At 65.6% G+C, this 112,078-nt stretch carries 108 protein-coding genes, 3 tRNA genes and 1 riboswitch (2 of these 112 running past the window's edge); of the genes, 59 read left to right on the top strand and 52 right to left on the bottom strand.

Annotation, left to right across the window (positions count from 1 at the left end):
• Nucleotides 1–488: the 3' portion of a calcium-binding protein gene (locus KYE46_RS02740; RefSeq protein WP_219003298.1), read on the top strand. Its footprint begins 1,054 nt before the window's first position; 488 of the gene's 1,542 nt are visible here — the last part of the coding sequence; its start codon lies beyond the left edge, outside the window; the stop codon is at nt 486–488.
• 21 nt (nt 489–509) lie between these two features.
• On the opposite strand, the gene KYE46_RS02735 is transcribed toward KYE46_RS02740, so the two are convergent.
• From KYE46_RS02735 to rbfA, 4 genes are all read right to left on the bottom strand, one after another.
• A complete protein-coding gene (locus KYE46_RS02735; RefSeq protein ID WP_219003297.1) occupies nt 510–1,019 on the bottom strand; it encodes a DUF1643 domain-containing protein in 510 nt (169 codons plus the stop codon).
• 123 nt (nt 1,020–1,142) lie between these two features.
• Nucleotides 1,143–2,048 carry a tRNA pseudouridine(55) synthase TruB gene (truB, locus tag KYE46_RS02730; RefSeq protein WP_219003295.1) on the bottom strand — a complete coding sequence of 302 codons (906 nt, stop codon included), beginning with the start codon at nt 2,046–2,048 and terminating at the stop codon, nt 1,143–1,145.
• Between the two features lie 31 nt (nt 2,049–2,079).
• Nucleotides 2,080–2,823 (bottom strand): phosphodiester glycosidase family protein, encoded by a 744-nt coding sequence (locus KYE46_RS02725; protein WP_219003293.1) that lies wholly within the window; start codon nt 2,821–2,823, stop codon nt 2,080–2,082.
• On the bottom strand, nt 2,820–3,257 hold the full coding sequence (gene rbfA / locus KYE46_RS02720) for a 30S ribosome-binding factor RbfA (RefSeq protein WP_219003291.1): 438 nt from the start codon (nt 3,255–3,257) through the stop codon (nt 2,820–2,822). The genes KYE46_RS02725 and rbfA overlap by 4 nt, the downstream gene beginning before the upstream one ends.
• Before the next feature lie 114 nt (nt 3,258–3,371).
• On the opposite strand from rbfA, the gene dapB reads away from it, so the two are divergent.
• Nucleotides 3,372–4,193 (top strand): 4-hydroxy-tetrahydrodipicolinate reductase, encoded by an 822-nt coding sequence (gene dapB, locus KYE46_RS02715; RefSeq protein ID WP_219003289.1) that lies wholly within the window; start codon nt 3,372–3,374, stop codon nt 4,191–4,193.
• Between the two features lie 104 nt (nt 4,194–4,297).
• On the opposite strand, the gene KYE46_RS02710 is transcribed toward dapB, so the two are convergent.
• Entirely contained in the window at nt 4,298–4,471 is a 174-nt protein-coding gene (locus KYE46_RS02710; RefSeq protein WP_247716895.1) for a DUF1674 domain-containing protein, read from the bottom strand.
• A gap of 74 nt (nt 4,472–4,545) precedes the next feature.
• On the opposite strand from KYE46_RS02710, the gene KYE46_RS02705 reads away from it, so the two are divergent.
• From KYE46_RS02705 to KYE46_RS02665, 9 genes are all read left to right on the top strand, one after another.
• The gene (locus KYE46_RS02705; protein ID WP_219003285.1) at nt 4,546–5,778 is read left to right on the top strand and encodes an RsmB/NOP family class I SAM-dependent RNA methyltransferase; all 1,233 of its coding nucleotides are present in this window, start codon (nt 4,546–4,548) and stop codon (nt 5,776–5,778) included.
• A gap of 145 nt (nt 5,779–5,923) precedes the next feature.
• Nucleotides 5,924–7,567 carry a heparinase II/III family protein gene (locus KYE46_RS02700; RefSeq protein WP_219003283.1) on the top strand — a complete coding sequence of 548 codons (1,644 nt, stop codon included), beginning with the start codon at nt 5,924–5,926 and terminating at the stop codon, nt 7,565–7,567.
• 33 nt (nt 7,568–7,600) lie between these two features.
• Nucleotides 7,601–9,187, top strand: coding sequence for a bifunctional phosphoribosylaminoimidazolecarboxamide formyltransferase/IMP cyclohydrolase (purH, locus tag KYE46_RS02695; RefSeq protein ID WP_219003280.1), 1,587 nt, complete (start codon nt 7,601–7,603; stop codon nt 9,185–9,187).
• An 80-nt stretch (nt 9,188–9,267) separates the two neighbouring features.
• Nucleotides 9,268–9,741 (top strand): signal peptidase II, encoded by a 474-nt coding sequence (gene lspA / locus KYE46_RS02690; RefSeq protein ID WP_219003278.1) that lies wholly within the window; start codon nt 9,268–9,270, stop codon nt 9,739–9,741.
• Between the two features lie 69 nt (nt 9,742–9,810).
• Nucleotides 9,811–10,320, top strand: a complete 510-nt coding sequence (locus KYE46_RS02685; protein WP_219003277.1) for a DUF3035 domain-containing protein — start codon at nt 9,811–9,813, stop codon at nt 10,318–10,320.
• A 198-nt stretch (nt 10,321–10,518) separates the two neighbouring features.
• Nucleotides 10,519–12,015, top strand: a complete 1,497-nt coding sequence (locus KYE46_RS02680; protein WP_219003276.1) for a M16 family metallopeptidase — start codon at nt 10,519–10,521, stop codon at nt 12,013–12,015.
• Entirely contained in the window at nt 12,012–13,331 is a 1,320-nt protein-coding gene (locus KYE46_RS02675) for a M16 family metallopeptidase (RefSeq protein ID WP_219003275.1), read from the top strand. The genes KYE46_RS02680 and KYE46_RS02675 overlap by 4 nt, the downstream gene beginning before the upstream one ends.
• Nucleotides 13,332–13,429: 98 nt before the next feature.
• Nucleotides 13,430–15,271 carry a DNA mismatch repair endonuclease MutL gene (mutL, locus tag KYE46_RS02670; protein ID WP_219003274.1) on the top strand — a complete coding sequence of 614 codons (1,842 nt, stop codon included), beginning with the start codon at nt 13,430–13,432 and terminating at the stop codon, nt 15,269–15,271.
• On the top strand, nt 15,268–16,428 hold the full coding sequence (locus KYE46_RS02665) for a DNA recombination protein RmuC (RefSeq protein ID WP_219003273.1): 1,161 nt from the start codon (nt 15,268–15,270) through the stop codon (nt 16,426–16,428). The genes mutL and KYE46_RS02665 overlap by 4 nt, the downstream gene beginning before the upstream one ends.
• Here the strand turns inward: KYE46_RS02665 and KYE46_RS02660 are convergent.
• Both KYE46_RS02660 and KYE46_RS02655 read right to left on the bottom strand, forming a co-directional pair.
• Nucleotides 16,425–16,880: a GAF domain-containing protein gene (locus KYE46_RS02660; RefSeq protein WP_219003272.1), complete on the bottom strand. Its 456-nt coding sequence runs from the start codon at nt 16,878–16,880 to the stop codon at nt 16,425–16,427. The two genes, KYE46_RS02665 and KYE46_RS02660, sit on opposite strands and share 4 nt — an antisense overlap.
• A 33-nt stretch (nt 16,881–16,913) precedes the next feature.
• Nucleotides 16,914–18,077, bottom strand: a complete 1,164-nt coding sequence (locus KYE46_RS02655) for a thiolase family protein (RefSeq protein ID WP_219003271.1) — start codon at nt 18,075–18,077, stop codon at nt 16,914–16,916.
• Nucleotides 18,078–18,165: 88 nt separating this feature from the next.
• On the opposite strand from KYE46_RS02655, the gene KYE46_RS02650 reads away from it, so the two are divergent.
• From KYE46_RS02650 to KYE46_RS02640, 3 genes are all read left to right on the top strand, one after another.
• Nucleotides 18,166–18,513, top strand: a complete 348-nt coding sequence (locus tag KYE46_RS02650; RefSeq protein ID WP_219003270.1) for an STAS domain-containing protein — start codon at nt 18,166–18,168, stop codon at nt 18,511–18,513.
• A gap of 83 nt (nt 18,514–18,596) precedes the next feature.
• Nucleotides 18,597–19,040: an ATP-binding protein gene (locus KYE46_RS02645; protein ID WP_219003269.1), complete on the top strand. Its 444-nt coding sequence runs from the start codon at nt 18,597–18,599 to the stop codon at nt 19,038–19,040.
• 410 nt (nt 19,041–19,450) lie between these two features.
• On the top strand, nt 19,451–21,019 hold the full coding sequence (locus tag KYE46_RS02640) for a gamma-glutamyltransferase family protein (RefSeq protein WP_219003268.1): 1,569 nt from the start codon (nt 19,451–19,453) through the stop codon (nt 21,017–21,019).
• A 17-nt stretch (nt 21,020–21,036) separates the two neighbouring features.
• Here KYE46_RS02640 and KYE46_RS02635 read toward each other — a convergent pair whose 3' ends face one another.
• A complete protein-coding gene (locus KYE46_RS02635; protein WP_219003267.1) occupies nt 21,037–23,334 on the bottom strand; it encodes a transglycosylase domain-containing protein in 2,298 nt (765 codons plus the stop codon).
• A gap of 304 nt (nt 23,335–23,638) precedes the next feature.
• Here KYE46_RS02635 and KYE46_RS02630 point away from each other — a divergent pair, with 304 nt between their 5' ends.
• Complete coding sequence (locus KYE46_RS02630) at nt 23,639–23,977, top strand: P-II family nitrogen regulator (protein WP_219003266.1); 339 nt, start codon at nt 23,639–23,641, stop codon at nt 23,975–23,977.
• A gap of 27 nt (nt 23,978–24,004) precedes the next feature.
• Entirely contained in the window at nt 24,005–25,312 is a 1,308-nt protein-coding gene (locus KYE46_RS02625; protein WP_219003265.1) for an ammonium transporter, read from the top strand.
• A gap of 71 nt (nt 25,313–25,383) precedes the next feature.
• On the opposite strand, the gene KYE46_RS02620 is transcribed toward KYE46_RS02625, so the two are convergent.
• Nucleotides 25,384–26,016, bottom strand: a complete 633-nt coding sequence (locus KYE46_RS02620) for an SCO family protein (protein ID WP_219003264.1) — start codon at nt 26,014–26,016, stop codon at nt 25,384–25,386.
• A gap of 98 nt (nt 26,017–26,114) precedes the next feature.
• On the opposite strand from KYE46_RS02620, the gene regB reads away from it, so the two are divergent.
• The 10 genes from regB (at nt 26,115) to KYE46_RS02570 (ending at nt 39,275) form a co-directional block, all read left to right on the top strand.
• Entirely contained in the window at nt 26,115–27,536 is a 1,422-nt protein-coding gene (gene regB, locus KYE46_RS02615; protein WP_219003263.1) for a sensor histidine kinase RegB, read from the top strand.
• A gap of 119 nt (nt 27,537–27,655) precedes the next feature.
• Nucleotides 27,656–29,305, top strand: coding sequence for a PAS-domain containing protein (locus KYE46_RS02610; RefSeq protein WP_219003261.1), 1,650 nt, complete (start codon nt 27,656–27,658; stop codon nt 29,303–29,305).
• Between the two features lie 45 nt (nt 29,306–29,350).
• Nucleotides 29,351–29,881, top strand: a complete 531-nt coding sequence (gene tsaE, locus KYE46_RS02605) for a tRNA (adenosine(37)-N6)-threonylcarbamoyltransferase complex ATPase subunit type 1 TsaE (RefSeq protein WP_219003259.1) — start codon at nt 29,351–29,353, stop codon at nt 29,879–29,881.
• On the top strand, nt 29,878–30,804 hold the full coding sequence (locus KYE46_RS02600; protein ID WP_219003258.1) for an aminoglycoside phosphotransferase family protein: 927 nt from the start codon (nt 29,878–29,880) through the stop codon (nt 30,802–30,804). The genes tsaE and KYE46_RS02600 overlap by 4 nt, the downstream gene beginning before the upstream one ends.
• A complete protein-coding gene (locus KYE46_RS02595) occupies nt 30,801–31,481 on the top strand; it encodes a nucleotidyltransferase family protein (protein ID WP_219003257.1) in 681 nt (226 codons plus the stop codon). The genes KYE46_RS02600 and KYE46_RS02595 overlap by 4 nt, the downstream gene beginning before the upstream one ends.
• Entirely contained in the window at nt 31,471–34,446 is a 2,976-nt protein-coding gene (gene addB, locus KYE46_RS02590; protein ID WP_219003256.1) for a double-strand break repair protein AddB, read from the top strand. The genes KYE46_RS02595 and addB overlap by 11 nt, the downstream gene beginning before the upstream one ends.
• Nucleotides 34,439–37,813 carry a double-strand break repair helicase AddA gene (addA, locus tag KYE46_RS02585; RefSeq protein WP_219003255.1) on the top strand — a complete coding sequence of 1,125 codons (3,375 nt, stop codon included), beginning with the start codon at nt 34,439–34,441 and terminating at the stop codon, nt 37,811–37,813. The genes addB and addA overlap by 8 nt, the downstream gene beginning before the upstream one ends.
• 63 nt (nt 37,814–37,876) lie before the next feature.
• Nucleotides 37,877–38,197, top strand: a complete 321-nt coding sequence (trxA, locus tag KYE46_RS02580) for a thioredoxin (RefSeq protein WP_219003254.1) — start codon at nt 37,877–37,879, stop codon at nt 38,195–38,197.
• 152 nt (nt 38,198–38,349) lie between these two features.
• A complete protein-coding gene (locus KYE46_RS02575) occupies nt 38,350–38,910 on the top strand; it encodes an ActR/PrrA/RegA family redox response regulator transcription factor (protein ID WP_219003253.1) in 561 nt (186 codons plus the stop codon).
• An 80-nt stretch (nt 38,911–38,990) separates the two neighbouring features.
• The gene (locus KYE46_RS02570; protein ID WP_219003252.1) at nt 38,991–39,275 is read left to right on the top strand and encodes a hypothetical protein; all 285 of its coding nucleotides are present in this window, start codon (nt 38,991–38,993) and stop codon (nt 39,273–39,275) included.
• On the opposite strand, the gene KYE46_RS02565 is transcribed toward KYE46_RS02570, so the two are convergent.
• On the bottom strand, nt 39,272–39,667 hold the full coding sequence (locus tag KYE46_RS02565; RefSeq protein WP_219003251.1) for a hypothetical protein: 396 nt from the start codon (nt 39,665–39,667) through the stop codon (nt 39,272–39,274). The two genes, KYE46_RS02570 and KYE46_RS02565, sit on opposite strands and share 4 nt — an antisense overlap.
• A 14-nt stretch (nt 39,668–39,681) precedes the next feature.
• Entirely contained in the window at nt 39,682–40,587 is a 906-nt protein-coding gene (locus tag KYE46_RS02560; RefSeq protein ID WP_219003249.1) for a LysR family transcriptional regulator, read from the bottom strand.
• Between the two features lie 68 nt (nt 40,588–40,655).
• On the opposite strand from KYE46_RS02560, the gene KYE46_RS02555 reads away from it, so the two are divergent.
• Nucleotides 40,656–40,844 (top strand): hypothetical protein, encoded by a 189-nt coding sequence (locus KYE46_RS02555; RefSeq protein ID WP_219003248.1) that lies wholly within the window; start codon nt 40,656–40,658, stop codon nt 40,842–40,844.
• 79 nt (nt 40,845–40,923) lie between these two features.
• Here the strand turns inward: KYE46_RS02555 and KYE46_RS02550 are convergent, their stop codons facing one another.
• The gene (locus KYE46_RS02550; protein ID WP_219003247.1) at nt 40,924–41,409 is read right to left on the bottom strand and encodes a GNAT family N-acetyltransferase; all 486 of its coding nucleotides are present in this window, start codon (nt 41,407–41,409) and stop codon (nt 40,924–40,926) included.
• Between the two features lie 32 nt (nt 41,410–41,441).
• A complete protein-coding gene (locus KYE46_RS02545; RefSeq protein ID WP_219003246.1) occupies nt 41,442–42,041 on the bottom strand; it encodes an HD domain-containing protein in 600 nt (199 codons plus the stop codon).
• A 196-nt stretch (nt 42,042–42,237) separates the two neighbouring features.
• Between KYE46_RS02545 and ahcY the strand changes: the two genes are divergently transcribed.
• From ahcY to KYE46_RS02530, 3 genes are all read left to right on the top strand, one after another.
• A complete protein-coding gene (gene ahcY / locus KYE46_RS02540; protein WP_219003245.1) occupies nt 42,238–43,623 on the top strand; it encodes an adenosylhomocysteinase in 1,386 nt (461 codons plus the stop codon).
• A 231-nt stretch (nt 43,624–43,854) separates the two neighbouring features.
• Nucleotides 43,855–44,421, top strand: coding sequence for a PRC-barrel domain-containing protein (locus KYE46_RS02535; RefSeq protein ID WP_219003244.1), 567 nt, complete (start codon nt 43,855–43,857; stop codon nt 44,419–44,421).
• A 277-nt stretch (nt 44,422–44,698) separates the two neighbouring features.
• On the top strand, nt 44,699–45,040 hold the full coding sequence (locus KYE46_RS02530) for a DUF2853 family protein (RefSeq protein ID WP_219003243.1): 342 nt from the start codon (nt 44,699–44,701) through the stop codon (nt 45,038–45,040).
• A 274-nt stretch (nt 45,041–45,314) separates the two neighbouring features.
• Here KYE46_RS02530 and KYE46_RS02525 read toward each other — a convergent pair whose 3' ends face one another.
• From KYE46_RS02525 to tsaD, 4 genes are read right to left on the bottom strand one after another with little or no spacing between them, the layout of a single operon-like run.
• Entirely contained in the window at nt 45,315–45,728 is a 414-nt protein-coding gene (locus KYE46_RS02525) for an EVE domain-containing protein (protein WP_219003242.1), read from the bottom strand.
• Nucleotides 45,728–46,000: a YciI family protein gene (locus KYE46_RS02520; protein ID WP_219003241.1), complete on the bottom strand. Its 273-nt coding sequence runs from the start codon at nt 45,998–46,000 to the stop codon at nt 45,728–45,730. Before KYE46_RS02520 ends, KYE46_RS02525 begins: the two co-directional genes overlap by 1 nt.
• Nucleotides 46,001–46,003: 3 nt before the next feature.
• Nucleotides 46,004–46,927, bottom strand: a complete 924-nt coding sequence (locus KYE46_RS02515) for an NAD(P)H-dependent glycerol-3-phosphate dehydrogenase (protein WP_219003240.1) — start codon at nt 46,925–46,927, stop codon at nt 46,004–46,006.
• Nucleotides 46,924–47,988 (bottom strand): tRNA (adenosine(37)-N6)-threonylcarbamoyltransferase complex transferase subunit TsaD, encoded by a 1,065-nt coding sequence (gene tsaD / locus KYE46_RS02510; protein WP_219003238.1) that lies wholly within the window; start codon nt 47,986–47,988, stop codon nt 46,924–46,926. Before tsaD ends, KYE46_RS02515 begins: the two co-directional genes overlap by 4 nt.
• Before the next feature lie 36 nt (nt 47,989–48,024).
• Here tsaD and KYE46_RS02505 point away from each other — a divergent pair, with 36 nt between their 5' ends.
• The 4 genes from KYE46_RS02505 (at nt 48,025) to KYE46_RS02490 (ending at nt 52,214) form a co-directional block, all read left to right on the top strand.
• A complete protein-coding gene (locus KYE46_RS02505) occupies nt 48,025–48,747 on the top strand; it encodes a uroporphyrinogen-III synthase (RefSeq protein WP_219003236.1) in 723 nt (240 codons plus the stop codon).
• 101 nt (nt 48,748–48,848) lie between these two features.
• Nucleotides 48,849–50,369: a COG4223 family protein gene (locus tag KYE46_RS02500; protein ID WP_219003234.1), complete on the top strand. Its 1,521-nt coding sequence runs from the start codon at nt 48,849–48,851 to the stop codon at nt 50,367–50,369.
• Nucleotides 50,370–50,411: 42 nt separating this feature from the next.
• The gene (locus tag KYE46_RS02495; RefSeq protein ID WP_219003233.1) at nt 50,412–51,968 is read left to right on the top strand and encodes a heme biosynthesis protein HemY; all 1,557 of its coding nucleotides are present in this window, start codon (nt 50,412–50,414) and stop codon (nt 51,966–51,968) included.
• 170 nt (nt 51,969–52,138) lie between these two features.
• A tRNA-Thr gene (locus KYE46_RS02490) sits at nt 52,139–52,214 on the top strand.
• Between the two features lie 310 nt (nt 52,215–52,524).
• On the opposite strand, the gene cbiB is transcribed toward KYE46_RS02490, so the two are convergent.
• The 3 genes from cbiB to KYE46_RS02475 are packed head-to-tail and all read right to left on the bottom strand — an operon-like array spanning nt 52,525 to nt 55,451.
• A complete protein-coding gene (gene cbiB, locus KYE46_RS02485; RefSeq protein ID WP_219005151.1) occupies nt 52,525–53,445 on the bottom strand; it encodes an adenosylcobinamide-phosphate synthase CbiB in 921 nt (306 codons plus the stop codon).
• The gene (locus KYE46_RS02480) at nt 53,442–54,440 is read right to left on the bottom strand and encodes a threonine-phosphate decarboxylase (RefSeq protein WP_219003232.1); all 999 of its coding nucleotides are present in this window, start codon (nt 54,438–54,440) and stop codon (nt 53,442–53,444) included. The genes cbiB and KYE46_RS02480 overlap by 4 nt, the downstream gene beginning before the upstream one ends.
• 21 nt (nt 54,441–54,461) lie before the next feature.
• Nucleotides 54,462–55,451: a glutathione S-transferase family protein gene (locus KYE46_RS02475; RefSeq protein WP_219003231.1), complete on the bottom strand. Its 990-nt coding sequence runs from the start codon at nt 55,449–55,451 to the stop codon at nt 54,462–54,464.
• 282 nt (nt 55,452–55,733) lie between these two features.
• Here KYE46_RS02475 and KYE46_RS02470 point away from each other — a divergent pair, with 282 nt between their 5' ends.
• From KYE46_RS02470 to KYE46_RS02450, 5 genes are all read left to right on the top strand, one after another.
• Entirely contained in the window at nt 55,734–56,084 is a 351-nt protein-coding gene (locus KYE46_RS02470; protein WP_219003230.1) for a hypothetical protein, read from the top strand.
• A gap of 150 nt (nt 56,085–56,234) precedes the next feature.
• Nucleotides 56,235–57,236 carry an N-acetyltransferase DgcN gene (gene dgcN / locus KYE46_RS02465; RefSeq protein ID WP_219003229.1) on the top strand — a complete coding sequence of 334 codons (1,002 nt, stop codon included), beginning with the start codon at nt 56,235–56,237 and terminating at the stop codon, nt 57,234–57,236.
• Complete coding sequence (gene dgcA, locus KYE46_RS02460; protein ID WP_428845072.1) at nt 57,236–58,177, top strand: N-acetyl-D-Glu racemase DgcA; 942 nt, start codon at nt 57,236–57,238, stop codon at nt 58,175–58,177. Before dgcN ends, dgcA begins: the two co-directional genes overlap by 1 nt.
• Nucleotides 58,178–58,330: 153 nt before the next feature.
• Nucleotides 58,331–59,128, top strand: a complete 798-nt coding sequence (locus KYE46_RS02455; RefSeq protein WP_219003227.1) for a CE1 family esterase — start codon at nt 58,331–58,333, stop codon at nt 59,126–59,128.
• A gap of 31 nt (nt 59,129–59,159) precedes the next feature.
• Nucleotides 59,160–60,014 carry a D-amino-acid transaminase gene (locus KYE46_RS02450; protein WP_219003226.1) on the top strand — a complete coding sequence of 285 codons (855 nt, stop codon included), beginning with the start codon at nt 59,160–59,162 and terminating at the stop codon, nt 60,012–60,014.
• 168 nt (nt 60,015–60,182) lie between these two features.
• On the opposite strand, the gene KYE46_RS02445 is transcribed toward KYE46_RS02450, so the two are convergent.
• The 5 genes from KYE46_RS02445 to dapE form a co-directional block, all read right to left on the bottom strand.
• Nucleotides 60,183–60,617 carry a VOC family protein gene (locus KYE46_RS02445; RefSeq protein WP_219003225.1) on the bottom strand — a complete coding sequence of 145 codons (435 nt, stop codon included), beginning with the start codon at nt 60,615–60,617 and terminating at the stop codon, nt 60,183–60,185.
• A gap of 74 nt (nt 60,618–60,691) precedes the next feature.
• The gene (locus tag KYE46_RS02440; protein ID WP_219003223.1) at nt 60,692–62,395 is read right to left on the bottom strand and encodes a DUF6504 family protein; all 1,704 of its coding nucleotides are present in this window, start codon (nt 62,393–62,395) and stop codon (nt 60,692–60,694) included.
• Nucleotides 62,396–62,498: 103 nt separating this feature from the next.
• The gene (locus KYE46_RS02435) at nt 62,499–64,193 is read right to left on the bottom strand and encodes a lytic murein transglycosylase (RefSeq protein WP_247716893.1); all 1,695 of its coding nucleotides are present in this window, start codon (nt 64,191–64,193) and stop codon (nt 62,499–62,501) included.
• A gap of 138 nt (nt 64,194–64,331) precedes the next feature.
• Nucleotides 64,332–66,605 (bottom strand): ribonuclease R, encoded by a 2,274-nt coding sequence (gene rnr / locus KYE46_RS02430; protein ID WP_219003222.1) that lies wholly within the window; start codon nt 66,603–66,605, stop codon nt 64,332–64,334.
• A 239-nt stretch (nt 66,606–66,844) separates the two neighbouring features.
• A complete protein-coding gene (dapE, locus tag KYE46_RS02425; protein ID WP_219003220.1) occupies nt 66,845–68,020 on the bottom strand; it encodes a succinyl-diaminopimelate desuccinylase in 1,176 nt (391 codons plus the stop codon).
• A 298-nt stretch (nt 68,021–68,318) separates the two neighbouring features.
• On the opposite strand from dapE, the gene KYE46_RS02420 reads away from it, so the two are divergent.
• Nucleotides 68,319–69,911, top strand: coding sequence for a choice-of-anchor L domain-containing protein (locus tag KYE46_RS02420; protein ID WP_219003218.1), 1,593 nt, complete (start codon nt 68,319–68,321; stop codon nt 69,909–69,911).
• Nucleotides 69,912–69,925: 14 nt separating this feature from the next.
• Nucleotides 69,926–70,972 carry a Hint domain-containing protein gene (locus KYE46_RS02415; protein WP_219003217.1) on the top strand — a complete coding sequence of 349 codons (1,047 nt, stop codon included), beginning with the start codon at nt 69,926–69,928 and terminating at the stop codon, nt 70,970–70,972.
• 3 nt (nt 70,973–70,975) lie between these two features.
• On the opposite strand, the gene KYE46_RS02410 is transcribed toward KYE46_RS02415, so the two are convergent.
• The 3 genes from KYE46_RS02410 to dapD form a co-directional block, all read right to left on the bottom strand.
• On the bottom strand, nt 70,976–71,347 hold the full coding sequence (locus KYE46_RS02410) for a hypothetical protein (protein WP_219003215.1): 372 nt from the start codon (nt 71,345–71,347) through the stop codon (nt 70,976–70,978).
• Between the two features lie 67 nt (nt 71,348–71,414).
• Nucleotides 71,415–71,666, bottom strand: a complete 252-nt coding sequence (locus KYE46_RS02405) for a GlsB/YeaQ/YmgE family stress response membrane protein (protein WP_219003213.1) — start codon at nt 71,664–71,666, stop codon at nt 71,415–71,417.
• 178 nt (nt 71,667–71,844) lie between these two features.
• Nucleotides 71,845–72,675: a 2,3,4,5-tetrahydropyridine-2,6-dicarboxylate N-succinyltransferase gene (gene dapD, locus KYE46_RS02400; RefSeq protein ID WP_219003211.1), complete on the bottom strand. Its 831-nt coding sequence runs from the start codon at nt 72,673–72,675 to the stop codon at nt 71,845–71,847.
• 153 nt (nt 72,676–72,828) lie between these two features.
• Here dapD and KYE46_RS02395 point away from each other — a divergent pair, with 153 nt between their 5' ends.
• On the top strand, nt 72,829–73,668 hold the full coding sequence (locus KYE46_RS02395; RefSeq protein WP_219003209.1) for an LOG family protein: 840 nt from the start codon (nt 72,829–72,831) through the stop codon (nt 73,666–73,668).
• Between the two features lie 156 nt (nt 73,669–73,824).
• Here the strand turns inward: KYE46_RS02395 and mepA are convergent, their stop codons facing one another.
• Genes mepA through KYE46_RS02380 form a run of 3 tightly spaced genes read right to left on the bottom strand, consistent with a single transcriptional unit; the run spans nt 73,825 to nt 76,681 of the window.
• Complete coding sequence (mepA, locus tag KYE46_RS02390; RefSeq protein WP_219003208.1) at nt 73,825–74,727, bottom strand: penicillin-insensitive murein endopeptidase; 903 nt, start codon at nt 74,725–74,727, stop codon at nt 73,825–73,827.
• A 17-nt stretch (nt 74,728–74,744) separates the two neighbouring features.
• Nucleotides 74,745–76,094, bottom strand: a complete 1,350-nt coding sequence (locus tag KYE46_RS02385; RefSeq protein WP_219004982.1) for an MFS transporter — start codon at nt 76,092–76,094, stop codon at nt 74,745–74,747.
• Nucleotides 76,095–76,150: 56 nt separating this feature from the next.
• Entirely contained in the window at nt 76,151–76,681 is a 531-nt protein-coding gene (locus KYE46_RS02380; RefSeq protein WP_219003206.1) for an acyl-CoA thioesterase, read from the bottom strand.
• A gap of 160 nt (nt 76,682–76,841) precedes the next feature.
• On the opposite strand from KYE46_RS02380, the gene KYE46_RS02375 reads away from it, so the two are divergent.
• Nucleotides 76,842–77,126 (top strand): YggT family protein, encoded by a 285-nt coding sequence (locus tag KYE46_RS02375; RefSeq protein ID WP_219003204.1) that lies wholly within the window; start codon nt 76,842–76,844, stop codon nt 77,124–77,126.
• 33 nt (nt 77,127–77,159) lie between these two features.
• Here the strand turns inward: KYE46_RS02375 and msrA are convergent, their stop codons facing one another.
• Nucleotides 77,160–77,822 (bottom strand): peptide-methionine (S)-S-oxide reductase MsrA, encoded by a 663-nt coding sequence (gene msrA, locus KYE46_RS02370; RefSeq protein ID WP_219003202.1) that lies wholly within the window; start codon nt 77,820–77,822, stop codon nt 77,160–77,162.
• Nucleotides 77,823–77,950: 128 nt separating this feature from the next.
• On the opposite strand from msrA, the gene KYE46_RS02365 reads away from it, so the two are divergent.
• The 7 genes from KYE46_RS02365 to KYE46_RS02335 all read left to right on the top strand — a co-directional run bounded on the left by KYE46_RS02365 (nt 77,951) and on the right by KYE46_RS02335 (nt 84,768).
• Complete coding sequence (locus KYE46_RS02365) at nt 77,951–78,652, top strand: sulfotransferase-like domain-containing protein (protein ID WP_219003200.1); 702 nt, start codon at nt 77,951–77,953, stop codon at nt 78,650–78,652.
• A 117-nt stretch (nt 78,653–78,769) separates the two neighbouring features.
• Nucleotides 78,770–80,554 carry an adenine deaminase gene (locus tag KYE46_RS02360; protein ID WP_219003199.1) on the top strand — a complete coding sequence of 595 codons (1,785 nt, stop codon included), beginning with the start codon at nt 78,770–78,772 and terminating at the stop codon, nt 80,552–80,554.
• 118 nt (nt 80,555–80,672) lie between these two features.
• The gene (locus KYE46_RS02355; protein ID WP_219003197.1) at nt 80,673–82,157 is read left to right on the top strand and encodes an AMP nucleosidase; all 1,485 of its coding nucleotides are present in this window, start codon (nt 80,673–80,675) and stop codon (nt 82,155–82,157) included.
• 136 nt (nt 82,158–82,293) lie between these two features.
• Nucleotides 82,294–82,584, top strand: a complete 291-nt coding sequence (locus KYE46_RS02350) for an HU family DNA-binding protein (protein WP_219003196.1) — start codon at nt 82,294–82,296, stop codon at nt 82,582–82,584.
• Nucleotides 82,585–82,656: 72 nt separating this feature from the next.
• Complete coding sequence (locus KYE46_RS02345; RefSeq protein WP_219003195.1) at nt 82,657–83,526, top strand: DMT family transporter; 870 nt, start codon at nt 82,657–82,659, stop codon at nt 83,524–83,526.
• 108 nt (nt 83,527–83,634) lie between these two features.
• The gene (locus tag KYE46_RS02340; RefSeq protein ID WP_219003194.1) at nt 83,635–84,348 is read left to right on the top strand and encodes a cytochrome c biogenesis CcdA family protein; all 714 of its coding nucleotides are present in this window, start codon (nt 83,635–83,637) and stop codon (nt 84,346–84,348) included.
• 15 nt (nt 84,349–84,363) lie between these two features.
• A complete protein-coding gene (locus KYE46_RS02335; protein WP_247716892.1) occupies nt 84,364–84,768 on the top strand; it encodes a thioredoxin family protein in 405 nt (134 codons plus the stop codon).
• 9 nt (nt 84,769–84,777) lie between these two features.
• Here the strand turns inward: KYE46_RS02335 and KYE46_RS02330 are convergent, their stop codons facing one another.
• Nucleotides 84,778–85,479 (bottom strand): hypothetical protein, encoded by a 702-nt coding sequence (locus tag KYE46_RS02330; RefSeq protein WP_219003193.1) that lies wholly within the window; start codon nt 85,477–85,479, stop codon nt 84,778–84,780.
• A 162-nt stretch (nt 85,480–85,641) separates the two neighbouring features.
• Complete coding sequence (aroC, locus tag KYE46_RS02325; protein ID WP_219003192.1) at nt 85,642–86,754, bottom strand: chorismate synthase; 1,113 nt, start codon at nt 86,752–86,754, stop codon at nt 85,642–85,644.
• 70 nt (nt 86,755–86,824) lie between these two features.
• A riboswitch (TPP riboswitch) is annotated at nt 86,825–86,939 on the top strand.
• A gap of 42 nt (nt 86,940–86,981) precedes the next feature.
• On the opposite strand from aroC, the gene thiB reads away from it, so the two are divergent.
• From thiB to thiQ, 3 genes are read left to right on the top strand one after another with little or no spacing between them, the layout of a single operon-like run.
• Nucleotides 86,982–87,977, top strand: coding sequence for a thiamine ABC transporter substrate binding subunit (thiB, locus tag KYE46_RS02320; RefSeq protein ID WP_219003191.1), 996 nt, complete (start codon nt 86,982–86,984; stop codon nt 87,975–87,977).
• Complete coding sequence (locus KYE46_RS02315; RefSeq protein WP_219003190.1) at nt 87,953–89,518, top strand: thiamine/thiamine pyrophosphate ABC transporter permease ThiP; 1,566 nt, start codon at nt 87,953–87,955, stop codon at nt 89,516–89,518. The genes thiB and KYE46_RS02315 overlap by 25 nt, the downstream gene beginning before the upstream one ends.
• Complete coding sequence (gene thiQ, locus KYE46_RS02310; RefSeq protein ID WP_219003189.1) at nt 89,505–90,194, top strand: thiamine ABC transporter ATP-binding protein; 690 nt, start codon at nt 89,505–89,507, stop codon at nt 90,192–90,194. The genes KYE46_RS02315 and thiQ overlap by 14 nt, the downstream gene beginning before the upstream one ends.
• Nucleotides 90,195–90,287: 93 nt before the next feature.
• On the opposite strand, the gene KYE46_RS02305 is transcribed toward thiQ, so the two are convergent.
• The 10 genes from KYE46_RS02305 to dapF all read right to left on the bottom strand — a co-directional run bounded on the left by KYE46_RS02305 (nt 90,288) and on the right by dapF (nt 98,221).
• A complete protein-coding gene (locus KYE46_RS02305) occupies nt 90,288–91,097 on the bottom strand; it encodes a cytochrome c1 (protein WP_219003188.1) in 810 nt (269 codons plus the stop codon).
• A gap of 14 nt (nt 91,098–91,111) precedes the next feature.
• Entirely contained in the window at nt 91,112–92,461 is a 1,350-nt protein-coding gene (locus KYE46_RS02300; protein ID WP_219003187.1) for a cytochrome b, read from the bottom strand.
• A gap of 15 nt (nt 92,462–92,476) precedes the next feature.
• Nucleotides 92,477–93,052: a ubiquinol-cytochrome c reductase iron-sulfur subunit gene (gene petA / locus KYE46_RS02295; protein ID WP_219003186.1), complete on the bottom strand. Its 576-nt coding sequence runs from the start codon at nt 93,050–93,052 to the stop codon at nt 92,477–92,479.
• A gap of 260 nt (nt 93,053–93,312) precedes the next feature.
• Nucleotides 93,313–93,741 carry a GNAT family N-acetyltransferase gene (locus tag KYE46_RS02290; protein ID WP_219003185.1) on the bottom strand — a complete coding sequence of 143 codons (429 nt, stop codon included), beginning with the start codon at nt 93,739–93,741 and terminating at the stop codon, nt 93,313–93,315.
• Entirely contained in the window at nt 93,738–94,337 is a 600-nt protein-coding gene (locus KYE46_RS02285; RefSeq protein WP_219004980.1) for a glutathione S-transferase, read from the bottom strand. The genes KYE46_RS02290 and KYE46_RS02285 overlap by 4 nt, the downstream gene beginning before the upstream one ends.
• 15 nt (nt 94,338–94,352) lie before the next feature.
• Complete coding sequence (locus tag KYE46_RS02280) at nt 94,353–94,634, bottom strand: hypothetical protein (RefSeq protein ID WP_219003184.1); 282 nt, start codon at nt 94,632–94,634, stop codon at nt 94,353–94,355.
• Nucleotides 94,635–94,663: 29 nt separating this feature from the next.
• A complete protein-coding gene (locus tag KYE46_RS02275; protein WP_219003183.1) occupies nt 94,664–95,317 on the bottom strand; it encodes an FMN-binding negative transcriptional regulator in 654 nt (217 codons plus the stop codon).
• A gap of 206 nt (nt 95,318–95,523) precedes the next feature.
• Nucleotides 95,524–95,868 (bottom strand): hypothetical protein, encoded by a 345-nt coding sequence (locus KYE46_RS02270; RefSeq protein ID WP_219003181.1) that lies wholly within the window; start codon nt 95,866–95,868, stop codon nt 95,524–95,526.
• Between the two features lie 236 nt (nt 95,869–96,104).
• Nucleotides 96,105–97,376 carry a tRNA (N(6)-L-threonylcarbamoyladenosine(37)-C(2))-methylthiotransferase MtaB gene (gene mtaB / locus KYE46_RS02265; RefSeq protein WP_219003179.1) on the bottom strand — a complete coding sequence of 424 codons (1,272 nt, stop codon included), beginning with the start codon at nt 97,374–97,376 and terminating at the stop codon, nt 96,105–96,107.
• A complete protein-coding gene (gene dapF / locus KYE46_RS02260) occupies nt 97,373–98,221 on the bottom strand; it encodes a diaminopimelate epimerase (RefSeq protein WP_219003177.1) in 849 nt (282 codons plus the stop codon). Before dapF ends, mtaB begins: the two co-directional genes overlap by 4 nt.
• Nucleotides 98,222–98,309: 88 nt before the next feature.
• On the opposite strand from dapF, the gene KYE46_RS02255 reads away from it, so the two are divergent.
• A tRNA-Lys gene (locus KYE46_RS02255) sits at nt 98,310–98,385 on the top strand.
• Between the two features lie 273 nt (nt 98,386–98,658).
• Nucleotides 98,659–99,432: a transglutaminase-like domain-containing protein gene (locus tag KYE46_RS02250; RefSeq protein ID WP_219003176.1), complete on the top strand. Its 774-nt coding sequence runs from the start codon at nt 98,659–98,661 to the stop codon at nt 99,430–99,432.
• Between the two features lie 2 nt (nt 99,433–99,434).
• On the opposite strand, the gene KYE46_RS02245 is transcribed toward KYE46_RS02250, so the two are convergent.
• The 5 genes from KYE46_RS02245 to KYE46_RS02225 form a co-directional block, all read right to left on the bottom strand.
• Nucleotides 99,435–99,833, bottom strand: a complete 399-nt coding sequence (locus tag KYE46_RS02245; protein WP_219003175.1) for a DUF2177 family protein — start codon at nt 99,831–99,833, stop codon at nt 99,435–99,437.
• 135 nt (nt 99,834–99,968) lie between these two features.
• Complete coding sequence (locus tag KYE46_RS02240) at nt 99,969–100,709, bottom strand: SDR family NAD(P)-dependent oxidoreductase (protein ID WP_219003174.1); 741 nt, start codon at nt 100,707–100,709, stop codon at nt 99,969–99,971.
• Entirely contained in the window at nt 100,696–101,859 is a 1,164-nt protein-coding gene (locus KYE46_RS02235) for an SAM-dependent methyltransferase (protein WP_219003173.1), read from the bottom strand. The genes KYE46_RS02240 and KYE46_RS02235 overlap by 14 nt, the downstream gene beginning before the upstream one ends.
• Nucleotides 101,859–102,614, bottom strand: a complete 756-nt coding sequence (locus KYE46_RS02230) for a DUF1365 domain-containing protein (RefSeq protein ID WP_219003172.1) — start codon at nt 102,612–102,614, stop codon at nt 101,859–101,861. Before KYE46_RS02230 ends, KYE46_RS02235 begins: the two co-directional genes overlap by 1 nt.
• Entirely contained in the window at nt 102,611–103,891 is a 1,281-nt protein-coding gene (locus KYE46_RS02225; protein ID WP_219003171.1) for an NAD(P)/FAD-dependent oxidoreductase, read from the bottom strand. The genes KYE46_RS02230 and KYE46_RS02225 overlap by 4 nt, the downstream gene beginning before the upstream one ends.
• A 294-nt stretch (nt 103,892–104,185) precedes the next feature.
• On the opposite strand from KYE46_RS02225, the gene KYE46_RS02220 reads away from it, so the two are divergent.
• Nucleotides 104,186–105,598: an L-serine ammonia-lyase gene (locus KYE46_RS02220; protein WP_219003170.1), complete on the top strand. Its 1,413-nt coding sequence runs from the start codon at nt 104,186–104,188 to the stop codon at nt 105,596–105,598.
• Between the two features lie 12 nt (nt 105,599–105,610).
• On the opposite strand, the gene KYE46_RS02215 is transcribed toward KYE46_RS02220, so the two are convergent.
• Nucleotides 105,611–106,411, bottom strand: a complete 801-nt coding sequence (locus KYE46_RS02215; protein WP_219003168.1) for a glutathione S-transferase family protein — start codon at nt 106,409–106,411, stop codon at nt 105,611–105,613.
• 100 nt (nt 106,412–106,511) lie between these two features.
• Here KYE46_RS02215 and KYE46_RS02210 point away from each other — a divergent pair, with 100 nt between their 5' ends.
• Nucleotides 106,512–107,450 carry a LysR family transcriptional regulator gene (locus KYE46_RS02210; RefSeq protein WP_219003166.1) on the top strand — a complete coding sequence of 313 codons (939 nt, stop codon included), beginning with the start codon at nt 106,512–106,514 and terminating at the stop codon, nt 107,448–107,450.
• Here the strand turns inward: KYE46_RS02210 and KYE46_RS02205 are convergent.
• A complete protein-coding gene (locus KYE46_RS02205; RefSeq protein WP_219003164.1) occupies nt 107,447–108,448 on the bottom strand; it encodes a LacI family DNA-binding transcriptional regulator in 1,002 nt (333 codons plus the stop codon). The genes KYE46_RS02210 and KYE46_RS02205 overlap by 4 nt on opposite strands.
• Nucleotides 108,449–108,590: 142 nt before the next feature.
• Between KYE46_RS02205 and KYE46_RS02200 the strand changes: the two genes are divergently transcribed.
• Nucleotides 108,591–108,667 (top strand) — tRNA-Arg (locus tag KYE46_RS02200).
• A gap of 174 nt (nt 108,668–108,841) precedes the next feature.
• Nucleotides 108,842–111,793, top strand: coding sequence for an error-prone DNA polymerase (locus KYE46_RS02195; protein WP_219003162.1), 2,952 nt, complete (start codon nt 108,842–108,844; stop codon nt 111,791–111,793).
• Between the two features lie 49 nt (nt 111,794–111,842).
• Here KYE46_RS02195 and pip read toward each other — a convergent pair whose 3' ends face one another.
• Nucleotides 111,843–112,078 carry the end of a prolyl aminopeptidase gene (gene pip, locus KYE46_RS02190; protein WP_219003161.1) on the bottom strand. 754 nt of this gene lie beyond the right edge of the window, so only the last 236 of its 990 coding nucleotides appear in the window; the start codon falls outside the window, past its right edge; it ends in the stop codon at nt 111,843–111,845.

Genomic DNA, 112,078 nt, shown 5'->3' with positions numbered 1-112,078 from the left:
GCGACCTGCTGTTCGGCGGCGACGGGGATGACGTGCTGCACGGCGGCGGTGCGAATGACTTCCTGCAAGGCGGGACCGGCGCCGATACCCTCAACGGCGGCTCCGGAGACGACCTGCTCGACGGCACCTTTGGCGACGGCAGCACTGATCAGGATAGGGGCGACGTTCTTCTGGGCGGCAGCGGTGATGATCAGATCATTCTGGGCCAGGGTGACACCGCCATCGGCGGGACCGGAGCGGATACCTTCACCGGTGGCAGCTACATCGAAAGCGCGGAAGTCGCGGGACACGTGAATGACTTCAACCCCGCGGAAGACCGCATCGAGGTGATCTTCGACCCGGAACTGAACCCTGATCCCACGATCGAGGTTCAGGATTTCGCTGACGGCCGCGGGGCGAATATCCTGCTGAACGGAGAAATCATCCTCAGCGTCGCGGGCGCCCAGGGCCTCGACCCGAACATGATCGAGCTTCAGGCGGTGGCCTGACCGATCGATCCCAAGGAGACCTTAAGCCTCCCAGGCCTCGGGTTGCACCTTGTAGCCAATATAAAGCGGATGCTTGGGATGCCCCGCTTTCGACAAGCCCAGATGCAGCAAGGGCCGTCCCGTGCCGCGCAATAACGCGGCAACTTCCGGACCGCGACCCAGATGCTCCCCATGGGTGCCCCAGGCGCAAATCACCCGGTCCGCCCATTCCAACCCTTCGAGGATCGCCGCATCGTTCTCCGGCCCGACCGGGTCATCGGCGCGCCGCATGTCGCGCGGGTCGGTCGCGCGGTACGCAAATATGTTGAGCACCCGAAACGACCCGAACCCCAAGGCCCGCGCGCGCCGCTCACACCGCTCCACCGTCGGATCGTTCTGCACTTCGGTCGCTGTCGACGGGTTGAGCATGATGAACAATGCCCGCTCCCCCTCCGGATCCCACACCCGGGTGAGCGCATAGCGATACCGCTCGCAGTCGGAATAGACCGCAACCGAGGCCGCGTCTCCCTTCACATGCTGCCGCTCGATCATCGCTTCACCTTTTCTCAAATACGTCTTCCACTTGTGCCCCACGACGCACCCTCGCAGATGACGCGCCGGGCAGGGTGGCGTCGGGGCGGGTGGGTGGGCGACGCCACCCTGCCCGTCCCGACATTAAAGATTGAACACCCGCTCGGGATGCAACTCGCCAGCGCGGAAACGGCCAACGGCCACGGGCTGACCGTTCAGCGAAGCCCAGGCCATATCGCCGTATTCGACGTTACCGGGAAGCACGCCGCCGGGATTGCCGTTCCGCAAGCGCGCCGCGCCTGCTTCGGTCGCGCGCAGCTCAGGTATCGCATGAAGCGCCATGCCCACCGGCTGCAGCAACCCGTCGATTTCCTCCGTCCGCGCCAGTTCTTCCACCCGAGACAGGGGCACCGCATCCTCGATATCGAACGGCCCAACCCAGGTCCGACGCAACCACTCGACGTGGCCGAGGCACCCCAAAGCGCGCCCCAGATCCCGCGCGATGGAGCGGACGTAGCCGCCCGAGCCGCACACAAATTCCAGATCCACGTGGTCGGTATCCGGCCGCCCGATGACCGAGAGGCTTTCGACGTAGAGATCGCGGGCGGCCAGTTCCATCTCACCGCCTCCGCGCGCGATGTCATAGGCGCGTTCGCCGTCCACCTTCACGGCGGAAAACTGCGGCGGGACCTGCTGGATATCCCCCACGAAGGCCGGCAGCGCTGCTTCGATTTCGGCGTCACTGGGCCGCGCGTCAGAAGTTTCGATGACCTCTCCCTCGGCGTCGTCGGTCTTCGTCGCCACGCCAAGCCGCACCCTGAATTCGTAGGCCTTCAGATCATCGCCCATATAGGCAATCGTCTTGGTCGCCTCACCAAGCGCCACCGGCAACATCCCCGTCGCATCAGGGTCGAGCGTCCCGGCGTGACCGGCTTTCTTGGCGTCAAAGCACCAGCGCACCTTGTTGACCACGGCAGTCGAGGTCAGCCCCGCTGGCTTGTCCACCAGCACCCAACCTGAAATGTCGCGGCCTTTTTTTCTGCGTGCCATGCGTGCACCCCTCCAAAATCAGAAAGGCGGGCTAGCCGTCGCCTTGCTCCGCGTCAACCACCACGCCGAGGATCGGCCCGATCGGAAACCCGAGGTCCGAGCGACCGATCTGGGGCGCGTGCAGCCGCGAGACGCGGCCATCGAAGTAGAGCGCATTCGGCGTTTCCAGGTAATCGCGGAAGAAACGCGCGAAATGATGGAAGTTTACCGCCTGGTCCGAGATCACCATCCACATCCGGTCACCCTCGGCATTGACGCCGACACCGTTGCGGATGTTCGTGCTGTCACTGTCGCGGATGAAGCGCGGGTGCAACTCTCCGTCAATCACGAGCATCGGACCGGATTGCGTGGCGTGACGACATTCCGGCGCGGTTTCCTCGAAGGCGCGGCTCTCAATTACCGCCGCCCGGCCCTCGTTCAGGCAAAGGACCCCGTTTGGCAGCAGGCCGAAGTTGCCGGGACCGTCAGAGGTGATGATCCGCATTTCCTGCTCACCGTCTTCCACGTAGAGCCCCACCGGGGAGCGATCGTCGTGGAACATGCCGGCATTCATCGCGACGCCCAGATGCGTGCCTTCGGGCAGAAGGGTCTCGACCCGGCCGAAGGTGCCCAGGATCTCTCCCGCTTCGTCGCGCAGGAACAGGCGCACGTCCGCGTCGGTCATCTCGATCTCGCAGGCCGTGAACTCCGCGTCATCGAACAGAACCGTCTCGCATTGGGCGTTGCTGGTGGTCGGAGCGAAAAGCGCGAGGGCCAGAAGAAGCGGCCGCATCATGCTTCGGTCTCCCCGTCGGGCTGGTCGTCGTCCTCGCGCACCAGTTCCACGTCGCGGCGCACTTCTGCGCGCGACAGCATCTCGCGGGTGGCGTCCATCTGGTCGAAGGTCTGGTCGATCACGAAGCGCAGATCCGGCAGGTATTTCAGCTTCAGGTCCTTGCCGAGCAACCGACGCAATTCGCCCTTGTTGCGCTTCAATGCCTCGATCGCCTCGTCCTTGCCGGAGCCGCCGAGCGGCATCACGTAGACCGTCGCGATCTTCAGGTCGGACGAGGTCCGCACCTCGCCCACGGTGATCGACATGGCGTTCAGCGCCGGGTCATGCACCTCGGCACGCGCCAGCACCGTCGACAAGGTGCGGCGGATCAATTCTCCGACCCGAAGCTGTCGTTGCGACTTGCTTGCGCCGTTCTGGTTCTTGCTGCGTGCCATGGCTCGATTTCCCCTTACCCCAGAGGTAGGCCATGAGGCCGCCTCCCGCAAGCTGACGCTTTTCAGTTCGGCCAGGTTCCGTTACGACCGATGCCAAAGTGGATGGAGGCGAAAATGTCCAACTCTAAGAGCAGCGTCGGCATTGCCGTGATGGGCGCATCGGGCCGCATGGGGCAGATGCTGATCGAGACGGTGGATGCCTCGGATCGGGCGCATCTTGTTGCTGTAACAGAACGCCCCGGCCACGATTGGGTGGGGGCCGATCTGGGCGAGGCGATGGGTGGCGCCGCCTCGGGCGTGCCAGTCGTGGACGACCCGCTGGAGGCCATCGTCAAGGCGCAGGCGGTGATCGATTTCACCTCGCCCGAGGCCACGGTCGCTCACGCGAAATTGACGGCGCAGGCCCGCGCGGTGCACGTGATCGGCACCACGGGCCTGTCCGACGCCGACATCGAGATCCTGGACGCCTGCGCCCACCACGCCTGCATCGTGCGGGCGGGCAACATGAGCCTCGGGGTGAACCTGCTGGTGCGGCTGACGCAACAGGTAGCCGCCGCGCTAGACGCGGATTTCGACATCGAAGTGGTCGAGGCGCACCACCGCCACAAGGTCGACGCGCCCTCGGGCACCGCGTTGATGTTGGGAGAAGCCGCCGCGCGCGGGCGTGGGCTGGAGCTGAGCGACGTGAAGGACAGCGGGCGCGACGGCATCACCGGGGCCCGCAAGCGCGGGGATATCGGGTTCTCGGCGATCCGGGGCGGTGACGTCGTTGGCGAACATGACGTGATCTTCGCCGCCGATGGTGAACGCATCGTCCTGCGCCACTTGGCAACCGACCGGGCGATCTTTTCGCGCGGGGCGTTGAAGGCCGCGCTCTGGGGGCAAGGTCGCGAGCCCGGTCATTACTCGATGATGTCGGTCCTAGGCCTGGCGTGATCGGCGCGTCCGGGCGGGAAAAACTCTTGCAAGAGTTTTAAGCACTCCCTTGCAAGGGAGTGGGCAGATCCTTGCAAGGATCTGGTCCGGGAGCGGGCGGGCGGTCAGAAATCGACGGCGATGCCCTTGCGCTCCCAATCGCCGTAGCGGACCGGCTCGGGGCCATCGCGACCGCCGAGCTCACGCGGCAGCTTCGGGTCTTCCGCTTTGGCGCGGCGTTCCGCGGCCTCGGCCAGGGCGCGTTGCGCTTCGGGGGTCAGCTCCTTGGGATCGGTCACGGCAGGGCCTCCGGCTTGTGTGTTCATCCCACCTGATATACGCGGCAAAGCTCTCGGAACAAGGAACTCCGCCCATGAAAGCGCGTCCCGCTGCCCTTATCCTGCTCAACGCCGTCCTGCGCGATCGCCAGATCCTGGGTCAGGTCGAGGTGCCCGCCGTCGGCGCCGAGGCCGCGCGGGCCAACCGCTTGGCGCTGGCCGTGTTGCGCAACCTTGGGGCGGTAGACGCGCTGCTGCGCCCCTACACGCAACGCAAGCCGCAAATCGGGGTCCACAACATCCTGCGGTTGGGCGCCGTCGAGCTGCTGGTGAATGGCGAGGATGCCCATGGCGTCGTCAGTGATCTGGTGGGCATCGCGAAGACGCAGCCCCAGACCCGAAAGGCGCAGGGCATGGTGAACGCCATCTTGCGCAAGGTCGCGACCGAGGGGCCCGAGGCGTGGGCCAAGACGCAACCGCAGCGGTTGCCGCCGTGGCTCGATAAGGCGTTGCGCAAGCGGATCGGGGCCGAGGGGATCAAGGCCATCGAAGCGGCGCAAGCGCAGGTGCCGCCGATTGACCTGACCCCCCGCGACTCGGATTTCACGCTGGAAGGAGCGGATGTGCTGCCGACGGGCTCCTTGCGGCTGCACAATCATCCGCAAGTGAGCGCCCTGCCCGGCTATGCCGATGGCAAGTTCTGGGTCCAGGATGCCGCCGCCGCCCTGCCGGTGAAGCTTCTGGGCGACGTTGCGGGCAAATCGGTGCTCGACATCTGCGCGGCGCCGGGCGGTAAGACCATGCAACTCGCGGCGGCGGGCGCAGAGGTGACCGCGCTCGACATCTCCGGCCCGCGGATGAAGCGCGTGGCCGAGAACCTCGGCCGCACGCAGCTTTCCGCCAATCTCGTGACCGAGGATGCGCTGCACCATCAGGGCAGCTACGACGCGATCCTGCTGGATGCTCCCTGCTCGGCCACCGGCACCATCCGCCGGCATCCCGACCTGCCCTTCGTCAAGACCGGCGACGAGATCGAGCCTTTGACCAAGCTGCAGATGCAGTTGATCGATCACGCGCTGACCCTGCTCAAGCCCGGCGGCACGTTGGTCTATTGCACCTGCTCTCTGCTGCCGGTGGAGGGCGAGTTCCAGATCAAGGCCGCCCTGAAGCGGCACGAGGATCTTAGTGTGGTTCCGACCGATCCGGTCGCCCTCGGGGGAGAGCCTCACTGGGCGAGCGAGGCGGGCGGATTGCGCCTTTGGCCCTCCTATTGGGCTGACAAGGGCGGGATGGACGGCTTCTATATGGCCGCGTTGCGCCGGTCGTGATATGGCCGCGCTGATCCTTCAGGCGAGCAGACAATAGATGTCAGAACCCGTTCCCCCGTCACCCGCAAGGCCGCGCCAGCCGCAGGGCACGGGCGCGCGTTTGACCCATCGGTGGGCCGCTCGGGCCGCCGGGTGGGGGCCGCGAATGCAGGGATTTCTCTGGAAGCCCGAAGTGCGCTTTCCCGGCTCGGCCGCGCGCGGGCGCCAGTTGATGGCGGGAAACTTTCGCATCGGGGGCGCGCTGATCGAAGCGCCGGACACCTGCCCTTGGGACATTGCCGCGCCGAACGATGATTTCGAGGCCGCGCTGCACGGTTTCAGTTGGCTCGATGACCTCGCCGCGGTGCCCGACAACGAGGGGCGTGCCACGGCGCAGCTCTGGCTGTCGCAGTGGATCGACCGCTACGGCAAGGGGGCCGGACCGGGGTGGAGCGCTGATCTGACCGGGCGTCGGCAGATCCGATGGATCACCCATGCCCTGTTCCTGATGAACAGCCAAACCCCGGCCGAGATGCGGCGCTTCCACCTCGCCCTGTCGCGGCAGACGAATTTTCTTGGCAAGCGCTGGAAACGCGCCTCGGCCGGTCTGCCGCGCTTCGAGGCGCTGACGGGCCTGATCTATTCCGCCTGTACGCTGATCGGGATGGAGACCGCCCTTGATCCGGCGCTGAACGGGCTGGCGCGGGAGTGCGCCACCCAGATCGATGCGCAGGGCGGCATCGTCACCCGCAACCCGGAAGAGCTGTTGGAGGTCTTCGTCCTGCTCACATGGATTGCGCAGATCCTGCAGGAGACCGGCAAACGCGCCGACCCGGCGGTGGACACGGCGATCATGCGGATCGCGCCGACGCTTCGCGCGATGCGCCACGCCGACGGCAGCCTCGTGCGCGCTCACGGCGGCGGGCGCGGCGCGCCGGGGCGGCTGATCGGGGCGCTGGTGCAATCGGGAGTGCGGCCCTCGCGGATCAAGGGCTTGGCGATGGGATACGCGCGCATGGCCTCGGGCCGCGTGACCGTGATCACCGATGCCGCGCCGCCGATGATGGGGCCGGGCTCGACCAACGCCCATGCGGGAACTTTGTCCTTCGAGATGGCCTCGGCCAACCACCCGCTGATCGTCAACGCGGGCTCTGGCGCGGCTTTCGGCGCATCGTGGCGCCGGGCGGGCCGGGCCACGGTCAGCCATTCGACGGTATCGCTCGAGGGGTATTCCTCGTCCCGTTTCGCCCACAAGGCCTCGGATGTGCCGGTAGAGCGTCAGGGGTTTGCCGAGGGTCCGAGCGATGTGTCGATCCAAGTCTCGGAAGTGACCGGCGGCGAGGGCATCGTCCTGTCCCACGACGGCTGGCGCCGGACCCACGGGCTGGTGCACCTGCGCTCCCTGACGCTGGAGGATCATGGCAACCTCTTGCGCGGCGAGGATGGCTTGGCCGCGCTTGACGGTGACGACCGCAGCCGTTTCACGCGGGTGAACCGGAACCTCCCCTCGGACGTCGGCCTGCGGTTTGCAGCGCGCTTTCATCTGCACCCCGATGTGGCGGTCGAACTCGACATGGGCGGGGCGGCCATCTCGCTGACCCTTCCCACGGACGAGGTCTGGGTGTTCCGCCATGGCGGAGAGGCCGAGATGTCGATCATGCCGTCGATCTACTTCGATAATACCCGCCTGAAACCCCGCGCGACAAAACAGATCGTTTTAACGTCCCGCGTGAGGGGCTATGGAGCCGCTGTCAGCTGGTCCATCGCGCGCCCCTCCGCGTTGTTGCCGGCCCCCGACCTGTCCTTGTGAACCTCGCGGGGACGCCATCTAAAAGGATCGCCCATGACCAACCCCGCCCCCCTCAACCGCGCCCTGCTCTCCGTCTCCGACAAGACCGGCCTGATCGATTTCGCCAAGGCGCTTGCCGCGCGCGGGGTTGAGCTGCTGTCAACCGGCGGCACGGCGAAAGCGTTGCGCGAGGCCGGCCTCGAGGTGCGCGACGTCTCCGAGGTGACGGGGTTCCCCGAGATGATGGACGGCCGGGTCAAGACGCTGCATCCGATGATCCACGGTGGCCTTCTGGCGCTGCGTGACAATCAGGATCACGTGGCGGCGATGGAAGAGCACGGCATCGGGGCGATCGACCTGCTGGTGGTGAACCTCTACCCCTTCGAGGCGACGGTGGCCGCGGGTGCGGATTACGACACCTGCATTGAGAACATCGATATCGGCGGGCCTGCGATGATCCGCGCGGCGGCGAAGAACCATGGCGCGGTGAGCGTGCTGACCGATCCGGCGCAATACGCCGGGCTGCTGGAAGAACTGGAAGCGCAGGACGGCACCTCTTTCGCGTTCCGCCAGCGCATGGCGCAGGCCGCATACGCCCGGACCGCCGCCTATGACGCCGCCGTCTCCAGCTGGATGGCGGGTGCGGCCGAGATCGAAACGCCGCCCCACCGCGCCTTCGCCGGAAGCCTCGCGCAGGAGATGCGCTACGGCGAGAACCCGCATCAGAAGGCGGCCTTCTACCTTGATGGCTCGTCTCGCCCCGGCGTGGCGACCGCCGAGCAGCATCAGGGCAAGGCGCTGAGCTACAACAACATCAACGACACCGACGCGGCCTTCGAACTGGTCTCGGAATTCGCACCTTCGGACGGCCCTGCCGTGGCGATCATCAAGCACGCCAACCCGTCGGGCGTAGCGCGCGGCGAGAGCCTCGTGGCGGCCTACAAGGCGGCCTTCGATTGTGACCGGACCTCGGCGTTCGGCGGCATCGTGGCGCTGAACCAGACCCTCGACGCGGCGACGGCGGAAGAGATCGTGCAGATCTTCACCGAGGTCGTCATCGCACCCGACGCGGATGAGGACGCCAAGGCGATCTTCGCCGCGAAGAAGAACCTGCGCCTGCTGACCACCGGCGGCCTGCCCGATCCGCGCGCGCCGATGGTGGCCTACAAGCAGGTGGCCGGCGGGTTGCTGGTGCAGGACAAGGACACCGGTTTCGTGCCCTCGGACGCCTTGAAGGTGGTGACCAAGCGGCAACCGGCGGAGCAGGAGATGACAGACCTCCGCTTTGCCTGGACGGTCGCGAAACACACCAAGTCGAACGCGATCATCTATGCCAAGGGCGGCGCGACCGTGGGCATCGGCGCGGGCCAGATGAGCCGCGTGGACAGCTCCACCATCGCGGCGCTGAAGGCCGCGCGGATGGGCGAGGAATGCGGGCTGGCCGAGACGCCGGCCAAGGGCTCGGTCGTGGCGTCCGACGCCTTCTTCCCCTTCGCCGACGGCCTTCTGGCGGCGGCCGAGGCGGGCGCCACGGCGGTGATCCAGCCCGGAGGCTCGATGCGCGATGACGAGGTGATCGCGGCCGCTGATGAGGCGGGGCTGGCGATGGTCTTCACCGGCATGCGCCACTTCCGTCACTGACCAACCGACAGGCCTTGGGGCGGCAACGCCCCGGGGCAGCCACCCCCGGCCCTGCCCACGACCCATGCAAGGAAGACAAGATGCGGCTCGTCTATCTCAGCGCCCTGTTCTGGTTCTTGATCGATCAAGGGTCGAAATACGGTGTGCTCTACGGCCTCAACCTCATCGAGCGCATCCACCTCGAGGTTTTTCCGCCGTTCCTTGTCTTCCATCTCGGTTGGAACACCGGCATCAACTTCGGCATCCTCGCGGGCGGGCCCGAGGTGACGCGCTACGGGCTCATCGTGCTGGCGCTGCTGATCTGCGGCTGGCTGTTCTACTGGGCGAAGACCGGGCTGACGCGGCCTGTCGCGCTGCTCAGCGCCGGCGCGGTGATCGGCGGCGCGCTCGGCAATGCGCTGGATCGGGTGATCCATGGCGCGGTGATCGACTTCCTCAACATGTCCTGCTGCGGCATTCAGAACCCCTATACGTTCAACATCGCCGATATCGGCGTAGTCGTCGGCGCCCTTGGCCTCTTGCTGTTCTCGGAATCGGGAAAGACGGCGGCGTGATGCCGTCCGAGAGATAACCCCGTGACGGGCGTTTGAAGATGCGCTAGACCAAGCGCCAAGGAGACTTCGATGGCTATGCGCGCAACACTTCTGGTTTTGATGACTGCCACCCTCGGGCTGACCGCCTGTTCGAATGGCACGCCGACGTTGATGAACCTGCGTAACACCGAGTCCGGGCCGGACGAGTTCGCAATCGTTCCCACGTCCGAGCTGGAACTGCCTGCCAATCGCAACGTCTTGCCGACGCCCACCTTGGGCGGCACCAACCGCGCCGATCCCACGCCGGAAGCCGATGCGATCGCGGCCCTTGGCGGCAATGTCGCGCGGGCCAACGCGAACGCGGGCGGCTTGGTCAACCATGCTTCGCGCTTTGGCGTCGCGCCCAATATCCGCGGCACGCTCGCGGCAGAGGATCTGGCCTATCGCCAGAACAACAGCGGCCGTCTGCTGGAGCGTCTGTTCCAGAGCAACGTCTATTTCCGCGCCTATCGCCAGCAGTCCCTTGACCGCTACGCCGAGTTGGAGCGTTTGCGCCGTGCCGGCGTCCAGACCCCAAGCGCGCCGCCGCCCGGTTTGTGATCATCAATTCCCTCCCGTGACCCGAGCCCCGCAAGCGGGGTCTTTCAGCATGGGTTCGCGCGTGCCGCGTGCATCGCTCAGCGACAAGCTACGGGAAACCTGCCCGCCTCGGGCCAACACGTCTGCGTCAGGACTGTTGATGCGCTTGGGAAAGCTCATACATTCAACGCAACGTTCAACCGTCTCGGAGACGCCTTCATGATCCGCCCCCATCTGGCTGGCCTCGGCCTTGCCATCGGCCTTACGGCCCTGCCGCTCGCTGCGAACGCCGCCGGTGAAGTCACCGAATTCACCCTCGACAACGGCATGCAGGTCGTGGTGATCGAAGATCACCGCACCGCCGCCGTGACCCATATGGTCTGGTACCGCGCAGGCTCTGCCGATGAGCAGCCGGGCCAGTCGGGCATCGCCCATTTCCTCGAACACCTGATGTTCAAGGCGACGGATGATCTGGAGAGCCGCGAGTTCAGCCGGATCGTGGAAGAGAACGGCGGCTCGGACAATGCGTTCACGTCATGGGACTACACGGCCTACCACCAGCGCGTCGCGGCAGACCGCCTGGGGCTGATGATGGAGATGGAAGCCGACCGGATGCGCGATCTGGTGCTGGCCGAGGATGAGGTCGTCACCGAGCGGCAGGTGATCCTCGAGGAGCGGGCACAGCGCACTGACACGTCGCCCGGCGCCCTGTTCAACGAGCAACTCGCCGCCGCGACTTACCTGAACCATCCCTATGGACGTCCGATCATCGGCTGGCGCCACGAGATGGAGGAATTGAGCCTGCAAGATGCCCGCGACTGGTACGAGCGGCACTACCACCCCAACAACGCGATCCTCGTCGTGGCGGGCGATGCCACTCCGGACGAGGTCCGCGCGCTGGCCGAGGAGCACTACGGCGCCATCCCCGCGAACCCCGATATCGAGGCGCAGGAAACCCGTGAGCGGCCCTCGGAGCCGCCCCATATCGCGCAGCGTCGGGTGATCTACGAGGACGCGCGCGTCGCCAACCCCTATGTCTCGATCAACTACCTCGCGCCCGAACGGAACGCCGGCGCGCAGGAAGAGGCCGCGGCGCTGACACTGCTGGCCGAGATCCTTGCAGGGTCCGGTTTCACCTCGGTCCTGCCGCGCGAGATGCAGCTGGAGGACGAGCGGAGCCTCTTCGTGGGCGCTTATTACGGCGGCACCAGTCTGGACGAGACCACCTTCACCCTGATCAACATGCCCCTGCCCGGAACGTCGTTGGAGCAAGCCGAAGACCATATCCTCGCCGAGGTTGACGAATTTCTCGAAGAGGGCATCGATCCGGCGCAGTTCGAGCGGATCATGTTCCAGATCGAGGCCGCGCGGATCTACGAGGAAGACGACGCGGCGGGTCTTGCGCGGGCCTATGGCGCGGCGCTGGCCTCGGGGCTGACCGTCGCGGATGTGCAGGCCTGGCCGGACGTGCTGGCAGCAACCACCATCGACGACGTCATGGAGATCGCCCGCGAGTTGTTCGCCGAGGAGGCCACCACCATCGGTTACCTGATGCAACCAAGCCCCGATGAGGCGGCCGAGCCTGAGGCAGACGCAGCAGCAGCCGCCGCGTCGCAGCCGACTGCTGAACCGGAAGATGCAGCGGAAGCCGGCGCCGATGGTGCCGACGCCTCCACTCCCGAAACTGCCCCGATGACCGAGGAAGTCTCCCAATGATCGCCCGTTTCCTGACGCCCCTTGTGGCCGCCCTCGCCTTCGCCGTGCCGTCTTATGCCGACATCGTCAATATCCAGCCCGTGACCTCCGACGGGGGCATCGAGGCGTGGCTGGTGGAAGACAATTCGATCCCCTTCGTGGCCATGGACCTGTGGTTCGAGGGCGGAGGCTCGATCGACCGGCCCGACGCGCGCGGGGCCGTCCATCTGATGACCGCCCTTCTGGAAGAGGGCGCGGGCGACATGGACGCGCAGACCTTCGCGGCGGAGCTGGAGGGCCTCGCGGCATCGTTCAGCTTCGACATCTATCGCGACGAGCTGGTGATTTCGGTCCAGATGCTGACCCAGAACCGCGGCGAGGTGCTGGCGCTTCTGCGGGACGTCTTGCTGGAGCCCCGCTTCGACGAAGACGCAGTCGAGCGGGTGCGCGGGCAGGTTCTGTCGGTGCTGGAGGCCGACGCCAACGATCCCGACACCATTGCCGCGGCCGAGTTCAACGCGTTGACCTTCGGCGACCACCCCTACGGCAGCCGCCTTGAAGGGACGCCGGAAAGCGTCGCCGCCCTGACCCGCGACGACCTGATCGCCGCCCACCGCAGCGCGCTGGTGCGTGACCGTGTATCCGTCGGTGTCGCAGGTGACATGTCCGCCGAGGAGCTCGGGCCGATCCTCGATACGCTGCTTGGGGACCTGCCCACTTCGGACGTGGCCTTGCCCGAGCCGTCCGAGGTCTCGGACGTGGGCGGCATCACCGTGGTCGACTTCCCCACGCCGCAGTCATCGGTCTATTTCGGCCATGCGGGCATTGCACGGGACGACCCGGATTTCTTTCCGGCTTTCGTGATGAACCAGGTCCTTGGCGGCGGCGGCTATCGCTCTCGCCTGATGGAGGAAGTACGCGAACAGCGCGGGCTGACCTACGGCATCAGCACGTGGTTGGGGCTGAGCAAGTCCGCCCCGATGATGCAGGGCGGGTTTTCATCCTCCAACGCGCTGGTCGCCGAAGCCATCGAGGTCGTGCAGGACGAATGGGCAGAAATTGCCGAGAACGGCATCACCGAGGCCGAGCTTGCAGCCGCGCAGCAATATATGACCGGTGCCTATCCGTTGCGGTTCGATGGCAACAGCACGATCGCAGGCATTCTTGCGGCGATGCAGGCCGACGACATGCCGATCGACTACATCGCGTCGCGCAACGACAACGTGCGCGCTGTCACGGTCGAGGATATCCAGCGCGTCGCCGCCGAATTGGTCGACAGCGACGCGCTGCACTTCGTCGTCGTGGGGCAGCCTGAGGGTCTGCCGACCGAGAACTAGGATCGATGCGGCGGGGGTACCCTCGCCGCCCGTTCCCGCCACGTCGCCCTGCGCAGAATCGGTTCCCCGAGGCCGGGCGACATGCTACAGGTTGCGTCATGGCCAACCTGAACCCCAACATATCCACAGATGATGCGCCGATGCGCCCCGTGATCCGTCAATTGGACGAAGCCGCGGTAAACCGTATCGCGGCAGGCGAAGTGGTGGAGCGCCCTGCCTCGGCGGTGAAGGAACTGGTGGAAAACGCCATCGACGCCGGCGCCCGGCGCGTGATGGTGGAGGTGGCCCACGGCGGCAAGACCCTGATCCGCGTCACCGATGACGGCTGCGGGATGGAAGCGGACGATCTGCCGATGGCGCTGTCGCGGCACGCCACGTCCAAGATCGACGGCTCGGACCTGCTGAATATCCATTCCTTCGGCTTTCGTGGGGAGGCTCTGCCCTCGCTCGGCTCCGTCGGGCGGCTCTCGATCACCTCCCGCGCCTCGGACGCGGCGCATATGATCCGGGTGACCGGCGGGACCCACGAAGCGGTCAGGCCGGCGGCGCTGAACACCGGCACCGTAGTGGAGCTGCGCGACCTGTTCTACGCCACACCCGCGCGGCTCAAGTTTCTGCGCACCGACCGCGCCGAGATGCAGGCGATCTCGGACGTGGTGAAGCGGCTGGCCATGGCTGAGCCTTCCATCGGCTTCACCCTGAAGGACGTGACGGAGGGGGAGCGTACGACCTTCCGCGTCGATCCCGAAAGCGGCGACCTCTTCGATGCCCTGCGCGGGCGGCTGACCGCGATCATGGGGCGCGAGTTCACCGACAATGCCCTGCTGATCGACGCCGACCGGGAAGGGTTGAACCTGACAGGCTATGCCGCCCTGCCGACTTATTCGCGCGGCTCGGCGGTGGCGCAATTCCTCTTCGTCAACGGCCGCCCGGTGCGCGACAAGCTGCTGATCGGCGCCCTGCGCGCGGCCTACATGGACGTGCTCTCGCGCGACCGGCACCCGGCCGCCGTCTTGTTCATCGGCTGCCCCTCCGAGCGCGTCGACGTGAACGTGCATCCGGCCAAATCCGAGGTGCGATTCCGCGAACCTGCCGTGGCACGCTCCCTGATCGTGACGGGGCTGCGCCACGCTCTGGCCGAAGCGGGGCACCGGGCGTCCACGACCGTTGCGGATGCCACCATGCAGGCGTTCCAGCCGGCGCATGAAGAGCGCGCGCCGCTTTCCCATGATGCGCCGCGGGTCTACCAGATGGACCGGACGGGACAACAACGGGGCTTCGCGCCGATCCGGCAAATGCATGAGCCCGCACCGCAGTGGGCCGCGCCCTCGGCCCGCGTTGACGAGGCGGTGATCGAGAGCGATGGCCCCCTCGGCGCGGCGCGCGCGCAGGTGCACGAGAACTACATCATCGCGCAGACCCCGCGCGGCATCGTGCTGGTCGACCAGCACGCCGCCCATGAACGGCTCGTTTACGAGAAGCTCAAGAAGCAGATGGCCGAGAATGGCGTCGCCCGGCAGGCGCTGCTGATCCCCGAGATCATCACCCTCGGCCCCGACGCCGACCGGCTGCTGGACCATGCCGAGGAGCTCGCGCGCTTCGGGCTGGTCATTGAACCCTTCGGGCCGGGCACCATCGCAGTGCGCGAGACCCCGGCGATCCTGGGCGAGATCAACGCCGAGGCGATGCTGCGCGACGTGCTGGATGAGTTGGCCGACCTCGGCGACAGCCAGACCTTGCAAGCGCGGGTCGAGGCGGTGCTGAGCCGCGTCGCCTGCCACGGCTCGATCCGATCGGGGCGGCAGATGCGCGCCGACGAGATGAACGCGCTCCTGCGCGAGATGGAGGCGACGCCGCTCTCGGGGCAGTGTAACCACGGGCGGCCCACCTACGTGGAGCTGAAGCTGGCCGACATCGAGCGGCTCTTCGGGCGCACGTGATTACCGTTGGAGAGATCCAAGTGGATCTGAGCGATCCGTCGACGCTGGCCGCTCTGGGCGGCGCGGCGCTGCTGGTCGTGCTGCTGATCCTGATTCTCTCGGCCCTGCGCGCCGCGAAACGCTCGGCCCGCGCGGTGGAGCCGCTGGCGCACCACATGGCGGCGCTCGGTCAAACGGTGCAGGCTCTTGGCCAAGGGCAGGAACGACTGGCCGGCGGGCTGGCCTCTGTCTCCGAACATCAGGCACGGGCTCAGGCTTCCATGCAGGAGGCGATGGAGCGGCGGCTGGAGGAGGTGCAGAAGGGCATGTCCGAGACGCTGCACGGCACCTCCACCCGCACCGCGCGGAGTCTTGGGGAATTGCAGCAGAAGCTGGAACAGATCGACCGCGCGCAGGCGAAGATCGAAAAGCTTTCGGGCGACGTTCTGGGGCTGCAGGATATCCTCTCGAACAAGCAGCGCCGGGGGATGTTCGGGGAAATACAGCTTAACGATATCGTCTCGGGCGCCCTGCCGCCCGATGCCTATGCGCTGCAATCGACCCTGTCGAACGGCAAGCGGGCCGATGTGCTGATCCGCCTGCCGAACCCGCCGGGACCGATCGTGATCGATTCCAAGTTCCCGCTGGAGGCCTACGAGGCACTGATGCGCGCGCGCGAGCCGGAAGCCCAGGCGCAGGCCCTCAAGGCTTTCGGGGCGGCAGTGCGGGTACACATCAAGGCAATTTCCGAGAAATACATCATCGAAGGGGAGACCGCCGACGGCGCGCTGATGTTCCTGCCCTCGGAAGCAGTCTACGCGGAGCTGCACGCGCGCCTTCCGGAAGTCGTGCGCGCAGGCTTCGACGCGCGGGTCTGGATCGTCTCGCCCACCACCTGCATGGCGACGCTCAACACCATGCGCGCGGTGATGAAGGATGCGCGGATGCGCGAGCAGGCGGGCGAGATCCGCAAGGCGCTGCGGCAATTGCACCGGGATGTGGAGATCGTCGGCGAGCGGGCTGGCAAGCTGGAGGATCACCTGCGCATGGCCGGCGCCGACGTGGCGGGGATCCTCACCGCCTCTGCCCGGGCGGGCAAGCGGGCCGAGCGGCTCGATGCGTTCGACTTCGAGGAACTCTCCCCCGGCGCCGAGGTCGTGCCCCTGCCGCGCGGCTAGCCGACGGTGCCAAAGGTGGCGTGGAGGATGGCTTCCAGCTCCTTCGCGTCCTCTTCAGTGAAGGCGTCAGGCTGATTGCTGTCGATATCCAGAACCGCGATGACCTCTCCAGCCGCGTTGCGCACCGGCAGGACGATCTCAGACCGGGTGGAGGAGGCGCAAGCGATGTGGCCGGGGAAGGCATCGACGTCGGCAACGAGCTGCGTCTCGCCGGTACGCGCGGCGGCGCCGCAGACGCCTCTCGAGAAGGGGATCTGCAGGCAACCGTGGCCGCCCTGGTAGGGGCCGATCTTCAAAAGCTCCGGCTCGGTGACCCGGTAGAAGCCGGTCCAGTCGAAGCGGTCGTCGGCATGGTGCAGCTCGCAGGCGAGGGTTGCCATGAGGGCCACGGTGTCGGTTTCGCCTTCGGTCAGCGAGGCGATGGTTCTGGAGAGCGTTGCGTAGTCGGCCATCGTGGGATTTCGTATTTAAGAAAAGGTGAAGGGTTAGTCGCGCTCGATGGCGATGGCAGTGCCCTCACCGCCGCCGATGCAGATGGCTGCAACGCCGCGCTTGAGGTCGCGGGCCTCCAAGGCATGGAGAAGCGTGACGATGATCCGCGCGCCCGAGGCGCCGATCGGATGGCCAAGCGCGCAGGCGCCGCCGTTCACGTTCAGCTTCTCGCGGGGGATGTTCATCTCGTGCATGAAGGCCATGGGGACGACCGCGAAGGCTTCGTTCACTTCCCAGAGATCGACGTCATCGACGCTCCAGCCGAGCCGGTCCAGCAGTTTCTTGGCAGCCGGAACGGGGGCGGTGGGGAAAAGCGCAGGCGCATGGGCGTGGGAGGCATGGCCGAGGATGCGCGCGCGGACCGGCAGGCCCTGCGCCTCGGCCGCGGACGCGCGCGCGAGGGTGAGCGCGGCGGCGCCGTCGGAGATGGAGGAGGAATTGGCCGCCGTGACCGTGCCGTCCTTGCGGAAAGCGGGCTTGAGCTGCGGGATCTTGTCGGGGCGCGCGTTGCCCGGTTGCTCGTCGGTGGTGATCTCGGCGCTGCCCTTGCGGGTCTTGACCGTGACCGGCGTCACCTCGTCATCGAAGGCACCGGAGTTGATCGCCGCGAGGGCGTTTTCCAGCGAGCCGAGGGCGTAAGCGTCCTGCGCATCGCGGGTGAACTGAAATGCCTCGGCACAATCCTCGGCGAAGGTGCCCATGAGGCGGCCCTTGTCGTAGGCGTCCTCCAATCCGTCGAGGAACATGTGATCGACCGTCTGTTGGTGCCCGATCCGGGCGCCGCTGCGCATCGCGGGCAGCAGGTAGGGCGCGTTGGTCATCGATTCCATGCCGCCGGCCACGATCACATCGGCCTGTCCGAGCGCCAGCGAATCGTAGGCCATCATCGCGGCCTTCATGCCGGAGCCGCACATCTTGTTCAGGGTCGTCGCCGGGACACTTTCGCCGAGACCTGCGTGGAACCCGGCCTGACGCGCCGGAGCCTGCCCCTGTCCGGCGGGCAGGACGCAGCCCATCAGAAGCTCATCGACGACCGCGTCTCCGATTGCGGCCTTGATCGCCGCGCCGCCGAGTTCGGAGGCCGAGACCGGCGACAGGGCGCCCTGAAAGCCGCCCATGGGGGTGCGCGCGGCACCGGTAATGACGATTTGTTCCATCGATCCTCCAATTGGCGGCGTTGCAAAAACGAAATGGTAAGACTTGTTGCCTAAGGTCCTAGCAAATGCAGACCATGAGGAACATGCGATGAATTTGACCTACACCCAACACGACACCGTCGGTGTCGTTCACATCGCGGATTCCCGCCTCGACGCAAGCATAGCGATCCAGTTCAAGGAAGCGTTCCGGAACCTGACGGCTGGCGGCGGTGACGTGATTTTCGACTTGAGCGAGGTCGAGTTCCTCGATTCGAGCGGACTTGGGTCGATCGTGGCGGTCTACAAGGCGCTCGGGCGCGGGCGGCACATGGCGTTGGCCGGGCTGCAACCGCCGGTCGAGAAGGTCATGACGTTGACGCGGATGAATGCCGTCTTCTCCATATTTCCGACCGTCGACGCGGCCCTTGCAGCGGCAGGACCGACCGCAGCAGAGTGAGGGACGTGCCGGACCAGCAGGTGACATGGCAATTGGGCGAGCCCCGCGAAAGGGCGCTCGCCCCGCGGTCGGAGGGCCCCTTGATGTCACAAGACAAAGCGCCTGACGTGGCCCTGCGGTTCCTGTCGGGCTCCATCCCCGTGCGCCATGCCTTGGAGAAGACGCGCGCGGCCGTGCGCGCGGCGAAGATTGATGGGGCGACCTGCGATACCTCCCAGATCATATTGGGGGAGGTACTGAACAACGTGGTCGAACATGCTTACGGCTTCGAGCCGGGGCACCCGATCGCCGTCTCGATCTGGCTGCGCGAAGACGGCCTGTGGTGCGAGGTCATGGATCACGGCGCACGGATGCCGGACAGCATGATGCGTCTCGGCGCTGGCAAGGTGCATTTTGATCCGACGAATCGAGAGGCGCTTCCCGAGGGCGGATTCGGATGGGCCATGGTGTGTGAACTGACCGAGAAACTGCGCTATCGCCGTGTCGACAGCACCAACCAGTTGGCCTTCCTGATACCGTATCCGTGACGTTCCGGGTCGGCGCTTTTCACTAATCGTGAAGGCTTCTGCGCTCGGGAGAGCGCCGCGTGGGACAGCTTCTCAAGCATATAGCCGACGCCCACTGGGCAGGGTCGCAATTCCGGATCGGCTACATCTAACCGCATGGCTGCGCCGACAACGACAATTTGTCTAAAGTGTTAGGATCATTCGGAGATGCGTCACACAAGCGCCCCAATCTGACCTAAAGCGCGCCGCGATGGGGGGGCATACCTCCTCTCGTAGCTGCAGAGGCTTCCCTCGGCGTCGCGTATCAAAGCCCCCACCCAGAGCGCGGCGTCGAGGAACTCTGCAGCCACAAACCTCCTCCCTTCGCACTTCCCCTTGCCCCTCGCGCAGAGCTGATTAGGGTCTGGCGTCGACACAACACGAGGGGCACGATGCGAGATTTTCACCAACCCGGACGGTCCGCCGTCTTCGCCGACAACGGCATGTGCGCCACGTCGCATCCTCTTGCGGCGCAGGTCGCGATCTCGCTTCTGCAACAGGGTGGCAACGCGGTAGACGCCGCGATTGGCGCCGCGATCCTTCTTGGGCTGTGCGAGCCGCAAAGCACCGGGATCGGGGGCGATATGTTCGCGCTCGTGGCGCAACCGGATGGTGAGATCATCGGCCTCAACGGTTCGGGCCGGGCGCCCGCGGGGTTGAGCGCCGATGCCCTCCGCGCGCAGCACGACACCATGCCGCTTTACGACATCAGCGCGGTGACGGTGCCGGGTGCTGTTGACGGGTTCTGCCGCCTGCACGAGGATCACGGCAAACTGCCCCTCGCCGACGTTCTGGCGCCGTCGATCCATTATGCCGACGCTGGCATCCCGATCGCGCCGCGCGTGGCGCTGGACTACGCGACATCTGCGGATGTGCTGCAAGGCGCGGGCCGGCGGCATTACCTGCAGGACGACAAACCGCTCCCGGTCGGCGCCCGGTTCAAGGCGCCGGGACAGGCCGAGGTCTTGCGCCGGATCGCCGCCGAAGGGCGGGCGGGCTTCTACGAAGGCGAGGTGCTGGAAGACATGCTCACCAGTCTGCAGGCGCTCGGCGGCACCCATACGGCAGAGGATTTTGCCAAGACCGCCTGCAACTATGTCACCCCGCTGCGCTCAACCTACCGCGACGCGGAGCTGATCGAACTGCCGCCCAACGGCCAGGGCGCAACGGCGATGCTGATCCTCAACATGCTCGAGACGCTGACGCCGCAGGAGAACCCCTTCGGCACGCAGCGGGCGCATCTGGAGGCCGAGGCCACGAAGCTCGGGTATGATGCGCGCGACCGGTTCCTTGCCGACCCCGATCACGTCTCGAAGCTCGACCATTTTCTGTCGAAGGATACGGCGGCGCGGCTGGCGGGATTGATCGACCCGGACACTGCCATGCCGGATCCCCGCGCGGCCTCCGACAACGTGCACAAGGACACGGTCTATATCACCGTGGTCGACAGTGAGCGCCGTGCGGTGAGCCTGATCTACTCGGTGTTCCATTCCTTCGGATCGGGTTTCGCGTCAGACAAGTTCGGCATCCTTTTCCAGAACCGCGGAGGCGGCTTCACGCTGGAGAAGGGACATCCGAACGAAGCCGGGCCCGGCAAGCGGCCGCTTCACACGATCATCCCCGGCGTACTGAAGCTTGGCGATGGTTCGACCATGCCGTTTGGCGTCATGGGGGGCGCGTGGCAATCGACGGGTCATGCGCGCTTTGTGTCGAACGTGGTGGACTACGGTATGGACCCGCAAGCGGCGATCGATGCGCCGCGCGCTTTCGCGGAGGGCGGCGAAGTCCGGGTCGAGCGTGGCTACAGCGAGGAAATGCGGAACGGGATGGCACAGAAGGGCCACAAGCTGATCACGCCGTTACAGCCGATTGGCGGGGCGCAGGCGATCCGCATTCATCCCGACGGCGTGCTGGAAGGCGGCTCGGACCCGCGCAAGGATGGTATCGCGCTCGGGTATTGAACCCGGCGCGACCTCCTTTAGCGCAGCGGTCCGAAGAGCTGGTTCAACACGTTGTTGACGGCATCGCCGATGTTGCGCGGCCCCTGACCGCCGCCGAGCGGCACTCGAGTTCCTTGCGGCGTGACCGGCCCGCGGATGACACCATCGGCGTCGGTTCGCAGGACATCTCCGGTATTCGGGTTCACCGGGAAGGCGCGCCCTTCGGCATCCACAAAAGCGCCCGCGTTGCCTTGGCCCGCTTCCGCAACGGGGTCGATCATCGGCAAGGGACGGACCGGGAGATCCGCGTGGATCTGCTCCATCGCCTGCCGCCAGATCTCGGAGGGCAGGCCACCGCCGGTCACGCCGGAAAGCGGCCGGTTGTCATCGTAGCCCATCCAGACACCTGCGACGTAATCGGCGGTGAAACCCACGAACCACGCATCGCGCGCGCTGTTGGTGGTGCCGGTCTTGCCCGCAGCGGGGCGATCCGGCAGCGCGGCACGGCGGCCCGATCCTTCGGCGACCACGCGGCTCATCATGTAGGTGAGTTGCCGGGCGGAATCCTCTGAAATCACGCGCTCACGGATACCGGTCTGCTGCTCGAACATCGGCTCGGCTTCTTCCATCAGGCGCAGTTCGGTCATGCCGTAGGGGCGCACGGCGGAGCCACCGTTCAGAATGCCCGCGTAGGCGCCTGTCATCTCGATCAAGGTGGATTCCGACGCGCCCAAGGCCAGCGCCGGCCCCGCGGCGAGGTCACTCTCGATGCCGAAATCACCGGCCACCTGTCGGACGAGGTCGCGGCCGACTTCTTCGGAGAGTCGCACGGCGGCGGTGTTGAGGGAGCTCTGCAGCGCCTCGGTCAGCGTTACCATTCCGTAGAACTGGCGCGTGTAGTTCTCGGGACAATATTGCCCTGACCCCGGCACATCCATGCAGAGCTCGGCGTCGAGAATCATGTCGTCGAAGCGCCATCCGAGGTCCAGCGCGGTGGCATAGACGAAGGGTTTGAAGGCGCTGCCGGGCTGGCGGACGGCTTGCACCGCTCGGTTGAAGGTGCCGCCGCCAGACAGATCGCGGCCGCCCACCATGGCGCGCACGGCACCGTCGGCGCTCATCACGACGATGGCGGCTTCGGCCTCAGATCCTTCGCGGACCTGCTCGGCAAAGACGTTCTGGATCGAGGCTTCCGCCGCCGCCTGGATGTCCGGGTCGAAGGTGGTGCGGATGATGACATCCTCGGTGGTGTCGCCGGTCAGGAAGTCGGGACCGACAGACATGATCCAGTCGGCGAAATAGCCGCCGGTGTCCTGGCTTGCCGCTTGCGAGAGGGTGGCGGGGTTGGCGCGGGCGCGGTCGGCCTCCTCCGCGCTCAGATAGTCCTGCTCCTCCATCAGGTTCAGCACCACGTTGGCCCGTTCCTGTGCCCGTTGCAGATCGCGGGTCGGCGCGTAGTAGGACGGAGCCGAGAGGAGGCCCGCGAGCATCGCGGATTGCTGCGGGTTTACGTCGGCGGAGGGAACGCCGAAATACCGCTGCGACGCGGCTTCAAAACCGCGGGAGCCGGCGCCGAGATAGGCGCGGTTGAGGTAGACCGACAGGATTTCGGCCTTGGAATAGCGCAGCTCCATCGCGAAGCTGAACGGCACTTCCTGAATTTTCCGCCACAGGGTCGTACGGCGGCAATCGGCCTCGTAATCGGCCTCGCTGTCATATTCATTGGGGTCATAGCCGCGCCCGAGGCACAGCAGCTTTGCCACCTGCTGCGTGATGGTGGAGCCGCCATGCCCGGAAAACGGCCCGCGCCCCTCGGAAAGGTTGATCCGGATGGCAGAGGCGATGCCGCGGGGAGACACGCCGAGATGCCGCCAGAAGCGGCGGTCTTCCGTAGCAACGACCGCGTTCACCAGATGGGGCGAGGCGGTGTCGGGTGTGATTGCGCCGCCGAACTGCTCTCCGCGCCAGGCAAAGACCTCTCCGTGTCGGTCCAGCATCGTGACCGAGCCGCGCGCCCGGGCGTCAAGAAGTTGGGTCACATCGGGCAGTTGCACGTAGTAGTAGCCCGTCGCGAGCGCGACGATCAGCGCGACAACGGCCGCGCTGCGCCAGATCAAGCTCCAGATCAGATGCGTGATGAACCGGAAGACGCGGCCGACAAACCCCAGAAAACCCTTGCGCTGCGGCGCCTTCCGACGCGTGGCCCGCGCCTTGCGCGGCTTGCGTCCGCCCGTGCCACCGCCGTTACCACCACGGGTCGCACCGGTGCGTTTGGGTGTCGTGGAGGTCCGCCGGTCGGCCACCAGCCGCCGTTTGCCATTGCCGGAAGGGCTCATCTCGTTCTTGCCTCGTCTTGGGGGCCCGATTGCGCTTTTGCCGGGGCCTACCTCATTTAACGGCCACATTATCCATATTCATGGGGAAAGCGAAGAGGTGGCGGAACCTTGCTTGTCTCTACGTTGCCCAAAATTAGGGCGTTTCCGCCAAATTGCGCAAGAATTTTGCAAAACAGCCGTTAACGCCTCCTTAAAGCCCCCCGATTCATTGCCCCCGATGGGTCATACGCCCTGTCTTACCCTCCATAGCGCCCCGCTTCCGGGGTCGTGAGGGACAGTCAAAACCGCAAAGGGGTGACAGACAGTGAAACTCATCATTGCAGCAATCAAACCGTTCAAGCTGGAGGAGGTCCGCGAGGCGCTGACCGCCATTGGCGTGGGCGGAATGATGGTGACCGAGATCAAGGGCTTCGGTTCGCAGTCCGGTCATACGGAAATCTATCGCGGCGCCGAATACGCCGTGAACTTCGTGCCGAAGGTAAAGCTCGAAATCGTCGTGGCCGCGTCCATGGCCGAGCAGGTCGTCGAGACGATCCGCTCTGCCGCGAAGACCGACAAGATCGGCGACGGCAAGATCTTCGTTCTCGACGTGGACAGCGCCCTGCGGGTGCGCACCGGCGAAACCAACGACGACGCTCTGTAAGCGGCGATGGGTAAGGGAAACAATCCGATGAATACCAAGTATCTACTTCCGGCCATGGCAGCCGCGGCGATTGCGCTGCCGTCCATGGCTGCGGCCCAGGACGAGGCCGCGCTGCACACCTCCTACATCTTCACCACGCTGCTGTTCCTGATCGGCGGCTTCCTTGTGTTCTGGATGGCCGCAGGCTTCGCGATGCTCGAGGCGGGTCTCGTGCGTTCCAAGAACGTCGCGATGCAGCTGACCAAGAACATCGCGCTCTTCTCCATCGCGGCGATCATGTACTGGCTGGTCGGCTTCGGCATCATGTACCCGGCCGACTGGCTGATCGAAGGCTGGCTCGGCCCGTTCTTCGCCATCACCTCGCTGGAGCCGGTGGGCCTCGCCGATACGGAAACGGCGCTTGATTACGCCTCTGTCGGGTCGGACTTCTTCTTCCAGCTGATGTTCTGCGCCACCACGGCCTCGATCGTTTCGGGCACCTTGGCCGAGCGGATCAAGCTCTGGCCCTTCCTGATCTTCGTGGTCGTGCTGACCGGCCTGATCTACCCGATCGAGGCGTCCTGGCAGTGGGGCGGCGGCTGGTTGTCCGAGGCGGGCTTCTCCGACTTCGCAGGCTCCACCCTCGTGCACGCCGCAGGTGGCTTCGCGGCGCTGGCCGGTGCCATCATCCTCGGCCCGCGTCTGGGCAAATACAAGGATGGCCGCGTCAACCCGATCCCCGGCTCCAACCTGGCGCTGGCAACCTTGGGTACGTTCATCCTGTGGCTCGGCTGGTTCGGCTTCAACGGCGCATCGCAGTTGGCGATGGGAACCATTGGCGACGTGGCTGACATCTCGCGGATCTTCGCCAACACCAACATGGCCGCTGCGGCCGGCGCGGTTGCTGCCCTGATCCTCACGCAGGTGATGTACGGCAAGGTCGACCTTACCATGGTGCTGAACGGCGCATTGGCGGGCCTCGTGTCGATCACCGCCGAACCGCTTGCGCCGTCGCTCTTCGGGTCGCTCCTGACCGGTGCCGTGGGTGGCCTGATCGTGGTCTTCACCGTGCCGCTTCTCGACAAGCTGAAGATCGACGACGTCGTCGGTGCGATCCCGGTGCACCTCTTCGCCGGCATCTGGGGCACGCTCGCCGTCGCCTTCTACACCGGCAACTGGGGCGCGCAGATCCTCGGCATTGCAGCCATCGGCATCTTCGTCTTCGTGGTCTCCCTGATCGTCTGGCTGGCGCTGAAAGGCACGGTCGGCATTCGGGTCGGCGAAGAGGAAGAGATCAACGGCCTCGACGTCGCCGAGCTCGGCATGGAAGCCTACCCGGAATTCTCCAAAGGCTGAGATCACCGACACCAAAGCGAAAGGGCCGCCCCATCGGGCGGCCCTTTTTCTGTCCGGGGTCGCGTGCCGCCCTAACCGGCAGCTTCGATGAAACAGGCCGTGCGCTCGGCCATTTCGCCGGGGGTGACGTCGCGGTTGAAGAACTCGGCGAAGCCCACCTCGGGCAGCATCAGATAGGTAAAGGCCGTGTGGTCGACGAGGTAATAGGGGTCGGTGCCATCGTCGTGGACTTGGTAATACACCCGGTAGGCGCTCGCCGCCGCCTGGGTCTGGTCGGTCGTCCCGGTCAGTCCCAGCATCCGGGGGTGCACGTTGTCGGTGAAGGCGGCCATGACCTCGGGCGTGTCGCGGTTGGGGTCGACGGTCACAAAGGTCGGTTGCACGCTGAAGCCGCGCTCTTCCAGCATGTCGACGGCCTCGGCGTTGCGCACGCTGTCCAAGGGGCAGACGTCGGGGCAGGAGGTATAGCCGAAATACATCAGCGTGGGCTCGGTGATCACATCGGCATCCGTCACCGTCTCTCCGGTTTCCGAGACCAGCTCGAACGGGCCGCCGATCGAACCGCCGCCACCGGCCACGATGCCCTGCCGGCACTGCGCGAACTGGTCGGCGTCCCCAGACTTGGCGAGATAAATCGCAACGCCGGTTCCTGCCATCAGCACGCCGATCAGCGCCACCGAGGCGAGGGCATATGTCCGTGTCATAGTAGTAGCCTCACATTCAGAATTTCATCGCGTTGATTACCTAGCCGGACGTGCCTAACAATTCACAAGCACGTAGATGTGACAGGATGCCCTGCCCGATGGCGATCAGTGAGCCCGTATTAGACCCCGCCCTGCGGTTGGTCCAGCAAGACAGCCGCGTGGATTGGGTCCGGCTGAGGACGCTCCTGGTTCTGCGCTGGTTGGCCATTCTGGGTCAGACCATCGCGGTGGTGACGGCCACGTTCTACCTCGGCTTGCGGTTCGAGCTTGGGCTGTGTTTCTTGGCTATCGGGGCGAGCGTCGTCTCGAACCTGATCGCGATGTACATCTTTCCCGAGAACCAGCGCCTCAGCGACCGGGACGCGATGCTGACGCTTCTCTTCGATCTGGCGCAGCTCTCGTTCCTGCTGTTTCTGACCGGCGGTCTGAACAATCCCTTTTCGCTGCTGATCCTCGCGCCGGTGACGATCTCCGCCACCGCGCTCACCATGCGCTCGACCGTGATCCTCGGGCTTCTGGCGATCTTGCTGATCACCTGTCTCGCCATCTGGCACCTGCCGCTGGTGACGCTTGGCGGTGAGGTTCTGGCCCTGCCCGGCCTGTTCACCTTCGGCTTCTGGGTCTCGCTGGTGATCGGGATTCTATTCCTGTCGGCCTATGCGCGCCGCGTTGCTTCGGAAACGCACCGGATGAGCCAGGCGCTGTTGGCCACCCAGATGGCGCTCGCGCGTGAGCAGAAGCTGACCGACCTCGGCGGCGTGGTCGCGGCGGCGGCCCATGAGTTGGGCACGCCACTGGCGACGATCAAGTTGACCGCGACCGAGTTGATGGACGACCTCTCGGATCAACCGATGCTGGCCGATGATGTGGCGTTGATCCGCGATCAGGCAGACAGGTGCCGTGATATCCTGCGCTCCATGGGACGGGCGGGGAAGGACGACATCCACATGCGCCGCGCGCCGCTGGAGGCAGTGCTGCGCGAAGCGGCCGAGCCCCACGCCGACCGAGGCGTGGCGTTGCATTTCGACGTTCACCCGGACGAGGACCTCGCGGACGAGGAAGAGCAGCAACCCCAGATCTGGCGCAAGTCCGAGATCATCCACGGCATTCGGAACCTGGTTCAGAACGCCGTCGATTTCGCGGATGAAAAGGTCTGGATCGAAGCGGTGTGGAGCGCCGGGACGGTGAGCGTCACGATCACCGATGACGGCCCCGGCTTCCCGCCGGACATGCTCGGGCGGCTTGGAGACCCGTTCCTGCGCCGACGCAACCGCGCCCATGCGGATCTGCGCCCCGGATACCAGGGCATGGGCCTTGGCCTGTTCATCGCGAAAACCTTGCTGGAGCGGTCGGGCGCGAAGATCCATTTCATCAACGTAGCAGACCCTTTCCTTACCGCCGATGACACCCGCGGACAGTCGGGCGCGCAGGTTCAGGTCATCTGGCCGAAAGCCGTGATCTCCCCTGAGGACGCGCAATCCCGTGGGGCATTAGGCCCGAACACGCCGATAATTGACTGAAAACGCCGGGCATTGTTTCGCAACTGGCGACAGTGCGCGGCTGACAGCCCTACGCGATTAACCAGCCATTAACCGTTTTGCCCCAAGATCAGCGATGGGACAGAGACGGGGTACGTGGGTTGGACAACGCGGCAACGCTGATTTTCATAGGGATCACCCTTGCTACGGCAGCAATGGGCGTGGTCCTGACAACCCGGCTATTGGCCGGCCGGCTCATCGCCCGATCAGGCGGCGCGCCCCCTCGCGGGTCGGGCAATAGCGACGTCCTTCGACGCTACCGGTTCCGCGAAGGCTACCTTCTGTCCGATGTGGACCGGGACGACGCCTTCCTCGATCACGACATAGACCGGACCATGGCCTTCAAACGGCTGGTGTCATCGCTTGTTCCGATCAGCCCCGACCTCAAACCTCACCTCACCGCCCTGCAGGACCGGGGCGATGCCTTCGTGATAGAGGGGCGGATCGGGTCGGATCCGGTGCTGATCGGCGGACGGCTGGAAGAGGACGACGTGCTCAGCCTCTCGGTCGGCCCCGCTGACAAGCGCGAGGGGCGGCAGACGGTGGAGGCGGCGACGTTGAGCGCTTTGCAGGCCGAGCTGTCGGACCTCCGCGCGGCACTGGATACCGGGGTCGTGCCGATGTGGCGAGAGGACCGGGACGCACGGGTGATCTGGGCCAATGCCTCCTATTTCGACCTGCTCGAACGCCAGCAAGGGGGCGATGCGCCCTGCTGGCCGCTACCGAGGGTCTTCGCTTCGGCGCTGGAAGAGGCCCCCACCGAAGGTACGATCCGGCGCTGCAGCATCGCGTTTCCGGATCGTGATGAACCGACGTGGTACGAGGTCAGCCGCGACGAGTTGCCCGGTGGCAGCGCGCTTTTCACGGCGCAACCGGCGGATCGCCTCGTCCGCGCCGAAACCAACCTGCGCCATTTCCTGCAGACAACCACCAAGACCTTCGCGGCGCTCCCTGTCGGGCTTGCCGTCTTCGACCGGAAACGCCAACTCGTCACCTTCAATCCGGCGCTCGTGGCGCTGACGCAGGTCGGTGCGGAGTTCCTCTCGGCCCGGCCGGACCTACGTTCATTTCTGGACCAGCTGCGCGAGATGAAACGGATGCCCGAGCCGCGTGATTATCGCAGTTGGCGCGACGAGATTGCGCAGCTTGAGGAGGGCGCCGAAAACGGCACCTACCGACAACTCTGGGAGCTGCCCGAAGGCAAGACCTTCCGCGTCATGGGCCGTCCGCATCCTGACGGGGCGATTGCCTTCATGTTCGAGGATATCAGCGCGGAAGTCTCTCTCACCCGGCAATTCCGGGCCGATCTGGATATGTTTCAGGCGGTGCTGGACGCCATTCCGGCAGCCATCGCGGTGTTCCAAGCCGATGGCGCCATGGTCGGCGCGAACGAAGGCTATGGCAGGCTCTGGGGTCAGGATCCGCAGGATCTCGCGCAGATGCCGCATCTCAACCAGACCTGTCAGGACTGGGCGAAAGGCTGCAAGCCGAGCCCGGTCTGGGGCGAGATCCGACAATTCGTGGGTCACGAGATCGAGCGCGCGCCCTGGGTGGAAGAGATCGAGACCCTGAACGGCATGCGCCTCGCCGTACGGATGGCGCCGACGCGGGGCCGCGCCACGGTGATCCAGTTCCACCCCCTCGACATCAACGTCGCCGATCCCCTTGCAGAGTTGGGCGTGCCCCCTGCGACGCCGCTTCTGGATGCCGCACGCGCGCAGGTTCCCGAGGATACGCAACGCCGCGCGTAGGGTTTCGATTCAATTCCCCGGCGTTCCCGTCTAGGTTGCTCATCGATGACGCAGCCCCTGATCCCCTTGCCCGAAACCGATGCCCCCACCCTGCCCGACTGGCCGGTCGTGGGCGCTGTCGATCTGCCCTCTCCGCAAGCCACCGACGCTCTGGCCGCGCGCCTTGCCGCCGTGCTGCGCGCGGGGGATGCGCTGCTGCTCTCAGGCGGGCTCGGCGCGGGGAAAACCCACCTCGCCCGCGCGTTGATCCGCGCTGCCATGGGAAACCCTGAAGAGCCTGTCCCGAGCCCTACGTTTACCTTGGTGCAAACTTACGAGACGGGCGACACGGCGCTTTGGCATGCGGATCTTTACCGCCTCGGCGATCCCTCCGAGGTTGATGAACTTGGCTTGACCGAAGCGCTGGACGAGGCAATCTGCCTGATCGAGTGGCCTGACCGTCTGGCGCCTGATTGGCCCGAGAATGCGGTCCTGCTCCATCTGACCCGCCGCGATGACGAGCGCCGTGAAGCGGTACTCCATGCATCGCCGACGTCGGCGCTCGCGACACGGGTCCGCGAGGCTCTGCAGCCATGAGCCACGCCGCGTTTCTTGCCGCGGCCGGATGGGGAGGTGCCGAAGCGACGCCCTTGGCGGGCGATGCCTCCACCCGGCGCTACCTGCGATTGAGCCGTGACGGGCGCACCGCGATCTTGATGGTCGCCCCGGTGTCGACGGCGGCCGAACAGGCGAGCTACACGGCTTTCCGCAAGATCTGCACCCATCTGCGCAGCCTCACGTTGTCCGCTCCGGAGGAGTTGCACGCCTCGCCAAGAGACGGGCTGATCCTGATGGAAGATCTGGGCGACATCAGCCTCTCGCGCCTGTTGGAGAGCCGGCCGGACGAAGCCCGAGAGGCCTACGAGACGGCTGCGGCGCTGTTGCAGATCGTGAAGCGCCAGAATGTCCCTGATCTTGCAGCGCCGGATGCGGAGGAGATGGCCCGGATGACGGCGCTGACCTTCGATTTCGTGGAGAATAGTGACGCGTTGCGGGTGAAAGTCCTGTCCGGCCTTGCGCAAGCGCTCGCCTCCCATGCGCCGGGGCCGAGCGTGCTGTCTCTTCGCGATGTCCATGCCGACAACCTCATGTGGCTGCCCAAGCGGAGCGCGGAAGCGCGCGTCGGTCTACTGGATTTTCAGGACGCAATGATGCTGCCCGACGGCTATGATCTGGCGTCTCTGCTGGACGACCCGCGCCGCGTCGTGCCCGAGGACTGGCGCTGCGCGTTGATCGAGGCTCACAGCACGCCGACCCGCATCGCGACCCTTTCGTTGCAACGCAACCTGCGGATTCTCGGCATCTTCCGGCGCTTGTCGACGTCGTTTGGCAAGCCCGCCTACGCCGCCTATCTGCCTCGCACCCGCGCACTGGTGGCGCGCGCGGCGGCGGCGGTGCCGGAACTGCAGGGGCCGGTCACCGAATTGCTTGACCGCACCGCCCATTGGGTCGAGCCATGAGCGTGCCTTGCCTGATCCTCGCCGCCGGTTTCGGCACCCGCATGGGCGCCATGACCGCAGACCGCCCGAAACCCCTGATCGAGGTCGCAGGCCGGACGCTGCTGGACCACGCGCTCGACGCCGCGCGGGGGACGGACCCGATCACGGTGAACGCCCATTACCGGGCCGACCAGATCGCGGCGCACTTGGCGGGGCGGGACGTGCATCTCCAGCTTGAAACGCCCGAGATTCTCGACTCCGGCGGATCTGTCAAACGTGCGGTGCAGCGGTGGGGCGAGGGGCCGATGGCAACCCTCAATGCCGATAATGTCTGGACCGGCGCGCCACCGATCAGGCAGCTTGAGGCCGCCTTTGATCCGGCACGCATGGGCGCGTTGCTGCTGCTGGTTCCGCGGGCGGATGCCGTCGGTCGCAAGGGAGGCGGTGACTTCGCCATGACCCCGGACGGGCGGATTGCCTTCGACAAATCTGCCGACACCTACGTCTACGTCGGCGCGCAGATCTTGGACCCCGCGCCATGCCTGAATGACCCCCGCGAGGTATTTTCGCTGCGGGACGTTTGGCAGGGCTACGCGGAAGAGGGGCGGCTTTTCGGCATCGTGCACGAGGGGCGTTGGGCGGACGTCGGGCACCCCGGCGGCATCGAGATGGCAGAGGAGATGTTGCATGTTGTTTGAGCCGAGCACCAAGGCACGGGTCTTCGCGACACCCCTCGGCGTGGATTTCTGCGCCTCGCTCATTGCCGGGCTCGACACGGCGCTGGAGGGTCAGGGCCCCGAAGCACTGGCGCGGGTGGAAATCCACGTGGCCAACGCCCGGATGCAACGTCGCCTGCAAGCGCTCTATATGCAGCGAGGGCCGGGTCTCCTGCCGCGCATCCGGCCCGTTCTGGCGCTGGCGGAGACGGCCGATCTGGAAGGTCTGCCGCCGGCCATGACGCCCCTGGCCCTGCGGCTCGAACTGGCGCAATTGATCGCCAAGCTGATCGACGCCAACCCCGATCTCGCCCCGCGCGCCGCGCTCTATGAACTGGCCGACAGCCTTGCGGATTTCATGGGCGAGATGGTGGAGGAAGGCGTCACGCCGGAGGACATCGCGACCCTCGACATGGGGGATCATTCCGAACATTGGACCCGCGCGCAAGAATTCCTCCGGATCGCGCAAGACTTGATCGCGGCAGAGGATCGACCGACGCCCGAGGCGCGGCAGGCAGAGGTTGTGACGCGGCTGATCGCTGAATGGCGGCACAATCCGCCCGCTCACCCGGTGATCGTGGCGGGCTCCACCGGCTCGCGGCGGGCCACGTTCCGGCTGATGGAAGCGGTGGCGAAGCTGCCTCAAGGTGCCGTGATCCTGCCGGGCATCGATCGCGACATGCCGGCCGAGATCTGGCGCGGGCTGTTGAAAGGTCGCAAGACCGGGCTGGCCGGGGAAGACCACCCGCAATATCGGTTGGCGAAATTTCTCGACGCTGTAGAAGTGGCCCCCGCCGGCGTCCCGATCTGGGGCAGCGATGAACCGGCTGAGCCGCACCGCAACGCTGTCATCTCGCTGGCGCTGCGGCCCGCGCCTGTCACCAACCAATGGCGGACCGAAGGCCCGAAGCTGACCGATGTTTCCGGCGCCATGGCAGGCGTCACTTTGCTGGAGGCCCCCTCGCCGCAAGCAGAAGCCACGGCCATCGCGCTGCGAATGCGCCAGGCAGTTGCAGAGGGACAACGGGCCGCGCTGGTCACGCCGGACCGGCGGTTGGCACGGAAGGTAACGGCGCAACTTGACCGATGGGCAATCACGCCGGACGACAGCGCCGGGCAGGTTCTGGCACAGACCGCGCCGGGGCGCTTTCTGCGGCAGGTGGCCGATGCCATGTGCGCGCCGGTCACCTCCGAGGGGATGGTCGCTCTGCTGAAGCACCCGTTGTGCCATTCCGGCGCCGACCGGGGCGATCACCTGCGCCGCACGCGGGATCTGGAGTTGCAAGTGCTGCGCCGTGGCCTCGCCTTCCCGGAGCGGGACGCGCTTCTAGAGTGGGCCGCGAAGCGAGAGAACGACCCCGATGCGACGGCTTGGGTCACTTGGGTCTCGGACCATCTTCTGGCCGAGGTGAACCGCGCCCCCATGCCGCTGGCGGACCGTTTGGGGCTGCATCAGGCACGGGCCGAGGTGCTGGCGGCGGGCGTCGGCCAGCCCGAGGCAGGGTCGCTCTACAATGGTGAAGCGGGGGAAGAGGCGGCGAAGCTGCTGCGCAACCTCGCCGCCGATGCGCCCTATGGCGGCGCGATGTCGGCCCGCGATTTCGCCGATTTCTTCTCCGCGCTGACCCACGATCGAGAGGCCCGATCCGCGCTGCGCCCCCATGCCGACGTGCTGATCTGGGGCACGCAGGAAGCGCGCGTTCAGGGCGCTGACGTCACCATTCTGGCGGGCTTGAACGAGGGCACCTGGCCCCAGGCGGCCAGCGCCGACCCATGGTTGAACCGACCGCTGCGCGACAAGGCCGGGCTACGGCTTCCGGACCGGGTCATCGGCCTCTCGGCGCATGACTTCCAGCAGGGCATCGCGGGCGGAGAGGTCTGGCTGTCGCGCGCCAAGCGGGATGACGAGACCGATACCGTGCCTGCGCGCTGGCTCAACCGGCTGGTGAACCTGCTTGGCGGCGCGAGCAACGAAGCCGCGCAGGCATTGCGCGATATGCGCCGGCGTGGTGACGAATGGATCACGCTTGCGCAGACGCTCACGACCCCGGATCGCAGCGCCGCACCCGAACCGAGACCCGCTCCCGCACCGCAGAATGACACGCGGCTGCCCTACCTTTCGGTGACCGATATCGAACGGCTGATCCGCGACCCTTATGCGATCTACGCCGCCCGGATGCTGCGCCTGCGCGCGCTCGATCCGTTGCGCGCAACGCCCGACGCGCGCCTGCGGGGCAACGTCATCCACAATATCCTCGAACGCTTCATCAAGGAGACGTCCGACGCGCTGCCCCCCGACGCCGAGGCGCAATTCATGGCCATCGGAGAGGCCATTCTGGCAGAGGAAGCGCCCTGGCCCGCGGCGCGTCACTTATGGCGCAACCGGCTGCAACGGTTGGCGCCGTGGTATCTGACGCAGGAAGCAGGTTTCCGGAAGGTGGCCTCTCCCTGGGTGGTCGAGGAGGACAAGACATGGGACGTTCCCGGCCTGTCACTGGCGCTGCGTGGCAAGGCCGACCGGATCGACAGGGACGCCGCCGGGAGGGTCGCGATCTATGACTACAAGACCGGCTCGGTGCCGACGGAAAACGAGGCGAAGCACTTCAACAAGCAATTGATGCTCGAAGGGCTGATGGCCCGTGGCGGCGCCTTCGCGGACCGCCCGCTGGACGTCGCGCGGCTGGCCTACGTAGGCCTTGGCAGCAAGCCTGAAGTGCGGGATGAGCCCGTGGATACGGCCGCGCTGGACGAGGTTCTGGGCGGGCTGCGCCGGTTGATCACCCACTATCGACAGCGGCAGGTGGGCTTCACCTCACGCCGCGCCGTGACCCAGACGCGGTTCGAGGGGACCTTCGATCACCTCGCGCGGCTTGGGGAATGGGATGAAACGAAAGAGGCCGAGGTGATCCCGGTTGGCGAGACCAAGGGGGAGCAAGCCGATGGATGATGCAACCCGCGCCCAGACCCGCGCCGCCGATCCGGGCACGTCCACGTGGCTCGGTGCCAATGCGGGTTCCGGCAAGACCCGCGTGCTGACCGACCGGGTCGCGCGCCTGCTGCTCGACGGGGTGCCGCCCGAGCGCATCCTCTGCCTGACCTACACCAAGGCCGCCGCGATGGAGATGCAGAACCGCCTGTTCTCGCGCCTCGGCGACTGGGCGATGCAGGACGACACGAAACTGGCCGGGATGCTGGCCGCGATCGGGGTATCCGAGGGCCGATTGAGCGCGGACCTCCTTGACGACGCGCGGACGCTCTTTGCCCGAGCCATCGAGGCGCCGGGTGGGCTGAAGATCCAGACGATCCACTCCTTCTGCGCCTCGGTTCTGCGCCGTTTCCCCTTGGAGGCCCGCGTCAGCCCGGCGTTCACCGAGATCGACGAACGTGTGCAGTCCCGCCTCATCGCGGATCTGCTCGACGAGATGGCGGAGACGCCAGAGGGCCGAGCCGCGCTCGATCTGGTCGCGCCGCATCTGTCGGGGGACGAGGGCGCGATGCAATTGGCCCGCGCCGTCGCCGGCCGGGCCGAGGCGCTGATACCGCCCGCTGATTGGGAGACGATCTGTGACTTCGCGGACATCGATCCGGGGCTGACCGAGAGTGCAGTCTGCGCCTCGGTCATCCTGGGCGACGAGGCCGATCTTGCGGCCGCCGTCATCCCGCACCTTGAAGCAGGCAGCCGCTCGACCGGGACCGCCCACCGCGCGCTGACGACCGTGCAATGGGACGCGCCCCAAATGCGGGACCTTGCCACGCTGGAGGGCGCCTTCCTCTTCGGTGCAACCACGAAGGCCCCCTTCGCGCCCAAGATCGACAAGATCGGCAATGCCAAGACCCGCGCCGCGATCGGGGACGCGATGGAGCCGCTCAACGCCTTGATGGAGCGTATTGCCGAGGCACGCCCGCACCGCTGTGGGCTGATGACCGCGCGGCGCATCCACGCTTTGCACACTTTCGCCGAGCAATTCCTGCCGCTCTACGCCCGCGCCAAGGAAGCACGCGGGTGGCTCGATTTCGACGACCTGATCGACAAGACCCGCAACCTGTTGAGCAACAGCAAGGTGGCGCAATGGGTGCTCTATCGGCTCGACGGCGGGATCGATCACATCCTCGTCGATGAAGCGCAGGATACCGCACCGCGCCAGTGGGAGATCGTCCAACGCCTCGCCGAGGATTTCGCCGCCGGAGAAGGCGCGCGAGAAGACGTGCGGCGGACCATCTTCGTGGTCGGCGACCAGAAGCAGTCGATCTACTCGTTCCAAGGCGCTGATCCGGCGGAGTTCGGACGGATGCGGGACCATTTCGAAGCGCGCCTGAAGGAAATCGGCGCCCCGTTTCAGGACGCGGCGCTGATCCACTCCTTCCGGTCCGCCGCGCCGATCCTTGCGCTTGTGGACAGCGTCGCTGCCGGCCTTGGCGCACCGGGTCTGGGTAGCCTGATCGAGCACCGCTCCTTCTTCGAGACGAAGTCGGGACGTGTCGACCTCTGGCCTGCGATCGAGCAGACGAAGAGTGGCGAGAAGCCTGCATGGGATGACCCGCAGGATCTGGTAAGCGAGGATCACCACTCCTCGGTGCTGGCGCAGACCCTCGCGGCGCGGATCGGTGACATGATCGACACGCCGCCGATGATCGAGGTCGATGGCAAGATGCGACCGGTGGAAGCGGGGGACATCCTGATCCTCGTGCGGTCACGCTCGCCGCTATTTCACAAGATCATCGGCGAGTTGAAACGTGCCGGCCTGCCCGTGGCAGGCGTCGATCGCTCGCAGCTGACGTCACCGCTGGCCGTGAAAGACCTGATGGCCCTGTGCCGTTTCCTCGCTACGCCCGAAGATGATCTCTCATTGGCCTGCGTCTTGCGCTCGCCCCTCTGCGGCCTGTCGGAAGCCGCGCTCTATGACCTCGCCCACGACCGCAAGGGCTTCCTCTGGTCCGCGTTGCGCGAGCGCGCCGCCGAGTTTCCCGAGACCCATGCTATGCTGACGGACCTCCGCGACAACGCGGAATTCCTCAAGCCCTACGACTTGCTGGAACGCGCGCTGATCCGACACGACGGACGCCGGCGCCTGATCGCCCGGCTTGGGCCAGAGGCCGAGGATGCCGTCGATGCCATGCTTGCCCAGGCACTGGCCTATGAGGCGACAGAGGTGCCCTCGCTCACCGGCTTCGTCGGCTGGCTCGATTCCGGCGATGTGCAGGTGAAACGCGATCTGTCTCAGGCCACGGGTCAGATCAGGGTGATGACGGTCCACGGCGCGAAGGGTCTGGAAGCGCCGGTCGTGATCCTGCCCGATTGCGCCATGCCCCGTGGGGGCGGCGGCGGCCGCGTCACCCTGTTGCAACCGGATGGCGGCCCGGTGGTCTGGGCCCCGGCCAAGGGAGACGAAACGGACACCGTGCGCGAGGCCGCGGCCAAAGCGAAGGATCGCGACACACAGGAAGCGAACCGCCTGCTCTACGTCGCGCTGACCCGTGCCGAGAGCTGGCTGATCGTGGCCGCATCGGGCGCTTTGGGACAGGCCGACGCCGGTTCGTGGTACAAGATCGTGGCCGACGCGATGGATGGCATGGGGGCCGAACCGCTGACTGTCGAAGGCTTGGAGGGCACGGGCCTGAGGCTTCAATCGGGCGCTTGGCCCGAGGGCGAGAAGCCCGACGCATCGACCAGAGAGCGCCCCGCCTTGCCGGACTACGCGACCAGCGACGCCCCCGCTTCGGTGCGGGACAAGGCGGCGCGGAAACCGTCGGACCTCGGCGGCGCGAAAGCCTTGCCCGGCGTGGGCGATGAGACCGCAATTGCCATGCAGCGCGGAACCATCACGCACCTCCTGCTCGAGCATCTGCCGCGGCTGCCGCAGGCCGCGTGGCAAGCCGCAGCCCCCGGCATCGCCGCGTTGCATACAGCCGAGCTGCCCGAGGACGCACTGGCGCCCATGTTGGAGGAGGCAACCCGCGTCCTTACCGCGCCGGATCTCGCGCATCTGTTCACAGAGGACTCCTTGGCCGAAGTCGAGATCACCGGCCACTCGAGCACGCTGCAATGTGACGTGATCGGCATCATCGACCGCTTGATCGTGACCGATGGCACGATCACTGCGGTCGACTTCAAGACCAACGCTACGGTCCCCGAGACGCCTGAAGCCACCCCCGAAGGCATTTTGCGGCAAATGGGTGCCTATGCCGAACTGCTCGCCGCGATCTATCCCGGACGCGAAATCAACACCGCCATCTTGTGGTCCCGCACGGGTACTTTAATGCCGCTCCCACACGATATCGTGTCAGCGGCGCTTAAACGCGCAAGCAGTGCTTGACCCTCCGGAGGTCCGTTCTTAGGTTCTGCCTCCGATATAACCTCGCCTGGAGGGCATGAGACCATGGCTACCACCGCCGTTACCGACGCCACTTTTGACGCCGAAGTGAAGCAGTCCGACATCCCCGTCGTTGTAGATTTTTGGGCCGAATGGTGTGGCCCCTGCAAACAGATCGGCCCGGCTCTGGAAGAGCTTTCCGCCGAATACGAAGGCCGCGTGAAGATCGTGAAGATCAACGTGGACGAGAACCCCAACTCCCCCATGCAACTGGGCGTCCGCGGCATCCCCGCGCTGTTCATGTTCAACGGCGGTGAAGTGGTTTCCAACAAGGTCGGCGCCGCACCGAAAGCCGCCTTGCAGAAGTGGATTGAAGAGGCCGTCTGAGCCCTTTCTCACACCATTGCCGAAAGGGCGCCCCGACAACGTTCGGCGGCGCCCTTTTTCGTTTGAAAACGCAGGCGTCCCGGCCTGCGACCGTTTGACCATCTCTCAATTGTTCCTATAACTTGTGGAGCATTCATCAGGAGACGACGTCTATGGCCACGAATGATCGCAACCTCCGAGAAATCGGGCCGGACAAGTCGCTTCTCCTGCTTGATGATGACGAGCCGTTCCTGCGCCGTCTGGAGCGCGCGATGGAGAAGCGCGGCTTCGAGGTCGAGGCTGCGGGCTCGGTTGCGGCGGGCACGGCCATCGCCACGGCACGCCCGCCGGCATATGCCGTCATCGATCTACGGCTGGAGGACGGGAACGGCCTCGACGTGGTGGAGGTTCTTCGCGAAAAACGCCCCGACGCGCGCATCGTGGTCCTGACCGGTTACGGCGCGATTGCAACGGCGGTGGCCGCCGTGAAGATGGGCGCCACGGATTACCTCTCGAAGCCCGCTGACGCGAATGACATCACGTCGGCCCTGCTTGCCGAAGAAGAGGAAATGCCGCCCCCGCCCGAGAACCCGATGTCGGCGGATCGCGTGCGGTGGGAGCATATCCAGCGCGTCTACGAGCTCTGCGATCGCAACGTCTCCGAGACCGCGCGGCGGCTCAACATGCACCGCCGGACCCTGCAGCGCATCCTCGCCAAACGCAGCCCCCGTTGAGGGCGCTTGCCGCCATACTCCTACTGGCCGGTTGCGTGGGCGCGGGTCCAGCTCCGGCTCCTGTAATTGACGGCCCCGTCGTGCCAATTCGTTTCGACAGCGGCGGGATCGAGGCCGTGGGCACAGGCCAGCGGATCGACTTCGGGCGCGCTCAGGCAGGCGTCCTGCAAACGATGACCCGCCTGCAGGGGGGATCGCCTGTGGAGTTGCCCTGCGACAATTCCGCGAACCGCGCCTATCGATGGCGCAATGGGCCAATGCTGGTGTTCCGCAACGGTGCCTTCGCGGGATGGAGCATCAGCGACGCCGCGCAGTCCGCTGACGGGCGCACAGCCTTCGGGCAGACCTGCGTCCCGCTTGGTTAATCGCGCTCCCGGCGCGAGCGCTTCTCGACCGACAGGCCCTTCAAGGGCGCGGAAACACCGGCCAGAACAAAGCCAAACAGGTTGCCGATCCAGCTTTTGCGGGGCGGCTGGAAGTCATCCTCGGGATCGTCGACCAAGTCCCGCTGATCGTGGGGGATCACGGTGCCGCTGGAGATCGCCTCCAACAGCGCGATGGCGTCGTCGTACTGGCGGTCGATCACGTAGATCTCCAACGGCCCGAACGCGAGGGAGTTCATCGGCAGGGTCGAGGTCGTCTCCAACCCCGGCGCGATGGTGAGGAACTCTGCCCCTTCCAGCGCCGCGAGGGCCATGCGGATCTCCATCGGATCGAAGCTCGCCGCGACGCGGGTAAAACCATTGTAGCGGGACAATGCGCGCTCCTGTTTCAGCTCGCCCCGGCGATGCAGCGCGAGTCGCGCCGCAGCCAGGTGACGAAGGTTTGGGCCCGTCGGCTGAGTGGGCCGGGCAGATGGAGAAGATGATAGGCGTATTCCGTGGTCTCTTCCTCGGCCAGCACCTCAAGCCGCCCATCGGCGATGTCCGTCTCGACCAGCGCATGGGGCTGTGCCGAGACCCCTGCCCCCGCGCGGCAGGCGGGCAGAAGCAAGGCATTGGACGGCAGATCGGTGGATTGAAGGGTATTGCGGTCGATCCCGAGCTTGTGCAGGCGTTTGTTGAACTCCGTGTGGGACTGGTCGATCAACCAGGGCAGCGCCAGAACGCGGTCCCAGGCTTCCGGGCTGGAGCGGTTGGCGGGACTGGGCCCGAACCGGCCGGGTTGGGCGACCACCACCATCTTGGCATGGGTCAGGACGATGCCCTCAAGCCCCGGCCACGGCCCCTTGCCATGGCGGATCACGAGATCGACCCCTTCGCGGCGCAGGTCGATCACGTTTTGCGAGGTCTGGACGCTGAGCGGCACGTCGGGATGCGCCGACCAGAACGCGGCGAGGCAGGGCATCAGCCAGTTCTCGGCAAAACTTGGCGTGGTGGAGAGGGTGACCGGCCGATCCTCCCGCCCCCGCCGCATGGACCGTACACCCGCGGCGATCTCGGCGAAGCCGGTGCCGAGGTCTCGGGCGAGTTCAGCCCCCATCTGGGTCGCCACCATGCCCCGGCCCGACCGCCGCAGGAGAGGCTGGCCAAATTCGGTCTCCAACGCCCGCACATGGGCGGCAATCGCGGCGTGCGTCACGTTCAACGCGCGGGCGGCCTCGGAGAGAGACCCAAGCCGCGCCGCGGCCTCGAAGGCCCGCAGGGCCGAGAGAGAGGGAATGTCACGCCAATCCATATGTCACCAGAGCTAACATGTTGCCAGTATTGCGGAGTCGGCAGCTCGGACGCAAGGGGGTATCAAGGATGCACAACCTCAGAAAGGAACGCACCATGTTCGACATTCTCGCAAAGAGCTTCAAGGTCGCCACCCGGTCCGATGGGACATGGAGCGCGCCTGACCACTGGGTGGACCACGACCACCGCACCCGGGCGCAGAAGGAGCGCGACAGTCAGGATCAGCGGCGCTGGTTGCGCCAGACTGGCATCATGTAAGTTTGACTGGCCTCCCCCATGGGCCAGTCCGCGCCGCGGTCTGAAAGCATCTCTCCCGCTTTCAGATCGCGGCGTCGATTCATGCGTCCTTGAGATCGTACCGCTTGAGGATCTTGTCCACGATCGTGCCGTCGGCCATCTCGTAGCCATCGATCCGGCCATAATCCTCGAACCCTCGGGATTGATAATAGGCCAGGCCGCTTTCGTTATCGGCGCGGATATCGGCATTGATCCATAGGTACCCAAGCGCGCGCGCGGTTTCGCGGGTGGCCTGAAACAGTTTCGAGCCGATCCCAAGCCCCTGCTTCCCCGGCTTGGCAAACGTCGCGATATTCACGGCTTCGGGCGGCAGGGCGCTGTTCGGGGCGAGATATTGGAAACCGAGTATCTCACCTTCTTCGGTTTCGGCCACATGCCAGGCTCCGCCCGGACGCGCCATCCATGCGAGGATATCAGAGCGATTGATCTCCCCGGTGATCGCCGTGGTGCCGCCGATGGCGATGATCTCGCGCAGAAGCGCCGCGATCTCTCCGGCATCAAGGTCGTGGGCGGGGCGAATGATCATGGTGCATTCCTATTTCCGGGCATCTCGCCGCATTACGTGAGGCGCGAAAGAAGATCCGCGTGACGGGCCGTGAAATCGGCACGGACCTCCGCCGGGGGTCGGAGATGCAGATCCAACCCCTCGACAAGCGCCGGGTCGGGCCGTCCGAAAAACCGATCGGCCTCGGCCTCTGCAAAGCCCGCGAGCTGCGTCGCCTCCAGCCAGGCGGAGACCTTGTCGGCGCGCTTGATGGCGGCCTTCACGGTCTTGGGCAACGTCGCCGGCAGACCGAAGCGCAGGTGGATCGCGGCGGTGAGCCTGTCGTCCAGACCGCTGTAGCCGGGGCCGACCGCGGCTTTCACCGGGGAGATCATGTCGCCAATGACGTATTCCGGCGCGTCGTGGAGCAGGGCCGCGAGTTGCCACTTGGCCGGACCTTTCGGGTTCAGGCGGGCATGGATGTCCGTCACGAGGATGGAATGTTCCGCCACGGAATAGGCGAAATCGCCCCGGGTCTGGCCGTTCCAGCGTGCTACGAAAGCGAGGCCATGGGCGATATCCTCGATCTCGATATCCATCGGCGTCGGATCGAGCAGGTCCAACCTGCGACCCGAGAGCATGCGTTGCCAGGCACGCGGTTGAGTTTTCGGCATGGGAGGCTCCGGGAAATCGTCTTGGTCGCTTTTATCAACTGTCGCATTGGGGGCCAGCCCCCAAACCCCCGGAGTTGTATTGACCAAGATGAAGGAGCCGGGGGCTGGTCCACCTAGGTCGCATTGCCGCGATAGGAGCGGGCTGGTATGGGACCGCCAAATCGACGCTTATTTTCATGCCCGAGGAGGCAATGACATGGACGACTATATCGTCAAGGATATCGCGCTGGCCGAATTCGGCCGCAAGGAGCTGGACATTGCCGAGACGGAGATGCCGGGGCTGATGGCGCTGCGCGAGGAGTACGGTTCGGAGAAGCCGCTGAAGGGCGCGCGGATCGTCGGCTCGCTGCACATGACGATCCAGACGGCGGTGCTGATCGAGACGTTGGTGGCGCTTGGGGCGGATGTGCGTTGGGCGTCTTGCAACATCTTCTCGACCCAAGACCACGCGGCGGCGGCGATTGCGGCGTCGGGCGTGCCGGTTTTCGCTATCAAGGGGCAGAGCCTGGAAGAGCATTGGGATTATCTGGACCGGTCGTTCCAGTTCGAAGAGGGGCCGAACCTGATCCTCGACGATGGCGGTGATGCGACGCTCTACATTCTCCTTGGCGCGCGGGCCGAGGCTGGTGAGGATATCATTGCGGTGCCCTCGTCAGAAGAGGAAGTGGCGATCAAGGCTCAGATCAAGAAGCGGCTTGAGGCCTCACCCGGCTGGTTCACGAAGATGCGAGACCAGATCGTCGGTGTCTCGGAAGAGACGACGACGGGCGTGCACCGGCTCTATGACCTGCAGAAGAATGGCCAGCTGCCCTTCCCCGCAATCAATGTGAACGACTCGGTCACCAAGTCGAAGTTCGACAACAAGTATGGCTGTAAGGAAAGCCTCGTCGACGGCATCCGGCGCGCCACCGACACGATGTTGGCGGGCAAGGTAGCCGTGGTGTTGGGCTACGGCGACGTGGGCAAGGGTTCGGCCGCCTCGCTCGCCGGTGCGGGCGCGCGGGTGAAGGTGACGGAAGCCGATCCGATTTGCGCGTTGCAGGCGGCGATGGACGGCTTCGAAGTGGTGCTGCTGGAGGATGTCGTGGCAGACGCGGACATCTTCATCACCACTACGGGCAACAAGGACGTGATCCGCATCGAGCACATGCGCGAGATGAAGGACATGGCCATCGTCGGCAACATCGGCCACTTCGATAACGAGATCCAGGTTGCCGCGCTGAAGAACCACAAGTGGACCAACATCAAGGAACAGGTGGACATGATCGAGATGCCTTCGGGCAGCCGGTTGATCCTGTTGTCCGAGGGGCGCCTGCTGAACCTCGGCAATGCCACCGGGCACCCCTCCTTCGTGATGTCGGCCTCCTTCACCAACCAGGTGCTGGCGCAGATGGAGTTGTGGCTGCGGGGCGATGAATACGAGAACCAGGTCTACATCCTGCCCAAGAAGCTCGACGAGAAAGTCGCGCGTCTGCACCTCGCGAAGATCGGCGTAAAGCTGACGGAACTGAACAAGGAGCAGGCCGATTACATCGGCGTGCCGCAGGACGGACCTTTCAAGCCCGAGCACTATCGTTACTAGGTTTTTCGCAGGAAAATGCCGGAAATCGGAAAGCCGCCCGCGAGACTTCGCTGGCGGCTTTTTCGTGATGGAACGGCGCCCCCCGGGGGTCGCGTTGAGTCTCTTATATGGTATTAAATATTTGTTTATAAACGATTTTTTTTCGAAAAGTTTGGAACGGAGTGCTGAGGTGTCCGTTGTCCTCCCAGATGCCGGGATGAGCCCGGCAGCAACCACACGGGAGAAAACGTTATGACTTTCAAGACGACACTTCTCAGCACCGCCGCCGTTCTTGCAATGGCAACTCCGAGCCTCGCACAATCCGCCGACGTGACGACCACGACGGGCGCAGGTTCTGACCTTTCCGTCTCGGGCGCTGGCATCGATGCTGGCAGCAACGCCGAGGTGAACGCCGAAGCCGGCGTGCAGGGTGACACGGAACTGGGCACCGACGAATTCGCCGCAGACGTGGATGCCGGCGCCGGCGTTGACACTGAGCTCGACGGCGACGCTGTGGCCCTTCGCGGGATGACTGTTGCCGAGGTTGTCGGCATGGACGTCCACACGGCGACCGACACGGACGTAGGCGAAGTAGACTACGTTGTTGAAGCCGAGGGCGGCTATGAAGCAATCATCGGCGTTGGTGGTTTCCTCGGCATCGGTGAGTCCACCGTTGCAGTACCGCTGGACGCATTGATCGTGGCCGAGGGCGATAGCCGCCTCATCCTCGAAGGCTACACGGAAGCCGACATCGAAGCGATGCCAGAGGTCAGCGAAGCCGACCTGGACGCTCTGCCGAGCGACTTCGTCATCAGCTGATAGACTCTTATGCACGCGTCGCACCAAGGGCATAGCCCGCGACGTGATGGATTTCGGACCCGGACATGGCGACATGTCCGGGTCGTGGCATTTCAGGCCTCCGGAAACACGATGGAATCAGGATTGGGCGCGGTTCTTCGCATAGCGCAAATTGCTGCGGGTGCTTTCTCTACAACTTTTCCTTTCGCTAGTGGACAGCCTGAGGTTAACCTTCGCGGCGAGCTCGGTCGGACGGACTGGGTATCGTAAAAAGATTAACAACGGGGGACTTCCACCTATGGGAAAACGTGACGATTTGATCGCGCAATACGCCGATGACCTGCGCAACAAGTGCGGGATCGAACCCGACATGGCGCTGCTGGAGAAAGTGACCAAGGGCTGCGGTCCGGCGATCTACAACGACGACGCCTCCACGGTCGCGGGCAGCCAGCCGTCGGAGCTGGAGACGATCAAGAAGAACTTCCTGATGAAAAAGCTTGGCCTGTCCGATGGCCAGAACCTGATGGAAGGCATCAACTCTGTCATCGAGACCTACGGCAAGTCCGAGCGCAACAAGTACCGCGCCGTTGTCTATTACATGCTGACCAAGCATTTCGGCAAAGAGAGCGTGTACGGCTAATTACCGCCAGACGTTTGTGACGATGGCCTGCCCAGAACTGGGCGGGCCTTTTTATTGGAAGCTTGTCGGTGATTTGAGATCAGGCGCGCGGGAAGCGGTAGAGTTTAGCTCAAATCCTTCGAGCAATTCCTTTGCCTCCGCCGAAGTTTCCGGCGTATCACCGCAAAGTCTGGCCAGCACGGCGGACCCTAATTCGAATACACGCGCGGAGCGAGGCCGTGCGTGGGTGGATGGGGGGTCCTGAGGGGTCGGGACCCCCCATTTGCATGGCAGCTTACAGGCCACCCATCGCGCGAATTGTCGTCCACTCGGCCTCGGTCACGGGCTGCACCGAAAGCCGCGAGTTCTTCACCAGCACCATATCGGCCAGTTCTCCCCGCGCCTTGATCTGATCCAGCGTGACCGGCGCGGGCAAGGCCTCCACCGCCTTGATGTCCACGCATTCCCACCGCTCGTCGTCGGTCGTGCTGTCAGGATGCGCTTCCGCGATCACCTCGACGATGCCCACGACGGCTTTCTCGGATTGCGAGTGGTAGAAGAACCCCAGGTCGCCGACCGCCATATCGCGCATGAAGTTGCGAGCCTGGTAGTTTCGGACGCCGTCCCACTCCTCACCAGCATCGCCCTTCGCGACCTGATCGGACCAGCCCCAGACACCCGGCTCGGACTTGAACAACCAATAAGCCATCAGCCGATTACCTTCTTCCATTGCTCAATGCGCACCTTCTCGAACAGGCCCGCCTTGGCGTAGGGGTCGTTCTCGGCGAAGTCGTAGGCGTCTTGCATCGTGTCGACCTCGATCACGAGGAGAGTGCCAGACATGCCGCCGTTATCGTCGATGAAGGGGCCCGCCATGACCAGCTTGCCGCTGTCCTTCGCGTAGGACAGGTGAGCGTCGCGATTGTCGAGCCTGACTTGCAGGTGATCGGGTTTGTCGGTGGCGATGATGGCGCAAAGCATGGGCTACTCCGGTTTGAGGGGGCGGGACAGAAGGTGATCGAGTGCGCCGTCGATGTCGAGCGTGCCATCGGCAAGCGCTGCGACGGTATCGGCGATCGGCGTATCCTCGGGTGAGGCGGCCAGTTGCCGGGCGGTGTGCAGGCCTTCGACGGTTGTGCCTTCCGGCAGGCTCTCGCCCGTCGCCAACGCGTGACCGAACCGGAAGTTTCGCGATTGGGTCGATCCGCAGGTGAGCACGAGGTCGCCCAACCCGGACAGGCCTGTCAGTGTCTCGGGCAAGGCGCCTTTCGCGGTGGCGTAGCGCGTCATTTCAGCGAAGCCGCGCGCGATAAGGGCCGCGCGCGCGCTTTCGCCGAGATCCTTGCCGATCACCGCGCCGGCCGCGATCGCGATGACATTTTTCAGTGCGCCGCCCAATTCCGCACCGATGACATCCTCGGTCCTGTAGAGCCGCAGCGCCGGGGTGCTGAGATCGGCCTGCAGCCGTTCGCCCTCCGCTGCATCTGCGCAGGCGATGGTAAGCGCCGTGGGCAAACCCCGCGCAATATCGGCGGCGAAACTGGGACCGGTAAGCTGCGCGACGACAGGCGCGGCGTTGGACAGCAGTGCCGTCGGCCCCTGCCCCGACGTGCGGTCGATCCCCTTGGCGCAGGACACCGCGACGCGGGCGTTGAGCTTTGCCGAGGCAGCGAAACTGCCGATGCTCTGGGTCGGGATCGCGATGAGCGCAACCTCGGCGTCGCAATCATCCAGTTGATCTGTCACTCGGAGGGTTGGGGGAAATGCATGGCCGGGAAGCCGCGTGCTCTCGCCTTTCCGCAGATGGCTCGCATCCCGCGCCCAAAGCGTGACCTCGAGCCCCGCCTTGGCATAGGCAATCGCCAGCCCGGTCCCGAAAGCGCCTGCGCCGATCACGTCCAGTTTCATGCCTTCGCCCCCTTCTTGCCAGATCCGATCATCGGCGCCGCCGTTTGATCGAGCGGCCAGCGCGGCCGCGCGACGAGGTCCATGCCATCAACGCGCCCGCGCTCGAACGCCAAGAGGCCCGCATAGGCGATCATTGCGGCATTGTCGGTGCAAAGCGCCAGCGGCGGTGCGGCGAAGGGCAGCTCGGTGACCGCCTCCAACGCGGCGCGCAGGGTCTGGTTGGCCGCGACGCCTCCCGCCACCGCGAAAGCGGTCATGTCGCCAAGCGCCAGGGCCCGGCGTGATTTTTCGGCCAGGACATGCGCGACGGTGGCCTGAAAGCTGGCGCAAATGTCGGCACGGTCCTGCTCGGTCAGGCCGCCGTTCTCGGCCACAAGAGTGTCGCGCAGGCGGAGCACTGCCGTCTTCAAGCCCGAGAAGCTCAGGTCGCAACCCTCGCGATCCAGCAACGGACGGGGCAGCTTGAAGCGCGAAGCATCCCCCATCTTGGCAGCCGCCTCGACGGAGGGACCGCCCGGTTGCGGCAAGCCAAGAAGCCGCGCGACCTTGTCGAAGGCCTCGCCCGGCGCGTCGTCGATGGTGCCGCCGAGGCGGGTGAAGGTCTCGGGTCCTTCCACGCGCAGAAACTGGCAATGGCCGCCAGAGACCAGCAACAGAAGATAGGGAAAGGCCAAACCATCGGTCAGCCGGGGCGTCAGCGCGTGGCCCGCAAGGTGGTTCACGCCGATCAGCGGCTTGCCGAGACCCATGGCCAGCCCCTTGGCCGCCATGACGCCCGAGAGCACGCCGCCGATCAGACCGGGTCCGGCCGTCACCGCGATGGCGTCCACATCGTGCAGCGTGCAATTCGCTGCGGCGATGGCTTCCTCGACCACCAGATCGAGCGTCTCCGCATGGGCGCGCGCGGCGAGTTCCGGGACGACACCGCCGAAGGCCGCGTGCAAGTCTGTCTGCGACGATACCACGTTGGAAAGGATCGCCACGTCATCTCCCGTCCCGCGCAGGATCGCGGCGGCGGTGTCATCGCAACTGCTTTCGATACCGAGGATTGTCAGAGACATGGCGCCCGCCCGACTTGCTGGCCCGATTGTGCGGCCGTGACCTGCGAGGTAACACTGCGGGTCATGCAAGTCCACCAGACGCCCACGCTCCTCCTCACCCGCCCGCGCCCCGCATCCGAGCGGTTTGCCCGTGGTTTGACGGGCGTGGAGATCGTCATTGCCCCGCTGATGGAGATCGTGGGAACCGGCGCTCGCGTGGAGCTGAACGGCGTCGACGGCCTGATCCTGACGTCCGAAGCCGCCGTGGGGTTTCTGCCCCCCTCCACGCTGCCCGCCTATTGTGTTGGCCCCCGGACAGCGACCGCTGCGCGCGCCGCGGGACTGCAGGCAGAGGTTGCAGGCCTCACTGCCGATGAACTGGTGGAAAATCTGACCGCACGCCCGCCGCACGACAGGCTTCTGCATGTCCACGGGACGCAGACGCGCGGCGATGTTGCTGCCCGCTTGGCAAACGCAGGTCTGAGCGTCGCAGAGGTCGCAGCCTACGATCAGCGCCGACTGCCACCCTCCGAAGTTTTCTCGGAAGCCCTGACACGGCCGCATCTCATCGTGCCACTGTTCTCGCCGCGCAGCGCGTCGATCTTTGCCGAGGCCGCGCCCTCGCTTCGGGCCGACACCCGGCTCGTCGCGCTGAGCGATGCGGTGGCAGACGCCCTGCCCCCCGAAATGAGGCGCCAGACCCGGGTGGCATCCATGCCGACCGGGAAAGACATGCGCATCGCTTTGGAACTGTTGGGCGTCGAATTGGTTTCCCCCTAGTAGCATCCGCGGCGTCATGGCAGCTTGGTCCGGGCTGACTCGGCTCTTTCACCGCGCTAAGTAGGCAAACAAGAAACAAATTTATCAGGGGGCCGCTATCCATGGCGAAAAAATCGTCGACCCGTTCGGGGCGCCAGAAATCTCAGGACGCGACCATCACGCCGGAGAATGACGCGGAAACCACCATGAGCGGCGCCGGCGAAATGGGTGGCGATACGGTTGTCGTCGGGAACGACAGTCTCGGCGATGACACAATTGCCGCAACGCCCTCTGCCGACGACAGCGTCACCGTGAAGCCCGGTGATACGACAGCGGCAGAGCCGAAATCTGACGACCCGCAGAAGACCGAAAAGGTCGATACCAAGCGTAAGCCTGCGAGCGCCAAGGGCTCATCTGCAAAAACCGCCTCGTCGCAGGGCACATCGTCCAGCGGGTCCAGCGCGAAGTCCTCGAAGGAGACGTCCGGAGCAGGCCCCGCCGCTTCCGGAGCCAGCACGACCACCACCACGACATCGAAAAGCAGCGGGTCTGCCGACTCGTCGCCCACTCCCCCGACGCCTGTACCCGCGCCGACGCCCGTGGTGCAAAAGCGGGGTCCCGGCATTGGCGCATTGCTTCTTGGCGGTGTCGTTGCCGCCGCGATGGGCTTTGGCGCGGCTTACCTGGGCCTCGTCACCCTGAACGACACGACTGCCGCTGACGCGGAACTCGCCGAGGCGTTGTCCGCCATCGAAGCGCAGCAGGGCACGATCAGCGCCTTGCAAAGCGAGGTCGACGCCCTTGCCTCGGCCGAGCCGCCGGCCCTCCCCGAGGTGGATCTCTCCGGTGTCGAGGGTGCCACGGCCGAAGTGGCCAGCAACCTCTCGGCGCTGAGTGAAACGGTCGACGACTTGACCGCGCGCGTCGTTGCGCTGGAAGAACGCCCCGTCATCACCGGCGATGTGGCGGCTGATACGGCTGCCCTCAGCGAAGTTGTCGAAACACTCGAAGCCCGCGTGGCGGAGGAACGAGCCGCCGCCGCCGAAGCGGTCGCGGCTGCAGAAGCCTCGCAAGCCGCCGCCGCCGCAGAACTGCAAGCCGCCGCGGAAGCCGCACAGGCCGCGATTGCAGAGGCAGAAGCCCGCGCCGCCGCAACGGCCGAGGCGACCCAGGCGCAGGCCGCGCTGAGCCGCGTACAGATCGCGATGGCAGCCGGTGGCCCCTTCGCCGACGCTCTGTCCGATCTGCCTGTCGAAGCGCCCGAGGCGCTGCAGGCGGCCGCGGAAACCGGTGTGCCGACGATCGATGAACTGCAGGCGTCGTTCCCGGCCTCTGCACGCGCCGCCCTGCCCATCGCCCTGCGCGAAACCGCGGGCGACAGCGCCACCGACCGTGTCGGCGCCTTCTTCATGGGACAAATCGGCGGCCGCTCTGTCGAGCCCCGCGATGGCGACGACCCAGATGCCGTCCTCAGCCGCGCCGAAGCCGCTGTGGGTGCCGGCGACATCGACGGCGCATTGTCCGAAATCGCCACCCTGCCCGAGGGCGCACAGGCCGCGTTCGACGAATGGATCGCGCAGGCCGAGGCCCGTGTCGCTGCTGACGACGCGCTGGCGGACCTGTCCGCCACGCTGAACAACTAATAGGCTCCGCCCCCTGCGGGGCCAAACGAAGGATCGCGCCGAATGCTCTGGTCGCTGCTCAAAATCATGGTCTTCATTCTCGTCGTTGTCGGAGTGGTCTTCGGGATCACCTATCTGACGGCGCTGGATAACCTTGGAGTGCTCATCGTTCTCGGACGCGAGTACGTGATCACGCCCTTCCTTGCGGTCGTGGGCGCGCTGATCCTGCTGCTCGCCGTCTGGATCCTCTTCAAGATCGTCGGCCTTCTTGTCGCCACCCTGCGCTTCCTGAACGGCGATGAGACCGCCGTGAGCCGCTATTTCGACCGTCGGTCCGAGCGCAAGGGATACGAGGCGCTTGGCGAAGGCATGATGGCCCTGGCCGCTGGTGAAGGCCGCTTGGCAATCCGCAAGGCGGAACGTGCGGGCAAGTACCTGCGGCGGCCGGAACTGACCAACATCGTCAAGGCGCAGGGTGCTGAACTGGTAGGCGACCGTGCCCTCGCGACCGAGACCTTCAAGGACATGGTCACGGACGACCGCACGCGCTTTGTCGGGGTGCGCGGCCTGATGAAGCAGAAACTGGAAGAGGGGGACACCGACACCGCCCTGAAGCTCGCCGAGAAGGCCCTGGTGCTGCGCCCGAAGAACGCCGACGTGCAAACGACTCTGCTGTCGCTGCAGTCCCGCAATGAAGACTGGCAAGGCGCGCGCACGACGCTGGCCGCTGCGCTGAAGGCCGGCAATGTGCCGCGCGATCTGCACCGCCGCCGCGACGCCGTCCTGGCGCTTGCCCATGCCCGTGATGCCATGGCAGAAGGACAGGTCCAGACGGCTACCCGCGACGTGGCAGAAGCCAATCGCCTCGCTCCCGGTCTCGTGCCCGCCGCCGTCATGTCCGCCCGGATCGCGGTGGAGGCCGGCAACAAGCGTCAGGCTGCGAAAACGATCCGCAAGGCATGGGATCAGGCGCCGCATCCGGACCTCGCCGCTGCCTTCGCGCTGATCGAGCCGGACGAGACCCCTGCTCTGCGCCTGCGTCGCTTCCGCCCGCTCCTCGGCAAGCATCCGGGTCACCCCGAAGTGCAGATGCTGGAAGCAGAGCTGCAGATCGCGAACGAGGATTTCCCCGCCGCCCGCAAGGCGCTCGGCGATCTGGCCGAGACTTCGCCCACCGCGCGCTCGCTCACCATCATGGCTGCCGTGGAACGCGGTGAGGGCTCTCCCGACCGGGTCGTGCGCGGCTGGCTTGCCCGCGCCGTGACCGCTCCGCGCGGCAACCAGTGGATGTGCAGCAACTGCGGCCATGTGCACGAGGATTGGACGCCGGTCTGCGCCAACTGCGAAAGCTTCGATACGCTGGAATGGGCAGAGGCCCAGCAGTCCCAAGCCTCCCTCGCGGGTCCGACCCAAATGCTGCCGTTGATCGTCGGCGCTTTGGAGGATCGCAGCACCGAAGAGGACGAGGCCGACGTGATCCAGGAAGAATCACCCGCCCCCAATGGCTTCGCACCAGAGGCCACGCCATCGACCGCCTATTCGGAGACCGACGACGCAGAAGTGGCAGAGCCCGCCCCGGAACCCGAACCCGAAACCGAACCCGCCCTCTCGCGAAATTAGGACTATTCAACAGCCGCGCGCCTTGCTAAGAGCGCGCCCGGTACGCCGCTGTAGCTCAGCTGGTAGAGCACGTCATTCGTAAGTAGCGGGTCCGCCCGGGAATGGCTTGCAAAACCGAAGCGTTCGCGGCAAATGATAAGAATTGGTAGGCCCATTGCAGGGCCCGCTACGCCTCAATAGCTCAGCTGGTAGAGCAGGTCCTTCGTAAGGACAAGGTCGGGGGTTCGAGTCCCTCTTGAGGCACCATTCTCCCTTCAGATTTAGCAAGTAATGTGATAGCCCGTTGGGCCGATTTAGCGGTCGTATGGATTAGGCAGCTACTTGGGCGGGTTTGGGAGGATGTTTGTTTCGAGCGACTGTGCAACCGGTGTATCCCAACCATCCCTTCTACCTTGCAAGACCTCGCAGTCTCTCAGTTCAACTCGAGATCTATCCTTTTGAAGCCAATCGCGAAGATTCGATGCCCAGCGCGACCTACAAATTCCGCGTATCGTAGACGGGAAGCAGTTCGACCCTCTTAGAGCGAATTCTTGCATAAGAACTGCGACTCGCCGCCCTAAGCCATCGCCAAAACAGCCACTCCAGCCACCCCCACAATCCAGACTTGCCAGAGGACGCGGACGGCGGCGGTTATGTCTCCGGCGGTGGCGTTGCGGGGGGCTTTGGGGTTGAGGGCGGGGTCGGAAGTCATTTCTCCGTCGTAAGCGCGGGGGCCGGAGAGGGAGAGGTTGAGGGCGGCGGCCATGGCGGCTTCGGGCCAGCCTGCGTTGACGGAGCGGTGCTTTTCGCCGTCTTCCCAAGCGCAGCGCAGGGGGGCGGCGCCGTGCCAGACGGCAATGAAAAGCGCGGTGAGGCGTGCGGGGATGTAGTTCAGCAGATCGTCGAAGCGGGCGGCGGCCCAGCCGAAAGCCTCGTGCCGGGGCGTGCGGTGGCCGATCATGGAATCGGCGGTGTTTGCGATCTTGTATAAGAGTAGCCCGGGCAACCCGCCGAGGAGGAACCAGAAGGCCGGGGCGATGACGCCGTCCGAGACATTCTCGGCCGCGCTCTCGATCGCGGCGCGGGCGACGGCGGCCTCGTCGAGGGGGCCGGTATCGCGCCCGACGATCATCGCGACGGCGCGTTTGCCGTGATCCAGCGAGCGGCGCAGGCCGATGGCGACGGCCTCCACATGATCGACGAGGGAGCGTTGCGCCAGCAGCGCGGCGGCGATGAGGATCTGCCAGAGCCAGCCCAGGGGAAGGGCCGCGATGAGGGCACCCAGGGCGATTGCGCCAAGGCCGAGGCCCGTCATTGTGAGGATGCCGTTGCGCCGTCGCTCCTGCGCGTCACCTCGGTTGAAGCGCTTGTCGCAGGCGTCGATGAGGCGGCCCATCAGCACCGCCGGATGGGGGATGCGGGACCAGAGCCAGCGCGGCTCCCCCAGTGCGGCGTCGAGGAGGAGGGCCGCGAGAAGCAGGGGGGCGGTGTCGTTCACAGGGCGGCCTCCAGCCGGGCCCAGTCGCGCTCGGATCCCGGCAGGCCGAGACGCAGCCAAGTGTCCGAATAGGGGAAGATGCGGGACCAGATATGATGGCGCGCAAGCTGCTCCTGCCATTGGGCGGCGCGGTCCGGCATCGCGTAGGTGCGAAAGAGCGTGGTGCCGCCGACAGATGTCGCCCCGGTCCGCTGGATCAGCGCGTCGAGCCGGGCTGCGTCTGCGGCCAGCCGGGTGCGGGTCGCCTCGGCCCAGGCGGTATCGCGGAGGGCGCGGGCGCCGACCTCCAGCGCCGGGCCGGAGACGGTCCACGGCCCCATCAGTTCGGACAGAGGCACGCCGGTGGCGGTGTTGCGGAGCGTATCGGGGTGGGCGATGGCAAAGCCGAGGCGGAGACCGGCGAGCCCCCAGAATTTTCCGAAACTCTTCAACACCACGGTGCCGGGCTTCGCCGTGCGGGCGATCTGGCTGGCCTCGGGGGTGACGTCGCAGAAGCTCTCGTCAATCACGGTGAGCGCACGGCCCGCGGCGTCGGGCCAGAGCCGACCATCGGGATTGTTGGGGTGGACGTAGACATGGACCGGATGCGCGGGATCATCGAAGGGCTGCCCCTGCCCGCGCGCGGCGAAGGCGGCGGCGTGTTCGTTATAGGTCGGCGCGGGGATATGGGCGGGTTGCCCGCCGGCGAGTTCGGGCATCAGAGAGATGAGGGGAGAGGCCCCGGCGGCGGCGATGATCTCGGCCGTCTCCGGCACGTTCCAGAAGGTGCGGGCGGCGTGGAGAAGATCCTCCATCGCGCCGTCACCGGGCAGGCGGTGCCACGCCTCCGCCGAGATGTCGCCCAACGGGTAGGGCACGGGGTTGATCCCCGTCGAAAGGTCCAGCCAATCGTGCGGTGTGCCGCCGAAACGGGCGGCGGCGGCATCCAGCCCGCCGCCGTGGTCGCGCTTGCGAGGAGGACCACGGCGGTCGGTATCGGAAACGGAGGCGCTCATAGGCTCCGTTGAAGCGGAAATTCACGCCGCAAGCAATGCGTCTCGACCATGGGGTTCATGCCAGTCGATCACCGGGTTGATCGGAATGATCCGATGCGGGTTAATCGTGTCGTGGCTGTAGTGGTAGTGGCGCACGATGTGGTCGAAGTTCACCTGCCCGGCCACGCCCGGCCATTGATAGAGCTCGCGCGTGTAGGCCCAGAGGTTGGGGTAATCCACGATCCGGTGGCGGTTGCACTTGAAGTGCAGGTGGTAGACCAGATCGAAGCGCACCAGCGTGGTGAAGAGCCGCCAATCGGCCTCGGTCACGCGGTCGCCCGCGAGGTAGCGGCGCTTCGAGAGCAGACCCTCCAGCCAGTCGAGCGCGTCGAAGAGCGTGTGAACCGCCTTGTCGTAGGCCTCCTGCGAGGTGGCGAAACCGGCCTTGTAGACGCCGTTGTTGACCTCGGAATAGACGCGGGCGTTGATCTCGTCGATGCGGTCCCGCAGCGGCTCGGGGTAGTAATCGTCGGTATTGCCGGTGATCCCGTTGAAGGCGCTGTTGAACATGCGGATGATCTCGGCGGATTCGTTCGAGACGATGGTCTCACGCTGCTTGTCCCAGAGGATCGGCACGGTGACGCGGGTGGTCACGTCGGGCTGCGCGCGAATATAGAGATCGCGGGCATAGGGCAGGCCGTAGAGGGTATCGCCCGTGGCGCCCTCGAAATCCGTATCGAAGGTCCAGCCCTCGCCCAACATCTCGGGGTGCACGACCGAGATATCGATATGTGGCGCGAGGTCCTTCAGCTCGCGGAAGATCAGCGTGCGGTTGGCCCAGGGGCAGGCATGGCTGACGTAGAGGTGATAGCGCCCGCTCTCGGCCTTGAAGCCCCCCTCACCGCTCGGCCCGGCACTGCCGTCGGCGGTGATCCAGTTGCGAAACTGCGATTCGCTGCGCTTGAAGGCACCGCCGGTCTTGCCGGTGTCATACCACTTGTCCTGCCATTCGCCGTCTACCAAGAGACCCATGTCTTCCTCCTAAATCCAGTTGTCAGACAGGTAGGGCGGCGCTGCCCCTCCGACCACGCGTCTCTGCGCAGGGAGGGGGCCGCATCGGCGCACATATCCCGGAAACACTGCGTTCTTGTAGAACATCCCGAGGGGCCGATTTGCCCGTTTGGCTAAGTAAATGTTAAGCTTATGGCCCCAGAGTCGCCTTGCCGCGGGCCGTGACGCCAAGATCCGTCATTGACCTGACATGAAACTCCGTCACGGTGACGATATGCGCCGACTCAAGGGTCAGAGGGTCCGATGACTGAATATCTACCGAAAGAACTCCGCGAACAGCTTGCCGCCGCGCAACGCCATGGCAAACGCAAGCGGGCGACCCGTTCCGTTCACGTGGGCGACGAGGCCTTCGCGATCATCGAGATGACGGACGCGGGCTTCGCGCTGGATCGGGAGGACGCGCCGCGGCTTCGCGGGTTGATCGACATCTACGAAGGGCCGCGCCACCTCTATCAGGCGTTGATCGTGGCCTCTGCCGAGGATGGCGACCTGATGCGCTACGATTTCAAGCGCAACACGGCGACGGCGACCACCGCTCCGGTGGATTTCGTGCAGGACGACAACCGCCCCGCCGGCCTGCTGTCGAAAGCCTGAGCATCACGCAAAATTTTCCGGCAGCTCGCGCTGCTGGCGCGATGATCTCCCGCGATTGGTCTTAGCCACGGGTCATTTTTCGCAGTACGTGCGCTAGATTGCGGTTAATTTGCCGCCAAGCACACGGATTCTGCAAAAAGGGCCTCTCCGATGATCGACACGCCGTATCTTCTGTTTCTGGGTGACGCGCCCGACCAACTGGCCGCGAAGGTCGCCCAGGGCATCCGCGACTGGCGGCCCGACAACGTCATCGGCCAGTTCCGGATGGACGGCTGCAAGGCCGATGTGAAGGTCGCCGACATGGACCTCGCCGGCGCCAAGGCGTCGGGCGCAAAGACCCTCGTGGTGGGCGTGGCCAACCGCGGCGGCGTGATCTCCAGCTCCTGGAAGCGCGTCCTGATCGAGGCGTTGGCCGAGGGCTTCGACATCGCCTCGGGCCTGCACAACCTGCTCAACGACGAGCCCGATCTCGTGGCCGTGGCCAAGGAATACGGCCGCACCCTGCACGACGTGCGCATCCCCACGGTGGATTACCCGATCGCCAATGGCGTGAAACGCTCTGGCAAGCGCTGCCTCGCGGTGGGCACCGACTGCTCGGCGGGCAAGATGTACACGGCGCTGGCGATGGACAAGGAAATGAAGGCGCGCGGGTTGAAATCCTCCTTCCGCGCCACCGGCCAGACCGGCATCCTCGTGACCGGCGACGGCGTCCCGCTCGACGCCGTGATCGCCGACTTCATGGCCGGCGCGGTTGAATGGCTGACCCCGGACAACGACGAGGATCACTGGGACATGATCGAGGGCCAGGGCAGCCTGTTCCACGTCTCCTATTCCGGCGTCACCATGGCGCTGATCCACGGCGGCCAGCCCGACGCGCTGATCCTCTCGCACGAGCCGACCCGCACCCATATGCGTGGCCTGCCCTCCTATTCGCTGCCGACCCTGGAGCAACTGCGCGACACCGCCCTGCCGCTGGCCCGCATCGCCAACCCCAAGGCCGAGGTTGTGGGTATCTCCGTCAACACCGCCGCGCTGGGCGAGGACGAGGCGCTGCAATGCCTCGCCGATATCGAGAAGCGCATGGGCCTGCCTACCGCCGATCCGTTCCGTCAGGGCGCCGGCCGCCTTTGCGACGCGCTGGAAGCTATGTGATGCAGATCACCCGAGACAGCTTCCGCCTTGCCGAGGTCTTCACCATCTCACGCGGCTCGCGCAGCGAAGCGCAGGTGCTGACCGTCACCGTGGAACGGGACGGTCACACCGGCCGCGGCGAATGCGTGCCCTATGCCCGCTACGGTGAGACCCTCGACAGCGTCACCGAACAGCTGGAGGCCTCGGGCGGTGAGGTCTCCGCCCTGCCCGCCGGTGCGGCGCGCAACGCGCTCGACTGCGCGCTGATCGACCTCGCGGCGAAGTCCCAAGGCCTGCGTGCCTGGCAATTGCTGGAACTGGACGCCCCCGGCCCCATCACCTCCGCCTTCACCCTGTCGCTCGACACGCCCGAGAAGATGCGCGCCTCGGCGGCGAAGAACGCCACCCGCCCGCTTCTGAAGATCAAGCTCGGCACCGCCGATGACATGGCACGGCTCGAAGCCGTCCGCGCCGGCGCCCCAAACGCCGCGATCATCGTTGACGCCAACGAGGGCTGGACCGCCGATATCTACGCCGACCTCGCACCCCACCTCCTGCGCCTCGGCGTGCAGATGGTGGAACAGCCCCTGCCTGCGGGCGAAGACGACATGCTGGCCGAGATCGCCCGCCCCCTGCCCGTCTGCGCCGACGAATCCTGCCACGACCGCGCCTCCCTGCCCGACCTCAAGGGCAAGTACGACATGGTCAACATCAAGCTCGACAAGACCGGCGGTCTGACCGAGGCGCTCGCCCTGCGCGACGCCGCAAGGGCCGAGGGCTATACCGTCATGGTCGGCTGCATGGTCGGCAGCTCGCTGGCCATGGCCCCCGCGATGCTGGTGGCCCAAGGTGCCGAGATCGTCGATCTCGACGGCCCGCTCCTGCTGGCCGAAGACCGCACGCCACCGCTCCGCTTCGAAGGCTCCACCGTCCACCCGCCCGATGCCGCGCTCTGGGGCTGACGCTCCTTCATCTTGGCCCGTACAACTCCGGGGAGCGCGAGGGGCTGGCCCCTCGCTCCCGTCCCCGCCCCCCGCGCCCTCACGCGAAGTTGCGGTGCGCCGGGGGCCTCCCTGCCCCAGTCTGCGGCGAGCCACAGCAACCGGAGCCGTCCCATGCGCCTGATCCTCGCCGCCACCCTCAGCCTCCTGACCCTGCCAGCCGCGGCCTGCGGACCGGATAGCGATTGCACCGTCGCCGGAGACCGGACCTATCGCTACTACGTGCCGACAGATGCCGATGCCCCCGTGGGAGCCTTCTTCCATGCCCATGGCTACCGCGGCTCGGCCAATGGCGCGATGGGCAACCAGAGCCTGCGGGCCATGGCCGACCGGCTCGGCATGGCCTTCGTCGCCCTGAACGCCGACGCCGAGGATTGGAACCTCGCCCATCATCCCCGCAATCCATCCCAGTCAGAGACCACCGAGCCGGTCTATGTCGAGGCGGTCATTGAAGATATCGCCACCCGCATCGCGCTCGACCGCGGCCGCCTGATCGCCACCGGCTTCAGCGCCGGCGGCATGATGACTTGGACGCTGGCCTGCGAGATGTCCGAGACCTTCGCGGGTTTCGTTCCCTACGCGGGCACCTTCTGGGCACCGAGCCCCGCCACCTGCCCCACCCCGCCTGCCACGCTCGTCCACATTCACGGGAACGCCGACAGCACCGTCCCTCAAGAAGGCCGCGCCATCGGCGGGGCGCGGCAGGGTGACCTCCACCGCGTGTTGGAGACCTATGGCTCCGCTGGCGGATACGGCGCCCCCGCGCCCGTCCCGTCCCGCGACGACATGCGCTGCGAGGGGCGCGAAAACGCGGGCGGCGACGCGCTCGTCTTCTGCGAGTTCGACGGCGGCCATTCCTATTCCCCTGCCCGCGTGGAATGGGCCATTGAATGGATTCTCGCGCGGCTCTAGACGTGATTTGACCAAGAAAAGGACCACCCCCATGACCCGAACCGTCTATGTCAACGGCCAGTACCTGCCGGAAGATGAAGCTACCGTCTCGATCTTCGACCGGGGCTTCCTGTTTGCCGATGGCGTCTACGAGGTCACCAGCGTTCTGGACGGCAAGCTGATCGATTTCGACGGCCACGCCAAGCGCCTGCAACGCTCGCTGGATGAGCTAGAGATGGCCAACCCCACGACCGAGGAAGAGCTTCTCGAGATCCACCGTGAGCTGATCCGCGCCAATGACATCACCGAGGGGCTGATCTACCTGCAAGTCACCCGCGGCGCGGCCGACCGGGACTTCGCCTACCCCGAGGACGCCACGCCCACGATCGTCCTCTTCACCCAGGCCAAGAGCGGCCTCGCGGACAATCCGATGGCGAAGACCGGGATGAAGATCATCTCGATCGAGGATCAGCGCTGGGGGCGGCGCGACATCAAGACGGTGCAGCTGCTCTACCCCTCGATGGGCAAGATGGCTGCCAAGGTCGCCGGCGCCCATGACGCCTGGATGGTGGAAGACGGCGTGGTGACCGAAGGCACATCGAACAACGCCTATATCGTGAAGGGCAACACGATCATCACCCGGCACCTGGGCCATGAGATCCTCAGCGGCATCACCCGCACGGCCGTCCTGCGGATGGCGAAAGAAGCCCAGATGAAGGTGGAGGAACGCCCCTTCACGGTGGAGGAAGCCAAGCAGGCGGACGAGGCTTTCGTCACCTCGGCCACCACCTTCGTCATGCCCGTGGTCGAGATCGACGGCACCGCCGTGGGCACAGGCACGCCGGGCGCGGTCACCGCGCGTCTGCGGGAAATCTACATCGACGAGATGCGCAAGGCCGCGGTCTGAGAGAGGGACAGCCTCGGGACGCTCGCCTTTTTAAGACGTTAGCCGTGCCTGCCGGAGCCCTTACACGGCCCGCTGCAGGCGCGGCTTTTTCGTATTCGCGTCCGCGATAGGGTCTTCTGACGCTGGCACGCGGCGCGCGTTTGACCTCCGCGCCGTATCCGGCAGACGCTAGGTCTTCAGACTGTCGTCGTAGGCGACCAGTTCGACGGTGTTGCCTTCGGGGTCCGTCGTGAAAATGCCGCGCCAGCCGACCCATCCGAAATTCTCGATCCGGTAGGGCTGGTCGTGCTCGTCGTACCACGCCATGACCGCCTCCTGCTCGTGGAACGGAACCGTCAGCGCGATGTGGTGGAGCGCCGATCCGGCCCCCGTGGTGGGCCGTGGGGCGTCAGGCCCCGCGCCCATGGTCTTGTCGAAAAGCGCCAGAACCTGCGTATGGCCGCCGAAGCCTTCGGCGATGCGGAAGAAGATGATGCCGGGTGCCGCGTTTCCTTCGAGCCGTTGCAACCCCAACATCTCGCCATAGAAAGCCGCCATCCGGGCGAGGTCGTCGCAGCGGATCGCGATTTCGCCGAGGGCGCGGATGCGGAAAGGTGGCGTCATGGCGCCACGTTAGGCCTGCGTTGCGCGGGGGGCAATGGAGAGCCTCGGGCAGCCGGCGCGGGCCGTGCCTGCGGTCAGAGGAAATCGCCTTGGGCGAACCAGCCCCCCGATTGCGCGCCGCCGTGGGCATAATAGAGCCACAGCCGCGCGCCGTCTTCGGTGGTGACACGCCAGTAGTCGCGCACCCCGGTACGCCATGCCCTGTCATCCAGCCACCATTCCGGCGCCAGCCTTTCGGGGCCGAGCGCGGCATGGGTGCGGAAACTGCGCCCGCGCCAGCGAAAGTCCGAGGGCACCTCGGGCGTGGCGGGGGCGCTGACAGGTTCGGGCGGAAACAGGGTCAGCGGACGCGGGCGCATGGTGGGCGGCCAGGTGCCCGGAGGCTCGGGCTCGGACCAGGCGGCGGCGATGGGAACGGAGGTTTTCTCGGGGATGTGGCTGTCGGCGGGCCGGGCCCGGCGGATCGCCTCCAGCCCCACCCGCGCGCCGAGACGGGCGATGAAATCGGCCATGTCCTGACTGTCCGTACGCGGCGCGGCGCTTTCCTGGGCGACGGCCCATCCGCCTTTGTGCTCGGTCGCGTGCAACGGCTCGGTCACATGGGCGATGACGCGCAGGCGGTCGATGCCGAAACCGGCGTCCACCTCGTCCAGCTTCATCTCGAACAGGGGTTTCAGCTTGTCGGGTTGATCCGCCGGCTGGGCGAGCCCGATCTCGATCGTCTGGGTATCGCCCTCCACCCGGCTCAACTCCAGCCGCACCCGCCGCGCGCCCCGGCCCTGGGCGCGGAGCTTTTCGCAGAGCGGCGGCAGGATGCGGTCCAGCCCGGCGACGATATCGGAATCCAGCCCGATGGGTTCCGGCAGGCTGAGCCGGACAGCAAAGTGCAGCGGCGCCCCGGCGGGGGAAATCGGCTCGGGCTGGATGCCGAGAGCCTGATCCATCCGCAGGATCAGCGCCTGCCCGAAGCGACGCGACAGGCTGGCGCGGGGCAGCGCCAGAACATCGCCGATCTGGCGCAGGCCGAGGCGGGCAAGACCGGCGACCGTGGCCTCGTCCACGCGCAGGGCGGCAATCGGCAGCGGCGCCAGAACCTGCCGCGCGGTGCCGGGCGGCGCGATGCGTTGCACGGCACCGCCGGCCATATGGGTTGCGGGCGCGGGACCGCCCTTCACCCAATGGCGCTTGCCCGCGCGCGACCGCGTGGCGCGCGCCTCCTGATCGATCGCGTCGCCGTTGCGGGTCTGCATCGCGCCCTTGCCGACGAGCCCCCGCCCCCCGGCGTAGCGGGCCAGCGCCCAGGCCGCGCCGGCGGTATCGGCGATGCCCGCGCAGACGCTGAGGCCGAGATCGCCGCAATCCTCGTGAACCTGCGCGAACAGCGCCTCTTCGCCGCCGAAAAGATGCGCGCAGCCGGTGAGATCGACCATCAGGCTTTCGCGCCCTTCTTCCGCGACCCAGGGGCTGAACTTCCCGGCCCAGCGCCGGAGCGCCATCAGAAGCGCCGCCTCGCGCCCCGGCTCCGCAGGCCGCGTCACCAGATCGGGGCAGAGCATCATCGCCTCGTTCAGGGCCTGGCCGCGCGACAGGCCCAGCGCCTCTGCCGGGAGGTTGGTGGAATCCAACTGCCGGAGATTGCCGGTCTCGCTGACCGTGACGAGGGGAATTTCGGCCAAGGCCGGCTCTCCGCGCAGGACCCGCTCCACGCCCAGGCGGGGGAACCACAGGGAGAGGATGCGACGCTGGTTGGCGACGTTGCGGCGGGGTGGGGTGGACATGGGCGGCAGCACTTGTTCCTGATTTGTTCTCCAAACTAGAACGCGCCCGCGCGGGAGTCGAGTCCGGCGCGGGCGCGGTTGGATCACAATTTCAACGCTTCGCTCAACTGCTGCGCAGACGCTCCAGCAGACGCGGCGAGGCATAGCCATCGGGGGTCACGCCCGCAGCGGCCTGATAGCTGCGGACCGCCGCGATGGTGATCGGACCGACGATCCCGTCAATCTCCTCGTTATAGTGACCCGCCGCGAGCAGGAGGCGCTGCAACTCCTCCCTCTCGGCGAAGGTCAGGGCGCGGTCGCCGCGGGGCCAACCGGCCTCGAACCCGCGCCCGCCGTCGATGCGGTCGCTCAGGTGGCCGATGGCGATGACATAGGCGTCGGCGGGGTTATAGCGCTCGATCACGCGGAAGTTGCCGAAGGTCACCAGCGCCACCCCCTCCGCGCCACCGGGCAGCAGGATCGAGGCGCGGCCATGGTCGGGAATCGGATCGCCATTGACGAGCCGCACACCGAGGTTGTTCCAGAACGCGACGCCGATGTTCTCCTGCTCGCCCGCGAGGCGATAGTCGAACCCATCGGGCAGGCGCACTTCAAGGCCCCAGGGCTGGCCATAGACCCACCCATGTTCGGCGAGGTAATGCGCGGTGGAGGCCAGCGCGTCGATGGGGGTGTCGCCCCAGATATTGCGGCGACCGTCGCCGTCGAAATCCTGCGCGAACTCCAGATAGCTGGTGGGCATGAACTGCGTATGGCCCATGGCACCGGCCCAGGAGCCGGTCATGTTGCCGACGCTGGTGTCGCCCGCCTCGATGATCTGCAGCGCGGCGATCAGTTGTTGCTCGAAGAACTCCTGCCGGCGGCCGTCATAGGCGAGAGAGGCCATCGCCTCCACCACCGGGATATTGCCGCGCGCTGCGCCATAGGCGCTTTCGAGCCCCCAGACGGCGAGCACGACCTCGGCCTCGACCTGATACTGTTCTTCAATGCGGACCAGCGTCGTGCGCCATTCCGAGCGCATCTCCTGCCCGTTGCGAATCCGCGTCGAGGACACGGCGGTATCGAGATATTCCCAAAGGGTGCGCGAGAATTCCGCCTGGTTGCGGTCCCGGTCCAGAACCCGCGCGTTCAGGTCGAGACCGTCAAAGGCGCGGGTGAAGGTGGCGGGGCTGATGCCTGCTGCGAGGGCGCGGTCGCGGAAGTCGGTGATCCACGCGCGGAACGCGGGATCGTCGGTGTCGAGCGGGCGCGCGGCGGCTTCCTGCGCAGCGCTCGCCTCCGCCTCGGCCCGCAGCACGGCGGCACGGGCGACGAACTCCGCCGGCACCTCACCGCGCGCGCGTGGCAGGGGCGAGGTCAGCACCGCCAGCAGGCTTTCGCCATCGGGCGAGCGGGTGCCGATCGTGTCGGCCGTCACAGCCTCCCCCGGTGTTTCGGTGGGTACTGCTTCGGCAACGGGCGCCGCGGCGGGCGCGCTTGCGGGTTCCGGCAAAACCTCGACACTCATGCCTTGCGGGGCGGGGATGCTGTTGTCCGGGCCAAGCGGCGCGGGCACGGGGGCGGCGGATGCGGTTTCGGCAGGGGTTTCCGCCTGCTCGATCGCCTGCTCCGCGATCACCTCGATCAAGACGTTGCCGCCGCCGGTGGCGGCGCTGCCCGCGGGCGCGGCGACTTCAAAGGCCGTGGCGCCACCCTGAACCGGGCGCGGCATGGGCAGCGGCGATGCCATGGGCGGCGCGGCCACGGCGGGCAGCGTCGAGGCCATCAGGGCAACAAGGGGGGCGAATTTGAGAGCAAACATGGTTTTGGGGCTCGAATAATGCACGTCAGCGCAGCAATATAGCGAGTTCGCGGCAAACATATAGGTTCACCTCCGGCGAGGCTGCGGGGATGGGCGACGTTTCGCCAGTCACTTTGACCCGGAAGGGTTAAGAACCCGTTACGAACCGCTCTTGGAGCGTGTGCGTGCTGTCTTTTTGCGCAGTTTCGTCTTTCGGGCCTTGGTGCTGCCAGCCTTGCGGCGGGTGGGCGGTTTTCCGCGTCCGCGGCGTTTTCCGGGCGCCGGCGCCTTCCCGTCATGCTCCAGCAGTTCGAGAATCAGCCCCCCGGTGACCGGAACGGCCTCGGCCAGTTTCACGAGCACCCGGTCGCCGATCCCGATCATCGTGCCGGTGTCCGACCCCATCAGGGTCTGCGCCTCGGCGTCGTAGTGGAAATACTCCTGCCCCAGCGAGCGCATCGGCAGGAGGCCGTCGGCGCCGGTCTCGTCCAGCTTCACGAAGACGCCGAACTTGGCGATGCCCGAGATCCGGCCCGGGAACTCGGCGCCGACGCGGTCCGAGAGGAAGGCCGCGAGATAGCGGTCCGAGGTATCGCGCTCGGCCACCATGGAGCGGCGCTCGGTGCCCGAGATCAGTTTGCCGGTCTCCTCCAGCCGCTCGATCTCGGCGGGCGAGAGGCCGTCCTTGCCCCAGCCGTGGGCGCTGATCAGGGCGCGGTGCACGATCAGGTCGGCGTAGCGGCGGATCGGCGAGGTGAAATGGGCGTAGCTTTTCAGGGCGAGGCCGAAGTGGCCGAAATTCTCGGGCGTGTAATAGGCCTGCTGCATCGAGCGCAGGGTGGAGATGGAGATCAGCTCGGCGGTGTCGTCATCGGCGGCACGCAAGAGGTCGTTAAGGTGGCGGGTTTGCAACACCTGCCCCTTGGCGAGCGTCAGCCCGGCGCTTTCGGCAACCTCGCGCAGGGCGTCGAGCTTCTCGGGCGAGGGTTCCTCGTGGACCCGGAACAGGAGCGGCGTGCGCTTGGCGATCAGGGTCTCGGCGGCGGCGACGTTGGCCAGCACCATGAACTCCTCGATCAGGCGGTGGGCGTCTAGCCGATCCTTGAAGGCGACCGAGGTGACGCGGCCGTCGTCGTCCAGCTCGATCCGGCGCTCGGGCAGGTCCAACTCCAGCGGCTGGCGCTTGGCGCGGGCGATCTTCAGCGCCTCGTAGGCGGCGTAGAGCGGGCGGATCACGCTGTCGAGGAGCGGCTCAGTCCGGTCGGTGGCGTCACCGTCCTGGGCGGCCTGGGCCTCCTCGTAGCTGAGGGAGGCGTGGGACTTCATCAGGGCGCGGTGGAAGCTGTGGGAGAGTTTCTTGCCCTTGGCGTCGATCACCATGCGCACGGCGATCACCGCGCGGGGCACGCCTTCGTGCAGGGAACAGAGATCGCCCGAGAGACGATCGGGCAGCATCGGCACGACCCGGTCGGGGAAATAGGTGGAGTTGCCGCGCTTGCGCGCCTCGCGGTCGAGGGCGCTGTCCGGCGTCACGTAATGGGCGACATCGGCGATGGCGACCCAGATGACATGGCCATCCTTGTTGCCGGGGTCTTCATCGGCATGGGCATAGCAGGCGTCATCGTGATCGCGCGCGTCGGCCGGGTCGATGGTGATCAGGGTCAGATCGCGCAGGTCCTCGCGGCCCTTGAGACCGGCGGGCTTGGCGGCATCGGCCTGGGCGATGACCGCGTCGGGGAAGCTGTCGGGGATGCCGTGTTCGTGGATCGCGATGAGCGAGACGGCACGGGGGCCGCCGGGGTCGCCCAGCCGCGCGGTGATCCGGGCGCGCGGCGCGCCCATCCGCGCCTTGGGACCGGCGAGCTCGCCTTCCACCAGCTCTCCGTCACGGGCCTCAAAGGTGTCGCCCGTGCGGACCTGCCATTCCTTGTCGGAGCCCTTGGTGATCGGCGAGATCACCCCGCCCTCGTCGCGCTTGCGGAAGATGCCGAGGATCTTGCGCGGGTTGGTCCCGATCTTGCGGATCAGCTTGGCGGTGTAGTGGTGGTCGGCCTCGCTGCCCTCGGCCGGGAACAGCTTGGCGAGAATGCGGTCGCCCTGGCCCACCGCCGGATCGGCGGCGCGGGGCGTGTAGAGAATGCGCGGCTCCACGCCCTTGCCGTGCCATTCCAGCGGCCGCGCGAAGAGGTCGCCGTTGTCGTCGGGCGCTTGCACGGAAAGGATCGTGACCGGGGGCAGCTTCTCGGGGTCGCGGTAGGTGCGGCCGGCCTTCTCGAGGTGCCCCTCCTCCTGCAGCTCTTTCAGGATCCGCTTCAGGTCGATCCGCGCCGCGCCTTTGATGCCGAAGGCCTTGGCGATGTCGCGCTTGGACCGCTTGCCGGGGTTATCGGTGATCCATTGCAGGATCTGCTCTTTGGAGGGGATGTTGCTCATGGCTCTCAGGTAGCACGGGCGCGGGGGGGCGTCATGGGCCGATTTCAGCGAGCGGTGCGGAGGCGAGGGCGGGATTGAGTTGTATTGGCCAAGATGAAGGGGGAGCGGCGGGGATGGATGGCGGCCGGTCGGTGGCTTGGCGGGCGGGGGCAGAGCGGAGCCTTTGGCGCGGCGTGACCGGGGTTGTCGGCGAGGAGCGCGCGCGCCGGGGTTGGTGCGCGCGCGCGGGAGTGTCGGGGCTACTCGGCGAAGTAGTCGGTGAGCACGCGGGTATAGACTCGCTTGAGAGCCTCGATATCGCTGATCCGCACCCGTTCGTCGACCTGATGCATCCGGTGGCCGACGAGGCCGAATTCCACCACCGGGCAGTGGTTCTTCACGAAGCGTGCATCGGAGGTGCCGCCGGTGGTCGACAGCTTGGGCGTGCGCCCGGTCTCGGCCTCCACGGCGCGGCCGACGAGGGTGGAGAGATCGCCCGGCGGGGTCAGGAAGGACTCGCCGCTGAGCTTGGTGGTCATGGTGATGGTGGTGCCGGTTTCCTCGGCGACGCGGTCGGCCTCGGCGCGGAGCCATTGGGTCAGGCTCTCGCCGGTATGGGTATCGTTGAAGCGCAGGTTCACGGTCATCTTCGTGCGCGCGGGGATCACGTTGTTGGCCGGGTTGCCGGTGTCGATGGTGGTGATCGCGCAGGTGGTGGGATCAAAGTGCTCGGTGCCCTCGTCGAGCACATGGGTCGAGAGGCGGTGGCCCAGAAGCGCCACGGCGGGGAGCGGGTTGATGACCTTGTGCAGGTAGGCGGAGTGGCCCTGCTTGCCGATCACCTCGAAGAAGGCGGTGAGCGCGCCGCGGCGGCCGATCTTCATCATGTCGCCCATTTCCTCGGGGCAGGTCGGCTCGCCCACGATGCAGACGTCGATGCGCTCGCCGGTTTCCTCCATCCAATCGAGAAGTGCGATGGTGCCGTCGGTGGACTCGCCCTCCTCGTCGCCGGTGATCGCCAGCACCACGGCGCCGTCGGGCGGGGTTTGGCGGACGAAATCGATGGCGGCAGCGGCGAAGGCGGCCACGCCGGATTTCATGTCGGTGGCGCCGCGCCCGTACATCCATTCGCCCTCCACCTCGGCGCCGAAGGGCGGATGGGTCCAGGCGGCCTCGTCACCCACGGGGACCACGTCGGTGTGGCCGTTGAAGCCGAAGGCGCGGCCGTTGCCGCGGGTGCCCCAGCGGGCATAGAGGTTGGCGATGCCGCCCCGATCCACGCGCGTACAGGTGAAGCCCGCCTCGGAGAGGAGCTTCTCCAGCAGCACCAGCGCGCCGCCTTCCAGCGGGGTGACGGAGTTGCAGCGGATCAGCTCGGCCGTCAGCGCGACGGGATCGACAGGCTCGGATGACGCCGGGGAATGGACTTGTGACATGGAAACCTCGGGCTACAGGATGTTGTAGATCGCACCCTACCGGCGTGGCCAAAGGACCACAATGCGGCCCCAACGTGGCCGGTTCGGGGCAAATTTCATAGGCTTGTCCGTAGGTTGTGTTAACCTTTGGGTAATAAATAATACGCCGAGGCAGGCAGCGGACGCCCAAAAATGAGCGCCGCATCGAGCAGAGCAGTCAGGTTCGCCGCGAAGGTCGCCGGGAGATGATCCCGGTCACGATCGACGTGCGCAATCGACGGATGACGCCCGACCTCGGCCCGAAAGGGTACGACGACAGATGGCGACGGGTGACGAGCTCCCTATCGATGAAGGCGCCTCCGCGATGGAGATGGCCACGACGATCTTCGGCGACGGGGTCACGGTCAACAGCGCGAGCTATACCGGGTGGAGCCAGTCTTCGGGCATCTACTCGAACGGCGATAACGTCTCGTCGGAGCTGACGCCCTCGGATACCGGGGTGATCCTGTCGACGGGGCGGGCCAGCCATGTGACGCAATCGTGGGGCGACCCGAACCGGTCGGACAGCACCTCGACCAACACCTGGTGGGGGCGCGACAACGATTCCGATTTCAACGCGGCGGCCGGTACCAACACCTATGACGCCAGCTTCCTTGAGGTGAACTTCACCCCCACGACGGACTTCGTGACCATGCAGTTCGTTTTCTCGTCGGAGGAATACCCGGAATACACCGGCTCCATCTACAACGACGTCTTCGGGGTCTGGGTGAACGGCAACCAGGTGACCTCGCCGATCGTGAACGTGACGCAGATCAACTCGGTCAACGACAGTGCCAATGCGACGCTGTTCAAGAACAACACCGACGACGATTACAACACCGAGATGGATGGCTTCACCGTGACGCTGACGATGGTCATGCCGGTGAACAAGGGCGAGGACAACGACATCAAGATCGGCATCGCGGACGTGGGCGACAGCTCTTACGATTCGAACGTGCTGATCGCGGCGGATTCGATTCAGGGCAGTTTCATCGCCGAGTCGGATTCGCTGACCCACTACGAGGGCGTCACCTCGGTGCTGGACGTGCTGGCGAACGACCCGACCTCGGGCGGGGTGGCGTTCATCACCCATATCAACGGGATCGAGGTGGATCCGGGCGACAGCGTGACCCTGCCGGACGGGACGATTGTCACGCTGACCGTCTCGGGCGAGTTGGAGATCGATCCGCCCGCCTCCCAGACCGGGCTGACCGAAGAGCAGACGATCAACTTCACCTATACCGCCGACGACGGCTCGGGGATTACCGACACCGCCTTCGTCACGGTGACCGCGATCCCCTGTTTCGTGCGCGGCACGATGATCATGACCCGCGAGGGCGAGAAACCGGTCGAGGCGCTGCAGGCGGGAGACATGATCGAGACCCGCGACAGCGGGCTGCAGCCGCTGCGCTGGATCGGCTCGCGCAAGGTTGCCGCCACGGGGCGTTTCGCGCCGGTGGCGATCGAGGCGGGCACCTTCGGGCGGCATCGGCGGCTGGTGGTGTCGCCGCAGCATCGGGTGATGGTGACCCATTGGATGGCCGAGCTGATGTTCGGCGAGGACGAGGTGCTGGTCGCCGCGAAAGACCTGATCAACGATTGCTCGGTGCGGGTGGTGACCCCGGACGAGTTGCCCGGCGGCGAGGTGGAGTATTTCCACCTGCTGTTCGACGCGCATCAGATCATCTTCTCGGAAGGGCTGGCGACGGAGAGCTTCCTGCCCGGCCCCACGGTCATGAACACGATGGACGCGGCGGTGCAGGACGAGGTTCTGTCGCTGTTTCCGGAGATCGACCCCGAAACCAAGGTGGGCTATGGCCCCGCCGCCCGACGGCCGCTGCGCGGCTTCGAGGCGCGGGCGCTTTTGGCCTAGAAACGGATCCCCTGATGTCATGGCAAGCCATATGGAGCGAAGGACGGGCCTACCGCGTGCCGCCCGTGGCCTGTGACACGCCGCTGCGCGCCATGACCCTATTGCTGGAGCTGATCGGCCCAAAGAAGCCGACCCCGCCGCGCGGCCGCAGTGTCGCGCGCGATATCCCGCTGCGCCTGTGGCAAGGGGCGCGGGAGGGTGCCGGGGCGATCTGTCTCTACCTGATGCCCGACGGGGCGCTGCGGCTGCTCCATGGCGAGATCGACCTGCGCACCGAGCCGGGGACCCTGCGCGCGGGTGAGACCCTGAGCCTACGGTATATCGCTTGCTCCGAGGGGCGGAGCGATCTGCTGGAAGTCACGAACCACGACCAGGACCGGGTGCAGGTCCAGCGCTCGGGCCTGCAGCAGCAGGCGACGCTGGCCGACGCCCTGCCCCGTGATCCGCGGTTTCTGACGGTGGCCCATGTTGCGGCGGTGGCCTCGAGCGCCATCGCGGCCAATGCGCTGCCCGGGATCGAGAGTGGCGCCATGGTGGCGACGGCGGAGGGCACGCGTCCCGTCGATGCGCTGCGACCCGGTGACCGGCTGCTGGATGACACCGGCTCGGCACATCCGTTGCGCTGGATCGAGGCGCGGCCGCGGCTGTGCCTTGGACGGGCGGCGCCGATGTGCCTGCGTGCGCCTTATTTCGGGCTGGTGCGCGACCTCGTGGTGACGCCGCAGACGCGGTTGCTGCAGACCGGTCCGATGGTCGATTACCTGTGCGGCACCGAGGCGGTGCTGGCCACCGCCGCGGACCTCGCGACCGGGCGCGCGGTGACGCGGGATCGGTCGAAGCCGATGCGGATGTTCTATCACATGATGCTGGACGATCCGGCCTGCATCCGGGTCGAAAACTCGCCGATTGAGACGGTTCATCTGGGCGATGTCTTGGCGCTGGGCGATCAGGAGATCAGCAAGGCGGCCTCCCCTGTCGCGGCTGATACCACGCCCTCGCTGCCGTTGCTGGACCGGGCCGCGGCCCGTGCGCTGGTGACGGCCCATGGCAAGGCCGCCTGAGCGTCAGGCGTCGGCGGGATCGGGGCCGTCGCCGAAGAACGGAGTCATCTGCACCACCACGACGGAATTTTCCGCCCGCGCGCGGTCCATCAGCTCGCGTTCCTCATCGCTGATCTCGTCGCCCTGGGCTTCCCGCTCGGCGAGCGAGCCGTAGCCTGTCACGTCCAGCGGCGCGAGGTCGGCCTGCTTGAGCACGGCCACCGTCTCGCGCACGGCCTCGGCCTCATCGACGCCGGAGGCGAAGCAGAGGAGTCCCGCGCCGGTCGCCTTCTTCGGCAGGCCATCGTTTTCCTTGCGCCCGACTTCCACGAGGAGCGTGAAGACCTCGTGCACGGCCTTGGGCTTTTTCGGTTTCTTTTGATCATTCTCGGACATGGGGGCGGAGTGATGAGAAATCACGCCCCTGTCAAGGCTGAGACGCTGCCCGACGCTCGCCTGACGTTCAGCGTCCGCGGATCATCCGCCACAGCACGATCAGGATGCAGGCGCCGAGGAAGCCCACGATGCCCTGGGCGATCCAGCCCTCGGTGGGAACGATCCCGACCAGCCGCAGCAGGAAATTGGCGACGACCGCGCCAAGGATGCCGAGGATGATATTGATCAAGATGCCGGTGCGTGCGCCCATGAAGCGGCTGGCAATCCAGCCCGCGAGGCCGCCGACGATGATGGCGGCGAGAAATCCGAGGCCCTGCATGTGGTTCTCCCTTAAGTTGCGAGACCAGTGTGAGGGGCGAAAGGGGCCCCTGTCCAGCATCTTGATGGGGGGGGCGCCGGGGGCCAAGCGTCGGAATGGGGGGCCAGCCCCCCAGGCCCCCCGGAGTTGTAGGGGCCAAGATGAAGGGGCTGGCGTGCGCACGAGTTGCGCGGAGTGATCAGTCGCGCAGGAGGTCGTTGATCGAGGTCTTGGCGCGGGTCTTCTCGTCCACGCGCTTGACGATCACGGCGCAGTAGAGGTTCACGCCGTTTTTCGAGGGCATGGAACCGGCCACGACGACGGAGCCCGAGGGGACCTCGCCATACATGACGTCGCCGGTTTCGCGGTCGACGATCTTGGTGGACTGGCCGATGAAGACGCCCATGCCGAGGACCGAGCCTTCGCGGACGATGCAGCCTTCGACCACCTCGGAGCGGGCGCCGATGAAGCAATTGTCCTCGATGATCGTGGGGCCGGCCTGCATCGGCTCCAGCACGCCGCCGATGCCGACGCCGCCCGAGAGGTGGACGTTCTTGCCGATCTGGGCGCAGGAGCCGACGGTGGCCCAGGTGTCGACCATGGTGCCGCTGTCGACATAGGCGCCGAGGTTCACGAAGGAGGGCATGAGCACCACGCCGGGCGCGATGTAGGCGGACTTGCGGACCACGCAGTTAGGCACGGCGCGGAAGCCCGCGTCCTTCCAGTCGCCCTCCTGCCAATCGGCCCATTTGCTGTCGACCTTGTCCCACCAGGAGCCGCCCTGTGCGGAGCCGGACTGCATCTCCATGTCCTTCAGGCGGAAGCCCAGAAGCACGGCCTTCTTGGCCCATTGGTTCACGTGCCAGTCGCCGTTTTCCTGCCGTTCGGCGACGCGTAGCTGGCCGCCATCGAGCGCGGCAAGCGTGCTTTCGATGGCGTCGCGGATCTCTCCTGCGGTGGCGGGGGTGATCGTGTCCCGCGCCTCCCAGGCGGCTTCGATGGCGGTTTCCAGCTGAGCATTCACGGACATGGCGGTTTCCCTTTGGTCACGACGGCGTTTGCAGGCGGCTATAGTGCGCACGGCGCGTTGATGCAACGCAGCAGCAACGCGCGGCGGGGGTGGGTCTTTTCCGCCCCGCGCGCTAGGTTGCAAGGAAACCAGACAACCTTGGGATGACCACAGATGAGAGACGACCGCCGGCCCCTTCGCGATGCCCATGAGGATATCGCCGATACGCAGAAATTGCCCGACACCCCGCAGGCGCAATCCGAGGCCTATCGCCTGGCCTTTGCCGATCGGGATTTCCTGTGCCGGGACGAGTTGCGCCCCGTACGTCTGCAGCTCGAATTGCTGAAGCCCGAGTTGGGGCTGGACGAGCACGGGATCAAATCGACCGTGGTCCTGTTCGGCGGCGCCCGGATCCCGCGACCGGAGGAGCGCGACGGCGCGCGCAGCGACACCCTGCGCGACATGTCGAAATACTACGACGAGGCGCGGGAGTTCGCCCGCGTGATCACCGAGCGCTCGGTCGCCTCGGGGTGCTCGGAGAACGTCGTGGTAACCGGCGGCGGACCCGGCGTGATGGAGGCGGGCAACCGTGGCGCCGTGGACGCGGGCGGCAAATCCATCGGGCTCAACATCGTGCTGCCCCACGAGCAGGAGCCGAACCATTTCGTGACGCCCGAGCTGTGCTTCAACTTCCACTACTTCGCGATCCGCAAGATGCATTTCCTGATGCGCGCAAAGGCGATCGCGGTCTTCCCCGGCGGCTTCGGCACCATGGACGAGACCTTCGAGACCCTGACCCTGATCCAGACCGGGCGGATGGAGCGTATCCCGTTCCTGCTGTTCGGCGAGGATTTCTGGCGCGAGATCGTGAACTGGGAGGCGCTGGTGCGCGCGGGCACGATCTCACCGGAGGACCTCGACCTGTTCCGCTTCGTGGAGACGGCAGAGCAGGCGCTGGAGGTGATCGATACCTGGCCCCTCGAGGGCAAGCGCGGCGACATTCCGGGGCGCTGAACTAGAGATCGGCAGTCGCGCTGGTGATATTGCCGTGCGGCGCATCGGCTCGGTGAAGACAGGAACGCCCTCGCAGGATGCTGCGAGGGCGTTTGTGCATCTGGCGCTATCGAGGCTGGAGCAGAGTTGCCCGTTCCGGCGCTGACAGCCTCTCGCCTACTCGAAACCGCTCAGCAGGCCGAGGCATTGGTTCGGCATGTTCCCGAGGGACACGCGCATGCCCGAGGGGGGGCTTTCGGGGGGCGGCGTGTTGTTGGGCGGGCTTGGCGGCGGCGGGTTGCGGATGCGCTCGGCGCGGTCGTAGGCCTCCTGGCAGCCGTCGCCCTGGGGCAGCGGCTGGTTCTGGCAGTTGCGGTCGCCCGAGGGGCACTGGAGCCGGACGTGGAAATGGTAGTGGTGGCCGTTGGCGGGACGGATGTGCGACAGCCAGCTGCGGTCGCCGGTGACGTTCTCGCAGAGCCAGACCTTGACGCCGGTGGTCACGAAGATCCGCGCCACGCGGGGATCGGTGGCGGCGAGGCGCAGGACCTCGGCGTGATCGGCTGTCCAGTTCCCGTTGACGGAGGCGCCGCGCTCGGCCCGGACGGAGATCGAGGAGAGCGTCTCACGCTCCTGCTCGGAAAGGTTCAGACGCTCGGGCGGATACATCCAGATGTCGGCATCGAGGCCGACCTGATGGCTCGCGTGGCCGGTCAGCATCGGCCCGCCGCGCGGCTGGCTGAGATCGCCCACGTAGAGCCCGGCCCAAGAGGTATTGCGGGCCACCTGCGCGCTGAGGTTCTGGACGTAGTCGATGAGCTCGGGATGGCCCCAGTTGCGGTTGCGCGACAGGCGCATCGCCTGCCAGGTCGGCCCGGTCTCGGCCAGTTGCTGTGAGCCGGCGACACAGCCATTGGAGTAGAAACCGATCGCCTCGCCCGGTCCGCCGGAGGCGCGGGTCTCGGCGCCGAAGTACTGCCGGGCCTCGCTGCGCGACTGGGTGGCGTCGAGCTGCATCGAGGGGCCGCCCGCACCGCAGGCCGCCAAGAGCATCAAGGCGAAGGGGAACAAGCGTCTCATGGCGGTATCTCCTGGGTTCAATTTCGACCTTCGGGGTCCACGTAATACAAAAGGATCAGGCCAATGGTGAACAAAATCACCAACGGCACAACCCCCAGCTGCTGGCTGCCGGAAATCTGCGTTGCGACGCCGATGGAGAGCGGCGCGATGAAGGAGGTGGCCTTGCCCGCCAGCGCGTAGAGGCCGAAGGCCTCGGTCATGCGGTCGGGATAGGCCTGGCGCACCAGCATAGTGCGGGAGGAGGATTGCAGGGCCCCGCCACAGGCGCCGATGAAGGCGCCGAGGATGTAGAAGGCGATGTCGGGCAGGGACGAGTCCGGCGCGACGGCGATGCCCAGAACGCTTTCGCGGCTGATGAACACCACGGCGAGCGCCACAAGCGCCAGAAGCACCACGTTCGTTACGATCACCGGCTTCGGGCCGAAACGCCCGTCCGCACGACCGCCGAGCCACGCAAAGAATGCGCCGGTGATGATCGCGAGAATGCCGAAGATGCCCACGTCCACGACACTCCACCCCAAAACACCCGAGGCATAGATGCCACCGAAGACATACATTCCGTTGAGCGCGTCGCGGTAGAACATCGACGACAGAAGGTAGGCCATCAGGGGCTTTTCCGACGGCAGGCGGCGCAGGGTCTTGATCAGCGCGGGCATCGCGCCGCGCAGCGCGCGTCCCATGGGCACCGCGCCCGGTTGCGGCGCGTCCCGGACCCAGAGGAAGAAGGGGATCATGCCGACCGCGTACCAGACGGCGGTCAGCGGCCCGACGGCGCGCGTGCCTTCACGGGCGTCCGGATCGAGGCCGAAGATCGGCTCGATCCCCAGAAGGGTCGTCCCCGTCTCGGCGCTTTCGGCAAAGAAGAACAGCATCAGGATCAGCGAGACCAACCCGCCCACGTAGCCCCAGGCGAAGCCCGAGCCCGAGATGCGTCCGATCTCGGTCTTGGTGCCGAGCGTCGGCAGCATGGCATTGGTGAAGATCGTGGCGAACTCCATCCCGATCAGGCCGACGGCAAAGAAGATCAGCGTAAGGACGAGGTTGAAGTTGTCCGGCGCGGCCCACCAGAGGCCGTAGGAGCCCACGACATACATCACGGAAAACAGCCAGATGAACGGCATGCGACGGCCCGAGAGGTCCGCCATCGCGCCGAGGAAGGGCGCCGCGATAGCGATCAGCAGGCCCGCCGCGCCGACGCCGTAGCCCCAGGCCGTCTGCGCCTGCGTGCCGCTGCCCAGTAGCTCGTTCACATAGGGGCCGAACAGGAAGGTGAGCAGCAGCGTGTTATAGGGCTGGCTGGCCCAGTCGAAGGCCCACCAGCCCCAGATACGTTTGCGGCGGTCGGAAGCGGTGGGGTGAGCTGTCATGTCCATCCGCGCACCTTCCGGCGCGGCGGCGAGATTGTCCATCGCGAAGCGAAGGATCAGAGCTCGGGCGGCCAGATCCGTGTCTTGTCGGCCTCAGCCCAGGCGTTGACCCAATCGGGGAACGGCGGGCTCTCGCCCTCCACGCCCAGCGCCTTGGCGACATCCGCAACCGGCGCGAGGCGCCCGCCCTTGGTCACGCCGGTCCGCAACAGGGCGTGGTTGCAGCAGGTGTCACCGCGCCACATCGCCTGCTCGAGATAGAAGAACCTGTTGTCCCATCCCAAAAACCGCGTTCGCAGCTCGAACCGCTGAAACGGCGTGACCCGCGCGCGGTAGCGCACCGTCGAGCCGGCCACGACCAGACCCCAGCGCTGCTCTTTCAGCACGTCGACCAGACCGATGCGGATCGACAAAGCGAACCGCCCGAGGTCGAACAGCGTCATGACGCGGCCATTGTTCATCTCCATGAAGCCGTCGATATCCACCGGCAGGCAGGTCATCGACATCTTGTGGGTGTCGTAGATGCCCATCTTCGGCAGACGGCGCTCGCGCCGCATGATGGCGGCCAATCTCAGGTATGGATACATGGAGGCTGCTTCGCCAATGGCCGCGCCCGGCGCAAGCGCGCCGTGGCGTCAAACACCGACCGAGGCGGTGCCGCCGGGTAATCTGCCTGTTTTCCGAGCTTGCAGCAGGCCCCGCGCACCCCTATTTGGCTAGGAACCCTTTGGAATTCGGACCTTGCCCATGACCTCTCTGCTTCAGATCCTGCTGCTCTTGCTCGGCGTGGTGAAATTCATCGTGATCGCCCACATCATCATGTCGTGGCTGATCAACTTCGGTGTGCTGAACCTGCACCAGCCGATCGTGGCCCAGATCTGGGATGGACTGAACCGCCTGCTGCAACCGCTCTACGACCCGATCCGGCGCTTCCTGCCGAACATGGGCGGGCTCGACCTCGCGCCGCTGGTCGTGATCCTCGGCGTCTACGCGCTGGAGATCGTCATCACCAACAACCTGATGTTCATCTGAGGGCAGCCAAAGCCCGCGGCGCGGCCTGCCGCGTCACAGGTGATCGGCGGCAAAGGCCGCCTCGGAGCCCCAGACGTCCAGAACCCTTTGGTCCCGGCCACAGGCCTCGCGATATAAATCGTAAGCGACCGATTTGCGGCGCGGGCCAAAGCGCGTCAGCACAAGATCGTTCGAGCGGTAGTAATCCTGGTGGTAATCCTCCGCCGGGTAGAACGGCGCGGCATCGCGGATCGGCGTGACGATGTTCTGGCCGAGGCTCCCCTCGGCCTCCATGATCGCTCCCTGCGCGATTTCGCGCTCGCGGTCGTCGTTCACGAAGATCGCCGTCGTATAGCTCTCACCCCGGTCGCAGAACTGGCCCTCCGTGTCGAGCGGATCGATCGAGCGCAGGAACAGCCGCAACAGCCCCGCATAGGGCAGCACATCGGCATCATAGGTGATCTCCACGACTTCCAGATGGCCTGTGCCCCCGCGCACAACGTCGCGATACTCGGGGTTGGGCACGCTGCCCCCGGCAAAGCCGGACACAACCTCGATCACGCCATCGACGCCCTCGAAATCGCTCTCCACGCACCAGAAGCAGCCACCGGCCACGACGGCGGTGCGAATGTCCGCGGCATGGGCGCGACCGCCTTGGACCAGCGCGCCGGCAAAGATCGCGAGCGCAAGGGTCGCAATCTTGATCACGTCGCGCATGGGGCTTTTGGATCGGAAATAACGTCTGAACATGAGACCTCCACCTTTGTTCCGAGGCTCGGAAAGTTGCCCTTGCATTGCAACACACAGCGGTGTGATCTCACGCGGAAATGAACGGGGAGTTGTCTATGCGTATTGCCATGTGGTCCGGCCCGCGGAACCTGTCGACTGCGATGATGTATGCCTTCGGTCAACGCGCCGATTGCGTCGCCTGGGACGAGCCCTTCTACGCCGCCTACCTCGCGAAATCAGGCGTGACGCACCCGATGCAGCAGGAGATCCTCGCCAGCCAGCCCGAGCGCTTCGACGCGGTGATTGAGCAAATCGAAGAGCCGCCCTCAAGACCGGTTCAATACCTCAAGGTCATGGCACATCACATGTTGCCCGGCGTGCCCCTCGACTGGGCGGAAGGCTTTGCCAACGTTCACCTGCTGCGCCACCCCGCCCGCGTCATCGCCAGCTATGCCGTCAAGAACGACATCGAGATCACCCTCGACGATATCGGCTTCGCCCAGGCCGAGCGCATCCACGCCGCGCTCCCCGGGCCGATCATCGACAGCGCCGATATCCGCGCCAACCCCGAGGCCATGCTGCGCGCGCTCTGCGCCGCCATCGACCTGCCCTTCGACCCGGCCATGTTGGCGTGGCCCGAGGGGCCGAAAGCCTGTGACGGAGTCTGGGCGCCGCATTGGTACGACGCGGTCCACCGCTCCACCGGTTTCGCCCGCGCCGAGGGCCCGCTGCCCGACCTGCCCGAGCACCTGCAACCCCTCCTCGCCGAGGCGCTGCCGATCTACGAGGCCCTCCACGCGGACCGCCTGCGCGACTAGGCGCAGCGCCCCCCTTCATCTTTTCACAAATACGGAAAATCACCCCCAGCCCCACGCGCGGCCGACTGCCGGTGAAACGTCCCTTGCAGGCCCCTGCGCGCTCTGCAAAATTGGGACATGGAACATACCCCCTTTCCCTCCTGGCAAGACGTCGCAAGCGACCTCGTTGCCGTTGCCGCAGGCCGGACCGCCGCCGATCTGGTGATCCGCGACGCCCGTGTCGTTCTCGTGCAGACCCGTGAAGTGATGGACGGCTGGCAGGTCGCCATCCGCCACGGCCGCTTCGCCTATGTCGGTCCCGATGCCAGCCATTGCATCGGCGAAGGCACGCAGGTGGAGGAGCTCTCGGGCCGCTACCTCATCCCCGGCCTTTGCGACGGACACATGCATATCGAATCCGGCATGCTGACGCCGGCGGAGTTCTCCCGCGCCGTGATCCCCCATGGCACCACCTCGATGTTCACCGACCCGCACGAGATCGCCAATGTCTTCGGCCTGCGAGGCGTCCGACTGATGCATGACGAAGCGCTGCTGCAGCCGATCAATGTCTTCACCCAGATGCCCTCCTGCGCGCCCTCGGCTCCAGGGCTGGAGACCACGGGCTACGAGATCGGCCCCGAGGATGTCAGCACCGCGATGGAATGGCCCGGCATCGTGGGCCTGGGCGAGATGATGAACTTCCCCGGCGTGATCAATGGCTCGCAGCAGATGCTGGCCGAGATCGCCGCGACGCAAGCGGCGGGCAAGACGGTGGGCGGGCATTACGCCTCGCCCGATCTCGGCCCCGCCTTCCACGCCTATGTCGCCGGCGGCCCGGCGGATGAACACGAGGGCACCTGCGAGGCCGACGCCGTGGCGCGGATGCGGCAGGGAATGCGGTCGATGATCCGCCTCGGCTCCGCTTGGTACGACATCGAAAGCCAGATCACCGCGATCACCGAGCGCGGGCTCGATCCGCGCAACATGATCATCTGCACCGACGATTGCTTCGCCAAGACGCTGGTGGAGGACGGCCACATGAATCGCGCGGTGCGCCACGCGATCGATTGCGGCTGCGACCCGCTGATTGCCCTGCAGATGGCCACGATCAACACCGCCACCCATTTCGGGCTGGAGCGCGAGCTTGGCCAGATCGCCCCCGGCCGCCGCGCCGACATGATCGTCACCTCCGACCTCTCCACCCTGCCGATCGAGGCGGTCTACGGGCGCGGCGAGAAGATCGCCGAGGGCGGCACCTGCCTCGTCGATTGCCCGCATCTCGACTGGCCGGATGACACGCGCCAGTCCGTCCACCTCGGCAAGACGCTCACCGCCGCGGATTTCGAGATCCGTGCCGAGGGCGCGGAGGTCACCGCCAATGTCATCGGTGTGGTCGAGAACCAGGCGCCGACGAAGGCGTTGCAGATGGATTTGCCGGTCCGCGACGGCGTGGTGGAACCGGACGGCATCGCGCAGATCGCCCTCGTGGAGCGTCATCGCGCCACCGGGGAGGTGACGAATGCCTTCGTCTCGGGCTTCGGCTACGGGCCGGGGATGGCCATGGCCTCCACCGTGGCCCACGACAGCCACCACATGATCGTGGTCGGCACCGACCGCGAGATGATGGCCCGCGCCGCGATGCGCTTGGGCGAAGTCGGTGGCGGCGTCACCCTTTGGCAGGATGGGGAAGAAAAGGCGCTGGTGGAATTGCCCATCGCGGGCCTGATGTCCGACCGCCCGGCGTCCGAGGTGGCCGCAAAGGTGACACAGCTTATCGAGGCGATGACCGCGGCGGGATGCTCCCTGAACAACGCCTACATGCAGCACTCCCTTCTGGCGCTTGTGGTGATCCCCGAATTGCGGATCTCGGACCTTGGGCTTGTCGACGTGCGGACGTTCGAGCTGACCCCGGTGCTGCCATGAGCGCCTTCGCGCAGAGCATCAATTGGCCTTTCATCAATTCTGCCGCGCTGGCGGGTACCCTTGGAAAAGAGGGAACCGAAAGCTTGTGCGAGGCATATGAATATATAGTTGAGGTAGAATGACGACGCATGCCCCCCAAAAGATCCGCACGCCCGACCACGGCGAGCCCATGGCCTTCACCGACGCGACTGAAGCCGTCGCGCAGGTGCAGAAGCTCTATAATGAGGCGACGCAATTCCTCGGCGACCATTTCACCGAGACGGTGCTGAACGGCGCGCCGGAGAACACGCGCTTCCGGGCGTTCTACCCTGAGATCCGCCTGCGCACGACCTCCTTCGCGGGCATCGATAGCCGCCTGTCGTTCGGCCATGTCTCGGAGCCCGGCACCTATGCTACCACGATCACGCGGCCCGACCTGTTCGAGAATTACCTGATCCAGCAGATCGACCTGCTGATCCAGAACCACGGTGTGAGCATCTATGTCGGCCCCTCGATGACGCCGATGCCGGTGCACTTCGCCGTGGCGCAGGACACCTCGATCACGGTGCCCCAGGAGGGCGCGGGAGAGTTCATCCTGCGCGATGTCTTCGACGTGCCGGATCTGGCGACGACGAACGACGATATCGTCAACGGCCTGGGCTTCACCTTCGAGGACGGCGCCTGGCCGCTGGCGCCTTTTACCGCGCAGCGGATCGATTACTCGCTGGCGCGGCTGGCCCATTACACCGCCACCGATCCGAGCCACTTCCAGAACCACGTGTTGTTCACCAACTACCAGTTCTACGTCGACGAGTTCGAGGCCTACGCCCGCGCGCAGCTCGACGATCCCGACAGCGGCTACACCAGCTTCGTCGCCACCGGGAACACGATCATCACCGATGCCAAGACCCCGATCGCGCAGCCCGCGAAGATGCCGCAGATGCCGACCTATCACCTGACCCGCAAGGACGGCTCGGGGATTACCCTCGTCAACATCGGCGTCGGGCCGTCCAACGCCAAGACCGCGACGGACCATATCGCCGTGCTGCGTCCCCATGCCTGGCTGATGGTCGGCCATTGCGCCGGGCTGCGAAACTCGCAGCGTCTGGGCGATTTCGTGCTCGCCCACGCCTACCTGCGAGAGGACAAGGTGCTGGACGATGACCTGCCGATCTGGGTCCCGATCCCGGCGCTGGCGGAAATTCAGGTCGCGCTGGAAACGGCGGTGGCCAATGTCACCGAGCTGGAAGGCTTCGAGTTGAAGCGGATCATGCGGACCGGCACCGTCGCCAGCTTCGACAACCGCAACTGGGAGCTGCGCGACCAGACCGGGCCGGTGCAGCGTCTGTCGCAATCGCGCGCCGTGGCCCTCGACATGGAAAGCGCCACGATCGCGGCCAACGGGTTCCGCTTCCGGGTGCCCTACGGCACGCTTCTGTGCGTCTCGGACAAGCCGCTGCATGGCGAATTGAAGCTGCCGGGCATGGCGTCCGACTTCTACAAGGACCAGGTTTTGCGGCATTTGCTGATCGGCATTCGCGCGATGGAGCATCTGCGGGAGATGCCTCTGGCCCGCCTGCACAGCCGGAAATTGCGCTCTTTTCAGGAGACTGCGTTCCTTTGAACGAAGAAAAACGCGCATTTCCCCGTGTTTTTCAACAAAACATGGCTTTGATGCGTTGTGTGGGCTCACAAAATACGGTTAGTTTCGCGCCAACCGGCCCTATGGCACGGGGGATAGACAGCAGGAGAATAAGCACATGGCAACCAAACCCATGACGAAAACACAACTCGTTGCCGCTCTGGCAGACGAGATGGGCGCCGACAAGAAAGCTGCAAGCGCAGCACTCGACGCCGTCACGGCAGTCGTGACCAAGGAAGTCGCAAACGGCGGTGCCGTGACCCTTCCCGGCATCGGCAAAGTCTACTGCCGCGAGCGTCCCGAGCGCATGGTCCGCAACCCCGCCACGGGCGAGCAGATCAAGAAAGAGGCCGACAAGCAGGTGAAAGTCACCGTTGCGAAGGCACTGAAAGATTCCGTGAACGGCTGATATTGCCGTCCACCTGAAGACATGAGAGGGTCGCGCCACGGGGTGCGGCCCTTTTTCTTTGGGAGAAAATTCATGGACTTACGCGCATTGGTAATGGGGCTTACTTTTGCCCTGATCTGGTCCTCCGCGTTCACGTCCGCCCGCATCATCGTCGAGGCCGCGCCGCCGCTCTATTCGCTGGCCGCGCGGTTCCTGATTTCCGGCGTGATCGGGATCTCCATCGCGCTGGCGCTTGGCCAGCGGTTCAACCTGACGCGCAATCAATGGCGCGCGGTGATCATCTTCGGCCTGTGCCAGAACGCCGTCTACCTCGGCCTCAACTTCGTTGCGATGCAGTGGATTGAAGCGTCGCTGGCGGCGATCATCGCGTCGACGATGCCGCTTCTCGTGGCGCTGGCAAACTGGACGGTGTTCAAGGAGCGCCTTCCCGCCATGGGTATCTTCGGCATGGTTGCGGGCTTTGCCGGGGTCGCCGTGATCATGGCGCAACGCTTTGGCGGCGGGGCCGACCCCTTAGGGATCGCGCTGTGCCTGATCGCTGCCGTGGCGCTGGCCGCCGCGACGCTTACCGTCAAGAGCGCGTCGAGCGACGGGGGCAACCTCCTGATGATCGTGGGGCTGCAGATGATCGTGGGCGCCGTGGCGCTGCTGTTCCCGGCCATGGCGCTGGAGACGTTGAGCATCGACTGGACGCTGCCCTTCATCCTCGCGTTCATCTACACGACGCTGATGCCCGGCCTCGCGGCGACGCTGATCTGGTTCCTCCTCGTGGGGCGTATCGGGCCGACGCGGGCCGCGACCTACCACTTCCTGAACCCGGTCTTCGGCGTCGCCATCGCCTTCGTGTTCCTCTCCGAGCGGTTGAGCTGGATCGACGCGCTTGGGGTGGCGATCATCGCGGGCGGCATCCTCGCGGTGCAGCGCGCGCGCATCAAGGCCTGAGCCGAGCCGCCGTCGCAGGGACAGAGCCTGTGGGACGGCCGGCGCATGACAGGGCGTTCACGGGCAATTCATGTGACCGGAGCGCCGACCCTTGGCATTAGGTTGGGCATGGAATTCATTCTCGCCTATGCCGCAGGGCTTCTGACCCTGATCAACCCCTGCGTCTTGCCGGTGCTGCCGATCGTTCTGGCAGGATCCCTGCAAAGCAGCCGCTACGGCCCGCTGGCATTGGCGGGCGGCATGGGGCTCGCCTTCGTCACCCTTGGTTTCGGCGTCATCGCGGCGGGTCACCTTGTCGGGCTGCGGGAAGAGACCGTGTCGCAGGCGGGCGCCGTGCTGATGATGGTCTTCGGCGCCGTGCTCATGGTGCCGCAGCTCTCGGCGCGCTTTGCCACCGCGACGGCGGGCGTTGCATCGCGCGCCGACGACGGAATGCGCGACATGCAGACCGACGGCTGGCAGGGGCAGTTTCTGGGCGGCCTGCTTCTGGGCGCGGTCTGGAGCCCCTGTGTCGGGCCGGTGCTCGGCTCTGCCATCTCGCTCGCCTCGCAAGGGGAAGAGCTTCTGCGCGCGTTCCTGATCATGGTGGCCTTCGCCCTTGGGATCGGCACCATCATCATCGCCCTTGGCTACGGCGCCCGCGCGGCGTTGCAGAAACGCATGGGCGCCCTGCGGGCTTTCGCCAGCGCCTCGCGTCCGTTTCTCGGGGCTGTCTTCTTCCTTGTCGGTCTGGCCATCTTCATGCGCTGGCACCTGATGCTGGAAGTCTGGCTGCTCGACCGCATGCCCTATTGGCTGCAAGACCTTTCCGTTGCCCTGTAACATCTGGAGATCTCCATGACCCCTATCACCCGCCGCACCCTGATGCTCTCGGCTGCCGCCTTCGCGCTGATGCCGCTGAGCGCCCTTGCCGAGATGATCGACTATGCCCCCGGCAGCGCCGAGGCGGCCATTGCCAGTGGCGATACCGTTTTCGTGGATTTCGCCGCCGACTGGTGCTCCACCTGTCGCAGTCAGGAACGCACGATTGAGGCGCTGCGGGACGCGAACCCGGCCTATGACGATGCAATCGCGTTCTACCGGGTGGATTGGGATGCGTTCGGCAACGGCGCCTTCGCGCAATCGCTCAACATTCCGCGCCGGTCGACGCTGGTGATGTTCCGGAACGGTGCCGAGGTCGGCCGCGTGGTTGCGGGCACCCGCGAGGCCGATATCCGCGCCTTGCTTGATCTGGGTCTGTAACGGCCCGCCTCAAGGCATCGCGACGCCGTCGTTCCGGGCAGCCACGGCCGTGAGGTTGTCGAGCGTCCATTGCGCCGCGCCATCTACCTGCGCATCCAGACGCAGGGTGAGGGTCTCGGGCGGGTCCGACATCTCGATCCGGACCCGCAGGATCGTGATTTCTGGGGCGCTGCCCGGCAGCGCGTCTTCCGGCTGACGGGGAATGAGGCGTTCGGCATGGGCACTGGCGCTGAGGGAGGCGCTTTGGGTCGCCTCGACCTCGGCGGCTGAAGTGGTCCCTTCAGGCATTTGCACGCGAAGAAGCTCGGTCTCGTTTAGGGAGGCCGTCAGCCCCCCCTGCTCGGCCCAATCGCCAATCAGGTGGAGATCGAAGGACAGCCGGACATGGTCCGCATCGGCGGGGATCGGGAAAGAGCGCTGCACCGGCTCTGCATCGAACGGCCCCAACACCGGCCCGAGGCCGGGTAGGCGATCACTGGTCGCATCGGGTCGCCAACCCGGCGCGCCGAAGGTGAAGTCCTGATAGGCCAAAAGCGTCTCGTGCGCGGCGAGCTCTCGGAAGCCGTCGCGGCCCTCCGGATCACCCTCCACCGGTGTGCGCAGTGTGGTTGCCAGCAGCAGCACCAACGCGGCACAGGTCACCAACAATACGAGCCAATCAACAGTGATATAGCTGTCGCGATGCTCTCGCTTACGAGCATTCTGCCCCATAAGACATCCAGTACATAAAACCCCAGTTTCGCCTTAGTTGGAGCGAATTATGGCGGAAAAAAGGCAGCGCCAAGACGCTTTTTCCGCATTGTTCAGGGGTTGGCACCAAAGCGCCGGGCAGAGGACTATTGGGCCAGAAACCTGCTGAAGTTAAACAAAAAGTTACCCAATTGTCCCGCGAGTATCGCCCACTTCGCCACCGATCTGGCCGCGGTGAATCAGGATATGGTCGAGCAAAACGCAGGCCATCATCGCTTCTCCGACCGGCACTGCCCTAATTCCGACACAAGGATCATGCCGTCCCTTGGTGATGATTTCAGCCGGTTCACCCGTCTTGGTGATGGTCGCGCGGGGGGTCAGGATCGAGGAGGTCGGCTTCACCGCGAAACGCACGATCACGTCCTGTCCGGTGGAGATGCCTCCAAGGATGCCGCCCGCGTGGTTCGAGGAATATTCCGGGCCGTTCGCGCCCATGTGGATCTCGTCGGCATTGGCCGAACCGGTCAGGGCCGCCGCTGCCATGCCGTCGCCGATCTCGACGCCCTTCACGGCGTTGATCGACATCATCGCGGCGGCGAGGTCGGTATCGAGCTTGGCGTAGATCGGTGCGCCAAGCCCGGCCGGAAGACCGCTGGCGCGCAATTCGATCACCGCGCCGACGCTGTCGCCGGATTTCCGCAGGTCGTCGAGGTAGCTGGCCCATTCGTCGGCCGCCTGCGCGTCGGGAACCCAGAAGGGGTTCTGCTCGACCTGCGCCAGATCGAACCGGGCGCGGTCGATGCCATGGGGGCCCATCTGCACCATGTAGCCGGTGACCCGCAGCTCGGGCGCCAGCGCCGCCAGCGCGGCGCGTGCCACGCCGCCGGCGGCCACGCGCGCGGCGGTTTCGCGGGCGCTGGACCGGCCGCCGCCACGGGGGTCACGGATGCCGTACTTCTGCCAATAGGTGATGTCGGCATGGCCCGGGCGAAATTTCTCGGCGATGTCGCCATAATCTTTGGAGCGCTGATCGGTGTTGCGGATCATCAGCTGGATCGGCGTTCCGGTCGAGCGGCCCTCGTAGACGCCCGAGAGGATCTCGACCTCGTCGGCCTCGCGGCGCTGCGTCGTGTACTTGTTCTGGCCGGGCTTGCGGCGGTCCAGCCAATGCTGGATCGCGGCGGCGTCGATCTCGATCCCCGGAGGGCAGCCATCGACCGTCGCGCCAAGGGCGGGGCCGTGGCTTTCGCCCCAGGTGGTGACGCGGAACAGGTGACCGTAGGAATTCATACTCATAGGCTCCGATTAGCGGCGTGCGATGCTTTTGCCAAGCGGCTTGCCGTACCTACCCCTTTGCCCTACGTCTTTACCCACCTCGGGGAGCCCAAGCGTCGACTGACGTCCATGGCTGAGATTGCGCAAGCTGACCCGTTGAACCTGAACCGGTTAACACCGGCGGAGGGAAGGTTATCGCGGCAGGCTCGCCCGGACTTCACTTCGCCCCTAGCTTTGGAGGAGTGAGCATGAGCCTCACCAACACGACCATCATCGCTGCGGGTCTGACCCTTCTGGGCGGCGCTGCCATCGCGCAGACCCCCGTTCTGACGGTCTACACCTATGACAGCTTCGCGTCCGATTGGGGCCCCGGCCCGGCGGTGGAACTCGCGTTCGAGGAAATCTGCGCGTGCGACCTGCAATTCACCGCCACCGGCGATGGCGCGGCGCTCTTGTCCCGGTTGCGGCTGGAAGGCGCGCGCTCGGAAGCGGACGTCGTGCTTGGCCTCGACACGAACCTGACGACCGCCGCCGTCGAGGCAGGGTTGATGGCCGAGCACGGACTGACCGCCGAGGGGCTGACCCTGCCGGTTGACTGGAACGACCCGCATTTCCTGCCCTTCGACTGGGGCTATTTCGCCTTCGTCCACCGTGCCGACATGGAAGACGTGCCCGGCAACTTCGAAGAGCTTGCGGCCTCTGACGCCTCCATCGTGATCCAGGACCCCCGGTCCTCCACCCCCGGCCTCGGCCTGCTGCTCTGGGTGCAGAATGCCTATGGCGATGAGGCCGCGACGGTTTGGGAAGGCTTGGCCGACAACGTCGTCACGGTGACGCCGGGCTGGTCCGAGGCCTACGGATTGTTCCTCGATGGTGAGGCGGACATGGTGCTGTCCTATACGACCTCTCCCGCCTACCACCTGATCGCGGAAGAGGATGACAGCTACGCCACCGCGTCCTTCAGCGAGGGCCACTACATGCAGATCGAGGTGGGCGGCGTCCTGCATACCGCCGACAACCCCGAGCTGGCACAGCAGTTCCTCGATTTCATGGTGTCGCCCGCGTTCCAGGCGATCATCCCCGAGACCAACTGGATGTATCCCGCCGCCCTCTCTGCTGACGAGCTGCCGGCCGGGTTCGATACGCTGACGCAACCGGAAGAGGCGCTGATCTACCCCGCAGAGGAGGCCGCCGCGATCCGCGACGCAGCACTGGACACATGGCAAAACGCGCTCAGCCAGTAACGCCGGTGCAGATGACCGGCTGGATCATGATCCTGCTGGTCGTCCTTGCCATCTTCGGACCCCTCGGCGCGGTGCTCTACCGGGCCGAGGGTTTTTCGGACCTGCGCCCGGCCGATTGGGCCGCGGTGCGGTTCACCCTGCTTCAGGCGGCGCTGTCGGCGGCGCTCTCCTGCCTTGTCGCGATCCCGGTCGCGCGCGCGCTGGCGCGGCGCCGGTTCCGGGGGCGCGGGGCCTATATCTCTCTCATGGGCGCGCCCTTCATCCTGCCTGTCATCGTCGCCGTCATGGGCCTCCTTGCCATTTTCGGCCGGGCTGGGTGGCTGAATACGGCGCTGGAGGGCATCGGGGCGGGGCAGATCGAGATCTATGGATTGGCCGGCGTCGTGCTGGCCCATGTGTTCCTGAACCTGCCGCTGGCTACGCGACTGATCCTACAAGCCTGGCTCGCCGTGCCGAGCGAGCGTATCCGACTGGCCCATTCCCTGAACTTCACCGCGCGCGACATGCGGCGGCACTTCGTCTGGCCTCTGTTGCGCGCCGCCCTGCCCGGCGCGGCAATGGTCATTTTCCTGATCTGCACCACCAGTTTCGCCGTCGCACTGATTCTTGGGGGCGGGCCGTCGGCCACCACCATCGAACTCGCGATCTATCAGGCCTTCCGCTTCGATTTCGACCTCGGTCGTGCGGCGCTTCTGGGGGTGATCCAGGTTGCCATCTGTGTCGGCGCCGGGCTTGTCGCATGGCGCTTTGCCACGGCGGCCGAGTTTGGCGGCGGGCTGGACCGCCCGGCGATGGCGTGGCCGGGAGACAGCAAAGGCGCGCGGTTCGCGGACCGCGCGGCCCTGATCCTTGCGGGGGCGTTCCTGTTGCTGCCGCTCGCCGCGGTGACCGGCGAGGGCATCGGCGCGGTCGCAGGCCTGCCCTTGTCCACGTGGGAAGCGGCGCTGCGGTCGATCCTGCTGGCGCTGGCCTCGACCGCCTTGGCGGTATCCCTCGCGCTGCCCATCGCATTGCTGATCGCGGGCAAATCGGGCCGCGCGGGGCTGGAGGCGGTCGGGCTTCTCTCCATCGCGGTTTCGCCGCTGGTCATCGGGACCGGCCTGTTCCTGATCGTCTTCCCCGTCGTCAATCCCGTGGCCTTGTCCTTGCCGATCACGGGGCTCGTCAACGCCCTTGTCGCCTTGCCCTTCCTGCTGCGCGCACTGGTGCCTGCCGCGCGTCAGGCAGAGGCGACGCAGGGCCGGCTGGCCGATGCCTTGGGCATGCAGGGTTTCGCCCGGTCGCGGCACGCGATCCTGCCGCGCCTGCGCCGCCCCCTGGGCTTCGGCGCCGGACTAGCCGCGGCATTCTCGATGGGCGACCTCGGTGTCATCGCGCTATTCTCGGCACAGGGACAGGAGACGCTGCCGCTTGAAATGTACCGGCTCTTCGGGTCTTACCGCACCAATGACGCGCAGGGCGCGGCGGTGTTGCTGATGGCCCTGTCCCTCGGCATGTTCTGGCTCTTTGACCGAGGGGGACGCGTGAATGCTGCAACTTGAGAAAGTTCGCGTCGAGCTTGGCACCTTCACGCTGTCGCTCGACCTGACGGTGCCAAAAGGCGCGCGGGTCGCGCTGATGGGCGTTTCGGGCAGCGGCAAGTCCACCCTGCTGTCGGCCTTGGCGGGGTTCCTGCTGCCTGACGCCGGGCGGATCATCATGGCGGGCGAGGATGTGACGGCGGCTCCTGTCGCGCAGCGGCCCGTGTCGATCCTGTTTCAGGACGGCAACCTGTTCCCGCATCTGTCTGTCTTCGACAACATCGCCCTTGGGATCGCGCCGAACCTGCGGCTGGACGCGGCAGATGAGGCGCGGGTGATGGAATCCCTGCGGAAGGTGGACCTCGACGGAATGGACGAGCGGATGCCTGCGGCCCTGTCCGGGGGCCAGCAAAGCCGAGTTGCCCTCGCGCGGATGCTGCTGCGCGACAAGCCCGTGGCGCTGCTGGACGAGCCATTCTCGGCCCTCGACCCTGCCCTGCGGCGCGAGATGCTGGAGCTGATGCGCACACTTTGTGAAGAGACCGGGCAGACCCTTTTCATGGCCACCCATGACCTGCGGGATGCCGAGCATCTGTGCGACCGGATCCTGCTGCTGGAGGACGGCAAGGTGGTGCTGGATGCAGAGCTGTCGACCGCCATCGCGGAGCGCACCCCGGTGCTGCGTCCGTGGATGTGACCGCGACGGCGCTTCCTTCAATCCACCTGCGATAGCCCTGAAACGCAAAACGCGCCCCGGAGGGCGCGCTGCAATCTTTGATGTCTCACGCGGTCAGGCGGAGGGGGGGGTGCCCTTGGCGCGCGCCTTGACCGGTGCCCAGAGGCGCTTGTTGGTCAGGTACAGCAGGACCGCGAAGAGGCCGAGGATGATGAACGCCACCAGACCCAACTGCTTGCGTGCCATCAGGTGCGGCTCTGCCGTCCACATCAGGAAGGCCGAAACATCTTCCGCCATCTGCTCGACCGTGGCGGGGGTGCCATCGGCATATTCCACCGCATCGTCATAAAGCGGCGGCGCCATCGAGATGTAGCCCCCTTCGAAAGCGGTGTTCTCGTAGAGCACGGAACCGAACTGCTCGACCTCTTCGCCGGTGTAACCGGTCAGAAGCGATGCGATGTATTCGGGGCCGCCGATGCCGTAGATGAACTGGTTGATGCCAAGGCCGTAAGGGCCATGGAAGCCGGCCCGTGCCTTCGCCATCAGGCTCAGGTCAGGGGCGCCGACACCATCGTTCGCCGGGAAGTTGTCGTTCGGCGTGGCGGTGCGCCAGTCCTGCAACGCGTCGTCGTAGGTTTCGATGAAGTTCTCATCGATATAGGCGCGCACTTCGTCTTCGGTCCAGCCGATGCCACCGTGATCCGCCAGCGTCCGCAGGGGGATGTACTGGAGGCCGTGGCAACCGGCACAAACCTGCGTGTAGACCTGAAGGCCGCGCTGGAGCTGGTCCTGATCGAAGGTCCCGAAGGGGCCCTCGAAGGAGAAGCTGAAGTTCTCGACGTGGCTCTCACCGCCTGCCGCGATTGCGCCACCGGTGGAGAGGGCCAGCGCCGCGATGGCGCTGAGTGTAAGTTTCCTGAGCATTGTCAGATCCTCTCTCATTCAGCCGGGGTCGACGCGGACGTCGAACCGGTTGCGCCATGGTCTTTGCCATAGTGCGCGTTGAAGTCTTCTTCGATGGTCTCGGGCTGCGGCAGCGGCTTCTCGATCACGCCAAGCAGCGGCAGGATGACGAGGAAGTACGCGAACCAATAGGCAGAGCCGATCAGGGCGATGTAGGGATAGATCCCCTCGGCCGGGCGTGCACCCACCCACATCAGCACCATGAAGTTGACGGCGAAGACCCAGAACCACCACTTGAACATCGGGCGGTAGCGACCGGAGCGCACGCTGGAGGTATCCAGCCAGGGCGCCAGCGCCATCACGAGGATCGCCCCGAACATCGCGATCACGCCGAAGAACTTCGCGTCGACGATGCCGCCGGTCAGGAAGTTCGCCGCGATCACGACCCAGACCTCACCATCGAAGGCCCGCAGGATCGCGTAGAACGGCAGGAAGTACCATTCCGGAACGATATGCGCCGGGGTCACCAGCGGGTTCGCCTCGATGTAGTTGTCGGGGTGGCCGAGGTAGTTGGGCATGAAGCCCACGACCGCGAAGAAGATCACGAGGATCACCGCCAGGGCGAAGAGGTCCTTGATCACGAAATACGGCCAGAACGGCAGCGTGTCGGCCTCGGCCTCTTTCTTCGAGGTGCGGCGCACTTCGACACCCGTCGGGTTGTTGTTGCCCGTGGTGTGGAAGGCCCAGACGTGAACCAGCACGAGGCCAAGGATCAGGAAGGGCAGCAGGTAGTGCAGCGACAGGAAGCGGTTGAGCGTGGCGTTGTCCACGGCCGGTCCGCCAAGAAGCCAGGTCTGGATGCCTTCGCCGATGAACGGGATGGCGCCGAAGAGGCCGGTGATCACGGTCGCGCCCCAGAAGGACATCTGGCCCCAGGGCAGAACGTAGCCCATGAAGGCGGTGCCCATCATCAGCACGTAGATCAGCATGCCGATGATCCATGTCACTTCGCGGGGCGCCTTGTAGGAGCCGTAGTAGAGGCCGCGGAAGATGTGCAGATAGACCGCCACGAAGAACAGCGAAGCGCCGTTCATGTGGATGTAGCGGATCGCCCACCCGCCGTTCACGTTGCGCATGATGTGCTCGACCGAGGCGAAGGCCATGTCGACGTGGGGCGTGTAGTGCATCACCAGCAGGACGCCGGTGAGGATCTGCATGACGAGGCAGAAGACCAGCACGATACCGAAGATCCACATCCAGTTGAGGTTCTTCGGTGTCGGGATCATCAGCGTGTCGTACATCAGGCCGACAACCGGCAGGCGGCGGTGAAGCCACTTCTCGCCGCGCGAATTCGGTTCGTAATGGTCGTGGGGAATTCCACTCATGGGTTCAATCCTCCCTTAACCGAGCAAAATGGTTGATTCGTCGATGAACTCCGCCGGCGGGACCGGGAGGTTCTCGGGCGCAGGCCCACGACGGATGCGGCCGGCGGTGTCGTAGTGCGACCCGTGGCAGGGGCAGAACCAGCCGCCGAAGTCACCGGCACCGTCGCCGATCGGCACACAGCCGAGGTGCGTACACACGCCCTGCATCACCAGCCACTCGCCGGTGTTCTCGCCATCGAAGGCGGTCAGGGTGCGGTTGATGTCGGCGGCGTCTTCGCCGATGGCATTGGCGTTACGTGCCTCGGGATCGACAAGCTCGCTCACCTCGACGGCGCGCGCGGCCTCGATTTCCTCTTCCGTACGGCGGCGCACGAAGATCGGTTTGCCCAGGAACAGCACGGTCAGCTGCGTGCCCGGCTCGATCCCCGACACGTCGACGCGCAGCTGGCTGGCAGCCTGCACATCGGCGGAGGGGTTCATGGAGTTCACCAGCGGCCAAGCGGCCGCACCTGCAACGACAACGCCGGTACCGGCGGTGGCGTAGTACAGAAAATCCCGGCGTTCGCCGGACGGATCCTGTGTATCTGACACGAGCTCTGCGTCCTTTCTCTCTGGGTCCAAACGTCTTCAGACCTGGAAACGTCTATTTGCGGAGTCGGAATCCCTCCGTCCCCAAGCTGCTGTTGCTGTTACTGTTTGAAGGTTTACGCGTCCAGCGGACAAACGCGCACACGGGGGCTGAAATGTCGCATATTTCCGCCCGTATCGGCTTGTGACAGCAATTTACGCAAGAATTCGTCGCAGATAGGGGCACCGCGCGGCGCGCCATGCGGGCATCCGAGCCTGAGGCGTTACAGAGACGCGCGCATCAGGCGGTGCATGATACCGGAGCCGTCGTCATAATCCGGACCCTCCGCAACGAAGCCCAGACGCCCGTAGAAAGGGATCGCATAGACCTGCGATTCGAGCTCGGCCTGGGAGAAACCGCGCTTCTTGGCGTCCGCCATCAGCGCCCGCATGATCATTGCGCCGAGCCCCGTGCCACGGTGCGCGGGCAGCACCGCGACCCGCCCGATCTTTGCGCTTTCCCCACGGGCGATGACCCGTGCCGTACCGGCCGCCGCGCCGGACGCATCCGTGGCGAGGTAATGCAGGCAGGACGCGTCGTGGGCATCCCACTCCTCGGCCTCGGGGATTTGTTGTTCCTCGATGAAAACCGCCCGGCGAATGTCGAAACACGCCTGCCGCGCGGCCTTTGTCTCGGCAAGTGCGACCTTCATTCCGGCGCGGTGGCCACCATGGCGGGCCGCTCGGCAAAGCCTGCGTACCACGTCGCCAGCGCCTCACGCCCCTCGCGCCAATCGCGATCCTTGTGGCGCAGGTCGAGGTAGCCCAGGGCGCAGCCGATGGAGACCTGACCCATGTCGAGCGGTCCGTGAAGATGGCTCATCCACTGCCGCTCCAACCCGTCGAGCGCGCGGGTGACCTTCACCCATTGCGCGTCGAACCAGTCGTTCCACCAAAGCTCCTCCGGGCGCAGGCGCTTCTCGTAGACGATGCCGACAGCGGCCTCCATGATCCCGTCGCCCGTCGCTTCGAGCGTCAGCGTTTCCCACAGACGCTCCTGCGGGTAGAGCCCTGCGCCGGCGCGATCGTCGAGGAAGCGGCACACCACGTTGCTGTCGTAGATCGTCGGCGCTTCGTCCCGCACGAGGGCGGGGATCTTGCCGAGAGGGTTGGCCGAGTTCAGCCGCTCTTCCCCGCCCATCGGCGTCGCCGTCACCTGAACGTAGGGCACATCGGTGATCCCTGCCTCCGCGATCAGGACCCGCGCCTTGCGTACGAACGGAGACGCGTCCGAGCCCAGAAGTTCAATCATGCCAAAATCCCATCATGTCAGTCGTTTAATTCGCAAACGGCCGATCGCCGTGCCGTCTATGCGGAACTTCGGGCCAAACGGGCCGGCCTGCAAGGTTCTTGTCATTTTGCCTGCCGCGGCCAGCTGACCCGGCGACTTGCACAGCTGCACCCCATCGGGGGCCGCGTCCATCTCGGCCTCGACGGCAGGCGAAAGGCGCCCCCGTCGTGCAAGACGTGCGGCGGTGAAGCCTGCGACCGCGACAGCGCCATAGCGCAGCGCCAGAAACGCCATCGGTGGGATATTCAAAGCCATCCAGAGCATCCTCTGCAACGAGTGATGCCTTAAATGTAGGTGAGCGGCGCATCCTTATCAATCGAAGGCACGCCGCCGGTCATCAGGGCGCCGAGGGTTTCGACCTCATGCCCTATCGGTGATTGCTTGATCGCCTCCGCCGCACCCGCACGCGCCGCATCGGGCTTGTTCTGGTTCAGTTTCCACGTGCCCTCGACATCATGGACTTCGAAGCGAAACGGCAGGATCATCCGCATCATCTTTTCCAGCATGTCCGGTGTCATCTTGGCACTGGTCCAGGGCCGCTTGGGGGCAAGTCGATCCTCGAAATGGCTGGAGAGACGGTCCAGATGTTCCCGCAGCTCATCCGGGTTCATCGGCTGCAACATGCCGCGGAGATGGACGGCGACGTAATTCCATGTCGGCACCTGGTTGGGCGTATCGTACCAATCGGGGGAAATGTAGCCATCCGGCCCGTTCACCGCGATCACCGCGGGCTTGGGCTCGGTCACGGCGCGGGCAATCGGGTTCGAGCGCACCAGATGCAGTTCCGCAACCTCGCCCGTGTCGCTCAGCACGAAAGGCACATGGGCAAGCAATGGCGTGGGGTCCCCGTTCAAACACAACATCCCGAAACCCCGCTTTCGGCACAGGCCGACGTTGGTGAAGGCAGGTTCTTGGCGAAACGCCGGATTGGGATGCATGCGGTAGACCCTTGGCAAGCGGGACTGACCCTTCACCAATGTTGGAGTCCTGTCGTCCCGGCGATGTGTGCTTACAATGCATCCATCAAATTGATCGAGAGTGAAGGCAACCACCGAGAACCGCACGGTTTGTTCGATTCTTTGGCTTTCCACCGGGATGTTGTGCAATTGCCCTATCTGTTTGGACAGGTGCTCTCGCCTGCCGCTTACCCGTAATCATCACCTCCCATCATCGGAGGACCGACAAGCCCGTCGATGGCGCGAGCAAAGCTGGCTTCGCAGCCAGAAACTGGAGTTGGATTGTCGCCGGGAACCTCAAGCGCAAGGCATCGCGCGATCATGTCGGAACTTCTGTAGGTGGTCGTCCCACCGGGAACCAGATGGTATTCCCACCTCGTGTCCCCGTCGAGGCCCTCTGTCCGTACATAGGCAACGCGATATGACGTTCCATCGTATTCGTAAGTGCCGACCCACCGCTCGAACGTGCTGCCGATCGTAAAGCAGCCCGAAACCGCCAGCGTCATTGCCGTGATAAAAATCGCTTTCTTCATGGGATGTGTTCCTTCCAGCCCTGTCCGAATGCCCGCAACAGACTGCGTAAGCCGTCATTTTTCCGCTTCTCGGCACAGCCTTAGCGCGCATCGACAAATCTATTTGATTTTCGACAGGTCTATTTCGCCCGACCACCGCAGCGGAGAATGCACCGCAGGAAACGCCCGCTTCTTGCCTAACACGTAGCACGAAAACGGAATTTCTCCTAGTTTTTGGCCCTATCCCACAAAATGACCTATCCGGCGGTGAGGCCCCCGTCGTCGAATCCCATGATTCGAGCCGTTACGATGTCGCCCTCGGGCTGGTCGGATGCAAAGCGCGTCTCGGTGAATTGCTCGGTCCTGCCCATGCGGGGGTTTTCCATCAGGATGCGATGCTCGCGGCCGATCTGCTTGGCCAGATGGGCGCTGACGGCGGCCGCACCCGCCTCTCGCAACCGCTTTGCACGGGCCTTGATCGCGGTGCCGTCCACCTGCGGCATCCGCGCGGCGGGAGTGCCTTCGCGGGGGGAGTAGGGGAAGACGTGCAGCCAGGTGAGGTCGCATTCGGTCACCAGCTTGAGCGAATTGGCGAAATGCGCCTCGGTCTCGGTGGGGAAGCCGGCGATGATATCGGCACCGAAGGTGATGTCGGGGCGCAGGCGGCGGGCCTCTTCGCAGAAGGCGATGGCATCGTCGCGCAGGTGGCGGCGCTTCATGCGCTTGAGGATCAGGTCGTCGCCATGCTGCAGCGACAGGTGCAGATGCGGCATCAGTCGAGGCTCGGTGGCGATGGCCTGCATCAGGTTCTCGTCCACCTCGATGCTGTCGATGGAGCTGATCCGCAGGCGCGGCAGGTCCGGCACCAGCTTAAGGATGCGCATGACAAGATCACCGAGCTTCGGCGCGCCGGGGAGGTCCGCGCCCCAGGACGTCATGTCGACGCCGGTCAGCACCACCTCGTTGTAGCCGCGGTCCACGAGGCGCTTGATCTGGTCCACCACGACGCCCGCCGGGACCGAGCGGGAGTTGCCGCGACCGTAGGGTATGATGCAGAAGGTGCAGCGGTGATCGCAGCCGTTCTGCACCTGCACATAGGCGCGCGAGCGGGTGCCGAATCCGTCGATCAGGTGCTCTGCCGTTTCGCGCACCGACATGATGTCATCGACGCGGACCTTCTCGGTCTCCCCGATGAAATCAGGGCCGAGGTTTTGCCAGGTCTCGGGGTTCATCTTCTCGGTATTGCCAAGGACGAGGTCCACCTCCCCCATCGCTTCAAAGGTCGCGGGCTCGGTCTGGGCGGCGCAGCCGGTGACGATCACGCGGGCATCGGGGTTGTCGCGCTTGAGTTTGCGGATCTCCTGCCGCGCCTTGCGCACCGCTTCGGCGGTCACGGCGCAGGTGTTGACGATCACGGCATTCTCGACGCCTGCGGCCTCCGTCATCTCGCGCATCGCTTCGGTCTCGTAGGCGTTCAGACGGCAGCCATGGGTGTGAAAGACCGGAACCTTGGTGTCAGGGGCGCTCATGGCAAGCCGTCCAGAAACGCGGGCGTCAGCTCGGCGGTGAAGACATGGGCAGTGGGGCCGGTCATCCAGGCGCCATCGTCGCGCCAGTCGATGGAAATTTCGCCGCCGTCGAGCGTCAGCCGCACCTGCCGCCCGGTCAGCCCGCGCCGCGCGGCCGCGACGGCCACGGCGCAAGAGGACGAGCCGGAGGCCAGCGTCACGCCGACGCCCCGTTCCCACACCCGCATCCGCAGGTGGTCCGGGCCGATGACATGGGCAAACTGCACGTTGGTCCGCTCGGGGAACAGCGGGTCATGCTCGAAGCGCGCCCCTTGGGCTTCGAGATCCACCGCATCGGCATCCTCGACGAAGAAGGTGCAATGGGGGTTGCCCATCCCGGTCGCAACGGGCGCGCCGTCGAGCGGCAGGTTCAGCGTGTCGCAGTCGCGCGCGAGCGGCACCCCCTGCCAGTCGAGCATCGGGTGCCCCATGTTGACGGAGGTCAGCCCGTCCCCGGCGTCAACCGCTTCCAGCAGGCCACGCTCGGTCCGCAGCGTGATGCGGTCGCGCCCGGTCAGCTCCATCTCGCGGCGCGCGACGCAGCGGGTCGCATTGCCGCAGGCCCCGGCCAGCGAGCCGTCCGCATTCCAGAACGTCAGCCGCAGATCACTGTCGTCGCCGGTCTCGATCACCGCGAGCTGGTCGAATCCCACACCCCGATGCCGGTCACCCAACGCTTGCGCCAAGGCAGGCGTGACGGAGCGCGCGCCGTTGCGGGCGTCGATCACGACGAAGTCGTTGCCAAGACCGTGCATCTTCAGGAACGGCAAGCCGGTGGGGGGAACTTGATCAGGCATCTGGCGCATATACGAGAACCTGCGGACAGTTCAAAGACCCTGTGGGGATTTTCGCTTGACGCGCCAAGAACTCGGTCCTAGTAACCGCGACTTGAGCGGGCCCTTAGCTCAGTTGGTAGAGCAGTTGACTTTTAATCAATTTGTCGCAGGTTCGAATCCTGCAGGGCTCACCATTCTCCCCTTTGCCTTTAAAGTTCTGTAGCTGGCGCCGATGCGCGGGCAGCCTGGCTGTTTTTCTTCGGCGCTGGATAAGCGTTTCACGCGCAATCAGCCGAAAGACAGCGTGCGTGATTCGTAGCCAGTGGGCGTTGCGCGGCTATTTGCGACTCAAGACCTGAAGCCACGTGCAACCAATGGCGGTGATCGCCCGTTGGTAGGTGCCGCAGACAGGAACGGCGATGGAACGGTCCCTGACGACACGTTCCCTTAACTCTCAGAGGTCAAGCATGGAACTCGATGTCAACGTTCAGCTGGAGTATCAGCTCTCCGGTCCCACGGACCTGCTGTTGCAGATCGAGGTCGCTGATCTCGCGGATCAACGGCTGCAATCGTCGAATATCGAGATTTCCGATACGGAGCATCTTGCCCGCGTTGCGGCCGACGACGGGTTGGGCGAGCGCATTTGGATCAGGACCGATGGCATCTTCCGCTGCGATTATACGGCGCGTGTCGTCGTGGACCGTCCGGCGCTCGATATCTCGACCCTCGATGCCGTGGCGCCGCATCTGCTGCCGGGTGACACGGTGCGCTACCTCATGCCCTCGCGCTATTGCCCTTCAGATGAGTTCCAGTCCTTCGTCGAGGCGGAATTCGGTGCCTACCAAGGCGGCGCCCGGATCGCCGCCATGCGGGATTGGATCACGAAGGCCTTCAGCTACGTTCCCGGATCGAGCAATGGCCAGACCACGGCGCTCGATTCCTTCGTGCAGCGGCAGGGCGTCTGCCGGGATTACGCCCACGTCATGATCGCCCTCGCCCGCGCCTCGACCATCCCGGCCAGATTCGCCAGCGTCTACGCGCCCGGCGTCACGCCGCCCGACTTTCACGCGGTGGCAGAGGTTTTCCTCGACGGCACATGGCATCTGGTCGACGCGACCGGCATGGCGACCGCCGATACCATTGCGCGGATCGGCGTTGGCCCCGACGCGTCAGGCGTCGCGTTCCTCACCACCTTCGGGCCCTGTACCCTCAGGCAGCAGTCGGTGTCCGTGACGGCGTAGGCTCACCCCACCATGCGGGCGATCATCACGCCGGCCCAGGCAGAAAACCCCGTCAGAACGCCGCCCCATAGCGTGTCGACGGCGACCTGTTGCATCGACCAGTCTCGCAGCGTGGCGTAATTGGTGAACTCATAGGTGCCGTAGGCCATCAGGCCCAAGGCGATGCCGCCCCACAAAGCGCTGATCGGATCGTCGGCGCGCAGGGCGGGGACGGAGACGAACCAGAGGAGGCCCGCGACATATCCGAGGTAGAACAGCGCCGCCGGAACCACGCGGAACGGGTCCGCGAAGAGATGTGCGACGTGACGCTCGAACACAGGTTTCACGAGCAGACGAAGGCCCACGGCGTCGGCCGCAAAGAAGATCACGGCGGTGGAGAGATAGAGGACAAGGATCTTCATGGGGCTTCCATTTCGTTGAGGCAGGCGCACAGGGAACGGCGCAAGGGGTCAGAGCACACCGCCCGAGGAGGCGATGCGGGGTCGGTCATTATGCGTGCGTGGGCGATGCTCCCGACACGCAGGTTCAAGCAGAGCTCAACCGCTGGTCAGACGGCGGGTGAGCGGTAGCGCCGCCCAATAGGGCAGGATGCTGAGAAGCTTCAGCGCGTAGGTCAGGCGACGCGGGAAATGGATCTCGAACGCGTTCGAGTGCAGCCCATCGACGATGGCGCGCGCCGCGACTTCGGGGGTGACCATGGCGGGCATGTCGAAATCGTTGCGCTGCGTCATGCGCGTGTCGACGAATCCCGGGTTGATCAGGCGCACGTCACGGCTGTTGGCGAGTTCCACCCGCAACGACTCGGTAAAGTTGATCACGGCGGCCTTGGTGGCCGAGTAGATTTGCCCCTGCGGCAGCCCGATGTAGCCCGCGATGGAGCCGCAAAGCGCCAGTTGCCCGCCCTCTTTCAGCAGGGGTGTGGCAACCTGCGCGACGTTCAGGGTGCCGGTCAGGTTGACCGTGACAAGCTTGGCGGCAGATTCGGGGTCAATATCCATGACCTTGCCGGGGTCATACATCGCCGCGAGATGCACCACGCGGTCCAGCGGCACATGGTTGGAGATTTTCTGTGCCGCTTCATCCAGCGATTTGCGGTCACTCACGTCCAGCGGCAGCGCGATGTGATCCGGTCCGAGGCTGGCCGCGAGCTCTTCCAGCGGCTCGGATCGGCGTGCGGACAGGATCAGGCGGACGCCCCTCTTGGACCACTCGCGGGCCAAGGCCGCGCCGATCCCGTCGCTTGCGCCAATGATCCAGATTGTTTCAGGTCTCTGCATGGGCCAACTCCACTTGCACTACATCGGTGTGGTGGACGGCGAAGGAGCCAGCGCAAACGCCGAGGTAGTAGCGCCAGTTTCGCAAGAAGGCGTCGTTGTACCCCAGCTTCCTGATCCGGTCGGCCTGCGCGTCCAATCTGTCCTGCCACATGGCGCAGGTCCGCGCGTAGTCAACTCCGAAGGCGTGGGTATCCTTGATCACCAGCCCGGCGCGCTTGGCCTGATCAGCGATCACGGCCTTGGACAGGAGCATGCCCCCCGGGAAGGTGTAGTGACGGATATAGTCCGAGCTCTTGCGATAGGTCTCGAAGTAGGCGTCGGGCACGGTGATCGCCTGAACAACCGCCCGTCCCTGCTCGGACAGTCGCGCCTTGAGGGTGGAGAAATACGTGGGCCAGTAATCCTGCCCCACGGCTTCGATCATCTCGATGGACACGATATTGTCGTATGTGCCGGTGCACTCCCGATAGTCCTGCAGGCGGATTTCGGCGCGACCGTCGAGGCGGGCATCGGCATAGCCCTTCTGGCTCGGGGAGATGGTGAGGCCGGTGACGACCCGGCCCGCATCGGCCGCGCGCTCGGCGAAGCCGCCCCAGCCGCAGCCGATCTCCAGCACCCGCTCGCCGTCTGCCAACCGGTTCAGGATCCGGTCATACTTGCGCTCTTGTGCACGGCCGAGGTCATCGTCGCCGGGCGCGAACATGGCGGAGGAATAGGTCATGCTCTCGTCGAGCCACAGTTGGTAGAACTCGTTGCCCACGTCGTAATGGGCGCGGATGTTCCGGCCCGCCCCGCGCGGGGAATTGGCCCGCATCAGGCGGTGCACGGCGCGGAACTTCAGGTTGTTCCAGAACCCCGGGAAGGCGTAATCCTCGAGCTGGTCCTGATTGTACATCGCGACCTCCGTGAGGTCCGAGATCGAGGGCGTGTCCCACAGGCCCGCCACGTAGGTTTCGCCAAGCCCGATATCGCCGCGCGCGGCAATCGCGGTGATCACGGACCAATCGTGCAGCGTCATCTCGGCCTTCGGGCTGCCCTGCCCGAAATCATGCACCTCGCCCTCGGGCGTGCGCAGGCGGAGGCTGCCGCGGTCGATCCGGGCGCAGCTATCCAGAAAATCATGCTTTACGCGTTTGGTCAGGAAAAACATCAGGTCACCTCGGTCTTCGGTGGGGTCGGTCGGGTGCGATAGGTCGCCCCCTTCAGCTTCAGGCGCAGAGCCTGCCAGTAGATCAGCGCGATGGTTCGGATAGCGCCTAGGGGCCGCCGCAGGCTGGCGCCGAGGATACCGGCGTTCGTCAACGGCGCGCGCGGCCCGGTGAGCGTGGCGAGAACACCCTCGTCACCATTGCTGTGCAGGATACGAATGTCGATCACCGTGTCCTGAATGTCGAAGGTGAAGGCGTAGCTGCCTTTGACCTCCTGGAACGGCGACACATGCAGCGATTTCGGCGCGTGTATCCGCGTCTCCCGCTCGATCGGGCCAAAGCCCGGCGTGTGGCAGAGGTAGGAATGGCGGTCACCAAAGGGCGTGGACACTTCGGCGATGACCGCGATCAGGGTGTCGCCCTCTAGGACCAGCCAGAAGCTCACTGGGTTGAAGACGTAGCCCAGAAACCGCGGCTGTGTGAGAAGACGCAACTGCACCGGTCGGTCACCCAGGCCGTGATCCGCAAGCACCTGCCGGGCCCAGACGGGACCACGTTCGTCCGTGAGCGGCCCGCCGTGGTCGGCATCGTGCACCGAAAACAGGTTGAACCGATTGCGCGAGAACAGAAGCGGCCCCGGCGCCGAGGCTTCGGGATCGATCAGCACGTAGTCGACGCCGTAGCGAAACATGTGCCGGATCTCTCCCTTGCGCCTGTGCATCGTGGCACCCGCGATATGCTCGGGCCTGTGCGTCATGCTGTCTGCCGCTCCATCAAGCGGGCGATGCGCGCCGCGCTGGCGAAACCGTCCTCGTGGAAGCCGTGGCGCGTGTAGGCGCCCGCAAACCACGTGTTGTTCTGCCCCTGCATCTCGGTCAGCTGCGTCTGCGCCTTCAGGGCAGCGCCATCGAACACCGGATGGCGGAATGTCGTCTGGTCGTAGATCAAATGCGCAGGCACCTCGGTTGACGGGTTCAGCGACACGAAGAGGGGGTCGCTCTCCGGAATATTCTGCAATCGATTCATCCAATAGGTTACGCCAATTGCCGGTTCGGGCCGAGTCGTATCCGCCTTGTAGACCCAGCTGGACCATACGGCCCGGCGCTTCGGCATCTGCGCCGCGTCGCGGTGCAGGATCATTTCGTTGTTCTGAAACCGGATCGCGGAAAGGGCGGCTTTTTCCTGCGGCGTCGGTTGCGCCAGCAATCGCAGCGCCTGATCGGAATGGCAGGCAAAAATCACGTGGTCGAATACCTCTGGCGCGCCAGCGGCAGGAAAAACCGTGCTTTGGGTACCCGTGCGGGTGACGCTCTGGATGGGAGAGGCCGTTCGGATCGCGACGCCGCGTCCCAGCAGGTGACGCTCCAACCGTTGGATGTATTCGATGCTGCCGCCGTCAACGGTCCACCATTGGTGGGTGCCCGACGCGCTGAGCAGCGCGTGGTTGCGGAAGAACTGCAGCAGAGCCCGAGCCGGAAAGGCGCGGATTTCCGAGGGCGGCGTGGACCAGATCGCACCGCACAGCGGCATCAAATAATAGCGCTGGAACCACTCGCCCAAGTTCAGGTCCGCCATCAGGTCACCAATGGTCGCGCCGTCGTCCTTGGCGAGTGCCTCGGCCTTTCCATTGAAGCGCAGGATGTCACGCACCATTCGCACGAAGCCCGGGCGCAGCAGGTTGCGGCGCTGTGCCGTCATCGCCCTCAGATTGCGGAGCGCATATTCGATCTCGCCCCCGTTGATCGACGCGCCAAAACTCATGTCACTGCGCTCTACCGGCACGTCGAGGTCGTGGAACATCCGCGTCAGATGCGGATAGTTGGCATAGTTGAACACGATGAAGCCGGTATCGACCGGCTGATCGCCGCGTAGCCCTGCGGTAATCGTCCGCGCGTGCCCACCCAGACGGGGAGCGGCCTCGAAGACAGTCACCGCGTGGTGCGGGGCGAGCAGATAGGCCGCGGAAAGGCCGGAAATACCGCCCCCGATCACGGCAATGCGTTGGGGGGCAATCGGGCGGGCGTCAATTAACATTGGTACTCCGGCAGGTTAGGTAATCCTGATACGGCGCCCCGAGGCTACCGGATCACAATTGCCCGTGAGAAAGTGCTGTCCTGCCATTTCCGTGAAGCCCGCGCGCCCGATGATCGGGAGAGCCGGCCGAAGGTCGCGGGCGCGGTCGGCTGAGGGTTCAACGCGAGAAGTCCACATGTGTTCCGCAGCTTTGCGCGGCGGTGATATTTCTGCTGCCCTTTAAGGGGTCGCAATTCATCTGTAGCACGTCGTTGACGCTCTTAGGGAATCGCTGGAAGCGAGCTAGTTGAAGCCATGTTTTTAAGTATCTTCGACATCTTCAAGGTGGGTATCGGCCCCTCGTCCTCGCACACGATGGGCCCGATGACGGCTGCCGCGCGCTTTCTCGACGACCTGCGCTCAGGGCGCGAAAAGGAGCCCGGCGCCGGCGAGCTTGGCGGTCTGGGCTGCTCGCTCCACGGCTCGCTTGCCTTCACCGGCAAGGGCCATGCGACGGACCGCGCGGTGATCCTCGGGTTCGCCGGGTTCGAGCCTGCGACGCTTGATCCCGACCGGGCAGAACAGCTTGAGGCCGAAATCCGCGCCTCGGGCATCGTCAACCCGGAGGGCCTTGGCCCCCTCAAGTTCGCCCCCGACAGCGATCTGGTGTTTGACTACGACGTGACGCTGCCCGGCCACGCCAACGGCATGGTGCTGCGCGCCTTTGACACCCAAGGGAACCTCTACCTGGAGGAGACCTATTATTCGATCGGCGGCGGCTTCGTCGTGACCGAGAAAGAGCTGAACGCCGCCGGCGATGGGCCCGATGCCCTCCATGCCGAGGCGCAAAGCGCGGGCTTCCCCCATCCCTTCGGCTCTGCCGCTGAAATGCTGAAGATGGGCGAGTCCTCCGGCAAGACCATCGCCCAGATGAAATGGGAAAACGAAAGCGCCCTGTCGTCCCGCGCGGAGGTGCGCAACCGCGTTGACGCCATTTGGACCGCGATGAACGATTGCATCGATCGCGGCCTGCGGATGGAGGGCGAACTGCCCGGCGGTCTGGCCGTGAAGCGCCGCGCCAAGCATATCTTCGATCAGTTGAAAGCCGAAGCCGGCACCAATCAGGCCCAGCCGCACGTCGCGAATGACTGGCTCTCGGTCTATGCGATGGCGGTGAACGAGGAAAACGCCGCCGGGGGCCGGGTCGTGACCTCGCCCACCAATGGCGCCGCCGGTGTCGTGCCCGCCGTGCTGCGCTACTACCGCGATCATTGCATCGGCGCGACCGAGGACGGTCTGCGTGATTTCATGATGACCTCCGCCGCCATCGGCGGGTTGATCAAGCACAACGCCTCGATCTCCGGCGCGGAGGTCGGCTGCCAAGGCGAGGTCGGCAGCGCTTCGGCCATGGCCGCCGCAGGCCTCTGTGCCGCGCTTGGCGGGACCAATGCGCAGATCGAGAACGCGGCGGAAATCGCGCTGGAGCATCACATGGGCATGACCTGCGACCCGGTCGCGGGCCTCGTTCAGGTGCCCTGCATCGAACGCAACGGCCTGGGGGCGATCAAGGCCGTCTCGGCCGCTTCGCTCGCGCTGCGCGGCGACGGCACGCATTACATGCCGCTCGACAATTGCATCGAGGCGATGCGCCAGACCGGCATCGACATGAACACCAAGTACAAGGAAACCTCGATGGGTGGCCTTGCCGTGAACCTGCCCCAGTGCTGAGACGGCTCTCCGTCAGGAAATGAGGCCCAAGGCTTCATCCGAGGCCGTGCCCTCATACTTCTCGCGGGGGGGCCACGGCCTGTCTTTCCAATGCGGCTCGAAGGCGAAGCTTGAAACCGATCGGCCGTCCACCAGGGCGCCGTTCCCCGCGCCCAAGGCGTAATCGTAATAGAGCTTCACGATCTCTTCCTTGGTGACCTGATCCGTCGCGTCATGGGCCATGCACTCCTGTCGCCACAGGCTCACCCGGCGATATTCGGGCGTGTCAGGCAGCTCGAAATCCTCGTAGTAATCCAGAAACCAGAACCGCTTGAACATCGGTGTGAAGACAGCCTCCGCCAGCCCGAAATCGTCGAAGAGAAACGGGCCGTCGGGGCTGTGGTGAACAAGGAACGCGTCAATGTCGCGATAGAGCCCCAGAAGCTTCTCCGCATGTTCGCCACGCTTCGCAGGATCCTGGTTCATGACGAAGAGATAGCCCGCCATGGTGAACGGCCCCTCGCGGGCGATCAGCATCGATTCGACCGCATGTTCGGCCGGATCCTTCCGGCGCAACGCGGGCCCGTCGATCACCTCGTCCAGATAACGGAGGATGACGAGGCTTTCCTTGATGATCTCTCCATCCGGCGTCTCGAGCACCGGCAGCGCCGTGGTGCCGCGGGTCTTTTCCAACAGAGCCGGATCGCGGGGCTTGGTGATATCGACGACCCGGAATTCCACCGCGTCCTCGCGCCCGCGCAACGCCAGCAGGATCTCCAGCCGTTGCGAGAAGGGGCAGACCGGAATGTGATAGACGATATGCTTGGCGCTCATGACGTTCTCTCCAAGGTCGATGCGGTGCGGTTTCCCGACAATCTAGCGCTCAACTCCGGTATCGACCAAACGCTATGGCTCGATATAGGCTATTGGCAGGATGAATTTCGCGACCTTTGACCTCAACCTGTTGCGCGTTCTGGATGCGCTGCTCTGCGAAGGCTCCACCGTGAAGGCCGCCAAGCGGCTCGGCCTGTCGCAACCCGCCGTCTCTGGCAGCCTCTCACGGTTGCGCTATGCCATGGGCGACCCGCTGTTCGTGCGTCAAGGCAATCGGCTGGTCGCCACGGAATACGCCGCCGGATTGCGCGTGCCTCTCAGGGAGGAGCTGGACCGGATCGAAGCGCTCCTCTCGCCGCCGACCCTCATCGATCCGAAAACCGCCGTGGGCACGTTCCGGATCGCAGGCGTCGATTTCTTCGCCGAGATGTTGATCCCTCCGCTCGCGGACCTGCTGCAAAAGGAAGCGCCCGGCGTGCGCGTGCAGCTTGTCGACCTCGTCCCGCAGGATCACGTCGCCAGCCTTGAGAGGCGCAAGGCCGACATCGCGCTTTTGCCCGATATGCCCCTGCCCGATTGGGTCAGCCGAAAGGAGCTCTTCCGGTCCGCGTTCCACGTGATCGCGCGTAAAGGCAATCCCGAGATCGCCGGCCTCACCCCGGGCGAGACCATGCCGCTGGAGGTGTTCTGCTGCCTGCATCACGTGCTATTTTCACCGGAAGGCCACACTGCCGCCATGGGCGACGCTGCCTTGGCCGAGGTCGGTCGGCAACGGCACGTGGCCATCACCGTCCCGGTCTTCTCAGGCGTCTGCCGGGCTGTGCGCGAGAGTGACCTGATCGCCCTCGTCCCGGCGCAACTGGCCGCCGACATGGCCCGGAGCTTCGAGCTACAGGTGTTCCTGCCGCCCATGCCCATCGACCCGGCGCTGATCGTCGGCATCTGGCACAAGAGGGCGGACAAGGCGCCGCTTGCGATGTGGATACGCGAGCAGATCTTCCGCCTGACAAGCCGGTTGGATCCAGCTTTCGCCGATTAACGCCCGTGGCTTAAGCGCGCGCGAACGGTGTCACCGGGAAGGAACTCCGGCTCCATCCGCACGACTTCCTCGGTCAGTTCGTTGGCCACCATCATCTCGGCCGCCCGGCGCCCGATGGCCTCGCGCTTGCTGTCCATCGTCGCGATCCGCATCGGCATACCATCCAACACCTCGAAGGAGTTGAACCCGGCCATTCCGATCTCGTTTGGAATATCCATGCCCTTCTCGAGGCAATACAAAAGGCCGCCGGCTGCGTTCATATCCGTGTTGTAGTAAAGAAAATCCAAACCCGGCGTCCGCTCTAACAGCGCTCGGGTCATGTTGCGGCCGGTACCGAAGCCCGACGCGCCCTCGTAGAAGATGCTATCGGTTAGCGCCACGCCCGCCTCTTTCAAGCCCTCTTCAAACCCGCGGTAGCGCTTCTGCGCCCGCGCATCGGCGATCGAGCTGGACCCGAGATAGCCAATCCGCTTGTAGCCACGCGCCACGATCTCCTCGGCCATGGCCCGTCCCGCGGCCCCATGGCTGATGCCCACCGCGGCCGCGACCGGGTCGCCATCCACATCCATGACCTCGACCACGGGCACGCCCGCATTGCGCATCATCGCGCGGGCCGCGTCAGTATGCTCCAACCCCGCCACGATCAGCCCCGACGGACGCCAGCTCAGCATCTCGTAAATGACCTTCTCTTCCTGCCGCTGGTCGTATTGCGAGGTGCCAACGACGGGTTGCAACTCCGTGCCATCCAGAGCCGCGCCGATGCCATGCAGCACGTCGGGAAACACCATGTTCGAGAGGGAGGGAATGACCACGCCGACGAGGTTCACCCGGTTTGACGCCAACGCCCCGGCGATCTTGTTGGGCACATAGCCCAGACGCCGCGCCGCCTCGAACACCCGTTCCCGCGTCTTGTCCGAGACGTCTCCGCGATTGCGCAGCACTCGGCTGACCGTCATCTCGCTCACCGACGCAGCATCCGCCACGTCACGCAGGGTCATCTGCGGCTTGCCATCAAATGGATTACGTCCGCGCAACTGAGTTTCCTTCGATCGTGAGCGCTATCATTTGTTGATACGCCCCGGACACGCCCCTGCGCAAGCGGTTGCGGCAGCGGAGGAAATCACCGAAAACGAAACCCACGGCCCCGTGGCTCAACTGGATAGAGCAGCCCCCTCCTAAGGGGCAGGTTGCAGGTTCGAATCCTGCCGGGGTCGCCACCATCTCGCTGCGCGCCATCGCCCATCCAGGCTCCCTCTTTCATCTTTTCCCAAATACGGTCAGGGGGGTCCGGGGGGATGACATCCCCCCGCTGTGAAAACGCCGCGAATGACGCGCCGGAAGGCAGGCACGCGGGACTCCAAAATCAGAACAAAATGTGAACATACTTACCGATGGGATTCGCCGAGCTCTCCATCACCACCAATTTTACCTTCCTCGGGGGCGGCTCCCACCCCGAGGATTACGCGCGTCGTGCCGCGATCCTCGGGGTCGATGCGATCGCCATCGCTGATGAGAACTCCGTCGCAGGCATCGTCCGGGCCTGGTCCGAGCTGCAAAAGATCCAGCAGGAAATCGACGACGCCAAGGTGGCCGCGCGCGATCCCATCGGGCCGCCCAAGCCTGCGCATGTGCCCGCGGCGCCCCGGGCCAATATCGATCACGTGCCGCGGCTTCTGCCGGCCTCTCGCCTGATTTTCACCGAAGGCATCCAGATCACTGCCCTGCCCCGGGACCGGATCGGTTGGGCCACCCTTTGCCGCCTTCTTTCCCTCGGGCGCCTGCGGGCCGAGAAAGGGGCGTGCATCCTGCATCTGGATGACCTGATCACCCGACACGAGGGGTTGGAGCTTCTGATCCATGTGCCGCGTCATCCCTCGAAAGGGTGGTACCGCGCTGTCAAACGCGCCTCCCGCCTGTCGCCCTGGATGTGTCTCTCGCCGCAATACGATGGACAGGACACGGTGCGTTTCGCGGCCTACACACGGCTGGCCGACAGCCTTGATCTGCGTACCGTCGCCTCGGCGCGGCCGCTGATGCATCACGGCTCACGCCGCCGCCTGACCGATGTGCTGACCTGCATCCGGGAAGGCATAAGGGTCGAAGATCTCGGCACCGCCGCCCAGGCCAACGCCGAGCAGCGCCTGCGGGGGCTGGACGAGATGCAGCGCATTTTCGAAGGCCATGAAGAGGCCTTGGCCCATACCCTGACCCTTGCCGAGCGGTGCCAGTTCGACATCGCCAGTCTGCGCTACGAATACCCTTCCGAGATCGCCGACGGAGAAACCGCCGCCGACAGGCTGCGGCGTCTGGCGAAGCAGGGGCTGCGCTGGCGTTATCCGCAAGGGGTGCCGGAACGGGCCGCCACGCAGTTGGATCACGAGCTCTCCCTCATCGCCAAACTGGGGTACGAGCCGTACTTCCTGACCGTCAACGACATCGTCGCTTTCGCCCGGTCGCGCAATATCCTCTGCCAAGGGCGGGGCTCGGCGGCCAATTCGATCACCTGCTACGCCCTCGGGGTCACCTCCGTCTCGCCCGAAATCGGCACCATGGTCTTCGAGCGTTTCGTCTCCGAAGCCCGCAACGAGCCGCCCGATATCGATGTCGATTTCGAGCACGAACGCCGGGAAGAGGTCATCCAGCACATCTACGAGCGCTATGGCCGCCACCGTGCGGGTCTTTGTGCGACGGTCATTCATTACCGCAGCAAGCGCGCCGTGCGGGAAGTCGGCCGCGCCATGGGGCTGAGCGAAGACATCCTCTCGGCCCTGTCGTCACAGATCTGGGGATCGTGGTCGAACGCCGGCCCCGATGTCAGCCGGTTGCGGGAAGTCGGCCTCGATCCCAACAGCCCGCGCCTGATCCAGACCATCGGGTTGATTCAAGAGATCATCGGCTTCCCCCGCCACCTGAGCCAGCACGTGGGCGGCTTTGTCATCACCGAAGGCCGGCTCGACGAACTGGTGCCGATCGAGAATGCCTCGATGGAGGATCGTACGGTGATCTGTTGGGACAAGGACGACATCGATGCCCTCGGCATCCTCAAGGTCGACATCCTCGCCTTGGGCATGCTGACCTGCATCCGCAAGGCCTTCGATCTTCTCAAGCGTCATCACCAGACCGAGTACACCCTGGCCACCCTGCCGCCCGAGGATCCTGCGACCTACGACATGCTGTGCCGGGCCGACAGCCTGGGTGTCTTTCAGGTGGAAAGCCGCGCGCAGATGAACTTCCTGCCTCGGATGCGGCCGCGGTGTTTCTACGACCTGGTTATTCAGGTCGCGATCATCCGGCCCGGTCCCATTCAGGGCGACATGGTGCATCCGTTCATCCGGCGCCGGAATGGCGAGGAGGAGGTCAGCTTCCCCTCCGATGCCCTGGGCCGGGTTCTGGGCAAGACCCTCGGCGTGCCGCTGTTTCAGGAACAGGCGATGCAGATCGCCATCACGGGCGCAGGCTTCTCGCCGGAAGAGGCCGACCGCCTGCGGCGCGCCCTTGCCACGTTCAAGAAACACGGCAACGTCAGCGAGTTGCGCACGCGCTTCCTGCGCGGCATGCGCGACAACGGCTATGACGACGACTTTGCGGAACGCTGCTTCAGCCAGATCGAGGGCTTTGGCGCCTACGGCTTCCCGGAATCCCACGCCGCCAGCTTCGCGCTGCTGGTCTATGCCTCCAGCTGGTTGAAATACCACCACCCCGGCATTTTCGCCTGTTCGCTTCTGAACGCCCAACCCATGGGCTTCTATGCCCCCGCCCAGATCGTCCGCGATGCCCGGGAGCATGGCGTCGAGGTGCGGCCTGTCTGCGTCAACCGCTCTCACTGGGACAACGTGATGGAACGCAAGGACAACGGCGAGCTGGTCCTGCGCCTCGGCTTCCGGCAGATCAAGGCCATGCGCGAGGAAGAGGTCGATTGGCTGATCGCGGCGCGTGGCAATGGGTACACTTCCGTCGAGGACGTCTGGCGCCTTGCCGGGCTGGACGCGCAGACGCTTACCATTCTGGCCGAGGCGGATACTTTCGCCGCCCTCGGCATCTCTCGCCGCGATGCGCTTTGGGCGGCCCGCGCCCTGACCCCGAAAAACGAGCTGCCGCTGTTCAAGGGAGACCTGGACGGCGAAGGGATCTTCGAGCCCGCCGTGCATCTGCCGCAGATGACCGAAGGGGAAAACGTGGTGGAAGACTACGTCTCCATGCGCCTGACCCTGCGCACGCATCCCCTCGCCCTGATCCGCAACCGCCTCAGCCCCGGCATCGACCCCCGCCTGCTGGCCGAACCGCCTACCCCGCGCGAGGAGAAAAAGCCTTGCAAGGCTTTTGACGCGCCCTCCGGCGCGTGACAGCTTTTTTCAAAAAGCTGCAAAGGCCCTTGTAAGGGCCTTCCCCCGCTCACAATCCGTACTTCGTGGCTTTCTCGCCCACCGCGCGCATCAGGCGCACAAGCTCCTGACTGATGCCCGGCTCGCTCAAGGCGTGACCCGCCGCGCGCACCATGCGCAGGTGGCCTCCCGGCCATTTCGACGCCAGCGCATGGGCCGAGATCGGCGGGCATATCATGTCGTAGCGTCCCTGAACGATCGTGCCCGGCACATGGGCGATGCGGTGCACGTCGCGCAGGATCTGGC

The sequence above is a fragment of the Gymnodinialimonas ceratoperidinii genome, from assembly GCF_019297855.1.
In the GTDB taxonomy this organism is placed as follows: Bacteria; Pseudomonadota; Alphaproteobacteria; order Rhodobacterales; family Rhodobacteraceae; genus Gymnodinialimonas; species Gymnodinialimonas ceratoperidinii.
The sequence above is the reverse complement of the archived record's forward strand: the minus strand, read 5'-3'. Positions and strand labels throughout refer to the sequence as shown.

Bases quoted from the DNA above. Each gene is read 5' to 3' on its own strand.
- purH (WP_219003280.1), top strand. From the start codon at position 7,601: ATGACCAACCCCGCCCCCCTCAACCGCGCCCTGCTCTCCGTCTCCGAC.
- KYE46_RS02275 (WP_219003183.1), bottom strand. From the start codon at position 95,317: ATGCATCCCAATCCGGCGTTTCGCCAAGAACCTGCCTTCACCAACGTC.
- dgcA (WP_428845072.1), top strand. From the start codon at position 57,236: ATGCAGATCACCCGAGACAGCTTCCGCCTTGCCGAGGTCTTCACCATC.
- KYE46_RS02360 (WP_219003199.1), top strand. From the start codon at position 78,770: ATGGAACATACCCCCTTTCCCTCCTGGCAAGACGTCGCAAGCGACCTC.
- dapD (WP_219003211.1), bottom strand. From the start codon at position 72,675: ATGTCCGTGAATGCTCAGCTGGAAACCGCCATCGAAGCCGCCTGGGAG.
- KYE46_RS02560 (WP_219003249.1), bottom strand. From the start codon at position 40,587: ATGGATTGGCGTGACATTCCCTCTCTCTCGGCCCTGCGGGCCTTCGAG.
- KYE46_RS02415 (WP_219003217.1), top strand. From the start codon at position 69,926: ATGTCATGGCAAGCCATATGGAGCGAAGGACGGGCCTACCGCGTGCCG.
- KYE46_RS02600 (WP_219003258.1), top strand. From the start codon at position 29,878: ATGAGCCACGCCGCGTTTCTTGCCGCGGCCGGATGGGGAGGTGCCGAA.
- KYE46_RS02530 (WP_219003243.1), top strand. From the start codon at position 44,699: ATGGGAAAACGTGACGATTTGATCGCGCAATACGCCGATGACCTGCGC.
- KYE46_RS02195 (WP_219003162.1), top strand. From the start codon at position 108,842: ATGGGATTCGCCGAGCTCTCCATCACCACCAATTTTACCTTCCTCGGG.
- KYE46_RS02230 (WP_219003172.1), bottom strand. From the start codon at position 102,614: ATGACGCACAGGCCCGAGCATATCGCGGGTGCCACGATGCACAGGCGC.
- KYE46_RS02455 (WP_219003227.1), top strand. From the start codon at position 58,331: ATGCGCCTGATCCTCGCCGCCACCCTCAGCCTCCTGACCCTGCCAGCC.
- KYE46_RS02545 (WP_219003246.1), bottom strand. From the start codon at position 42,041: ATGCCGAAAACTCAACCGCGTGCCTGGCAACGCATGCTCTCGGGTCGC.
- KYE46_RS02215 (WP_219003168.1), bottom strand. From the start codon at position 106,411: ATGAGCGCCAAGCATATCGTCTATCACATTCCGGTCTGCCCCTTCTCG.
- KYE46_RS02225 (WP_219003171.1), bottom strand. From the start codon at position 103,891: ATGTTAATTGACGCCCGCCCGATTGCCCCCCAACGCATTGCCGTGATC.
- KYE46_RS02550 (WP_219003247.1), bottom strand. From the start codon at position 41,409: ATGATCATTCGCCCCGCCCACGACCTTGATGCCGGAGAGATCGCGGCG.
- KYE46_RS02395 (WP_219003209.1), top strand. From the start codon at position 72,829: ATGAGAGACGACCGCCGGCCCCTTCGCGATGCCCATGAGGATATCGCC.
- mtaB (WP_219003179.1), bottom strand. From the start codon at position 97,376: ATGAGCGCCCCTGACACCAAGGTTCCGGTCTTTCACACCCATGGCTGC.
- KYE46_RS02700 (WP_219003283.1), top strand. From the start codon at position 5,924: ATGCAGGGATTTCTCTGGAAGCCCGAAGTGCGCTTTCCCGGCTCGGCC.
- KYE46_RS02480 (WP_219003232.1), bottom strand. From the start codon at position 54,440: ATGAGCGCCTCCGTTTCCGATACCGACCGCCGTGGTCCTCCTCGCAAG.
- KYE46_RS02345 (WP_219003195.1), top strand. From the start codon at position 82,657: ATGGACTTACGCGCATTGGTAATGGGGCTTACTTTTGCCCTGATCTGG.
- tsaE (WP_219003259.1), top strand. From the start codon at position 29,351: ATGACGCAGCCCCTGATCCCCTTGCCCGAAACCGATGCCCCCACCCTG.
- KYE46_RS02280 (WP_219003184.1), bottom strand. From the start codon at position 94,634: ATGGCTTTGAATATCCCACCGATGGCGTTTCTGGCGCTGCGCTATGGC.
- KYE46_RS02660 (WP_219003272.1), bottom strand. From the start codon at position 16,880: ATGGCCGACTACGCAACGCTCTCCAGAACCATCGCCTCGCTGACCGAA.
- KYE46_RS02335 (WP_247716892.1), top strand. From the start codon at position 84,364: ATGACCCCTATCACCCGCCGCACCCTGATGCTCTCGGCTGCCGCCTTC.
- KYE46_RS02680 (WP_219003276.1), top strand. From the start codon at position 10,519: ATGATCCGCCCCCATCTGGCTGGCCTCGGCCTTGCCATCGGCCTTACG.
- KYE46_RS02245 (WP_219003175.1), bottom strand. From the start codon at position 99,833: ATGAAGATCCTTGTCCTCTATCTCTCCACCGCCGTGATCTTCTTTGCG.
- rbfA (WP_219003291.1), bottom strand. From the start codon at position 3,257: ATGGCACGCAGCAAGAACCAGAACGGCGCAAGCAAGTCGCAACGACAG.
- addA (WP_219003255.1), top strand. From the start codon at position 34,439: ATGGATGATGCAACCCGCGCCCAGACCCGCGCCGCCGATCCGGGCACG.
- rnr (WP_219003222.1), bottom strand. From the start codon at position 66,605: ATGAGCAACATCCCCTCCAAAGAGCAGATCCTGCAATGGATCACCGAT.
- KYE46_RS02445 (WP_219003225.1), bottom strand. From the start codon at position 60,617: ATGACGCCACCTTTCCGCATCCGCGCCCTCGGCGAAATCGCGATCCGC.
- dapE (WP_219003220.1), bottom strand. From the start codon at position 68,020: ATGTCACAAGTCCATTCCCCGGCGTCATCCGAGCCTGTCGATCCCGTC.
- KYE46_RS02470 (WP_219003230.1), top strand. From the start codon at position 55,734: ATGACTGAATATCTACCGAAAGAACTCCGCGAACAGCTTGCCGCCGCG.
- dapF (WP_219003177.1), bottom strand. From the start codon at position 98,221: ATGCGCCAGATGCCTGATCAAGTTCCCCCCACCGGCTTGCCGTTCCTG.
- KYE46_RS02385 (WP_219004982.1), bottom strand. From the start codon at position 76,094: ATGACAGCTCACCCCACCGCTTCCGACCGCCGCAAACGTATCTGGGGC.
- KYE46_RS02440 (WP_219003223.1), bottom strand. From the start codon at position 62,395: ATGTCCACCCCACCCCGCCGCAACGTCGCCAACCAGCGTCGCATCCTC.
- KYE46_RS02405 (WP_219003213.1), bottom strand. From the start codon at position 71,666: ATGCAGGGCCTCGGATTTCTCGCCGCCATCATCGTCGGCGGCCTCGCG.
- KYE46_RS02290 (WP_219003185.1), bottom strand. From the start codon at position 93,741: ATGAAGGTCGCACTTGCCGAGACAAAGGCCGCGCGGCAGGCGTGTTTC.
- msrA (WP_219003202.1), bottom strand. From the start codon at position 77,822: ATGCGCGACGTGATCAAGATTGCGACCCTTGCGCTCGCGATCTTTGCC.
- KYE46_RS02655 (WP_219003271.1), bottom strand. From the start codon at position 18,077: ATGGAACAAATCGTCATTACCGGTGCCGCGCGCACCCCCATGGGCGGC.
- KYE46_RS02375 (WP_219003204.1), top strand. From the start codon at position 76,842: ATGACCTCTCTGCTTCAGATCCTGCTGCTCTTGCTCGGCGTGGTGAAA.
- KYE46_RS02355 (WP_219003197.1), top strand. From the start codon at position 80,673: ATGACGACGCATGCCCCCCAAAAGATCCGCACGCCCGACCACGGCGAG.
- KYE46_RS02240 (WP_219003174.1), bottom strand. From the start codon at position 100,709: ATGCAGAGACCTGAAACAATCTGGATCATTGGCGCAAGCGACGGGATC.
- KYE46_RS02525 (WP_219003242.1), bottom strand. From the start codon at position 45,728: ATGGCTTATTGGTTGTTCAAGTCCGAGCCGGGTGTCTGGGGCTGGTCC.
- dgcN (WP_219003229.1), top strand. From the start codon at position 56,235: ATGATCGACACGCCGTATCTTCTGTTTCTGGGTGACGCGCCCGACCAA.
- KYE46_RS02705 (WP_219003285.1), top strand. From the start codon at position 4,546: ATGAAAGCGCGTCCCGCTGCCCTTATCCTGCTCAACGCCGTCCTGCGC.
- mepA (WP_219003208.1), bottom strand. From the start codon at position 74,727: ATGAGACGCTTGTTCCCCTTCGCCTTGATGCTCTTGGCGGCCTGCGGT.
- KYE46_RS02435 (WP_247716893.1), bottom strand. From the start codon at position 64,193: ATGTTTGCTCTCAAATTCGCCCCCCTTGTTGCCCTGATGGCCTCGACG.
- KYE46_RS02515 (WP_219003240.1), bottom strand. From the start codon at position 46,927: ATGAAACTGGACGTGATCGGCGCAGGCGCTTTCGGGACCGGGCTGGCG.
- KYE46_RS02330 (WP_219003193.1), bottom strand. From the start codon at position 85,479: ATGGGGCAGAATGCTCGTAAGCGAGAGCATCGCGACAGCTATATCACT.
- KYE46_RS02210 (WP_219003166.1), top strand. From the start codon at position 106,512: ATGAATTTCGCGACCTTTGACCTCAACCTGTTGCGCGTTCTGGATGCG.
- KYE46_RS02520 (WP_219003241.1), bottom strand. From the start codon at position 46,000: ATGCTTTGCGCCATCATCGCCACCGACAAACCCGATCACCTGCAAGTC.
- mutL (WP_219003274.1), top strand. From the start codon at position 13,430: ATGGCCAACCTGAACCCCAACATATCCACAGATGATGCGCCGATGCGC.
- KYE46_RS02725 (WP_219003293.1), bottom strand. From the start codon at position 2,823: ATGATGCGGCCGCTTCTTCTGGCCCTCGCGCTTTTCGCTCCGACCACC.
- KYE46_RS02575 (WP_219003253.1), top strand. From the start codon at position 38,350: ATGGCCACGAATGATCGCAACCTCCGAGAAATCGGGCCGGACAAGTCG.
- KYE46_RS02235 (WP_219003173.1), bottom strand. From the start codon at position 101,859: ATGTTTTTCCTGACCAAACGCGTAAAGCATGATTTTCTGGATAGCTGC.
- KYE46_RS02270 (WP_219003181.1), bottom strand. From the start codon at position 95,868: ATGAAGAAAGCGATTTTTATCACGGCAATGACGCTGGCGGTTTCGGGC.
- KYE46_RS02640 (WP_219003268.1), top strand. From the start codon at position 19,451: ATGCGAGATTTTCACCAACCCGGACGGTCCGCCGTCTTCGCCGACAAC.
- KYE46_RS02475 (WP_219003231.1), bottom strand. From the start codon at position 55,451: ATGGGTCTCTTGGTAGACGGCGAATGGCAGGACAAGTGGTATGACACC.
- KYE46_RS02535 (WP_219003244.1), top strand. From the start codon at position 43,855: ATGACTTTCAAGACGACACTTCTCAGCACCGCCGCCGTTCTTGCAATG.
- KYE46_RS02205 (WP_219003164.1), bottom strand. From the start codon at position 108,448: ATGACCCTGCGTGACGTGGCGGATGCTGCGTCGGTGAGCGAGATGACG.
- tsaD (WP_219003238.1), bottom strand. From the start codon at position 47,988: ATGTCTCTGACAATCCTCGGTATCGAAAGCAGTTGCGATGACACCGCC.
- KYE46_RS02650 (WP_219003270.1), top strand. From the start codon at position 18,166: ATGAATTTGACCTACACCCAACACGACACCGTCGGTGTCGTTCACATC.
- KYE46_RS02350 (WP_219003196.1), top strand. From the start codon at position 82,294: ATGGCAACCAAACCCATGACGAAAACACAACTCGTTGCCGCTCTGGCA.
- addB (WP_219003256.1), top strand. From the start codon at position 31,471: ATGTTGTTTGAGCCGAGCACCAAGGCACGGGTCTTCGCGACACCCCTC.
- lspA (WP_219003278.1), top strand. From the start codon at position 9,268: ATGCGGCTCGTCTATCTCAGCGCCCTGTTCTGGTTCTTGATCGATCAA.
- KYE46_RS02675 (WP_219003275.1), top strand. From the start codon at position 12,012: ATGATCGCCCGTTTCCTGACGCCCCTTGTGGCCGCCCTCGCCTTCGCC.
- KYE46_RS02495 (WP_219003233.1), top strand. From the start codon at position 50,412: ATGCTCTGGTCGCTGCTCAAAATCATGGTCTTCATTCTCGTCGTTGTC.
- thiQ (WP_219003189.1), top strand. From the start codon at position 89,505: ATGCTGCAACTTGAGAAAGTTCGCGTCGAGCTTGGCACCTTCACGCTG.
- ahcY (WP_219003245.1), top strand. From the start codon at position 42,238: ATGGACGACTATATCGTCAAGGATATCGCGCTGGCCGAATTCGGCCGC.
- KYE46_RS02300 (WP_219003187.1), bottom strand. From the start codon at position 92,461: ATGAGTGGAATTCCCCACGACCATTACGAACCGAATTCGCGCGGCGAG.
- KYE46_RS02410 (WP_219003215.1), bottom strand. From the start codon at position 71,347: ATGTCCGAGAATGATCAAAAGAAACCGAAAAAGCCCAAGGCCGTGCAC.
- trxA (WP_219003254.1), top strand. From the start codon at position 37,877: ATGGCTACCACCGCCGTTACCGACGCCACTTTTGACGCCGAAGTGAAG.
- KYE46_RS02555 (WP_219003248.1), top strand. From the start codon at position 40,656: ATGCACAACCTCAGAAAGGAACGCACCATGTTCGACATTCTCGCAAAG.
- KYE46_RS02365 (WP_219003200.1), top strand. From the start codon at position 77,951: ATGCGTATTGCCATGTGGTCCGGCCCGCGGAACCTGTCGACTGCGATG.
- aroC (WP_219003192.1), bottom strand. From the start codon at position 86,754: ATGAGTATGAATTCCTACGGTCACCTGTTCCGCGTCACCACCTGGGGC.
- dapB (WP_219003289.1), top strand. From the start codon at position 3,372: ATGTCCAACTCTAAGAGCAGCGTCGGCATTGCCGTGATGGGCGCATCG.
- KYE46_RS02250 (WP_219003176.1), top strand. From the start codon at position 98,659: ATGGAACTCGATGTCAACGTTCAGCTGGAGTATCAGCTCTCCGGTCCC.
- thiB (WP_219003191.1), top strand. From the start codon at position 86,982: ATGAGCCTCACCAACACGACCATCATCGCTGCGGGTCTGACCCTTCTG.
- KYE46_RS02315 (WP_219003190.1), top strand. From the start codon at position 87,953: ATGGCAAAACGCGCTCAGCCAGTAACGCCGGTGCAGATGACCGGCTGG.
- KYE46_RS02625 (WP_219003265.1), top strand. From the start codon at position 24,005: ATGAATACCAAGTATCTACTTCCGGCCATGGCAGCCGCGGCGATTGCG.
- KYE46_RS02450 (WP_219003226.1), top strand. From the start codon at position 59,160: ATGACCCGAACCGTCTATGTCAACGGCCAGTACCTGCCGGAAGATGAA.
- regB (WP_219003263.1), top strand. From the start codon at position 26,115: ATGGCGATCAGTGAGCCCGTATTAGACCCCGCCCTGCGGTTGGTCCAG.
- KYE46_RS02340 (WP_219003194.1), top strand. From the start codon at position 83,635: ATGGAATTCATTCTCGCCTATGCCGCAGGGCTTCTGACCCTGATCAAC.
- KYE46_RS02380 (WP_219003206.1), bottom strand. From the start codon at position 76,681: ATGTATCCATACCTGAGATTGGCCGCCATCATGCGGCGCGAGCGCCGT.
- KYE46_RS02635 (WP_219003267.1), bottom strand. From the start codon at position 23,334: ATGAGCCCTTCCGGCAATGGCAAACGGCGGCTGGTGGCCGACCGGCGG.
- KYE46_RS02595 (WP_219003257.1), top strand. From the start codon at position 30,801: ATGAGCGTGCCTTGCCTGATCCTCGCCGCCGGTTTCGGCACCCGCATG.
- KYE46_RS02305 (WP_219003188.1), bottom strand. From the start codon at position 91,097: ATGCTCAGGAAACTTACACTCAGCGCCATCGCGGCGCTGGCCCTCTCC.
- KYE46_RS02735 (WP_219003297.1), bottom strand. From the start codon at position 1,019: ATGATCGAGCGGCAGCATGTGAAGGGAGACGCGGCCTCGGTTGCGGTC.
- KYE46_RS02220 (WP_219003170.1), top strand. From the start codon at position 104,186: ATGTTTTTAAGTATCTTCGACATCTTCAAGGTGGGTATCGGCCCCTCG.
- KYE46_RS02645 (WP_219003269.1), top strand. From the start codon at position 18,597: ATGTCACAAGACAAAGCGCCTGACGTGGCCCTGCGGTTCCTGTCGGGC.
- KYE46_RS02620 (WP_219003264.1), bottom strand. From the start codon at position 26,016: ATGACACGGACATATGCCCTCGCCTCGGTGGCGCTGATCGGCGTGCTG.
- KYE46_RS02685 (WP_219003277.1), top strand. From the start codon at position 9,811: ATGGCTATGCGCGCAACACTTCTGGTTTTGATGACTGCCACCCTCGGG.
- KYE46_RS02420 (WP_219003218.1), top strand. From the start codon at position 68,319: ATGGCGACGGGTGACGAGCTCCCTATCGATGAAGGCGCCTCCGCGATG.
- KYE46_RS02500 (WP_219003234.1), top strand. From the start codon at position 48,849: ATGGCGAAAAAATCGTCGACCCGTTCGGGGCGCCAGAAATCTCAGGAC.
- truB (WP_219003295.1), bottom strand. From the start codon at position 2,048: ATGGCACGCAGAAAAAAAGGCCGCGACATTTCAGGTTGGGTGCTGGTG.